Raw genomic sequence first — 115,343 nt, 5'->3', positions numbered from 1 at the left:
TCCCCCAGTGGACAGGCCAATGCTCCACTGCGGGTCTACAGGACCTCAGGCCCGGGAAGTGATCCCGTGGTGGGCTTGGCGCCCTTCAGGGAATCCTGGGTGGAAGCCCGCGGCGATACCGAAAGCTACCGGGGCCGCGAGCGGAACCTGTTCGACGACGGCAAGTCAGCGGTTCGGCGGGGCGCGGCATCCGCGGAGTGGAAGGGGGCGCAACCGGTGCCCCGGCGCGCCGTCGAAGGTAGGACCGTCACCCAGATGCACTACGCCAGGCAGGGCGTCGTGACTTCGGAAATGCGGTTTGTGGCGCTGCGCGAGAACTGCGACGTAGAGCTGGTCAGGAGCGAACTGGCAGCGGGACGGGCCATCATTCCCAATAACATCAACCATCCGGAATCCGAGCCGATGATCATCGGAAAGGCCTTCCTGGTGAAAATCAACGCGAACATCGGGAATTCGGCCGTGACGAGTTCCATCGCGGAGGAAGTCGACAAACTGCAGTGGGCAACGCAATGGGGCGCGGACACTGTCATGGACCTGTCCACCGGCGATGACATCCACACCACGCGCGAATGGCTCATCCGAAACTCCCCCGTGCCCATCGGAACCGTGCCCATCTACCAGGCCTTGGAAAAGGTCAACGGAGAGGCCAACAAACTCACGTGGGAGATCTTCCGGGACACCGTCATCGAGCAATGCGAGCAAGGTGTGGACTACATGACCATTCACGCCGGCGTGCTCCTTAGGTATGTGCCGCTGACGGCCAACCGGGTCACGGGGATCGTGTCCCGTGGTGGTTCGATCATGGCCGGCTGGTGCCTGGCGCACCACCAGGAGAACTTCCTTTACACGCATTTCGACGAGCTATGCGAAATCTTCGCCCAGTACGACGTCGCCTTTTCCTTGGGCGATGGCTTGCGTCCCGGCGCCATCGCCGACGCCAACGACGCAGCCCAGTTCGCCGAACTGGACACCCTTGCCGAGCTCACCCGGAGGGCCTGGGAATTCGATGTGCAGGTCATGGTGGAGGGACCCGGGCACATTCCGTTCCACCTGGTCCGGGAAAACGTCGAACGCCAACAGGAACTCTGCAACGGGGCCCCGTTCTACACACTGGGACCACTGGTCACCGACATCGCGCCCGGATACGACCACATCACCTCGGCCATCGGGGCAACGGAGATCGCCCGCTACGGCACAGCCATGCTCTGCTATGTGACACCGAAGGAACATCTGGGGCTCCCCAACAAGGACGACGTGAAAACGGGCGTGATCACGTATAAGATCGCCGCCCATGCAGCGGACCTCGCAAAAGGCCATCCGGGCGCACATGAACGCGATGATGCCCTCTCCAAGGCACGCTTCGAGTTCCGCTGGCGCGACCAGTTCGCCCTGTCCCTTGATCCTGTGACCGCTGAAGCCTTCCACGACGAAACGCTGCCGGCGGAACCTGCGAAGACCGCCCACTTCTGCTCCATGTGCGGCCCCAAGTTCTGCTCCATGCGCATCAGCCAGGACATCCGTGACGAGTACGGTTCGGCCGAGGCGCAGGCGGCCATTGCAGGGATGTACAGCGGGATGCGGGAGAAGAGCGAGGAGTTCCTGGCAGCCGGCGGCAAGGTCTACCTGCCGGAGCTGCAGATTCCGGCGACCAGTGCGGCACGCAGCGCAGGAGCCGACAACGACCTCTCAGGACGCCTGAACTGACATCGACCTGCCGACGTCGGCGATGAACCGCCGGATGATCCGGTCGCCGTCGGCAGAATCCTGGGGCCGGTGTCCTCCCGCAGCAACGCGGCGAAGGGCACCGGTCTCTTCGAGGTAGCCGGCGATTTCCTCATACAAAGGCTCCCAACCGCCGGTCAGGACCAAGGTGGGGACGCCCGGGACAATGTGCAGGGGCGCCTCCCAGGGCGGAGCTTGCAGGCGGAGGCGCAGGGCCGAACGCCGTGCCTCTGGAGTATCCAAACCGCCGGTCTTCACTGAATAGGCCCGGCGAAAATACTCGCGCTCATAGTCGGCATCGCTTAGTTGGTTCCGCACCTGGAACAGTGGTTCCATAAGCGCCCGATGGGACGCTGTAGCGGGAAGTTCCGCGGTCAGGGACAGACAAGCCGGCTCCACCAGCGACAGGGAATGCACCAGGTCAGGGCGTTCCAACGCTGCCAGCATCGCCGAGACGGCACCTTGCTCATGGGCCACCACGTGCCCGCCACCGCTGCTGGTCAGCGAACCGAGCAGAATACGAACGTCCGCCGCCACATCTGACTCCAACGGTTCTGCCGCGGGATCAAAACCGTGGCGCCGCAGGAACAAAGCGTCGTAGCCCAGTGCCATGCCATGCTGCTTTGGCCATGCCGCAGCGCCGAAGCTACCCACACCGTGGACGAAGACTACGCGCTGCTTGTGCATTGGTTTAGCCTATTCCACGGCTCTGACATCCCAACTGCCAGTTAGTTGGAAAGCAATATCTACTTGCCGAGGAACTTGTCGAAACCCTTGGGAAGGTTGAGCGATGACGGGTCGAAGTCCGCTGCGCCCTGGCCGAAAGCCGCCCCCGTGGGTGCTGCCGAGGCTGCGTTTGCCCGCTTGGTTTCAGCATCGCGCAGCTCCTGGGCTGCCTTGGCAGGGTTGCCCGAGCGCGCCTTCTTCTTCGGAGCGTTCTTGCCGTTCTTGCGTCCCCCGCCCGGGCCACCAAGGCCCGGCATTCCAGGCATACCCGGCATGCCGCCACCCTGGGCCAGCTTCTTCATCATCTTCTGGGCCTGCGCGAAACGCTCCAGCAGGCCGTTGACCTCAGAGACATGCACACCTGAACCCTTGGCGATACGGGCCCGGCGTGAACCGTTGATGATCTTGGGAGCAACGCGTTCGTGCGGCGTCATGGATCGGACGATTGCCTCGACGCGGTCAATCTCTTTTTCGTCGAAGTTCTCCAGCTGCTGACGGATGTTCTGCGCACCCGGCATCATCATGAGCATCTTCTTCATGGAGCCCATGTTGCGGATCTGCTGCATCTGGGCGAGGAAGTCGTCCAGGGTGAAGTCTTCCTGGTCGGCGAACTTCTTCGCCATCCTGGCGGCTTCGTCCTTGTCCCATGCCTTCTCAGCCTGTTCGATCAGGGTGAGGACGTCACCCATGTCCAGGATGCGGGAAGCCATGCGGTCAGGGTGGAAGAGCTCAAAGTCGTCCAGGCCCTCACCGGTGGAGGCAAACATGACCGGCTTACCGGTGACCGATGCCACCGACAGTGCGGCACCGCCGCGGGCGTCGCCGTCGAGCTTTGACAGCACAATGCCCGTGAAGTTGACGCCTTCGTCGAAGGCCATCGCGGTGTTGACAGCGTCCTGGCCGATCATGGAGTCGATCACGAACAGGACTTCGTTCGGGATGATCGCCTGGCGGATGCGGCGCGCCTGGTCCATCATTTCGGCATCGACGCCGAGGCGGCCGGCGGTATCGACGATCACGACGTCGTGCAGCTTCTGGCGTGCTTCCTCGACGCCGGCTTTCGCGACGGCGACCGGGTCGCCGGCAGGGTGTTCGAGCTCGGACGTGGCTCCCGGGTGCGGTGCGAAGACCGGAACTCCGGCGCGCTGGCCAACAACCTGGAGCTGCGTGACGGCGTTAGGCCGCTGAAGGTCACAGGCCACCAGCAGGGGGCTGTGCCCTTGGGCCTTGAGCCACTTGGACAACTTGCCGGCGAGGGTGGTCTTACCGGCACCCTGGAGGCCGGCGAGCATGATGACAGTAGGGCCCGTCTTGGCCAGGCGGATGCGGCGGGTTTCGCCACCGAGGATCTCAACGAGTTCCTCGTTGACGATCTTCACGATCTGCTGGCTCGGGTTCAATGCACCCGAAACCTCGGAGCCGAGGGCGCGTTCACGGATGCGCGAGGTGAACTCGCGGACCACGGACACAGCGACGTCCGCGTCCAACAGGGCACGGCGGATCTCCCGGACGGTGGCGTCGACGTCAGCCTCGGAGAGGCGGCCCTTGCCACGAAGGTTCTTGAAGGTTGCTGTCAACCGGTCAGAGAGTGAATTGAACACGCGCCGCGCACTTCTTTCGATGGTCTACGAACGGCGGCCAAAGCGGCACGCCGGAGTCTTGACGATTCTTGCCCCAACAAATGTGTCTCAACCCCAACTAACAAGCGTCGACTACGGGACTCGACTATCTAGGGTACCAAGTCGTACCTGCAAGATGGCATGCTGGCACAGTGACCAGCAAAACAACAGTGAAAACGTTGCTCATCCTCGGCGCGTCCGGGGACCTGACAGGCAGACTGCTCCTCCCCGGGCTGGCAGGTTTATTGGCCACCGGCCGGGCGCCCGGCCTGAGATTGGTCGGCGCGGGTTCCGACCCTTGGACCCCGGACCAGTGGCAGGAGCGGGTCACTCATGCTTTCGAGGCAGCTTCCAGCGGGTCCGACACTCCAGGGCGTGCTGCATTGGATGCTGTTGCCAAAACCACCGAGTACCACCAAGTGGACGTGACTGCCGATGGCCCCTTGGCAGACCTGCTGAGCCGGCTGGAAGGCCCCATCGCTGTCTACTTCGCATTGCCGCCCCACATCAGCCAGAAGGCCTGCGAGGTACTCCGCCGGGAGCAACTGCCCCAGGGGACTCGCTTGGTGATGGAGAAACCCTTTGGCTCCGGTACTGGTTCCGCCCATGAGCTGAACAAGACCTTGGCCGCCTTGGTGCCCGAGGACCACATTCACCGGGTGGACCACTTCCTGGGCAAGGCCACCGTGTTGAACATCCTTGGCCTTCGCTTCGCCAACCGGTTCCTGGAACCCGTATGGAACCGTGAGCACATCGAGAAAGTGGAGATCATTTTCGACGAGGACCTTGCCCTCGAAGGCCGGGCCCGCTACTACGACGGCGCGGGAGCGCTGCGGGACATGATCCAGAGCCATCTGCTGCACATCATGGCCTTCCTGGCCATCGACGCCCCGGCCACCATCGGCGAACGCGACCTCCGCGATGCCGTGGCCACCGTCCTGCGTGCCAGCACCATCAAGGCCCCTTATGGAGACTCCACACGTCGGGCTCGGTACACAGCAGGGACCCTGGGTGACCGGACTGTGCCGGACTACGCTGCCGAAGAAGGCGTCGATCCCGCACGCAATACCGAAACGCTCGCGGAGGTCCGGGTGGACATCGACACCTGGCGCTGGAAAGGCGTTCCGTTCATCCTTCGCTCCGGGAAGGCCATGGGCAGGCGCCGCAAGGAGGCTGTCATCACCTTCCGCCCGGTACCGCACCTGCCCGTGGGCTTCTCCGGCGTGGACTCCCCCAACCAACTGCGCATCGGATTCGGTCCCGATGTCCTCGAGCTCGACGTCGACGTCAACGGTCCCGGTGACATTTTCACGTTGGACCGCGCCAGCCTCATAGCCGAGCTCAACGCCCCCGGAATGCTGCCCTACGGTGAAGTGCTTGAGGGAATCATCGCCGGCGACCCCCTTCTGTCCGTCAGGGGCGATACCGCTGAGGACTGCTGGCGGATCATCGAACCGGTCCTCCAAGCCTGGGAGAGCGGTGCCGTCCCACTGGACGAGTACGACGCCGGCACCGCGGGGCCGGCGGGCTGGCCCGCCGACGTCGTGGACTAAGACAGCCGCGGACCCGAGGCAGAGGGGACGCAAAAGCGGGCCGGGTACCTTGACTGGTACCCGGCCCGCTTTGCTGCATCAGGAACTTAGATCGCGGCCGCGCCGCGCTCACCCGTACGGACCCGTACGGCTTCATAGACATCCACGGTCCAGACTTTGCCGTCTCCGGCACGTCCCGTGTTGGAGCTGGCGATCAGGACATCCAGGATGTCATCTGCTTGCTCGTCCGTGGCCAGGACTTCGATGCGGATCTTGGGCAGCAGGTCCACGTTGTACTCGGCACCGCGGTACACCTCGGTGTAGCCGCGCTGCCGGCCGTAGCCGCTGGCCGCGCTGACCGTCAGGCCCTGGACCCCGTATGCTTCCAGGCCTTCCCGGACTGCTTCGAGCTTTTCGGGACGGACGATCGCTGTGATGAGCTTCATGCCTGGACACTCTCCTTGCCTTCTGCGGGAGCCTTCTCTTCAGACTTGCCGGTGACAATGTCGTGGAGGGGCTGGAAGCTGCCACCGTGGCCGTTGACACCGAATTCGTAGGCAGTCTCAGCGTGGAGGCTAAGATCAACGCCAACGTTCTCCTGTTCTGTGGAGACCCTGAAGCCCATGGTCTTGTGGATGGCGAAGGCGATGATGGCCGTCATGATGGCCGAGAACGCGATGGCGATGCCGGCTGCTGCGAGCTGGGCCCAGAGCTGCGTGAATCCGCCCCCGTAGAAGAGGCCGCCGCCAACACCGTCGGCCGGAAGGGCGATGAAGCCCAGGGCCACGGTGCCGATGATGCCCGAGACGAGGTGGACGCCCACAACATCCAGGGAGTCGTCGAACCCCCAGCGGAACTTCAGGCCCACGGCCAGGGCCGAGGCGACGCCGGCGATGACGCCGAGTCCAAGGGCACCCACCGGGCTGACGTTGGCACAGGCCGGGGTGATGGCCACCAGGCCGGCAACTACACCGGACGCTGCGCCAAGCGAGGTCGGGTGACCATCGCGGATGCGCTCGGTGATGAGCCAGCCGATCATGGCCGCTGCCGGAGCTGCAAGGGTGTTGATCCAGATGAGGCCAGCCTGCTCAGCGGTTGTTGCTGCACCGCCGTTGAATCCGAACCAGCCGAACCACAGGATTGCGGCACCAAGCATGACGAACGGGATGTTGTGCGGGCGGTGGTTGGGGTCCTTGCCGAATCCGCGGCGGTTACCAATGATCAAGACCAGGACCAGAGCGGCCACACCTGCGTTGATGTGCACCACGGTGCCGCCGGCGAAGTCGATCGCAGGCCCAAGGGCCTTGCCGATGGCACCTTCCGGACCGAAGAGTCCGCCGCCCCAAACCATGTAGGCCAGCGGGCAGTAAACCAGGGTGACCCAGACGGGGACGAAGATGGTCCAAGCGCCGAACTTGGCACGGTCTGCGATGGCACCGCTGATGAGGGCTACGGTGATGATCGCGAAGGTAGCGGCGTAGCCGACCTTGATCAGGCCATCCGGGGTGTCGATGCCTTCAAGTCCGAAGGTGGCGAACGGGTTGCCCACGATTTCCAGGAAGCCTGCGCCGGAGCTCATTGAGGCGCCCCACAGGACCCAGACAACTCCGACGATGCCGATGGAGATGAAACTCATCATCATCATGTTCAGGGCTGCCTTGGCGCGTGTCATGCCGCCGTAGAAAAATGCCAGACCGGGTGTCATGAACAGCACGAGTGCCGCCGCCACCATGACCCATACGTGACCTGCGGTAAGTTCCATGGTGCACGTTCCTCTCTTGCTAGATCTGCGGTTCAACCGCTGTCCTGACGCCGTTTGCGTCCTGCTTAAGAGTTTTGTGCCGCCGTGTTTCACCTGCGCAGGTTTTACATTGCGGGCTGGTTACAACAACCTCCCCAACGTAAATGGTGCATATCCCCGGTGTTACGGATATGTTTCAGGCGGCACACTTCACCGGAATTCAACCGGTTTTGCCACTCGAACGCCGCTTTGCACCAGAAACCACATGAAGGACCAGCACCATATGACCGAATCGCCCAGATCCGTACGAGCACCAAGGATCCGGCCGGAGAAGACTCCCCTGCCGCGCGATATCAAGGTCATGTTGGCAGCTGCGTTCCTGATCGCGCTCGGCTTTGGATTGGTGGCACCGGTGCTGCCGCAATTTGCCACCACGTTCGACGTTGGCGCAACGGCTGCAGCCGTGATCGTCAGTATCTTCGCGTTCATGCGCTTGGTCTTCGCCCCGGCCGGCGGTGCACTGATTGGACGGTTCGGCGAGCGGAACGTCTATGTGTCCGGGCTCCTGATCGTGGCGGTCTCCACGGCAGCCTGCGCTTTCGCAGGGAACTATTGGCAGCTGCTGATCTTCCGCGGCCTCGGCGGAGCGGGCTCTGTAATGTTCACCGTTGCGGCCATGGGCTTGCTCATCCGGCTCGCACCACCCGAACGCCGTGGCAGGGTCTCCGGCGCCTACGCATCAGCCTTCCTGATCGGCAGCGTGCTGGGGCCGGTGGTGGGCGGTTTACTGGCAGGATTCGGCCTCCGGGTTCCGTTCCTTGCCTATGCCGGGGCGTTGCTGGTGGCAGCTTTGGTAGTCCGTACGATGCTCAGCGGTGAAGGTCATGCCTCACGGGACACCGCTCCTGCGCCGGCCATGAGCTTGAAGGAAGCCTTGGCTGACTCTGCCTACCGCGCCGCCGTTTTCTCGAGTTTCGGCAATGGTTGGGTGACATTTGGCGTCCGTATGGCCACCATCCCCCTGTTTGCCGTGGCCGCACTGCAATCCAAGCCCGAAACAGCAGCGTGGGCACTGGCCATCTTCGCAGTGGGGAACGCCATGGCACTCACGTTCTCGGGACGGCTCGCCGACGCGTGGGGACGCAAGCCCCTGCTGATCCCGGGCCTGGTCATCACCGGTGCCGCCACGGGTGTCATCGGGCTGACAACAGACCTGCCGGCCTTCCTCGCAGCGTCCGCTGTGGCGGGTTTCGGCTCGGGCTTGCTGGGCCCGGCGCAGCAGGCCGCCGTCGCCGATGTCATTGGCCGGGGACGCTCCGGAGGCAAGGTGCTCGCGGTCTTCCAGATGGCGGCGGACACGGGAGCCATTATTGGACCGATAGTGGCAGGGCTGCTGGCCGACCGCCTCGGCTACGGCTGGGCATTCGGCATCACCGGCGGCGTGCTCCTGCTCACCGCGGCAGGGTGGCTTTTCGCCCGCGAACCCCTTAAGCACAAAAACTGACTGGCAGTTGTGGTTGTTTTGAGGACTCAGAACAACCACAACTGCCAGTCAGTCGGGCGGGATGCGCTAGTTCAGGAGCGCGTCCACGAAGCCTTCCGCATCGAACGGTGCGAGATCGTCCGGGCCCTCGCCCAGACCGATGAGCTTCACGGGAACGCCCAACGACTTCTGGATGGCAACAACGATTCCGCCCTTGGCCGTTCCGTCCAGCTTGGTCAGGACGATGCCGGTGATGTTCACGACCTCGGCAAAGACGCGGGCCTGGTTCAGGCCGTTCTGTCCGGTGGTGGCATCGAGGACCAGGAGGACCTCGTCCACTTCAGCCAGCTTCTCGATCACGCGTTTGACCTTGCCGAGTTCGTCCATCAGGCCGGTCTTGTTCTGCAGGCGTCCTGCAGTGTCCACCATGACTACATCAACTTCCTGGTCGATACCGGCCTTCACGGCCTCGTACGCTACCGAGGCGGGGTCGGCGCCGTCGATGTCGGACTTCACGGTGGGTACGCCCACGCGCTGGCCCCACGTGGCCAACTGCTCCGCAGCAGCAGCGCGGAAAGTATCAGCAGCACCCAGCAAAACGTCCTTGTCTTCAGCCACCAGGACGCGGGCGAGCTTGCCCACGGTGGTGGTCTTGCCGACGCCGTTGACGCCAACAACAAGCACGACGGCGGGCCGGTCGCCCTTGCGCTCGACGTTCAGCGAACGGTCCATGCCGGGATCAACGAGCTTGATGAGCTCTTCACGCAGCATTGCCTTCACGTCCTCGGGGCTGCGGGTGCCAAGGACCTTCACGCGTTCGCGCAATGCGTCGACGAGTTCAGTGGTGGGTTCGGTCCCGAGGTCTGCCAGGAGGAGTGTCTCCTCGACCTCGTCCCAGACGTTTTCGTCGATCTTGTCACCGGACAACAAGGCAAGGAGACCTTTGCCCAGGATGTTGTTGGACTTGATCAGGCGGGCGCGGAGGCGGGTCAGCCGACCTTCCACCGGGGCAGGTGTGTCGATGGCGATGGTTTCGAGCCCGGCAGCGTCATCCGGCACATCCGCGCCTTCCACGGATCCGTCGAAGGTGGGGGCCGGTGCCTTCACCTCATCCGGACGGTCCTCCACCAGGGTCCCGCCGCCTGCAGCCGACGACTGAACGGGGTCGTTTGCGTCCCGCGTTCCGGGGTACTTGGCCCCGGACTTCCGGGCCTTCATCAGCACCGGCACGAGTCCGCCGACCACTACTAGCGCAGCGAGAATGGACAGAATAATGGGAAGGAAATCGTTCACTCCCCTACCTTCTCATAAAGCTATGCCCCGGCACCGAGCCTCTGGCTGATGACCGTGGAGACGCCATCGCCTCGCATGGTGACGCCATAGAGCGCATCAGCGACTTCCATGGTGCGTTTCTGGTGGGTGATCACGATCAACTGGCTGGACTCGCGCAGTTCTTCGAAAATGGTGATGAGCCGGCCAAGGTTGGTGTCGTCCAAGGCAGCCTCCACTTCATCCATGACATAGAACGGTGACGGCCGCGCTTTGAAGATCGCCACGAGCAGCGCCACCGCCGTCAGGGAACGCTCACCGCCGGAGAGGAGTGAAAGCCGCTTGATCTTCTTGCCGGCCGGCCGTGCTTCCACTTCGATTCCGGTAGTGAGCATGTCATCGGGATCAGTGAGGACCAGCTTGCCTTCACCGCCGGGAAAGAGCCGCGCAAAGACGTGGTCGAACTGGGCCGAGGTGTCGGCAAAGGCCTCAGTGAAAACTTCCTGGACACGTTTGTCCACCTCTTTGATGATGTCCAGCAGGTCCTTCCGGCTGGATTTGAGGTCCTCGAGCTGCGAGCTCAGAAACTGGTGCCGTTCTTCCAGGGCGGCGAACTCCTCCAGGGCCAAGGGATTGACCTTGCCCAGCGCTGCCAGTTCGCGCTCGGCCTTCTTCAGCCTCTTCTCCTGCTCGGCCCGTTGGAACGGGACACCTTCCACAACGGGGTCTCCGTTCGCGTCCACCGGTGCCCGGAGTTCCGCCCACTTGTCCGTGCTGCTTCCAGGGGGCAGCGGAACAGCCTGGTCGGGACCGTAGTCTGCCACGAGCTGCTCGGCCGAAAGCCCCAGCTCTTCGATAGACCGGGTTTCAAGGGCTTCGATGCGAAGCCGCTGCTGGGCCCGCGCCATCTCATCCTTGTGCACCGAGTCTGTGAGTTCGGCAAGCTCCCGGGCCAGGGCATCGTTTCCGGACCGGACTTCGGTGAGCTCCTTCTCGAGCTGCTCCCGAACCTGCTCCGCAAGATCGCGTTCGCGTCCGGCAAGGTCCACAGAGATGTCGAGGAAATGGAGCGTCTGCTCAACCGCCGACGCGACCGCCGCCGCACGATGGGCCTGGGCACGCCTTCGCTGCGCCCGCCGGGCCGCCTCTTCACGGGCACGCCGCTCGGTAGCGGCCGCCCGCTCAAGCGAAGCGGCGCGGTTACTGATGGCACCGAGCTGCTCCTCGGAGGTACGAAGGGCAAGCCTTGCGTCCGTTTCCACGGACCTGGCGATCCTGGCCTGGGCAGCGAGTTCGTCACGTTGATCCGTGGAAGGTTCCTCGTCAGGGGCTTCCTGGGCGGCGGCCAGACGTTCTGCGGCTACCTCAAGGTCCAATTGCGCGTCCGCGATATTCGCCTCGGCGCGCGCCATGGAGGAGGCGAGCCGCTCGCTTTCGCCTACGGCGCTCCGGAGGAGGGAATTGAGGTGGCCCAAGCGCTCCGCTACAGCGGCCAATCGGGCATCCGATTCGTGCAGCCGTTCCAGCGCCGCGTCGGCGCGGTCCTGGGCCTCGGCGCGTCGCGACTGGGCGCCGGCCAGGGCGAAGCGTCCACGTTCAAGACGAGCGGTGACCTCTTGAAGGCGGGCACCGGCGTCGTCCACTGCCGCCTGAATCTCCAGCAGCGATGGAGCCGTGGCAGAGCCGCCCATGACTGTCAGCGCCGTAAAGACATCACCCTCCAGCGTGACTGCCTTGATATGCGGCCGGTCATCGACCAGCGCTGCCGCTGCCCGGACGTCGTCGACGACGGCGGTCGCGGCCAGGAGCGCCAGGGCGCCTTGGGCCGAAGGGTCGGTGATGGAGACGACATCGGCGGCCCAGCGGCACCCGTCAGGAAGCCCAGGCTCGCCCGAGACCGCAGACGCGTCCGGAGCGGTTGTCGACGTCGGGTGGTTGGCCAAGAGGAGCGCCGCACGGCCTGCGTCGTCGTCCTTCAACAGAGCGATCGCGGCAATGGCACTACCGGAATCGGCAATGACCAACGCATCCGAGGCACTGCCCAGGGCCGCTGCAATCGCGGCCTCGTAGCCTGCTTCGATGGACACCATTGCAGCCAACGGACCGCGGATACCGTGGGCATCGGCCGAGAGGAGCCGTTCGGAGCCGTCCTTGCGGTTGAGTCCCAGTTGGAGGGCATCACGCCGCGCAGTAAGGGAATCCCTCTCGCGCACCGCTTCCCGCTCCGCTGCTTTCAATTCCTCGATTTCGGCGAGCACGGCATCCAGGACGTCATTGGCATCCTCGTACTCCGCGTCCAGGCTCTCCTCGCCGTCCTCGACGCCCGCTACCTGTGACTCGAGGGCGGTAAATTCGCTCTGTGCCTTGCGTCGGCGTTCATCGCCGGCTCCAAGGGACTCCCTGAGGCGTCCACGCTCAGCTTCCGCAGCCTCAGCGCGGGATCGGGCAGCCGCCACTTGACCTGCCAGCCGCGCAAGCCCTTCCCGGCGGTCGGCGGCCGCCCTGAGCATAGTGGTCAGTCGCTTGTCCTCCGCACCTGCGAGCGCCTCTGCGGCGTCCTTCGCAACCGTGGCTTCAAGGAGGGCTGCTTGTTTGGCAAGGATGTCGTGCTCCAGTGCCGCCTGTTCCCCGCGGACCCGCGCCGCCTGTTGCTCAAGGTGTTCGGGGTCGCGACCTGAGTCGGCGCTGGCTTCGGAGGAGCCAAGAAGCCGCCGGCGTTCGGTGGCCAGCGATCCGAGTGAACGCAGGCGCTCCCTGCCCGTGGACAGTTGGTACCAATGATCGCGAGCAGCGTTGAGGCGTGGAGTTGCTTCGGCGCCTTGTTGCTCCAGGGCTGCCTGGCGGCGCCTTCCCAAGCCCAGCCCGGCCTCAACAACCTGGCGGCGTTCCTTGAGCGCAGCTTCGTCGGCAACGTCCTGCTGGAGGGCAGTGGTCAATTGCACGAGGTCGTCGGCCAGAAGACGGGCTCGGGCATCCCGGACATCGAACTGCACGGTCTGTGCGCGGCGGGCTATTTCTGCCTGCTTGCCCAGCGGAGTGAGTTGGCGGCGTATCTCGGCGGTGAGATCCCCCAGCCGTGCAAGGTTGGCCTGCATGGCTTCCAGTTTGCGGACCGTCTTCTCTTTGCGTCGACGGTGTTTGAGGATACCCGCGGCTTCCTCAATGAAGCCCCGCCTGTCTTCGGGCGTCGCGTGCAGGACCCGGTCCAGCTGCCCTTGCCCCACGATGACGTGCATCTCGCGGCCGAGTCCGGAATCGGACAGGAGTTCCTGGATGTCCAGGAGCCTGCAGGGTGCTCCGTTGATGGCGTACTCGGATCCGCCGGTGCGGAAAAGCGTACGGGAGATGGTGACTTCGCTGTACTCGATGGGGAGCGCGTTGTCCGCATTGTCGATGGTCAGTGAAACGTGGGCACGGCCCAACGGGGGTCGTCCCGATGTGCCGGCAAAGATGACGTCTTCCATCTTGCCGCCGCGCAGGGTTTTGGCGCCTTGCTCCCCCATGACCCAGGCCAAGGCATCCACCACGTTGGATTTGCCCGAGCCGTTGGGACCGACGACTGCGGTGACGCCGGGCTCGAAGTCGAACGTCGTGGCCGACGCGAACGACTTGAATCCGCGGACAGTCAAACTTTTCAAATGCAAGGCGCTTCGGATCTCCTGGGTGGCCCGGGTGTCTATATCCCCTACAATCTACTGCGGTTTGAACGAAATCCACGGATCTGTAGCCGGAAAGCCTTGCGGCCGGCATGCCTGTTCCCTACACTCCTGCCAAGGGTTACTTGGCGCAATTCGTCCCGGTGATCCGGCTTCGACTTGGACCTCAGTCCTGTCAAGGCCGGATCCGGTCCAGATCTTCGGGACGACGGTCCAAGTGCAAAGCCCGATGTTCCATAACTGAAGATCTTGGTTTGACCCTGGCTGGGGAGCGGCAAGCAGGGAACGTGCGTGAAACCGCGGACCCGAATTCGCAATTGGCGTACCACTCCAGGAGTTACGATGCCCGGTCTTTCAGCTACCCGACCGCAGCGAGTCCTCAAGGGCTTTCTTGTGCCTTTGGTGATTGCCATGGTGGCGGCTTTGTTGCCCCTCACCGTGCCGGCGGCCGTCGCCGCCGGCCCTTGCGACCCGGTGGTGAACCTGGTGGCCTGCGAGAACTCCAAGACCGGAAGTCCGCCCTCTGAATGGGACATCAATGGTGCCGGCGACGACAGCATCCAAGGGTTCTCCACCGAGATCAGCGTCAACGCCGGCCAACCCATCCGCTTCAAAGTCGACACCAGCGCCCAGAGCTACACGATCGGGATCTACCGCACCGGCTGGTACGGCGGCAACGGAGCCCGCAAGATCGCCGATGTGACGCCGTCGGTTCTGCGTCAAAACCAGCCGGCATGCCGGAGTGACATCACCACCGAACTGTATGACTGCGGGACCTGGGCTGTTTCTGCAACCTGGCAGGTCCCGGCCACTGCGGTCTCGGGTGTCTATATCGCGTTGCTGACGCGGCCCGATACGGGTGCGAAGAGCCACATTACGTTCATCGTGCGCAACGACGGCAACCACTCGGCGGTCGTTTTCCAGACCGCTGACCAGACCTGGCAGGCCTACAACACCTATGGAGGCTCGGACTTCTACCAGGGTGCAGCGAACGGCCGGTCCTACAAAGTCAGCTACAACCGTCCCATGGCAACCAGGGACGGCCCTGGAGGCAGGGACTTCTACTTCTCCAATGAATACCCGATGGTGCGTTTCCTGGAGCAGAACGGTTACGACGTCAGCTACATCAGTGGCCTCGACGCCGATCGAAGCGGCGCGGAGCTCCTGAACCACAAAGTGTTCCTGTCCGTGGGCCACGACGAGTACTGGTCCGGACCTCAGCGGGCCAATGTCACAGCTGCCCGTGACGCGGGAGTGAATCTGCAGTTCCTTTCCGGCAATGAAATGTACTGGCATACACGGTTCGAGGCGTCCACGGTGGACGGAGCCGCCAACCGGACGCTGACCTGCTACAAGGAGACCTGGGGGAACGGCAAGATTGATCCCAGTACTGTGTGGACCGGCACGTGGCGGGACCCCCGCTTTGCGTCCCAGGCCAACGGCGCAGGCCTCCCGGAGAACGGCCTGACTGGGACCCTGTACATGTCCAACCACTCGGACCTGCCGGTGACGGTCAGCGCCGAGGAAGGGAAAACCAGGCTCTGGCGGAACACGTCGCTGGCTACGATGCCGGCCGGCTCCTCCGCGGCCCTTGCGCCCCACACAGTGGGGTACGAATCCAATGAGGACCTGGACAACGGGTTCCGGCCGGCAGGCCTGGTCCGGCTCTCAACCACCGTTGGCAGCGTCCCCGAGTACCTTCAGGACTTCGGGAACACCGTGGCTCCAGGCAGCACCACCCACAACGTCACGTTGTACCGGGCCGCCAGCGGCGCCTTGGTGTTCTCAGCGGGCAGCGTCCAATGGACATGGGGTCTGGATCAGGAGCACGACGGCGACGGCGCCGCGGCCGACGCTCGCATGCGTCAGGCGCAGGTCAATCTCCTTGCCGACATGGGCGCGCAGCCTGCCACCCGCGCAGCAGGCCTGGTTGCTGCTGTGGCCAGCACTGACACCACCAAGCCCACAACAGCCATCACCGCCCCGGCCAACGGCGCGACCGTGGCCCAAGGAAGCAGCGTCACCGTGACGGGAACAGCCGCCGACACCGGCGGCGTGGTGGCCGGCGTCGAGGTTTCAACCGACGGCGGGACCACTTGGCACCCTGCCCAGGGCAAGCAGAGCTGGAGCTACACCTATATCCAGAAGGGGCTTTCCACGGCCACCATCCAGGCCCGGGCCATCGATGACAGCGCCAACATCGGGACCGCTGCCACCAGGAACCTCACCCTCAGCGGCCCCTACAGCGTCTTCGGCCAAACTGTTCCGGTGGTCAAGGATTCCGGAGACGGCGGAGCCTACGAAATGGGTCTTCGCTTCACTCCTTCAGTAGACGGCTTCATCACCGGCGTCCGCTTCTACAAGAGCGCAGCCAACACCGGAACACACACAGGCTCTTTGTGGAGCGCCACCGGCGAGCGCCTTGCCACGGCGACGTTCACCAACGAAACGGCTTCCGGCTGGCAGTCCGTGCTCTTCGCCCAAGCTGTCCCGGTGGCAGCTGGCCAGAAGTACACGGCCTCGTTCTGGGCACCCAACGGCCATTACGCCACCAAGGACTACCAATGGGCCACCTTCGGTTCCACGGACGCGCCCTTGAAGGTGGCAGGAGGCTTCGGAGCTGAACCGGCAGGCGTGTACAGCACTTCCCCTGGCTTCCCGACGTCGAGCTTCAACGGCGGCAACTACTTCGCTGACGCATTGTTCAGCACCGTGGACTCCAGCCCCATGACGGTGTCCGGGCATTCACCGGCCCCCTCGTCGTCGAGCATTCCGGTCAATACCAAGGTGAGCGCGGTGTTCTCCAAGCCCGTGACGGCCGCCAGTGTCCAGCTGACGTTGCAGTCGCCGTCGGGTCCGGTAGCCGGAACCACCGCTTACGACGCCGCCACGCGGCGGGCGACGTTTACGCCGTCGAGTGCCCTTGCGTTCAGTACCCAATTCACCGCCACCCTCGCCGGCACTGATTCCGTCGGCGGTCCGGTGACCGCAGGCGGGACCTGGTCCTTCACGACCGCGGCAACCCTCCCCGTTCCGGGAGCCTGCCCTTGCAGTTTGTTCGACGACTCCGTCACTCCGGGCATCGCCGAGCTCCGTGAGGGTGTTCCGGTGACGCTTGGAGTGAGGTTCTCCAGTGTTTCGGCCGGGCAAGTAGTGGGCATGCGCTTCTACAAGTCGGCAGGAAACACCGGCACCCACAACGGCGCCCTGTACACAGCTGCCGGCCAGCAGTTGGCAACTGTCGCGTTCACCAATGAGAGCGCCTCCGGGTGGCAGACGGCAATGTTCAGCCAGCCCGTCCAGATGGCTGCGAACACGGACTACATCGTGTCCTACAAATCCTTGACCGGAACGTATTCGGCCACGGCCAACGGATTCGGTTCGGGCATGAGCGTCGGGCCTCTGCGGGCGGCGTCGGATGCCGGGGCGTACACCTACAGCGGTGACTTCGCTGCTTCGCGGTCCACTGCCAGCTACCTGGTGGACGTGGTGGTAACGGTACCCAACACACCGTTTACGGTGGGTTCGCAGTCGCCGCAGCCGAACGCGTCCAGTGTTCCCCTGAATACTGCCGTCAGCGGCATATTGTCTGAGGCCGCAGTGGCTTCCAGCGTTACGTTGGCTGTGAAGGTCACCAACGGTGCGGCAGTGGCGGGGTCCACCACGTACGACTCCGCGACACGCAAAGTCACGTTTACTCCGACTTCGGCGCTGGCAGCTGGAACGTCGTACACGGCTACGGTGACTGCAACCGCGGTTTCCGGACAGCCGATGTCCGCGGGCGGGACTTGGACGTTCACCACTGTTCCTGCCCCACGGACGCCGGGCGTGTGCCCCTGCACGCTCTACCAGGACACTGTCACCCCGACGACTCCAGATGCCAACGACGGCGTGTCGTTGTCACTGGGAGTGAGGTTTGCCAGTGACACGGCCGGCCAAGTCACCGGCGTGCGCTTCTACAAGGCGGCCGGCAACACGGGTACCCATACCGGTTCCCTCTTCACGTCCGCCGGACAACTGCTCGCAACGGTCACGTTCACCAATGAGTCCAGCTCGGGCTGGCAGACGGCTACTTTCAGCCAGCCGGTGAACATCGACGCCGACACTGAATATGTGGTGGCGTACAAGGCCCCCACCGGGAAGTACTCCTACACAGCCGGCGGGTTCGGCGAAGGCTTCACCAGCGGGCCGCTGCGCACAGCCGCTGACTCGGGTGCCTTCGCGTACAACAGCGACTTCCCCAACTCATCATCCACCGCCAGCTACCTGGTGGACCTGGTGTTCACGGTGGCCGCACCGCCGTTGGCTGTTGCGGAACAGGTGCCGGCACCCGGAGCCACCAATATCCCAACGGATGTGAAGCCGTCCATCACCTTCTCATCGGCAATCCAAACAGGGGCATCGTTCACGTTGACAGCGAACGGGGCATCCGTGGCAGGCACAGCGGCGCTCTCGGCTGACAACCGGACGATCACGTTCACTCCGGCGGCAGCGCTGCCTTCCAGCACTGCCATTACGGCGAGCGTGGCGAACGTCGTCTCCCAACAAGGCCAGACACTCCCCACCACCACCTGGCAATTCACCACTGCCAGCCCGGCGGTGCAGCAGTCCACCATCTTTGGATCGTTGCTCCCCCAGGTGGTCTCGGGCACTGACTTCTCGCCGGTGGAACTGGGAACTGCGTTCACAGTCTCCCAAGCGGGGAATGTCACCGGAATCCGTTTCTACAAGGGAACGGGCAACTCGGGGACCCATGTGGGCTCGTTGTGGAATTCCGCGGGTACACGCCTGGCGCAGGTAACCTTCACCAATGAAACGGCCACGGGCTGGCAAACGGCCACGCTATCAACGCCAGTGGCCCTGGTGACAGGCCAGACGTACGTCGTGTCCTACAGGGCTCCCAACGGGCGGTACTCCTACACCTCCGGCTTCTTCAACCAAGCCTGGACAAGCGGGGTGTTCACCGCTGTGGGACCGAACAACGGCCGTTACCGGTATGGTTCCGGTGGCGTCATGCCGGCCAGCTCTTGGAACGCTACGAACTACTTCGTTGACGTGGTGTACTCCTCGGCCGCTCCCGCCCAGGCTCAAACGCAAGTAGCAACTCCTTCGCCGACGCCTACTCCGACACCCACACCTACTCCGACACCGGCACCAACAACAGCGGCCCCAACAGCAACTGCGACGCCAACCGCCTCTCCGAGTCCAAGTCCGTCACCATCGCCGAGTCCCACCCAATCCGGTGGCTTGCTCTGCGGCCTGCTGCGGATCTGCTGAGGTCCTTGACAGCTGCCTGACTTCCGCTGACGTCCAGCCCCTGAACTCCGGGCCGGGCGCCAGCGGAATCATGTTTGCCACAGTGCATTCAGGGGACAGTGCACTCAGCGGATGACGCTGGGCGACCACGCGTGGGCGATGAAAAGGGCCGCCTGGGAGCTTGGATCCGTACCCAACTTCCAAATGTTGCTGTCCCCTTCGACCGTGTCATCGGCCAACCCGTACAGCAGGTTCTCGTTGTCCAACCACTCGATCTGGTCATCGACGCTGCGCTTCTCGGACAGCACCGTTTCCTGTCCGGTGGCCAGGTCAAGAAGAGCGACCTTCCAATGCGCGGCCAGCGCCCCGCCGTCGTTCTTCTTGTACGCGATCCGCGTGCCGTCAGGCGAAAGCGACGGGCATTCCACATTGTCGTGGACGGCGGTCAGGGTCTTGGCTGAAAGGCTCCCGCGAACAAGCCAGATACGCCCGGAAGACGCCGCAGTGGCGTAGAAAACGTCACTCTGGCCAGGGGCGAAGGTAACTCCCCAAATGTTCCTGTCCGAGGCCGCCAGGCGCTCCCCGTTCACCATCAGGGCAAAGTCCTCGAGGTTTCCCGAACCGCCCGAAGGAAGGCTGATTTCGGTGGCCGTGGAGAACCCCGCTGTTGCGTAGGAGTGACCCGTGACGAACACCGTGGTGGCAATCATGGACCCGTCCGGGCTGATCCTGGTCCGGCTGGGTATCCCCGGGAGGGGCCAGGCCCGCTGCTGCTGCCAGTCCCGGTTGAGGACCACGGCTTCAAATGCCGTCACCAATCCCCTGTTCGTCTTGAGGCACACCACGCTGGAGGCCGTTCCGTAGACGCGGTCGCATTCCTGCTCACTGACCGCACGGGTTCCGTCCGGAGCTGACAAAGGAACTGTTGCGGCGTTCCCGTAGCCCTGCCCCGATGCCGTGTTCCGGAACACGACGAACGGCACCGCTGGAAGCGGCTGGCCCGCCTGGACTCCCACGGAGGGCGCTGCAGTCCGGCTCTGCTCGAAACGCTGGTACGCACCAACGGCGTAAACCCCGGCAGCCCCGAGCACGAGCGCCGTGACGGCCAAGAGGACACCCCAACGTACCTTTCCTCCGGCAAGCAGCCCGCTCATGCGTTGCCCGAAACAGGCTTCACACCCGGCAGGATAAACAGAACTGCCACTACCGCGCAGGCCAACAGGATCCCGGCCACCACCATGGCCGTGGACGCGCCCACGGCAAACCACAGCACCCCGAAACCCGCCGAAGCAAGCATTCGGCTCAGGGCCACCACGGTTTGCGCGGAGGCGATACCGGTGGCAAGCTTCCCCGGTGGCGTGAGCTGGCCTGCCAAGGCTGCCAGGACGCCATCCGTCGCCGCGTAGAAGGCACCCAGGAGGACAAGGCAACCCAGAGTCACCCAGAGTCCGCCGAAGGGAGCGGCCGCCATGAGATACGTGGCAAGCAGGGCGATATGTCCACCGACGAAGACCGGCACTTTGCCCACCCTGTCGGCCAACCGTCCCAGCGGAACCGCGAAGGCCAGGAACACCACATTGGTGCCTACGAACAGCAGGGGAAACCATTGAACCGCAAAGGAATCCCTGTCCTGCAACACCAGGTAGATGAAGCCATCCCCAATGGTCACTAGGCCCAACAGACCTGCGGCGATCAGCAACTTCCCCAAGCCGGGTTCCCTCAGGTGGCTCCAGGAGAACGCAAAGAGCCGCCGTCCTGCCCCTTCCTCCACACCCTTCAGCCCGCGGGCCCTCATGTCCGGCACGACGAGGGCCAGGACGGCCACACCGATCACTGCGAACGCGAGGGACACCACAAAAACCGTGCTGAAACCGTTCGGAATCATCAGCAACACGAAGAAGGCGATCAAAGGTCCGGCCGCGGCCCCGATATTGTCAAGCATCCTGTGAACGCCAAAGGAACGGGCCAGATGCTGAGGCTGGGCGGACACCGTGATGAGGGCATCGCGCGGGGCCGTGCGGATTCCCTTTCCGATCCGGTCTGCTGTCACGATTGCCGCTACCGCCCAGAAACCCCCGGCGAACAGGAAACCGATCCTGGCCACCATGGACAATCCGTAGCCGGCCAACGCGATCCGTTTGGGGTGGCCGCTGCGATCGGCAGCCCATCCGGCGGCAATTCTGACGATCGCACTGGCGCCCTGGTTGATGCCGTCAATGAAACCGAACGCGATGGTGGACAACCCCAGAAAGCCAGTCACATACAGCGGGAGAATCGCCGTGACCGATTCGGAGGACACATCCGTCACCATGCTCACGATGCCAAGCCACAAAATTACGGGGGACAAACGAAACGGCACTTCGCTCGATAGTGCCGTTCCCCCGCCTTGCGACTTGTCCCGTTTGCCGCCACTGCGATCCGAGAGAGAAATGTACATAGCCGCCCCTAGTCCGCCGTCGTGTGCAGGCTGCCCAAAAGCTGAAAGCGTGAGCTGCCGGTTCCCGTCGTCGACACCGAAACCGTCACGGTGTCTGTCCCCCGCACGAACCGGGCCGCCACCGCTCCGTCTGCGGCCGGCGCGTCCTCGGACCAGAATCCGTGGGCAACCAATGATTCCCGGAATGATCCCAGCACCTCAGACTGCGGCTTGGCGATGATGCCGTCGGCGGTGAGTTGCAGGACATCGCCGGACGTGGAGACGGAGGTCGAGCCAATAGTGGTCCCTGAGGGCAAGGACACCACCCCGGCGGGCCAGCCATCCACCAGCTCACCGTCCGCCGTGCCCGGTTGGGGCAGGGCACCCGTGATGAGCGGAGCTGGTGCTGATGGTTCGGGCAGCCCGGTGGGACTGGCAGTTACCGGTGGAAGCACTTCAAGCGGTTTGGCAGTGGCAGCACCGCCGTTCTCGCCGGCACCGCCACCCTGGCTGCCGCTGCCGTCGGTGCTGTTCCCGTCACCGTTCGACGCCGGGCTTCCCGACGTCGGAGCGCCGGCGCCGGCGCTGCTGGAGCCGGAGCTGCCCGGAGTCGGATTCGGGCTGGCCGAGGTTGACGTACCGGCGGAAGTGGCGCCTGGCTTTCCAGCCATTTGGTCAAGCACTATGGCGACGGCGGCGATCAGCACAGCCAGGCAAACACCCGCTATGACCAGCCGCCGCGCAATCATGGCTTTCCTGGTGTCTGTGCGCCCGTGGGCGCTGCGTGCGGCGTCCTGTCAGGAATGATCGCGGGTAGAACTGACGCCACCCACATTGTGGTGGCGTTGGACCTTGCGATGGCGATTCGAAGCGCCAAGCTTTTCATGGGGACAGTCTGCCATTGCGGTCCGGATTCCGGAACAGTTTTGGCCCTACCATCGTCCGTTCCGTGGCCGCGGTTGGCACACAGGGCACGTATAAGAGGAACGGTTCATGAATTGTTCCCTTTTAATGACACTGTTCAGGCCAATTGCCTCACAGCGTCCGCACAATTCGCCGGCCCGTCCGTAGGCATTAAGCGACCGCGCGAAATACCCGGAATCGCCGTTGACGTTCACATACAGAGAATCGAAGCTGGTCCCGCCGACAGCGAGGGCAGCGTTCATGACGTCTTTCGCGGCATCCACCAGGCGCTCGGCATCCCCGCGGCGCAGCGTATCCGTAGCCCGGGCGTAATGGAGGCGGGCGCGCCACAATGCCTCGTCCGCGTAAATGTTTCCGATTCCGGAAATGACGGATTGGTCCAGCAAGGCCCTCTTCAGCCCCGTCTTCCGGCTCTTGACCTTGCGGTAGAACGCGTCAAACGAAAAGTACGGATCCAGGGGATCCCTCGCGATGTGCGCCGCTTCTTCCGCGATCTCCGGCAGGGGCGTCTCGCCCAATCCACCAGGACCGTTGTCAGCCGTGGGTACCAGGGACGTGACGAACAGGCCTCCGAAAATACGTTGGTCCACGAACCTCAGCTGCTCAGGCATGCCGTCCACCGGGCTGAGGCTGATCCTCACTTTGAGGTGCTTCTCATCCGGCACGCCAGGGTCCTGCATGAGCAATTGGCCGCTCATTCCCAGATGCGCCATCAAGGCAACCTTGGGCAAGCTTCCAGTGCTGTTTTGGCCCACAGGGTCCATGGCCAACGGCATCCAGAGAAATTTGCCACGCCGGACGACATCCAGGACGGTGGCGTGCTCAAGGTTCCCGATGAAGTCTTCCGTGCCCAGGGCGTGCCTGCGGATGGAGCGCGGGTCCAGGACATCGACCCCAGTGATGGAGCGGCCCCGGACCCAACGGGCCAGGCCGCGGCGGACCACTTCTACTTCGGGAAGTTCAGGCATGCGTCAGGCGGAAGCGGGACCGGCAGGAGCTTGGTCCAAGGCAGAGAGGGCACGCCACGCGTCAGCGGCTGCTTCCTGTTCAGCTTCCTTCTTGGAATGACCCGAGCCACGGCCGTAAGGTGTTCCGCCGATGTTGAGCACGGCCTCGAAAGTGCGGGCGTGATCCGGACCGGAGCCTTCCACGGCATAGTGGATGGCCCCAAGCTGGCGGCTGGCCGTGAGCTCCTGGATGCTGGTCTTCCAGTCAGTCCCTGCGCCCAGTGCGCCGGCGTCCTTGAGCAACGGGCCCACGAGACGCATGACCAGCTGGCGGGCGGTCTCGATGTCGTTCGAGAGGTACGTGGCCCCGATCAGGGCTTCCATGGTGTCGGCCAGAATGGAGGCTTTGTTCTTGCCATCGGTCAGCTTTTCGCCTTGACCGAGGTAAATGAACTCGCCGATGCCGATTTCCCGACCAATTCCCGCCAAAGCACGCGTACTTACGACGGCGGAGCGTCGCTTGGCGAGCTCGCCTTCAGGAAGCGAGGGGTTCTCACGGTAGAGAGAATCAGTGACGGAGAATCCCAGGATGGAGTCGCCGAGGAACTCAAGGCGCTCGTTGGTGGGGATCCCACCGTTCTCATACGCGTATGAGCGATGTGTCAGAGCAAGACGAAGCGTCTCGGTGTCAATGGAGACACCGAGACGCTTCAGAAGCTCTTCAGTTGAAGACATCCTTAGTCAGCCTGTACGGCAGATTAGGCGTCTGCGACCTTGCGGCCCTTGTATTCAAGGAACAGCGCGGTGCCGGCGGAGTCGGTAACGACCTTAGCCTGGTGCGGCAGGCTGTAAGTAACCTGTCCGTTTTCAACGGTCTTGACCAGGGTGGGGGCAGTTGCCTTCCACTGGGCACGGCGGGCGCGTGTATTTGCGCGAGACATTTTCCGCTTGGGAACAGCCACGGCTATCTCATTTCTCTCTTAGACGAACACTTACTAATCGGTTTGCCGGTCAGTCTTAGCCATTTCAGCTAGGGCAGCCCAGCGAGGGTCAATGACCTCGTGGTGGTGCCCCGGCTCGTCTTCCAGGCGTGCTCCGCATTCGGAGCAAAGGCCCTGGCAGTCTTCCCGGCACACCGGCTGGAACGGCAGCATAGTGACAACTGCGTCCCGCAACACCGGCTCAAGATCGATTAGATCGTACTCGACTCGACGTTGCTCTTCATCGTCTTCTTCACCTGAAAGCTCAAGGCCTTCGTAGAAGAAAAGTTCTTGCACATTGACCTCAAGGTCATACGCAAGGGGATCCAGGCATCGACCGCATTCGCCGGTTACTTCGACGATCGCGGATCCGGATACCAGAATTCCTTCGTGTACGGCCTCAAGACGAAGATCCAGCTCGATATCCGAGCCTTCCTTTACGCCAATGAGCGCCACACCAAGGTCACTTGGCGCAGGTACATGCTCGTTGAGTGTCCGCATGGTCCCTGGACTGCGTCCAAGGTCCTTGACTACCAACGCCAAGGGCGAACTTGCATCTCGCTTAATGAGAACTCCTGTAGAACATATGACCGACGTACCATCTTAGCCTGATCACGGTTGAGGACTCAAACCGACGCCCGGGCGCACGTAAATGCACGGCGGATTCGGTTGGGGCGCTTTCCATGAAGGCGCGAGGTACCCATAAAGACTACCCCTTGCGGGGCGGTTCCGTTGCAGACTCACCCGCGAGAAGCCGCTTCAACACGGATTTAGGAACGAAATCGGAGATATCGCCGCCCAGCACGTTGACCTCTTTGATCAGGGTGGACGAAAGATGGACGTAATGGGCTTCCGCCGGCAAGAACACAGTTTCGACGCCGGCCAGCTGGCGGTTCATGGTGGCCATGGGCAGTTCGTAGTCGAAATCGGAGGACGAGCGTAGCCCCTTGACGATCGCCGAGATGCCCCTGTGACGGCAGTACTCGGCCAGCAATCCCTCACCCATGGGTTCCACGATGATGCCCCGCAACGATGCGAGGGTTTCGCGGGCCATCTCCATGCGGTCTTCCAAGCTGAAACGGTACTTCTTGGCGTAGTTGGTGGACACAGCCACGATGACCTCGTCGAACAACCCGGCCGCCCGGGCAATGACTTCAAGGTGTCCGTTGTGGATGGGGTCAAAGGATCCAGGGCATACCGCACGTCTCATGACACGAACCTACCCCATAGCTTTGCCGGGATACCATGGCTCACATGGCATCGGCAGGCAGCAGCGCACCAGCAAGTACCAACGTCGGCGGAAGCCCGGCACCCTGGCAACGGGCCGCCACTGGAGCCAACCTCCTCTCCCCGGACGGCCGATTGGGAGTGACCATCTTCGAGGAGATGACCACGTTGGCCATCTCCACTGGAGCAATAAACCTCGGGCAAGGGTTTCCCGATGAAGACGGGCCCGCAGAAATCAAGGCAGCAGCGCAATCGGCAATCGCCGCAGGGGCAAATCAGTACGCCCCGGGCAAGGGCATCCCTGCGCTCAGGGAAGCCGTCTCGACACACCAGCAACGCTTCTACGGACTGGCCCCCGATCCCGAGACTGAAATCCTGATCACCACCGGTGCCACGGAGGCCATCGCTGCCTCACTCCTGGCTTTCGTCCAACCGGGAGACGAAGTACTGACGTTCGAGCCCTTCTACGACTCGTATGGGGCCATCATCGGGATGGCAGGAGCAAAGCACGTCACGGCCCCCCTGTTGGCCCCGGATTTCCTGCCGGACCTCAGTGCCTTGGAAGGGGCCTTCAGCAGCCGGACCAGGGTTGTCCTCCTGAACAATCCGCATAACCCCACCGGCGCCGTCTTCCCTCAAGAGACCCTGGCGAAGATCGTGGAACTGGCCGCCAAATACGACGCCTTGATTGTTTCGGATGAAGTCTATGAACACCTGACGTTCGGCGTCCCGCACATCCCCATCGCCTCATTGCCGGGAGCTGCCGAGCGAACCCTGACAATCTCCTCCGCTGGAAAGACATTCTCCTTTACTGGTTGGAAGATCGGCTGGCTCAGTGGCCCGGAGCACTTGGTAGCCGCTGTCCGCACCGTGAAACAATTCCTCACCTACAGTTCGGGCACTCCCTTCCAAAGTGCCATTGCCGTGGGGCTGGCGCTTCCCGACGACTTTTACACCGGCATCGCTGAGACTCTGCGACACAAACGCGACATTCTTGCCCGGGGCCTGAGCGCTGCGGGATTCGGTGTGTACACACCGAGCGGTACGTACTTCATTAACGTGGACACTGCGCCCCTGGGCATCAGCGACTCAGTGGACCTCGCCAGACGCCTTCCCGGACTCGTCGGAGTCGCTGCCATTCCGGTCCCTGTCTTCTGCCACCCTGAAGGTGCCGAACGGACCCGCAGCCTTCTGCGCTTCGCTTTCTGCAAGAAAACGGACGTACTGGAAGAGGCCGCGGAAAGGCTCGCAACACTTAAGGACCGGCTCTGAACCCGATCAGCTCCGGCCAGCACAAGGCCAGCCGTTTCCTCCGCACCACGGGCCAGCACGCCACAATCGACGCCGACTCCCTGATCGAGGGCAGCTTCATCCTGAGCATCGGCGGCGCTGAGCAGTCACACGTGAACCTGGCGGACCCGGCCGATATCTTCTACGAGTACCTGCGCAGAATCGGGCATATTGTGGATCTGGCCGCAGAACCGGGCGTTCCCGTCAGTGTCCTGCATCTTGGCGCCGGAGCACTCACGCTGGCGCGGTACATCCAAGCAACACGACCCGGCTCGGAACAATACGCCGTTGAACTTGAGCGTGAACTTCTGGACTTCGTCCTCCAGAACCTCCCGATGCCTGAGGGCACCAGCCTGCACGCCCACATCGGCGACGCCCGCGACGCCTTGGCGGACCTCCCCGCCCAGGTGGGATTCGACGTCGTAATTCTCGATATCTTTTCCGGTCCGGAAGCACCCGCCCATATCGCCTGCCGCGAGTTCTATGAAGAAGCCGCGGCACGGCTGAACCCGGAGGGCGTGCTGATCGTCAATGTGGGGGACGAACCTGCGCTGACGCTCGTTCGTAGCCAGGTCGCCGCCCTGCGCCAAGCAATGCCGGACGTCGCCGCGTTCGCCGAAACGGGAATGTTCGCCGGCCGCTATCCGGGCAACATCATCCTGGCAGGAACGCGAAAGCCCTGGCCCGCGGAGTGGACCACGCAACTCCTGGCCCGCGGCCCGCATCCGGCGTCGGTCCTCACCGGCGTGGACCTTGACCGGATCAGCGGCTAGCCGCAACGCGGGTCAGACAGGTTCTGCGAACCACAGCTTGGTTTCGCCGTATTTCTTGTCGGCGAAACATTCCAGGCCTTCGGGCCACCCAGGCTCGGAACTTCGCGAACTCCGCTCCACCACCACCACAGCGGCGTCGTCCAGATGCGGCGCCAACTTGGCCAGCACGGAGCTAAGCGCCTCTTCTTCCAAGGGATAAGGCGGATCAAGGAACACCAGGTCCCACACGTCCTGCTCCCCGGCCCGCTCAAGGAATGACTCCACCTTGGACCGGTGGACGGAAACCTTCCTGCTGCCCAGGATCTGGTTCACCATGGTGGCGTTGCGCTGGCAAACCTCGCTTGCCTTGGCATCGAATTCCACCAAATCCACAGTCCGGGCACCCCGGCTGGCGCTCTCAAGCCCCAAGGATCCTGACCCGGCATAGAGATCCAAAACCCGGGCATCGCCAATGACAGCGAGGGACTCCAACCGGGAAAACAATGCTTCCTTGACCCGGTCCGTGGTGGGCCGCGTGGCCGTTCCTGGAACGCTGGTCAGCGGATTGCCACCGGCCGCTCCGGAGATGATGCGGCTCAATTTTTCATTCCGTTCGATGCGCCGGGCCTGCGTGGATCACTAACCGCGTTCAAGGAACGCCTCCTTTTCGGGGTTCAAGTACTCGTCTATTGCGGCCGCCAGAACCGGCTGGCGCTGCAGCGCCGGATCCTCGGCCACCAAACTTTGCGCATCCGTGCGTGCGCGGGCAATGATGTCCTCATGTTCCAGGACACGGAGCAGCTTCAGGGTTGAGCGTCCGCCGGATTGGGAGGCCCCCAGGATGTCGCCCTCCCGGCGCAGCTTCAAATCTTCCTGGGAAAGTTCGAAGCCGTCAGTTGTGGAGGCAACGGCCTCCAAGCGCCGACGACTCGGATGTCCCGGTTCCAGCGTAGTCACCAACAGGCACGTTCCCGGCAATCCGCCGCGACCCACCCGGCCCCGCAACTGGTGGAGCTGAGAAATCCCAAAGCGGTCGGCATCCAGGATCACCATCAGGGTTGCGTTGTGGACATCCACGCCCACCTCGATGACCGTGGTGGAAACCAGGACTTTGGTGTGGTTGGCTGCGAATGACGCCATGGTCTCGGTCTTCAGTTGCGGATCCTGCCGGCCATGAAGGGGCGCCACGGGTACGCCGGCCAGGGATGGCTCCTGCGACAGGCTTTCGACGACAGCGGTCACGGACGCAAGCTCCCGCGCAGGGCCTTCGTCCGCGAGGTCCGCCTCGCTTGGCTCAACCTCCCCTGGGCTGAAATCACCGTCGTCGTCTGAGCCAATCTTGGGGCACACCACATAAACCTGGTGACCCGACTCAACTTCCTCGCGTGACCGTTTCCAGATCCTGTCCGCCCATCCGGGGTTCTCCGCGAGCCCCACCACATGTGTGGAAATGGGGGCACGGCCCGCAGGAAGCTCATCAAGGATAGAGGTCTCAAGGTCTCCGAAGACCGTCATCGCCACTGTGCGGGGAATCGGGGTAGCCGTCATCACCAGCAGGTGGGGCGGCCGCTGAGCCTTGGCCCGCAGGGCATCACGCTGCTCCACTCCGAAGCGGTGCTGCTCATCCACCACGATCAATCCGAGGTCCTGGAAGCTGGTCTTGTCGCTCAGCAGGGCGTGGGTGCCGATCACTATTCCGGCGTTTCCCGAGGCAGCATCCAACATGGCCTGTTTCCTGGCCGCAGTCGGCATGGAGCCGGTCAGCAACGTCACTTGAACGGCCTTCTGCGCGGAGTCCCCGCCCAGCATGCCTGCGCCGCCGAACATGGGCTCGCGTGCCAGTGGGCCCAGAGTCCTGCGGATGGAGTCGAAATGCTGGGCCGCCAGAACCTCTGTAGGCGCCAAAAGTGCAGCCTGTCCCCCGGCGTCCACCACCTGCAACATGGCACGAAGAGCAACTATGGTCTTGCCCGACCCCACTTCTCCTTGCAGAAGCCTGTTCATGGGGTTGTCCCGCGCAAGTTCTTCCGCGAGCGTCTTTCCGACGGCGGATTGGCCGGCGGTCAGGGTGAACGGCAGGTTTTGGTCGAAACCGGTCAGCAGGCCTCCGGCAAGCGGGCGACGTGCGGTTGCTTCTTCAGCAGCGAGCTGCGCCCTGCGCCGGGCCAAGGCCGTCTGCAGGACCAGGGCCTCCTGGTAGCGGAAGCGTGCCTGGGCCCGCTGCCAGTCCTTGTTGGTCTCCGGTGAATGGATCAGGCGGTACGCCTCTGCCACGCTGAGCAACCCGTCCCTGCGCACTATCGTGCGTGGGAGGGGATCTTCCAGGGCGTCCAAGTCCATGGTCTGCAGCAGCGCTGAGATGACCTTATGAATGGACCAACTGGTCAGCTTCGCCGTTGCCGGATACACCGGGATGGGCATGGCTGCCAGCTTCTCCGGATCCATGGAACCTTCGGCTTCCGGGTCCTCATCCAGGAGCAGGAAGTCCGGGTTCGTCAGGCCCAGCGCGCCACCGTAGCGGCTCACCTTGCCCGAGAACATGGCCCGACGTCCTGGAAGGAGCTCCGCCTTGGCCCGGAAACCATTGAAGAAGCTGACTTTCAGTGTGCCTGCGGCGCTTCCTCCGACCTCGTCAGTCACCACGACATCGGTGATTGACCCACGTCGGGCACGCATTTGGCGCGAGGTGTTGGACAAGACACGGGCAATCAGCGTGACTTCTTCGTCCAGGGGGAGGTTGCTGATGGGCGTCAGTTCACCGCGGGTCAGGTAGCGTCGCGGAAAGTAGTTCAGCAGGGAGCCGGTGGTGCTCAGGCCGAGGTGCTTTTCAATGACGGCCGCAGACCTCTTGCCGATTCTGCGCTCGAGGGGCAGTTCCAGCTCAGTATTCATGCCGTGATTGGCCCGGAACGCTGCTGGATTCCTGGTTGTAGGCCGGCTCCTGCCGGGTATCGCGTGGCACTGCCAACTGGCTGACGGCTATGTCCGTGGGATCTCCCAGCGAGCGGATCAGGGCGACTGCGGGTTCGGGATCCGGGACATGGACGTGCACGCGCCAGCGGTAACTGGCTTCGACCGTGGATTCGTCGTCATCGTCCTGGCCGGTTGTGCCGCCCACTTGGCTCATGATCACGGAATCCCCCATCTCATCAAGGCGTTGCCGGAGGATGGCAGCGTTCAGGGGCGAGAGGCTGATAGTGCACATGACTTCCACGCCATCGTCCGCCGGCATGTGCTCATGGATGTGGGGATCCTGCAGCTTGTAGCCGTGAAGTCCGTCCAAGAGTTCATCCTGGAGCTCCTCGCCGAGGACAGCTGAGCGGAGGCAGTCCAGCACCAGCAACATGCCCACGCCGCCGGCGTCCACAACGTGCGCCTCATGCAGTTGCGCGAGCTCGTCCTCGGTGCGGACCACGGCTTGGAAGGCTGCTTCCACGACGGCGTCGAGGGAAAGACCGAGTGCGTGGTTGCTGTCATCGCCGTTTTGGGAGTCGTCTACGGCCTGGGCCGCCCGGGCCGCCGCTTCAAGGACCGAAAGCATGGTGCCGGAGACGGGGTCGCTCAAGGCAGACCAGGCCCTGATTTGCGCCCGGTTGAGCGCTGTGGCGAGGAGGGGGGCGCTGAGCCGCGCCTTGCCAACAAGCGGTTCAGCTGCGGCGCACAGGAAAACGGCGAAGAGAGTGCCCGAGTTGCCCCGCGCCTGCTCCATGGCTGCCTGCCCGGCACGGGACAGAAGCGCGCCGACATCGTTGCCCGGATCAGTGGGGGCGGGCGCGGTACCTCCCAGGGACGCCACGGCAGCCCGAACGGTGAGGTAGAGGTTGGTGCCGGTATCGCCGTCAGCTACGGGGAAGATGTTGATCGCGTTCAGGCGGTCGCTGTGGTTGCCGAGGACCACCTCCGCTTTGCTGAGCCAGCGCTTCATGGCGTGCGAATTCGCGGCGATCTTAGTCTGCAAAGTGATCCCATCCAACGGTGTCAGCAGCTTGCCCGGCAATCCGGACGCCGCTGCCTGGCGGCTCGACAACGGCTTGAACTGAGCCTATCGCAGTGAAGCCCTGCGGCAGCTGAATTCCTGCTGGGAAGGTGGCCAGCAATCCGTGGTCCTCTCCCCCGCCAAGAACCCACGAGATCGCCTCTTCACCCAACAGCGCAGCAGCGGGTTCCAGCGGCAAGGAATGGATCTTCAGCGCGACCGGATCAAAATCGAGGACAACGTTGCTCGCAGCAGCCAAGCGGCCGCCGTCGCGAAGCAAGCCGTCCGAAACATCCAGCATGGAGCTGGCTCCCGCACGCGCAGCCAAGGGTCCTGCCGACAATGGCGGCACCGGCCGGCATTGGTTGTCGATCAGGCCCAGCAGTCCTGCACTGAGGGTGCCCAGCGGGACATTGCTTTCCAGCAGGGCCCAGCCGGCGGCTGCCCGGCCGAGCGTTCCGGCGACAGCCACGACGTCACCGGGCCGGGCGCCGGAGCGCAGCACCGGTGCCATGCCGGAAAGCGTGCCGACGACGGCGACAGTCACGGCGATCTCCCGGCCACTGCCCAGGTCCCCGCCAGCGACCGAACAGTCCGGGGCACCCAGTGCGCGAATGGCAGCTGTCAGGCCGTCGGCGAAGGCCTCCACCCAATCCACCGCAGTTGCCGGTGGCATCGTCAGGCTCACCACAAGGGAAGTAGCACTTCCTCCCATGGCGTTGATATCACTGAGGTTCTGGGCGGCAGCCTTCCAGCCGACGTCGTAACCACTGGTCCTGTAGCCGTTGTTCCAGACCAGCCTGAAATCCTGGTCCTGCGTCTGGGTGTCGATGGAGATGAGCGTCCGGCCATCAGGGGCCGCAACCAGGGCAGCATCGTCCCCGGGACCCAACAGAATGCTGGGGCTATGGTTCAGCCGCGGAAAGATCCGGGCAAGGAGCTCGGACTCCGAAAGGTCTTGGACGGTCAACTGTTCTTCTGGCACGGCACTACGCTATCGCGATCCACCGACAGAATAGTGTCGCCTTGCTGGCAGGGGACCAGGCAAGGAATGTGACCCGCACTACGCGAATCTGCCGGGCAGGGCAGGCGGGATAGGCTGGATGGATGCACCGAAAGACCCTCCGCCGGACAGCTTTGGCCGTCACTGTGGCCACCCTGTCCACCATCGCTTTGTCGGCGTGTTCACCAGCCGTTGATGTGACGCCCGCGGCAGACGCCGCCAATGCCGCCTGCGCTCCGATGATGGTGGCGCTTCCGGACAAGATCGGCGATGCTTCGCTGCGCAAGACCAACAGCCAGGCCACGGCGGCATGGGGAGATCCGTCCCAGGTTATTTTGCGTTGCGGCGTCAACGTCCCGGGTCCCACCACTGATCGTTGCGTGAGTGTCAACGACATCGACTGGGTCATCAAGGAAGGCGACCCCGTCTACACCCTGACCACGTTCGGCCGCGATCCCGCCACGGAGATCCTGATCGATCCGGTCAAGTTGGAATCGGCGAACATCAGCTCTGCGACGGTCCTGACGGAACTCGCGGCCGCAGTGGGCAAGATCAAGGCCACCCGTCAGTGCGTCGGCCAGGAAGACCTGCAGAACCTGCCATCCGGCAAATAGTGCTCCAGGATGAGTAGAAGCCGGGCGCGTTGTGAGGGTTCACAACGCGCCAGGCTGCTACTTGCCTGGGTCAGCGCAGGCCGGTCTTGCGGGACAGGGCAAGGTGGATCAGTTCGTCGATCAGCTCACCGTAAGCCAAGCCCGAGGCCGCCCACATCTGCGGGTACATGCTCTTGGGCGTGAAACCGGGCATGGTGTTGATTTCGTTGATGATCAGCTCGCCGGCCGGGGTGTAGAAGAAGTCGACACGGCTCAGTCCCTCGGCGCCCACGGCGTCGAAAGCAACCGCGGCCAGGTCCCGCACACGGTTGATGGCTTCGTCCGGCATGTCGGCCGGGCAGCTGAGCGCTGCCGCACCGTCGTCCACATACTTGGCGGCGAAATCGTAGAACTGGTGCTCACCGACTGCCACGGCAATTTCCCCGGGCATGGATGTGCGCGGCGCGTCCGTGCCCCGTCCTTGCAAGACCGCACACTCAATCTCGCGGCCCTCAATGCCAGCCTCAATGACCAGCTTCAGGTCATGGCCACGGGCTTCCTCGATGGCGGCGTCCAATGCCTCCAGGGAATCGACCTTGGAAATCCCCATGGACGAGCCGGCACGGGCAGGCTTGACGAACACCGGGAACCCCAGCTTGTCTACGCGCTTCCGGACCGCCTCGGCGTCTGTCAACCATTCCCGGTCAGTGACTGCAATGTACGGTCCCACGGTGAGGCCGGCAGACTCGAAGACCACCTTCATGAAGTGCTTGTCCATCCCGACGGCAGATGCCAGCACGCCGGCACCCACGTACCGGGTGTCCGACAACTCGAGGAGGCCTTGGATGGTTCCGTCTTCACCCCAGGGACCATGAAGCAACGGGAAGACAACGTCCACGGAACCGAGTTCCTGGGGAACGGCATTGGGTTCAGTCACGATGAGCTGATGCTCTCCGCCGACTTCAGCCAAGGTGACGGTCTTGCCCGACGGCGCAACCTCCGGAAGTGCCGTAGTGCTCAACGACCATTGACTGGTATCGCCCGAGGCCAGGACCCATTGTCCGGACTTGGCGATGCCGATGGGGATGACGTCGTATTTACTCTTATCGATGGCACCCATGACGCCGGCCGCCGTGACACAGCTAACGGCGTGCTCGCTGGAACGCCCGCCAAAGAGCACCGCAACACGGGGACGGCGGGGTGCAGCGGGAGTGGATTCTATAGTCACCATCAGTAGTCGCCTTCGGACTTCAGTGCCCGGGCCAGCAAACGTGGACCCAGGTCATCAACGGACATTTTGCCCTCCAATACCGCTACAACTGCTGCGGTAATGGGCATTTCAACGTTTAGCTTGCCGGCAAGCTCGTGCACCGCAGCCCCGGACTTGATGCCCTCGGCGGTCTGGGTCATTCGCGCGGCCACCTGGTCAAGGGTCAGTCCTTCGCCCAGCAGGCGTCCGGCAGTGTGATTGCGGGAGAGCGCTGACGAACACGTGGCCACCAAATCCCCCAGTCCCGCGAGGCCGGCCATGGTGTGGGCTTCTCCACCCAAGGCCAGCGCGAGCCTGGACGTCTCCGCGAGCCCGCGGGTAATCACGGAGGCTTTGGTGTTGTCACCCATTTGGCGGCCTTCGCAAATGCCCACAGCAAGCGCAATCACGTTCTTGACGATCCCGCCGATCTCTACACCCACAACATCGGTGCTGGTGTAAGGACGGAAGTACGGTGCCGTGCAGCAGAGCGCAATCGCGGCCGCCGTAGTGCCGTCGCTGCAGGCAACCACCGACGCCGTGGGTTGCTCACGGGCGATCTCCATCGCAAGGTTGGGCCCTGAGACAACAGCTACGCGCGACGCCGGGAGGCCCAGCTCCTGCGCAATGACCTCACTCATCCGGGCGTCAGTGCCCAGCTCCAGGCCCTTCATCAGGGACACAACAACGGCGTCAGGAGCCAGCATCGGCTTCCACTCACCCAATTGTGGCCTCAAGGACTGGGCGGGCACAGCAAGCACCACCAGAGTGGCACCACGAAGCACCTCCGCAACATCGGTCGATGCCGTGATGGTTGCGGGGAGTTCGATGTCTTTGAGGTACTGCTCGTTCCGGTGCTCCGCGTTGATCCGGTCAACCACCTCCGAACGGCGCCCCCAAATCCGGATCTCGCGTTCAACCCCTGCAGCCGCAGAGGCATCCGCCAGTATCTTGGCAAACGTGGTGCCCCAGGAGCCAGCCCCCAGGACAGCCACCTTTTCCGGAACGAAGACAGGACTTTCGTGCGCAGTCACTTGCCATCCTCCGGTTCCGGGGTCTCGCCGGATCCCCGCTCAACGAAACGGCCATGCTTGGACTGTTTGTGAACGGCCGGATCCCAGCGTTCCGTGGGTGCGGCTTCTCCGCGAAGGACCTCCAGAAGTTCCGTCACTGCAGCCATGATCACTTCCGTGGCCTCAGTAAGCGTGGTCCGGTCCAGCGGACGGTCAGCGAACGCGCTCAGGTCCACTGGCTCGCCCACCAGCACGCGAACAGTCTTCCGCGGGAAAACGTGGAAGCGCTTGGCATAGCGTGGAAAGACTTCGTGGGCTCCCCAATGGGCCATGGGCACCACCGGAGCTCCTGTTTGCAGGGCCAGGCGGGCGGCGCCGGTGTGCCCCTTCATCGGCCAAAGGTCCGGGTCGCGCGTCAGCGTGCCCTCGGGGTAGATGATGATGGCGCCTCCGGCGTCCACCACCTCCTTGGCGACCTGCAGTGAGCGGTTCGCCCCCGCCGTCGAGCGTTCAACAGGAATCTGTTTGGTGGCGCGCAGCAAGGCACCGAGCACCGGAACCTTGAACAGGCCCGCCTTCGCGAGGAAATGCGGTGGCCGCTTCTGGTTGTAAACCATGTGCCCGATCACGATGGGGTCGATCTCGGTGCAGTGATTGGGTACGGCAATGAATCCGCCGGCAGGAAGGTTCCCGGTACCCTCCCACTTCTTGGACATCAGGATGTTCATCAGCGGACGCGCGAGGCCAGCCAGCAGCATGAACATGGCACGGCTCTTGGCCGATTCCTTCAAAGGATCCCCCGCTACTTGGTGGTGGTGATGTCGAAATCTGCGCCCAGTCCGGCCAGCTTTTCGGTGAAGCGCTCGTAGCCGCGGTTGATGATGTCAATACCGGTGACCCTGGATGTGCCCGTAGCAGCCAAGGCCGCAATGAGGTGGCTGAAGCCGCCACGGAGGTCGGGGATGTCGATGTCGGTGCCCCGCAGCGGTGTGGAACCGGAGATGACTGCGGAGTGAAGGAAGTTCCGCTGCCCGAAACGGCATGGGACACTGCCAAGGCATTCACGGTGTACCTGGATGTTCGCACCCATCCGGGCAAGGGCTTCGGTGAACCCGAAACGGTTCTCGTACACGGTCTCGTGGACGATCGAAACGCCCTCGGCCTGCGTCAGGGCGACGACCAGTGGCTGCTGCCAATCCGTCATGAAACCAGGGTGGACATCTGTCTCCAGCACCAGCGGTGTCAGTTTGCCGCCTTGGTGGTAAAAACGGATGCCGTCGTCGCCAATGTCCATGCCGCCGCCCACTTTGCGGTACGTGTTCAAGAACGTCATCATGTCGCGCTGGGAAGCACCCTCGACATAGATATCGCCACGGGTGACCAAGGCGGCCGACGCCCACGAGGCTGTCTCGTTACGGTCCGGAAGCGCGCGGTGGTTATAGCCGCGGAGGTCCTTGACGCCCTCAATGCGGATGGTGCGGTCCGTCTGGACACTGATGATGGCGCCCATCTTCTGAAGGACGGCGATGAGATCGATGATCTCGGGTTCTGTTGCTGCACCGCTGAGTTCCGTAATGCCATCGGCGCGCGTTGCGCTGAGCAGGACCTGCTCGGTGGCTCCCACCGACGGGTAGGGCAGGGAGATCTTGGCGCCATGCAGGCCGTGCGGGGCGGAGATGTGGATGCCGCCCGGACGCTTTTCCACCACGGCGCCGAACTGGCGCAGCACATTCAAGTGGTAATCGATGGGCCGGTCGCCGATCTTGCAACCGCCAAGGTCCGGGATGAAGGCCTCGCCGATCGCATGGATCAGAGGTCCGCACAGCAGGATCGGAATCCTGGAATCTCCGGCATGCGCGTCAATTGCGGTGCTGGAAGCGGTCTTGGCATCCTTGGGATCCAAGGTGAGGTCACCTGTCACAGGATCCTTGGCTACGGTGACGCCATGGAGCTGGAGCAGGCTGGTGACAACCTCCACGTCCTTGATTTCCGGCACGTTGCGCAGCACCGATGGTTCGCTGCCCAGCAACGCCGCCACCATGGCTTTGGGCACCAGGTTCTTGGCACCGCGTACGGTCACTCGTCCGGTCAATGGGACGCCACCGCGGATTGTCAGAACACTACTCATCTATACCGGTTTCCTCACGACTACTCGCCCCCCAAACTTACAAAGGCTCCAGCTAAGCATAGAAGCTCGCGTTACCGAACCGAAATGCGGCCCGCCCCCGGCATCTGCGGGTCCCGGTGATCCGGCTCCACTGAAAGTCACACCAAAAAGGACCGGCGAGCCCTTTTGGCAGGGGCCCGCCGGTCCAGTTACCGCTCGATACGGTGAGTGGTTCTGTGGTGCCTGAGGTCAGCTCTTCGCCGGAAGCGTAGTGGGCTTGAAGGACGGCCGGGTGGCCTCGTAGGCCGTGATATCTTCCTCGTGCTGCAGGGTGAGCCCGATGTCGTCAAGGCCCTCCAGGAGGCGCCAGCGTGTGTAGTCGTCGATCTCAAAGGGAGCAACAACATTCCCGCACTCGACCGTCTTGCTGACCAGGTCAACCTTCACTTCGGTGCCCGGGTTGTTCTCCAGCACCTTCCAAATGAGCTCAATATCGTCCTGGCCCACTTCCGCGGCGAGGAGTCCCTGCTTGCCTGAGTTGCCGCGGAAAATATCGGCAAACCGAGAGGACAGGACGGCCTTGAAGCCATAGTCCTTCAGTGCCCAGACCGCATGTTCACGGGATGACCCGGTACCGAAGTCCGGCCCGGCCACCAGGACAGAGCCTGCCCTGAAGGGCGCCTGGTTCAGGATGAAGGACTCGTCCTTGCGCCAGGCGGCGAAGAGAGCGTCCTCAAAACCTGTGCGCGTGATGCGCTTGAGGTAGACAGCCGGGATGATCTGGTCCGTGTCAACGTTGCTCTGCCGCAGCGGAACGCCGATGCCGGTGTGGGTGGTGAATTTTTCCATGGGATCCTCCTAGACTGCGATTCCGGTCAACGCGGCGGCCGACGCCGGTTCCAGGTCCGACGGCGAGCTCAGCGTGCCGCGGACGGCAGTCGCCGCAGCGACCACCGGGGAGACAAGGTGCGTACGGCCACCCTTGCCTTGGCGGCCCTCGAAGTTTCGGTTGGACGTCGAGGCGCAGCGCTCCCCCGGCTCCAGCTGGTCCGGATTCATGCCCAAGCACATGGAGCAGCCGGCGAAGCGCCATTCAGCGCCGAATTCCTTGAAGACCTTGTCCAGTCCCTCAGCCTCTGCCTCAAGCCGGACCCGGGCGGAGCCGGGCACCACGAGCATGCGGATGTCGGGGTCCTTGGCCCGGCCGCGGATGATGTCCGCCGCAGCCCGCAAGTCTTCGATGCGGGAGTTGGTGCAGGAGCCCAGGAAGACCGTGTCCACACGGATCTCCTTCATGGGCGTTCCAGCTTCCAGGCCCATGTACTGCAGGGCACGTTCGGCGGCAGCCTTGGCGTTCTCGTCGCCGAAGTCCTCCGGGGAGGGCACCTTGGCGGAGAGGGAAACACCTTGGCCGGGGTTGGTGCCCCAGGTGACAAAGGGTTCCAGCGTGTTGGCGTCGAGGTCCACTTGGACATCGAACGTGGCGTCATCGTCCGTGTGGAGCGTGTTCCAATATTCGACGGCGGCATCCCAGTCAGCGCCTTCCGGCGCGTGGGCGCGGCCCTGCATGTAGTCGTAGGTGATCTGGTCAGGTGCCACCATGCCAGCGCGGGCGCCGGCCTCGATGGACATGTTGCAGATGGTCATGCGGGCGTCCATGGACAGCGCCCGGATGGCAGAGCCGCGGTACTCCAGGACGTAGCCCTGGCCCCCGCCGGTGCCGATCTTGGCAATCACAGCGAGAATGATGTCCTTGGCCGTGACGCCGGGACGCAAGGTGCCCTCCACGTTGATGGCCATGGTCTTGAACGGCTTCAGGGACAGCGTCTGGGTAGCCATGACGTGTTCTACCTCGGACGTGCCGATGCCCATCGCCAGCGCCCCGAAGGCACCATGCGTGGAGGTATGCGAATCGCCGCACACTACGGTCATTCCAGGCTGGGTCAGGCCCAGTTGCGGTCCGACGACGTGAACGATGCCCTGTTCCTTGTCCCCGAGGGAGTGCAGGCGGACGCCGAACTCCTTGCAGTTGGCGCGCAGGGTTTCAATCTGGGTGCGGCTGGTGAGGTCGGCAATGGGCTTGTCGATGTCCAGCGTAGGAGTGTTGTGGTCCTCAGTGGCAATAGTGAGGTCCACGCGGCGCAGCGGGCGGCCGGCCAGGCGTAGGCCTTCGAATGCCTGCGGTGACGTCACTTCGTGGACCAGGTGCAAGTCGATGAAAAGAAGGTCGGGCTGGGCATTGGCTCCTTCGCCTTCACCCTTGCGCACTACGTGCGCGTCCCAGACCTTCTCGGCCAGTGTCTTTCCCACGGCCTTGCTCCCTTCACAGTGTTGGCTTGGTGCGTTGTTCTTTGTCCACTGAACCAGCCCGGTCGCGAAATAGGCCAGCGAAACAACTTGCATCTCAGATATTGAGACGGCAATATCATTACATGGACAATTCTAGTGGAGTCGGTGTCATTGATAAAGCGGCCCAAGTACTTGATGCGCTTGAAGCCGGGCCAACGACACTCGCGCAACTTGTAGCGGCCACCGGCCTCGCCCGGCCAACGGTTCACCGGCTCGCGCTGGCATTGGTTCACCACCGACTGGTGAGCCGCGATATCCAAGGGCGGTTCGTCCTGGGCAGCCGCTTGGTGGAACTCGCCTCCGCCGCCGGCGAAGACCGGCTGATTGCATCCGCCGGCCCCGTTCTCATCCAGCTGCGGGACGCCACGGGCGAAAGCGCCCAGATCTTCCGCCGGCAAGGTGACTGGCGTGTGTGCGTGGCCTCGGCTGAACGCCCCATCGGCCTCCGCGACACCATACCGGTGGGCACCCAACTTTCCATGAAGGCCGGCTCCGCTGCCCAGGTATTGCTGGCCTGGGAGGACCATGACCGTCTCTTGGAGGGCTTGCAGAACGCCCGTTTCACTCCCACTGTCCTTGCGGGAGTACGACGCCGGGGCTGGGGTCAGAGCCTCGGGGAACGCGAGCCTGGGGTCGCTTCCGTCTCTGCGCCAGTGCGCGGACCGTCCGGCAGGGTCATTGCCGCGGTATCGATTTCGGGCCCGATTGAGCGGCTTACCCGGCAACCCGGGCGCCTCCACGCCGAAGTTGTCTGCAACGCGGCCCGGGTTTTGACTGAGGCCCTGCGGAAGAACAACGACTAGCCGGAGAGAGTCAGTGAACAACTACGCTGTGTTCCTTCGCGGTATCAACGTGGGCGGCATCAACATCAAGATGGCCGACCTCAAGACCGCGCTCCTGGAGTACCCGTTCTCCAACGTCAAGACCCTGCTGGCCAGCGGAAACGTCGTGTTGCAGAGTGATCTGGGCACCAAGGACGTCAAATCCCGGTTCGAGGAGTGCCTGCGGGAGACGTTCGGTTATGACGCCTGGGTGGTTGTCCTGACGGCCTCCCGGGTCGCGGAGCTCGTGGCAGCGTGCCCTTATCCATCGGATGACAAGTCCACCCACAGCTACATCACGCTGGCTTCCGATACCGCCATGCTTGATGAACTCTTTGAGGCAGGCGAGGCGCTTGGTGGAGTGGAACAGATACGGCTGGGACCTGAAGCCTCTGCGTGGCTGGCTCCTGCCGGCGGCACCTTGGACAGTCCGTTCAGCAGGCTCTCCGCGAAGACCCGGTACAAAAGCAGCACCACCACCCGGAATCTCCGCACCATGATCAAGGTCAGGGACGCAGCAGCGTCACTCTAGGCCGAGCGCGCGGCCTTCAGGGCAGCGTTGAACGCCGTCAAGCGCGTTATTTCCACGCCAACGGGCTCAACGATCCTCTGCTCAGCAACCCCTGCCACAGCCGAATTCAGGCGTTTGGCGGCCCCGGACGCACGCAGACGCGCCGCCCAGCCACCGAGGATCCGTCCGGCGATGGCAAGAACAATTCCCAGCACAACTCCGCCGGCAACCATCAGCGTGGGCCAAGGCCAGCCTTCCGTACGCGGAACTTCAGGCACCGGCATTTGGAAGTAGCCCAACGCTGCGAGCACGCCGAGCCAACCCAGGCCGCCCACGGCCAAGAGAAGTGCGAGCCATTGCAGCGAGTTGAACAGCACCCACCACAGGGGATGCTTGGTGGCTTTCAGGTCCGTTCCGGCGATGGCCTGATCCAGGGCGTCGGGCAGCAGTTCCCGGCCGTCCCGTGCCACACCACGGATTGCAGCGCGCCAAGGGCCGGGCGCGCCACTGGAAGCGTCGTCGGCAAACTCCCGGACAGCAGCATCCGTCCTTGCACGCTCGGGCGCACCTGCCGGAGGCAATGACGTCCGGCTGAGCTCAGGCCTGCTGTCATCCCTGCCCAGGTTGAGCCTCCGCAGGGGGTCCGGACGGAAGCGCAACAGCCACCTCGTCACGGGCCATCCCGTCCGCCGGGCCGACTCCCTTTTGAAGGACCGCTGGACAGCGTCCACCACCACCGGTACGTTCGCCGCCGTCGCCAGTTCGGCCGCAAGGCGGACCCTGGCGCTGCCTTTGATCCCTCGCGCTTCACCGTCCCCGGAGGCTTCGGCAAGTTCAGCAGCGGCCTTTGCAACGTCGGCCGACAATCGCTGCGTCGCGGCCTCCCTCTGCACCACCACGTTCCTGATGGCCCCGCGGACCGTTTCAACGCCGTCGCCCGTTATGGCCGAAGCGCCCAGCACGCGGACTTTGCCCAAGCCGTCACGCTCCAGGATCCCCTCCAAGGACTGAAGCACGGCAGTGGCATCTGCGGGGTTCAGCTTGTCCAGCTGGTTCAGGACAACAAGAGTGACGGCGCCGTGGGAGGCCATGGGCCGAAGAAACTCGTTGTGCACTGCAGCGTCCGCGTACTTTTGCGGGTCCAGGACCCACACCAGGACGTCCACCATGCCCACCATTCGCTGAACGATCTGCCGGTTCTCCACCCTGGTGGAATCAAAGTCGGGAAGGTCCAGCAGAATCAGCCCATCGCCGTCGTCCGCCAATCCAGGGACGGCCGGGAGGTCATGGCGCTCTTTGACTTCCAGCCAGTCCAGCAGCGGACCGCTGCCGTCATGGCCCCAGATCCCTGCCATCGGCTCGGAGGTTGTGGGACGTCGTGCAGCCGCGGTGGCCAGAACGGTGCCCGACACTGCATTGAACAGCGATGACTTGCCACTTCCCGTGGCCCCGAAAAAGCCCACCACCGTATGCCCTGCCGACAATGACCGCCGTGACGTCGCACGTTCCAGGACGTCATACGCCGCCTGCAACTCCTGGTCGGGCAGCACGCCCTCGGCAAGCTCGCGTGCTGCATTGAGTGACTCAAGCCGACGCTGCAGCCGGGATGACTCCCGGACCTGGCCGTGGCGGCTCATGCGGCCCCTGCCAGGCGTCGGAGGGCCTTGGCATGGCGTGCGAGGTCGCTTCCCGTGCCCGGATGAGCGGCCTCAAGGCGCCCCAGGAACCGTTGCTTCTCTTCATCCAGAAGCCGTTGGCACTGGGTGTGCAGGTCCTCGCGTGCCTGCAGGGCCAAGCGACGGACTGCGTCTTCGCCAAACACCGCTTCCAACAGCTTCTGCCCCACCACAGCCGTCCCTCCGGCGATGCCGATCTCCAGTCCGCTCAGGCCGGCCGTCATGGAAAACACCACCACCATCAGCGCTGCGCCGAGTCCATTAAGGCCAAAGGACAACCACCGGGCCTGGGTCCGCTTGCCCTGACCCTGCGTACGGATCATTTCCATGAGGCCCTCCTGCCAAGCACGGATCGCCGCAGCGGACCTGGCATCGAAGCCCTTGCTTGTTCCGGAAAGGTCGTCCCCGCCCAGCAGGTGCCGGCCGGCGGCATCCGATCGCCAGCGCCTGTCCACGTTCTCTGCCGCGTTGGCGGCCTCATCCAGGATCACAGCCTGCAATCCGGTCTCGATGGCGGTCTCAACCCTTACCGCCGGAGCGGGTTCGCCCCGGAAGAAGGCACCCACCCGATCCCGCATGCGTCCGATGTTCTGCTCGACGGCGCGGAAGAACTCACCTGTACCCACGAAATCCTGCCAACGGGCCAGGACTTCGCCTCGCAGCAAAGCTCCGTCCTTGGTGGCCTCAAGAATGCCCGAGAGCGCCTGCTCATACTCCTCAACACAAACGGTCCGCAGATCGTGTGCGGCGGCGTCCTGGGCGGCAGCAGCTCCGGCGATTCCCTCCAAACGGCCACTGACGGCTTTGACGGCACCATTGAGGGTCCGCCGGGCAACGTCCGCGCGTCCGGCCGCGTTGGCGGCCAAAGCCCCCAGCCATTGGCCCAACTGTGCCACCGACGCCTGCGGCAGCATTCCCAGCCCGTCCAGCGGGCTCTCAGGCACAACGAAGAGTCTCGCCTCACCCAGACCCTGACGGTCGAGCATAGCCTTCAGGTCCGTCCTGACTTCGTCTTCGGCGGCAGACGGTACGCGATCCAGAACCACGGCAACGGTGATATCCCGGGAAGCGGCATCCAGCAGGAGCCGCCAAGGAACGGCGTCGGCGTATCGGTTGGCGGTGGTGACAAAAACCCACAGGTCGGCTGCGGCCAGCAATTGACCGGCAAGCCTGCGGTTGTCGTCAGAAATCGAATCGACGTCGGGCGCGTCAAGGAGGGCTATTCCCTGCGGTACGCGATCATGCGCCACCAGCACCAAAGAGGTGATCGCCTGGGCATCGGGCGCTGCGCCCGCTTGGTTGGCCGGCAGGGGGCTTGCCGACACCGAGCCGCGGATCCGGTCAAGGCTGGGAAGTATCCGATCACCTTCGAACCATCCGGCGTCCTGTGGGTGGTGCAACAGGATGGGTTGTCGCGTTGTGGGCCTGATGGCTCCGGCACGGGTCACCGGGTACCCCACAAGTGCGTTGACCAGGGTGGACTTTCCCGCACCTGTTGAACCGCCGACGACGGCCAGCAGCGGGGCGTCGAGGCTGCGGTACCGGGGTATCACGTAATCATCCAGCTGTGACAGTGATTCCCGAATCCATTGGCGGGCTTCCTGAACATCCGGCAGGGCCAGCGGAAGGGAGGTGGCCGCGAGTGCCGCTCGCGCAGCTTCCAGGGTGTCTATGGCCATCGCAGTGCCCTTGAGGACGGCGGCCTGCCCGGTGGTTGTTGGCTCTTGGTTTGCGGTCACAGCATCATCATGCCAGCCGGTTCCCGGCTGGAAGCGTCGGGCTGGCGCTTTGGGCAAAAAGAAATCCCCCGGAACCGAAGTTCCGGGGGATTTTTTGTGACCCCAGCGGGATTCGAACCCGCGTTACCGCCGTGAGAGGGCAGCGTACTAGGCCGCTATACGATGGGGCCTTGCACTTTTGTCGCCGTTTCCGGCGATCAAGCTGAATGAGTATTACATACTTTCAGCTCCTCTCCAAATCGCCTCAGCGACTTGGAAGTTCCGAATTTCCAGCGTATTGACGCGGAATTTCAGAGCTGGGATACCAGGACTCGAACCTAGAATGACGGTACCAGAAACCGTAGTGTTGCCAATTACACCATATCCCAAAGTGACTTTCGGACCGGAGTTCCTCGTCTCGGTTTCCCTTGACTTTTCCCCCCGTGCCCCTCAGCACGAGTAATGACTCTACCCGAGTCTCGCCACCTGCACAAATCGAGAAGCCGTTACCTGCATCACATCAAGATCAGGCCCGGGCCGGGGCCTGAACCAGCAAGCGGGACAGGGAGTCCACTTGGCGGCCAGTGAACTCCTGGACCGTTTCCCCGGTCCTGTTCAGCCACACTCCAACCAGGCCCGCCGCCGTGGCACCATCGGCGTCCAGGAGGCGATTGTCCCCCACGTACAGGGTCTCCCCCGCCTCGGTGCCCAGCAGGCGCACTCCTTCGAGGTAGATCGCGGGATCCGGCTTGGCCGCGCCAACGGTGTCCGTCCCCACGAGGATCTTGATTCGGGACAGTCCCGCGCCGTCCAGCTTTGCCCGCTGATAGTCGTGCACGTTGTTGCTCACAGCCCCATAAGGGATGTCTGCAGCGTCGAGAGCGTCCAAGACGGCCCCAACATCCTCGAAGGCGCGAACGTACGCCGTCTGGCGCTGGTGATACTCAGCCACCCACGCCTGTGCATCTTCGCCGTCGTCGAGCTCCACGCCAAAGTGACCCAGGGCTGCCCTGCCGCGCAGCAGCCGTTGCTCATTGAAGGTCAGCTCACCGGCAAGGTAGCGGTCGTAATAGTGAGTGGTTTCGTGCGTGAAGATTCGGCCGAACTTCACCCACCCGGCCTGGTCAAGGCCGGGCAGGAGATGCTCGCTGACATCACGCAATGCTGTAGTCATGGCGTACTCAAGGTCCACCAGGGTGTCGTCGATGTCGAACAGGACACCGCGGATAGGGCCGAAGGAGCTTGCGATCGCCATGACTGATCCCGCTCCTAGCCGCGGAAGGCGCGAACGCGGGCCAACGACGAATCCTTGCCCAGGATCACCATCGACTCGAACAGCGGCGGGGAAATGCGACGGCCGGAGATGGCCGTACGCACTGGCCCGAAAGCAGCGCGCGGTTTGATCCCAAGGTCTTCCACCAGTGCCTGCTTGAGCGCTGCCTGGATGTTCTCGGCAGTCCACTCATCCACAGGATCCAGCGCCGCCAGGGCAGCATCGAGGACTTCCTCAAGGTTGGCCGGGAGTCCCTTGCGGGCGTCGTCGGCAACGTCGATCGCGTCATCGGCTTTGAACAAGAAGGCCAGCATCTCGGGGGCCTCGCCCAGGAGAGTGATGCGCTCCTGAACCAGCGGAGCAGCCTCTGCGAGGATCTCTTCCTGACGCGGGGTGAGGATCTCACCCACGAAGCCGGCAGCGCGGAGGTAGGGAACCAACCGTTCCTTGAAGTCCTCGGCCGCAAGCATCCGGACGTGGGTTCCGTTGATGGCTTCGGCCTTCTTGATGTCGAAGCGCGCCGGGTTGCCCAGGACATCGTGGATGTCGAAGTTCGCCACGAGCTGCTCCACAGTGAAGATGTCCTCATCGGCGCTCAGGGACCAGCCGAGCAGGGACAGGTAGTTGAGCAGGCCCTCGGGAATGAAGCCACGCTCGCGGTGCAGGAACAGGCTGGACTCGGGGTCACGCTTGGACAGCTTTTTGTTGCCCTGGCCCATGACATAGGGAAGGTGGCCGAACTCCGGCATGTACTCCGCAACACCGATAGCATAAAGCGCCCGGTACAGAGCGATCTGGCGAGGCGTGGAGCTCAGCAGGTCTTCGCCGCGGAGGACATGGGTGATCCCCATCAGGGCGTCATCCACCGGGTTCACCAAGGTGTAGAGCGGGGCGCCGTTGGCACGGACTACCGCGAAGTCAGGCACGGAGCCGGCCTTGAAGGTGATCTCGCCGCGGACGAGGTCGTTGAACGTCAGGTCCTCATCCGGCATGCGGAGGCGCAGGACTGCCTCCCGGCCTTCTGCCTTGAACTGGGCCAACTGCTCGTCCGTCAGGTGCCGGTCAAAGCCGTCGTAGCCCAGCTTCGGGTCGCGGCCTGCTGCCTTGTGGCGGGCTTCGATCTCGTCCGGGGTGGAATAGGACTCATAGACGTGTCCCCCGGCCTTGAGCTTGGCGATGACGTCCTGGTAGATGTCGCCGCGCTGCGACTGCCGGTACGGCTCATGTGGTCCGCCGACCTCTACGCCTTCATCCCAGTTGATGCCGAGCCACTTCAGGGCGTCGAGCAACTGGTGGTAGCTCTCCTCGCTGTCGCGGGCAGAGTCGGTGTCCTCGATGCGGAAGATCAGCTTGCCACCGGTGTGGCGGGCATAGGCCCAGTTGAACAGGGCGGTGCGGATCAAGCCAACGTGCGGCGTTCCCGTGGGCGACGGGCAGAAACGGACGCGGACCGGAGTCTCGGCGTTGACGGCAGGAATGGCGCTGGAGGCAGCGTTCGACGCAGAAGCAGTAGTCATAGTGGTTCCAACTTTACCGCTTGGCGCCGCCTCGGTTTCCCGACGGAAAGCGCTCGACGGCGGCACTCGGCTTTCGTGTGAAAGGCGAGTGCCGCCGTCGAGGTTCTAGCCTGTGGCTGGTTGCCTAGCGGCGAACCACCGGATTGGAGAGACGGCCGATGCCTTCGATCTCCACCTCGAAGCGGTCGCCCTCGCTGACCAGGCCCACACCGGCCGGGGTGCCGGTCATGATGACATCACCCGGCAGCAAGGTGAAGGCGTGGGAGACGATCGAGACGAGCTCGCGAACGCCGCGGATCATCTGGTTGGTGCTGCCGTCCTGGCGGAGTTCACCGTTGAGCCGCCCCTGGATGGACAGGTCTTCGTGGTCCAGTTCGGTTTCGATCCACGGGCCCAGCGGCGCGGAAGTGTCGAAGCCCTTGGCGCGAGCCCACTGGAGGTCCGTTTTCTGGACGTCGCGGGCTGTGAGGTCGTTACCGCAGGTGTAGCCGAAGATGACATCGTCCGCACGGTCCTCGGGAACGTCCTTGCAGATGCGGCCGATCACCACGCACAGCTCAGCTTCGAAGGAGACCTCCTCTGAGAACTCGGGAAGGATGATGGGATCGTTCGGGCCGATCACGGACGTGTTGGGCTTGAGGAACAGCAACGGCTGCTGGGGAACTTCGTTGCCGAGCTCAGCGGCATGCTCCGCGAAGTTCCGGCCGACGCCGATCACCTTGCTGCGGGGAATGATCGGCGCGAGCAGCCGGACATCCTCCAGCTTGTGCTTGACGTGGGTACGTTCAACGCCGTTGAAGAAGGGGTCGCCGTTGATGACAGTGATTTCCTCACTGCCAGGCTCACCTTCAACAACGCCATAAAGGGGATCAGAATCGACTACAAACCGGGCGATACGCATGGGCTCAAGCCTACCGTCCGGGTTTAGCTTCGAAGGTAATCCAACTGCGCTGCGACGGAAGTCTCGGCCGCCCACCTGACCGACGGGTCGACGTCGGGATACACGGCATCGGTGACGGCCGGGATGGAGGCATCCTGTCCCAGGTTTTCCAGCGCTGTCCTGATCTGGCCAAGCCGCTGCTCGCGGTGGTCCCGATACTCGCGGCACTTCTCGTCCAAGGCAGGGAGCACCGGACCATGGGCGGGCAGGAGAATGGCAGGTCCAAGTGCTTCCAGCCTGTCCAGGCTTGCGAGGTAGTCCCCCAAGCGGCCGTCCGGGTAGTCCAGCACAGTGGTGCCCCGGCCCAGGATGGTGTCGCCCGTAAGGACCGAGCCCGCGGGCCCGTCGCCGGGAAGATGGAAGCAGAGGGAATCGGAGGTGTGGCCAGGGGTTGCCACTACCCGGATTTCCACGCCGCCTGCGTTCAGGACTTCACCATCAGTGAGTGGCTCGCCGCCGTGGCAGTGTTCGCGGGACGAAGCCCGGACGGGGGCTCCGGTGAGTTCGTGGAACCTCTTTGATGCCTCTGTATGGTCTGCATGGCGGTGCGTGATGAGCACGACATCCACCACGCCGGTTGCTGCCAACTCCGCCAGATGCTGCTCGTCTTCCGGGCCCGGATCCACCACGGCAACGTGGCCGGAGCCCGGCGCGCTGATGACATAGGAGTTGGTGCCGTCCAGGCTCATGGGACCCGGGTTCGGCGCCAGCCTGAAGCTGGTGAGCTCGCTGCTGCGTTGCAGGGAGGGGGCGCCTTCGGTGGGTGCGTTATCAGAAGTCGACATTGATTCAGAAGTCACTGTCCCATCTTGGCACTCATCCGACGCTCTCTCACATCCCGGCCTTTTTTGCGGATCGCTCTTTCACATCCGTTGGCTTCCACAACCCGATGTGAGAGAGCGTCCGGGGAAAACTGACGGGAAGTGAGAGAGCGTCAGGAAAACCAACGGCGGCCCTTCCGCTTGATCACCAAGGGGAGGGCCGCCGTCGGGCGTTGTCGGATGGAGCCGAGGGCCTAGACCAGGCGGGTCAACCAACCATGGCGGTCTTCGATGACGCCGGTCTGGATGCCAAGCAGCTGTTCGCGGATGGCCATGGTGGTCTCCCCCGCCTTGGCGTCTGCGGAACCGATGAATTCGGTGGCGTCCTTGAGCACCCCGATCGGGGTGATCACAGCGGCGGTACCGCAGGCGAAGACCTCGGCGATCTCGCCAGAGGCCACGCCGTCGCGCCACTCGTCCAGGGTGATCTTGCGCTCGGCGACTTCACGGCCCATGTCCCTGGCCACCTGAATCACGGAAGAACGGGTGACGCCTTCCAGGATGGTACCGCTGAGTGCCGGAGTGACGAGCGAGCCGTCCTTCATGACGAAGAAGACGTTCATGCCGCCGAGTTCTTCCACGGCGTCGTCGTTGAAGTGGTCCAGGAAGAGCACCTGCTTGCAGCCGTTCGCCTCGGCTTCCTGCTGGGCGATGAGCGAGGCAGCGTAGTTTCCGCCGCACTTGGCTGCACCGGTTCCACCGCGGCCTGCACGGGCGTACTCGCGGGAGATCCAGATGGACACCGGCTTCAGCTCTCCGCCGAAGTAATTGCCGGCAGGCGAAGCGATGACGCGGAAGGAAACTTCGCGGGCAGCGCGGACGCCGAGGAACGCCTCCGTGGCGATCATGAACGGGCGCAGGTAGAGGGCTTCACCGTCTCCGGACGGAACCCATTCCTTGTCGGCCTGGACAAGTTCGCGGATGGCCCCCAGGAAGTATTCCTCAGGCAATTCCGGAAGAGCCAGACGACGTGCCGACTTGTTCAGGCGGGCCGCGTTGGCTTCGGGGCGGAACGTCCAGACAGAACCGTCTGCGTGGCGGTATGCCTTGAGGCCTTCGAAGATCTCCTGGCCATAATGCAGGACTGCTGCCGAAGGATCCAGGGAGATGGGTCCGTAGGGCTCAATACGGGCGTGCTGCCAACCGCCATTGCCGTCGACGTCAACTTTGTAGTCGACGACGGCAGTGTGGTCGGTGAAGTAGTCGCCGAAACCTGGGTTCGCCAGGATAGCAGCACGCTCCTCAGCAGTCTTCGGGGTTTCCGAAAGCTGCTGGTTGAATTCGACGCCGTGGGCAGTCTGGGTCATTGTTCCTCCACAGTCAGCTACCTGGCAGGGCGAACCGGGTCCCAAAGGGTTTGGTTCAGCGATGGACCAGGGAAGCAGGTAAATAATTCAAGACAAGCTTACGCCTGAGAATCGGGCCTAAAGTGCGGCCGCAATGGCGTCACCGATCGCAGCAGTGCTGCGCGCTTCGCCGGTGCGGCTTTCGACGTCGGCGACTACTGCCGCTTCGATCTTTCGGGCCGCCGTGGTGTAGCCAAGGTGGTCCAGGAGGAGCACTGCCGACAGGATAGCGGCGGTGGGATCGGCTTTCTGCTGTCCGGCGATGTCCGGAGCCGAGCCGTGGACGGGCTCAAACATGGACGGCGCTGTACGGTCCATGTTGATGTTGCCCGAGGCTGCCAGCCCGATGCCGCCGGTGACGGCAGCTGCGAGGTCGGTCAGGATGTCGCCGAAGAGGTTGTCGGTGACGATCACGTCGAAGCGGGAGGGGTCCGTGACCATGAAGATGGTTGCCGCGTCGATGTGCAGGTAATCGTGGGTGACCTTGGGGAATTCCAGGGCCACCGCTTCGACCGTACGCTTCCACAGGTGTCCGGCGAATACCAGGACGTTGTGCTTATGGACCAGGGTGACATGCTTGCGGGGACGCTCGCTGGCGCGGCGGAAGGCATCGCGGACAACGCGCTCCACACCGTGCGCCGTATTAAGGGAGACTTCCGTTGCAACTTCGTGTGGAGTTCCGCCGCGCAAAGTGCCGCCGTTGCCGACGTAGGGGCCTTCGGTACCTTCACGGACCACAATAAAATCGATGGTGCCGGGATTGGCCAGCGGGCTTCCAACGGTTCCATACAGCCGTGACGGACGCAGGTTCACGTAGTGGTCCAGGCTGAAGCGGAGCTTGAGCAGCATCTCGCGCTCGATGATGCCCGAAGGGATGCGAGTATCGCCGGGAGCTGCGCCCACCGCACCAAAGAGGATGGCATCCCGGGTACGAAGATCCGTCAGGACCTCGTCCGGCAGGGTCTCGCCTGTCTCAAGCCAGTGCTGGGCACCGAGCTTGTAGTGGGTCTGCTGAAGGTCCACGCCTTCAGCGGCGACAGCCTTTTCGAGGACCTTGACGGCTTCGGCGATGACCTCCGGGCCAATGCCGTCGCCGGGGATGACAGCGAGATTGATGGACGATGCACTCATACGTCTATCTAGCCAAGCAATCCACATGTTGGTCAAAATCGTCTCACTCTGCGAACACCTGCCAGTGCGACGGATCAGACCACGGCATGATGCTACGAACCACGCGAACACATAGAGTCAAGAGCGTGGATAGAAGGCACGCGATATACGAATGGTTCCGGATCAACCGCTTCAAAGTGGACATGACGGCAACCTGCCTGCTCGTCCTGTTGTTTGGTCCCGTGTATTTGATGGCAGACCGGCCCCTGCTGTTCTTCATTTCCTGCGGGCTCCTGCTCCCCCTTGCATGGCGGCGGACGCGGCCAGCCCTGGCCGCGGGGCTGGTGATCCTGGTGTGCCTCATCCAGTGGGCGCTGGCCGCCGAGCCTGTGGCCGGGCAGGTCGCCGTCCCGCTGGTCATCTATGCAACGGCGGCCTACGGTCCGTCGTGGGCCAGCCGCACTGTCCTCCTTGCCGGGTTGCTGGGTGGCATCATGCTGACCACCCGTCTCTATTCCAGCACTGCGGAGTCCGGCATCATGGGCCTGACCATTGGGGCCCTTTACACGGTCCTCATCTGGATGCTGGTGCTGGTGAGCTGGACGTTGGGCGACCTCACCCGGGTACGGCGCCTGCAACTACAGGCCCTTGAAGACCGGACTCGCCGCCTCGAAATCGAACAGCAGCAAGAGCGTCAACTGGCGGCCGCCGACGAACGATCGCACATCGCCCGGGAAATGCACGACATCGTGGCCCATTCGTTGTCCGTCATCATCACCCAGGCCGACGGCGCCAGATATGCCGCCGCAGCCAAACCCGAGTTGGCTACCGAAGCGCTGGCCACGATTGCGGCGACGGGCCGCGATTCACTCGGTGAGATGCGCAGGCTCCTGGGTGTCCTTCGCTCGGACGATGATTCCCCTACCCGTCCGCAGCCCAGGCTCTCGGATTTGGACGAACTGCTTCTCGGCTTCCGTGCCGCCACCTTGCACGTTGCCTTCGAGCAAAGCGGCGTGCCTCGCCGAAATCTTCCCGCCGGTGCCGAACTCACGGCCTATCGCATCATCCAGGAAGCACTCACCAATGTCATGAAACATGCCGGACCGAAGGCGGCAGCCAGCGTTTCCCTCGCATGGCAAGTACGTGGCCTGCAGGTGGAAATCGTCGACGACGGCCGTGGCGCCGCTGCCGATCCGCCACCCGCGGGCGGAGGGAACGGCCTCAGGGGCATGGGCGAGCGGGTCTCCCTCTACGATGGTTCCCTGACCGCTGGCCCGCAACAGGGTGGCGGTTTCCGCGTGACCGCAACCATCCCGTACACGGAGGCCTGAACCATGCCTGAACTCCCAGCACCCATCCGGGTTGCACTCGTCGACGACCAACAATTGGTCCGCTCAGGCTTCGGGATGCTCATCAATTCGCAGCCGGACCTCCACGTCGTTGCTGAGGCCGGCAACGGGATCGAGGCCGTCCAGGCTCTCAATGCCACCGCCGCGGACGTGGTGCTGATGGACGTTCGCATGCCGGGAATGGACGGGATCGAAGCCACGCGCCGCATCCTGGAGCAGGCAGCGGCACAACCCGCCGGTTCCCAGCGCGCCGAAGTGAAGATCGTTGTCCTGACTACTTTCGACCTCGACGAGTACGCGCTGGCCGCCATCCAGGCCGGGGCCAGCGGGTTCCTCCTGAAGGACGCCCCGCCCGAGGAGCTCCTCGAAGCCATTCGCACCGTGTACCGTGGCGACGCCGTCATCGCCCCGTCCACCACGCGCCGTTTGCTGGACCATGTGGCTCCGCTGCTCCGGACACACTCAACCGAGCAGAGCGAGCACGCTGCCGCCGTCCAGCGTTTGACCGCACGCGAACGGGAGGTGTTCCAGCTCATCGCGCAGGGCCAGTCCAACCCGGAGATCGCCGCCGGACTTTTCCTTTCCGAGGCCACGGTCAAGACCCATGTGGGACACATCCTGGCCAAGCTCGGGGCACGGGACCGCGTACAGATCGTGGTCATTGCCTACGAGACCGGCGTGGTGTCTCCGGGGACATAGCCGGATTCCGCGGCTTCAGTCTCAGACCACGGTATGAGCCGGCCTCCCGGACAATGGGCCCACAGCCCGATCCAGGGCGACCAGTCCAAAACATAGCGTGAAAGCATGACAACATTCACGCCCCTCCCCCACCCGTCAGGATCCGACCGCCCCGGACCATCGGACGCCGCCCGGTCACGTCCCGCCGTCGAGGCCTTCAAGCTCTCCAAGAGCTACGGCCGTGCCGATACCCGCGTGACGGCCTTGAATGAAGTGTCGGTGACTTTCGACGCCGGGAAGTTCACCGCGATCATGGGCCCCTCGGGTTCTGGCAAGTCCACGCTGATGCACTGCCTCGCGGGCCTGGATTCCGCCGATTCCGGCCGGATCGTGTTGGGCGGCACGGAATTGACCGGGCTCAACGACCGTCAACTCACGGCATTGCGCCGTGAGCGGATCGGCTTCGTGTTCCAAGCGTTCAACCTGGTGCCCACCTTGACGGCGGAGCAGAACATCACGTTACCGCTCGCCTTGGCAGGAACCACTGCCGACGCCGGATGGCTGGATACCGTCGTCAGCACCCTGGGGTTGAAGGACCGGCTGAAGCACCGCCCGCACGAGCTTTCCGGCGGTCAGCAGCAGCGCGTTGCCGTCGCCCGGGCGCTTCTGACTCGTCCCGACGTCGTGTTCGGTGACGAGCCCACCGGCAACCTGGACTCCAAAGCCGGCGGCGAAGTCCTGGCGCTTCTTCGCAGGAGCAGCCAGGAGATGGGGCAAACCATCATCATGGTCACGCATGATCCCGTCGCTGCGAGCTACGCCGATCGCGTTGTCCTCATGAGCGATGGCGGGCTGGTGGGCGAGATCCACGATCCCACTGCCGACTCCGTCCTCACCGCCCTCGGAAAACTGGGGGCATAAGGCATGCTTCGCGTTGCTTTGTCCCAACTGAAGACCCACTTCAGGCGGTTTATCGCCATCGGACTGGCGGTCATGCTGTCCGTCATGTTCCTTTCGGCAACCCTCATGGTCGGTGCCAGCACCAACGCATCCCTCGGCGCCAGCATCGGCGAGGCCTACCGCAATGCCGACCTGGTCGCCACATCAAAGAACGGCGAGCCGTTCACCCAGGCCGCGGTGGATGCTGCCGTTTCCTCCCCGGCCGTTGAAGACAGCTATGCCGAACGGTCCACCTACGTGACTTTTGAGGCCGGCGGAGGCGAACAATTCGGCCGGTTGCGCACCCTTGCGCCGGTTTCCTTGGAGGGATCCGTGCTCTCCTCCGGCTCGTTGCCCACCAAGCCATTCGAAGCAGCGATCGACGTCAAGACCGCTCAACACCTTGGACTCACGGTTGGCAGCACCGTGGAGTTGCACGGTGCTGGACCAGTCAAGACCGCCAAAGTGACGATCTCGGGCCTGACGAAGGCTACGAATGATCCCTTCTCCTCCTCTTCTGCCCAGCTGCTTGCGTCGGAGTCGGTCCTCAACGCTGTCCAGGACGCAGGCGCGGGTTACACCGGCCTGCAGTTCGCCCTCAAACCCGGCGAAGACGTGACAGCTGCGAAGGACTACATCGCCCGCAGGATGCAAGCTGCCGGCGCCGATGGTCCCGTGCTGGAAACAGCACAGGAGAAGGTCACCTCCACTGTCGCCATGCTCAGTGCAGGCCAAGACCAGCTGACCATTGTGCTGCTCGCCTTCGCGGGCGTGGCAATCCTCGTGTCCACCTTGGTGGTAGCCAACACGTTCTCAGTGCTGGTGGCACAGCGGACCCGCGAACTGGCGCTGTTGCGTTGCCTCGGTGCGGGACGCTCTCAGATCCGTGGGTCCGTGATGCTTGAAGCTCTCGTGGTTGGTTTCGTTTCCTCCATACTGGGTGTCCTGGCGGCGACCGGCCTCATGACGGGCCTGATCGCCTGGGCCAGGACCCAGCCTGAGCAGGCCTTCGCAACCTTGGCGGTACCGCCGTCGGCTATCATCGCCGGGCTGGTCGCCGGAACGTTGTTGACCGTCATCGCGGCCCTCGTCCCCGCCAAGGCGGCTACCGCCGTCGCGCCCTTGGCCGCGCTTCGGCCCGCCGACGACGCTACGGTCGGCAACCGTCGAGGCAAGGTGCGGTTGGTCCTTGGTCTGGTGGCCTTGATCGCCGGGACGTCACTGCTGATTTTCGGTAGCACCAGCGTTTCGCTGCTGGTGGCGTTGCTCGGCGGCGCCGTTTCCTTCATTGGTATCCTGCTCTGTTCAACGTTGTTCATTCCCACGGTGGTGGCCCTCGCCGGCCGTTTGGCCGCCCCTGCCGGTGTTCCCGGCAAGCTCGCCTCGGTCAACGCGACACGCAACCCCGCACGGACGTCCGCTACCGCCGCGGCCCTGCTCATCGGTGTAACGCTGGTCTCGCTGATGATGACGGGTGCGGCTACCTCGCGGCAGGCATTCAATGCCACGCTGGCCGAAAACTACCCCGTGGACCTGTCAGCCATGACCGCTGTAGGCGGCAGCGCGGACCCGGCCGAGGCCCTCTCCCGCATCAAGGCGCTCGACGACGTCAGCGATGCTGTTCTGCTGCCTGCGGTTGGGACCCTGGCCGAGGCCACGCCAGGTGGCGGCGACACCATCTATTCGCTCTCATCCGCCGATGCCGCCTCGATTCTGCGCGATAACAACCTGAAGCCAAGCCCCGGCACCGTCTACCTGCCCGAGGACTCATCCAAGGGCCCGGCAAGCATTTCGACGGCGGACGGTACTGTTTCGCTCGACGCGACGGTACTGCGCACCCGTAACGTCCCCGCGTTCGTGGAAAGTTCAAGCATCACCTCCGGGACCCTCCCTGGTACCCCTGGCATGGTCTGGGTGAAGCTGGACGATTCGGTGTCCGGAGAACGGGTTCAAGCCATCCAAAAGGAGATTGCCTCAGCCTTGGGCGTGCATGAGCGAACCGTCAGTGGTGCCGCGATTGAGCGTGTCACCTTCAACAGCATCATCGACGTCCTCCTCCTGGTGGTCACAGGGCTTCTGGGCGTTGCAGTGGTGATCGCATTGATCGGCGTGGCCAACACGTTGTCGCTCTCCGTCATGGAACGGACACGGGAGAACTCGCTGCTGCGGGCGTTGGGCCTGACCAAGGGCCAACTGCGCGGAATGCTGGCCATCGAAGCGGTCCTCGTTGCCGGTGTGGCAGCTATCCTCGGCGCCGGCATGGGCATCGTCTACGGCTGGCTGGGTGCCCAAGCCACCCTGGGCGGCGTGGCTGAGGTTGTCCCTGCCGTGCCTTGGCTGCAATTGCTGGCCGTGTTCGGTGTGGCTGTGGTGGCCGGGCTGCTGGCTTCCGTTATCCCTGCACGGCGCGCTGCACGGCTGTCGCCGGTAGAGGGGCTGGCGACCGCCTAGAGCGCGGACGCTCCCTCAGATAGCCACCCTTAAAGAGAAACGCTCTCTCACTTCCGGCCGGCGGACCGGTTGGAAGTGAGAGAGCGTTTCGCGTTTGACGGCAGTATGTGAAAGAGCGTCCTATGCCTCGGCGGGCTCTTCGTACCGGGGGAACACGGGAGCAGGAGCCGGCAGCTCCGTGCCGGCGACGATCGGCGTGCCGATCGCAGCGAATTGACGGGACTCGCCTTCGGGCTGGCCCAGCACCTCGAGCAACTTGGCGGACGACGTCGGCATGACCGGCTGGGCGAGGATCGCCACGATGCGTACAACTTCCAAGGTGACGTACAGGACCGTGTTCATACGCTCGACGTCGGTCTTCCGCAGCACCCACGGAGCCTGCTCGGCGAAGTAGGCGTTGGTGTCGCCGAGGACGGACCAAATAGCTTCCAGGGCGCGGTTGAATTCCTGCTTGTCGAAGGCGCTGCGGGCAGTGGCCAGCAATTCACCGGCTTGGGACAGCAAGGCCGTGTCCTCAGCGGTGAACTCGCCCGGAACGGGAACCTTGCCTTCGCAGTTCTTCGCGACCATGGACAACGAGCGCTGGGCCAGGTTGCCGAAGTTGTTGGCCAGGTCCGAGTTCATGCGGCCAACGATCGCTTCGTGGTTGTAGTTTCCATCGGCGCCAAAGGGAACTTCGCGGAGGAAGAAGTAGCGGCACTGGTCCAGGCCGTACTGGGCTACGAAATCCTGGGGAGCCACGACGTTGCCCAGAGACTTGGACATCTTTACGCCGTTGTTGGTAAGGAAGCCGTGGATCATGACACGCTTTGGCAGTTCCAGTCCGGCACTCATGAGGAACGCCGGCCAGTAGATGGCGTGGAACCGCGAGATGTCCTTGCCGATGACGTGGACGTCAGCCGGCCAGAACTTCTTGAAGGACTCCGATTCGAGGTCCGGGTAGCCAACGCCCGTCAGGTAGTTGGTGAGTGCGTCCACCCAGACGTACATCACGTGCTTTTCGTCACCCGGAACCGGGACACCCCAGTCGAAGGTCGTCCGGCTGATGGACAGATCCTCCAAGCCGCGGGTCACGAAGCTGATGACCTCATTGAACCGCGACTGCGGCGCGCCGAATTCGGGCTGGGCCTCGTAGAGTGCCAGGAGCTTGTCCTGGTAGTCGGACAGCCGGAAGAAGTAGCTTTCCTCGGCAGTCCAAGTGACCAAGGTGTCGGTCTCCTTGGAGTAGCGGAGCCCGTCTTCCTTGACTACGGTGTCGTCCTCGACGTAGTACGCCTCGTCACGGACGGAGTACCAACCCTCGTACTTGGAAAGGTAGATGTCGCCGTTGGCTTCCATCTTCTTCCAAATGTCCTGCGACGCGGCGTAGTGGTCTTTGTCCGTGGTGCGGATGAACCGGTCATAGGAAATGCCCAGGTCCTGGCTCATCTGCTTGAACGCTGCCGAGTTGCGGTCGGCCAGTTGCTTGGCAGTGATGCCCTCCTTCTCGGCGGACTGCTGCATCTTGAGACCGTGCTCGTCCGTGCCGGTCATGAAGAACACCTCATGACCGTCAAGGCGCTTGAAGCGCGCCATGGCATCAGTTGCGATGACCTCATAGGCGTGGCCGATATGCGGCACACCGTTGGGGTAGCTGATGGCAGTGGTGATGTAGAACGGGGATTTCTCTGCAGACGTCACTCTAAGAAGTTACCTTTTTTTGGGATGGAATAGCTTAGTTAAGTTCGGTCAGCGTATCGCTGAGCCGGACCAGCTCGTGGTCGTGGGAAGCTACGAGCACAGCGATGCCGTCGCTGGTGGTGTCTTTCAGAATCCCGATAATACGATTCGCGGCCGCACGGTCCAGGCTTGCCGTGGGCTCGTCGACCACCAACACGCGGGTACCCAGGATCAGCGCGCGGGCGATCGCAACACGCTGGCGCTCACCACCGGAGAGCTGAGCCGGGCGGTGGCGCATGCGCCGGCCAAGACCCACCAGGTCCAGAAGGTCCTTTGCCATCTCGGTGCGCTGTTCCACCTCGCCATCCGGGACGGCGGGGAGCAGGACGTTCTCCAAGGCACTCATGCCATCGATCAGCGCGCCGCCCTGATCGACGTATCCGATCAGCGCCCGACGACGGTCAGCGATCTCGTCGTCGCCCATGGACTCCAGTGAGTGGCCTTCCCAGAAGACCTTGCCCGACGTCGGGAGGGTCAGTCCGGCGCTCACGGTCAGGATACTGGTCTTTCCGGACCCGCTTCGACCGGCGATGCAGTGCATCTCGCCCGCGTGCAGCGTGAGGTTGAAGTCATCGACGACGTCGACTTCCTCGGCTCCGCCTTTGTCGCCTCCGTAGTGGATGGTGACGCGGCTGAGTTCCAACGGAGTGGCGTGGTCCGAGGCCTTCACGATGGTGTTGGCGCGGGTTTGCAGCGACTCGTCCGTGGATTCCGGGGTGGCCGCCAGCTCGGGGTTGAGGTTGTCAGTCATTTGACTACTTTCGTTGCAATCGGAATCCAGCAAATTACGGCCAGCAAACCGGCCAGTCCGGCCCAAAGAGCCGCGTAGGGAGCCAGGAGCAGCCCCAGTCCCAGGGCGCCAAGGACACCCAAGGGAAGTGCCACTGTGCCCACAAGTGCATTTTCAAAGAATCGGACCTGGCCCAGCATGTCCGGGTTCCAGCCCATGGCCCGGAGCGTGCCCAGGTACTCTCGCTTGGCGTGGAGCTCGAAACGTCCTGTGACAAGAGTCAGGAGCAAGCCAACCACCACGCCGAAGATGGCGAGGACCACGCTCGGCAAGGCGATGCTCGCCGCGGCCAGGCCACTCAGGGCACTGGCACCGGCCGCACGCGGGATGTCGATCAAGAGCGCGATCAATGCGCCCACCGCGGCACCAAACACACCGACTGCCACAGCCAGGGAGATCGAGTTGAAACGGTTGGTGGTCAGTTGCCTGTTGGCAAAGGTCAGCGGCGAATCCACGGTCACGAGGCGGTCATCGTGCTGCGGCTCCTGGTCCACCACCACGCGGTGGCGAAGCTGCTGGGCTGCCAACCAGGCGGCGCCAATATAGATGGCGAGCATGGTTACGGAGACGATGACCGTGGCGAGGTTCCAACTCAGCAGGCTGAGGACGATCCCTGCTGCCGCCAGTGCGGCAGCCCCCACGGCAAATTCTTCCAGGACCCAGGACCTGATGCGTTTTTGGGTCCAACCCATCGCCCGGAGGATGCCTGCCTCGCTCCGGCGCTGCCGGATGTAGCTCACTGTGGATGCACCCGTGAGGAGCGTGGCGCCCAGGAGCGTCAGGAAGAGCAGGGTGATATTGGTGCCGGTGAGCGAGCCGGAGACGGCGTCTGCCGCATTCTGGCGCACCCAGGACTGCTGCACGGTGCCCAGCGGAGACTCCTTGCCGGCGTCGTCCTTGCTGTAGCCGGGGACGAAGATATTGGCATCCTCGCGTGCGGAACCGGCCACAACCGTGGCTTCGAGTCCGAGCTCGCGGATTTGGGCCGCCAATTTCTCGACGTCCGGCTGTGCGGTCTTCCAGTTGCCGGTGGCAGTGGCACGAACACGGATGGCGTCAATGACGTTGGCGTTCGTGTCGTAGCCGCGGGCTGCTGCCAGGCCGTAATAGTCAGTGATGGCACCGGCGGACTGGCTGACCAGGCCTGTGGCACTCAAGGAGGGCTTCAGTTCGGTTCCATCGACGTCTTTGCCTTCGGCGTCCTTGCTCAGCGTCATCGGGGCGGGGTCGTAGCCGCCCAGGGGCAGCTTGTTGACGTCGCCGGCCGCTGACTGGACAGCGGCGGGGTCGAAGGTGCCATAGACCATGGGCATGGGAGCGGCCGGCTTTTTGCCGGTTTCCAGGTCTTCCCGGTAGGAGCGCTCGTCCACAGGCTTGCGCTGCGTCTGGTCTACGGCTGCACCGAACGATGACTTCTCCGGCAAGCGGTTGACCGTAACCCAGTCCCCCGGCGTCGCGCTCTTGTCGGACGCGCCGTTGGCGGCTTCGTCGCCGTCCTTGTACTGCGGAGCGGCCGCGAAAGCCGTGCTCCATGTAGCCGGGTTGTAGAGGCCCTGGCTGAAGGAGGCGGTGCTGCCAAGCAAGGTGCTGTGGTCCGTGGACCCCGGCCATTCAAGGGCAAAAGGAGCCTTGGACACGAACGGCAGGTAGTCCTTGTCCAAGGAGCGCGTCACCGTGCCGACCTCGTTGACAACCTTGCCGCTTGCATCAAGTTCCTCGATCTTCACCGAGTACTGAAGGTTCAGGGAGGTGCCTGTGCGGACAATCAGCGGGATCGCCTGCGAGTCGTCCGTCAACAATCCGTCACGCTTGGCCTGCTGGTACTGCGTCATCAGCGGAGCCCAGTACTTGAGCTTGACGCCCAGGAAATCGGGGCCTTCCTCCAACTGGTCCATGCTCAGTCCCGTGGTGAAGAGGCTTTCGAAATGCCGTCCAATGGCCCCCGCGTTACGGGCATCGGCCGGCGGAGCCTTCTCCAGCGGAGCGAGGAAGTCGCCTGCGGAACCCAGCAGCGCCCTTTCGGCGGCAGGGTCGACGGCGACGACGGACTCGGTCACCTCGGGCGCCAACGGCAGGGCCACGGAAAGGTTGAAAAGGTTGTGCTCCGAGCCGAGGGCAGGAGCCGGGAACTTGATACCGGTCTCGCCGTCGGCTCCGGCGATGCGCACGTTCGTGCCGCCGGCAGTCTGTTCCTGCACAAGGCGGCCCTTGCCCAAAGTGCCTTCGGCGCTGGTCTTGAAGAGCGTCTGTTCGTTGACTCCGTCGGAGCTCGTGGCGGAAGCTGTCAGCCGGTACTTCTTGGGGGTATCGGACAGCACCGATTCAGCGGCAGGCCATTTGCTCGCGTCCATGGCCGAAGGATCCCCTGCAGTCACTGCGCCGGCCAGGCCCGCGTTGTAACCGAGGTAGTCCATGGCGTTCAGGCGGGGAGCCTCAAGGTTCTGGGATACCCGCGAGACCAGGCTGATGGGCGCGGCTACCGCCGTCTGGCCCATGGTCCTGATCTTCTCCAGCTGTTCAAAGCTGATGCCGCCTTGGCCGTTGGCGATTTCCGGCTGGACCAAAGCACCGCCGTCGCCGTCCTGTGACTGGTCCGGCTTCGCCTGGACCAGGATGTCGTAGAGTCCCCGCGAGTTCTCGTCCACTGTCCGGTTCAGGGCTGCCTGCGACTGGCTCTGAACTAGGACGGACAAGCACATCGCGACGATCAAAATGGCCGCGGTCAGCAGCAGCACTCGGCTTCTGATGAACCTTTGGACGGCGTTCATTGGGCTCCCTGAGACCTTGATTGCGGGCGCGCACACATGGTCCGGAATTCCTCGAACAACACAAAGGAATCCCGGGCTGTATGTGCAAAAAGTAGTGGCCGGCCTGCTGCCGGGTCCGAATTACGGACCCAGCCATTGTAAGCAGACCGGCCACTCCTGCGTGCCAGTGGTGTGTCGCCGGCACGCGAACTTAGCTGCTGAGGATCAGTCCTAGTCCTCCAGGTCCACTTCGCGGACCATGTCTGCACCGATGCCGGCCTTGATGGCTTCAAGGACCTGCTGCGGGACTGAGCTGTCGATGGTCAGGAGCGCGAGGACCTGGCCGCCTTCAGTCTGGCGTGCCACCTGCATTCCGCCGATGTTGATGTTGTTCATGCCCAGGATGTGGCCGATGGTACCGATAACGCCCGGACGGTCGGAGTAAGCCACAACCACCAGGTGCTCGCTGATGGGGATTTCAACGTCGTAGCCGTTGACGCCAACGAGCTTCTCCACCTGCTTGGGACCCGTCAGGGTACCCGCAACTGAGATCTGGGAACCATCACTGAGCGCACCACGGATCGTCAGGACGTTGCGGTAGTCCTCTGCGTCCGGCGTAGTGATCAGGCGGGTGTTGATGCCGCGCTGTTCAGCGATCACCGGAGCGTTCACGTAGGAGACCTGCTCCGTGACCACATCGGCGAAGACACCCTTGAGGGCTGCCAGCTCCAGGACCTTGACGTCCAGGGCAGCGATTTCGCCGGCGACCTCGACGTCGATCTGGGTGAGGGACGCATGCGTCAGCGCGGTGAAGATGCGGCCGAGCTTTTCAATCAGCGGGATGCCCGGACGGACGTCGGGGGCGATGACGCCACCGGCAACGTTGACGGCATCCGGAACGAGCTCGCCTGCCAGTGCCAGGCGCACCGACTTGGCAACAGAGACGCCGGCCTTCTCCTGGGCTTCATCTGTTGAAGCGCCAAGGTGCGGGGTGACCACTACGTTGTCCAGTTCAAAGAACGGGAGGTCCGTGCTGGGCTCCTTGACGAAAACGTCGACGCCGGCCCCCGCGATCTGGCCTTCCTTCAACGCAATGTAAAGGGCTTCTTCGTCCACCAGGCCACCGCGGGCGACGTTGATGACGTATGCGGTTTCCTTCATCTTGCGGAAGGCGTCAGCGCCCAGCATGCCCACAGTCTCCGGAGTCTTGGGCATGTGGATAGTGATGAAGTCGGAGTTTTCCAGAAGTTCATCCAGCGTGACGAGCTTGACGCCCAGCTGCGCAGCACGTGCTGCCGTGATGTAGGGGTCGTAGGCGAGGATTTCGGTCTCGAAACCCTGGAGCCGCGCGGCCACCAACGCACCGATACGGCCCAGGCCGATGATGCCGATCTTCTTTTCGAAGAGTTCGATGCCGGTGTACTTGGAACGCTTCCACTCGCCGTTCTTCAGGGCGGAGCTGGCCTGCGGGATGTGGCGTGCGAGGCTCAGGATGTGGCCCACCGTGAGCTCAGCGGCAGAGACGATATTGGACGTCGGGGCGTTGACCACCATGACGCCTGCCTGCGTCGCGGACTTGATGTCCACGTTGTCCAGCCCCACACCGGCGCGGGCGATGACCTTGAGGTTCTTGGCCGCAGCGATGGCTTCGGCATCCACCTGCGTGGCTGAACGCACCAGGATGGCATCGACGTCGGCAATGGCGGACAGCAGCTGGGAACGGTCGGCGCCGTCGGTCTGGCGGATTTCAAAGTCCGGGCCCAATGCCTCGACTGTGGCGGGCGAAAGTTCCTCAGCGAGGAGGACGACGGGTTTGCTGGCTGACACGGGGTGGCACCTTACTTTGGACAGAACTGGGGACAAGGAGCGGATGCGTGGCCCGGGCACGGCGCCGGGACCAGCCCAGAATATCGAACCCGGGCAGGGTTTCCGGTGCCGACGGAGGATGTTACGGCCGGACCGGAGCCGTTGTGAAGAAATTCACAGCGCATCTTCCTGGCGAACTGAGTGGATTGACAGCAGCATGCTGCCGCCAAACGCCGACGCCCGCCCGGCGGTAATCGCCGGACGGGCGTCGGTTTCAGGCATCCAGGCCGCTATTGGCCCACACGCCTGGAAGCGGATCAGCGGGCTGCCGAACCTTCTACGTAGTCCTGGTCCTGCTGCTGCCAGGAGAAGAGGGAGCGCAGTTCGCGGCCAACCCCCTCGATGGGGTGCTGCTCTGCCTTGGCGCGCAGTTCCTTGAACTCGGTGCCGCCGTTGTCCTGGTCGTCGATGAAGCGCTTTGCGAAAGCACCGCTCTGGATGTCGGCGAGGACAGCCTTCATGTTTTCCTTCACCTCGGGGGTGATGACGCGCGGGCCGGAGACGTAGTCGCCGTACTCTGCGGTGTCGGAAACGCTCCAGCGCTGCTTGGCGATGCCGCCTTCCCACATGAGGTCAACAATGAGCTTGAGCTCGTGGAGGACCTCGAAGTAGGCGATCTGCGGCTGGTAGCCGGCTTCAGTCAGGGTTTCGAAGCCGTACTGGACGAGCTGGGAAACGCCGCCGCAGAGGACGGACTGCTCGCCGAAGAGGTCGGTTTCGGTCTCTTCGGTGAAGGTGGTCTTGATGACGCCGGCGCGGGTTCCACCGATGGCCTTGGCGTACGACTTGGCCAGGTCCCAAGCGGAACCGGAAGCGTCCTGCTCAACAGCGATGATGTCCGGGATACCACGGCCGGCTTCGAATTCGCGGCGCACGGTGTGGCCGGGAGCCTTCGGAGCGATCAGGATGACGTCGACGCCTGCAGGAGCTTCGATGTAGCCAAAGCGGATGTTGAAGCCGTGGGCGAAGGCGAGAGCCTTGCCTTCGGTCAGCTTGTCCTTGATGGAGTCGTTGTAGATCGCGCGCTGGTGCTGGTCCGGCGCCAGGATCATGATGACGTCGGCCCATTCGGCGGCGTCTGCAACGTTCTTGACCGTGAAGCCGGCGTCCTCGGCCTTGGCGGTCGACTTGGAGCCTTCCTTGAGCGCAATAACAACCTCGACGCCGGAATCGCGCAGGTTAAGCGCGTGGGCGTGGCCCTGGGAACCGTAGCCAACGATGGCTACCTTGCGGCCCTGGATGATCGACAGGTCTGCGTCGTCGTCGTAGAACATTTCAGTCACTTGCGTAACTCCTCTTGAGTGGTTTTTCGTAGATATTGATGTGGTGCTGCGGTACTGGACGCATCGCCCTGCAAGCTGGGCCAACGAAACCGTTGGCTGCGCTTGCTTGCTTTCACGCGGAGCGAAGCGCCCTGTCACTCATGGAGCGGGATCCCCGTCCAACGGCCAAAGTGCCGGACTGCACGATTTCACGGATGCCGAACGGCTCGAGCACTGAGAGCAGTGCAGCGAGCTTCTCGGGGGTACCGGTTGCCTCAAGCACCAACGAGTCTGTAGACACGTCGACCACTGCGGCACGGAACAGGTCTGCAGCCTGGGTAACCTGCAGACGTGTCGCGGCATCCGCACGTACCTTGACCAGGATGTGGTCTCGCTGTACGGAAAATTCGGAAGTCAGCTCCACAATCTTGATCACGTTGACCAATTTGTTGAGCTGCTTGGTGACCTGCTCGATGAGGTCGCCGTCGGCATCGACGACGACCGTCATGCGGGACATGCCGGGAACCTCGGTGGGGCCCACAGCAAGTGAATTGATGTTGAACGCGCGCCGGGCGAAGAGACTGGCCACGCGGGTCAGCACGCCGGGCTTGTCTTCTACCAGAACGGACAGTGTGTGGCGGCTCATGATTAGTCCTCCTCTTCCCATTCCGGGGTCATGTTGCGGGCAACCTGGATCTGGTCATTGCTGACGCCTGAGGGCACCATTGGCCACACCATGGAGTTGGGGCTGACGACGAAGTCGATGACCACCGGGCGGTCATTGATCTCGAGCGCCTTCTGGATGGTGGCGTCGATGTCCTCGTCGCGCTCACAACGCAGTGCTGCACAGCCATAGGCGTCGGCCAGCTTGACGAAGTCCGGAATCCGGACGGTGTCGTGGCCTGTGTTCAGATCCGTGTTCGAGTAGCGGCCCTCGTAGAACAGGGTTTGCCATTGGCGCACCATGCCCAGCGAGGAGTTGTTGATGATGGCGACCTTGATCGGGATGTTGTTGATGGCGCAGGTGGCCAATTCCTGATTGGTCATCTGGAAGCAGCCGTCACCGTCAATGGCCCACACCACGCGGTCCGGTTCTCCGACCTTGGCACCCATGGCCGCCGGAACCGAGTATCCCATGGTTCCTGCACCGCCTGAGTTCAGCCAAGCGTGGGGGCGCTCATACTTGATGAACTGGGCGGCCCACATCTGGTGCTGGCCCACCCCTGCAACGTAGATACCTTCCGGACCGGTGAGTTCCCCGATGCGCTTGATGACGCGCTGCGGGGCCGTCAGGCCGTCTTCGGGTTCGGTCCATCCCAAGGGGTAGGTGTCGCGCAGGTTACCCAGGAAGGCCCACCAGGAATCCAGATCCGGTGTTCCGCTCAGTTCGAACTGCGTCTTCACCGCTTCCGTGAGTTCCGGGATGATTTCCTTGACCGAGCCAACGATCGGAACATCGGCAGTACGGTTCTTGGAAATTTCCGCGGGATCGATATCCGCGTGGATGACCTTGGCAAAAGGCGCAAAGGTCTTCAGCACACCCGTAACGCGGTCATCGAACCGGGCACCGAGCGTAATGAGCAGATCTGCCTGCTGGAGCGCGGTGACGGCGGATACGGCACCGTGCATGCCCGGCATGCCCACGTGCTGGGGGTGTGAGTCCGGGAAGGAGCCACGTGCCATCAGCGTGGTAACCACCGGAGCGCCGGTGGCCAATGCCAGTTCCATCAGTTCAGCGGAGGCGTGTGCCTTGACGACGCCGCCACCGACGTAGAGGACCGGCTTGCTGGAGGCAGCGATCAGCTTGGCCGCTTCACGGACCTGCTTGTTGTGGCCGCGGACCACCGGACGGTAGCCCGGCAGGTCAACCTTCGGAGGCCATGAGAAAGTCATCTGGCCCACTTGCGCGTCCTTGGCGATGTCCACCAGGACGGGACCCGGACGGCCTGTGGAAGCCAGGTGGAATGCTTCAGCCATGACGTGCGGAATGTCGTTGGGGTCGGTCACCAGGAACGAGTGCTTCGTGATGGGCATCGTGATTCCCACGATGTCCGCTTCCTGGAAGGCGTCGGTCCCGATGACTCCACTGGAGACCTGGCCGGTGATGGCCACCATCGGCACGGAGTCCATGTGGGCGTCCATGATGGCGGTAACGAGGTTGGTGGCACCGGGGCCCGAGGTGGCGATGCAAACGCCGACCCGACCGGTGACCATGGCGTAGCCTTGCGCGGCGTGGCCGGCTCCCTGTTCGTGACGGACCAGGATGTGATTCATCGAGGAGGCCATCAAGGGGTCGTAGGTGGGCAGGATCGCGCCACCGGGCAAACCAAAAATATCGTCGACGCCGAGTTCTTCGAGCGAACGGACAATTGCTTGCGAGCCGGACATCAACGTCGGGGGTACAACGTTGTTCGGCCCAAGTACAGGAGAGAGAGGTGCAGCAGCGTCGACGACGACTTCAGCCGTTCGGTCGACCTTTTCCGGAGCTTTGGGGGCTCCAGCGGACTTTGCAGCCATCAGCGAGGGGCTGATCGGCGATCCTTTGCTCATCGGACTCTTCCTTAGTGGATCTTCAGTTGATGGGTACTGCTTCTTGGTACTGCTTCCCTGCTTCACTGCGCCGTGGCCGCTGCGCCGTCTTTGTGGACGGAATCAACTGCGGGGAATAAAAAAACCCCTCAGCCTTCCGGCTCTTCGAGGGGTTTGCGCGTGACAGTTCGTTACCAGTCGGGCTAAGCCACGCGCTTGGTAAGGACGACGACGCCGACGGTAACGAATGTAATCATGCGTTCAGTGTTCCCTCTAAGTGAGATACGTGTCAATTGAGCCTTAGCGTATCTCACTATTTGGACAGTGATGTCCGCCTGCCGGACTCCGGCCGTCTCGCGAAAGCCGGAGTCCAGGCAGGAATCAGCCGCAATAAGCGCCGGTGGAGGCGCTGTGCACCAGCTTGGCGTACTTCGCGAGGACGCCCTTGGTGAACTTGGCGGGCAGCGGCTCCCAGCCCGCCTTGCGGGCTTCGAGCTCTGCCTCGTCAACCAGGAGGTCGAACGAACGGGCCGCGATGTCGACACGGATGCGGTCACCGTCCTGGACGAAGGCGATGGGGCCGCCGTCGACCGCTTCCGGCGCAACGTGACCGATGCACAGGCCCGTGGTGCCGCCCGAGAAGCGTCCGTCCGTCAGGAGCAGGACATCCTTGCCGAGGCCGGCACCCTTGATAGCTCCCGTGATGGCCAGCATTTCGCGCATGCCGGGTCCGCCCTTGGGGCCTTCGTAGCGGATGACCACCACATCGCCCTTGTGGATCTCGCCGTTATCCAGGGCGGTCAGGGCGCCCTGCTCGCGTTCAAAGACACGGGCGGTGCCCTCGAAGACGTCGGCATCGAAGCCGGCGCTCTTCACGACGGCGCCTTCCGGAGCCATGGAGCCGTGGAGGATGGTGATGCCACCGGTCTTGTGGATGGGGTTGTCCAAGGCGCGGAGGATCTTGCCGTCGAGGTCCGGCGGGTTGATCGCGGCAAGGTTTTCAGCGAGCGTCTTGCCAGTGACGGTGAGGCAATCACCGTGCAGCAGTCCGGCGTCGAGCAGTGCCTTCATGATGACTGGCACGCCGCCGATCTTGTCGACGTCCGTCATGACGTAGCGGCCGAACGGCTTGAGGTCACCGAGGTGCGGAATTTTATCGCCGATGCGGTTGAAGTCGTCCAGCGTCAGTTCCACCTCGGCTTCGCGGGCAATCGCCAGGAGGTGAAGCACCGCGTTGGTGGAGCCGCCAAAGGCCATAGTGACGGCGATGGCATTCTCGAACGCCTTCTTGGTCATGATGTCGCGGGCGGTAATGCCCAGGCGCAGCAGGTTGACCACTGCTTCGCCGGACTTCCGGGCAAAGTCATCACGACGGCGGTCTGCCGAAGGCGGCGCGGCCGAGCCCGGGAGGGACATGCCGAGGGCCTCGCCGATGCAGGCCATGGTGTTGGCCGTGTACATGCCACCACAGGCACCCTCACCGGGACAGATTGCCTTTTCAATGCGGGTGAGGTCTTCCATGCTCATCTTGCCGGCGGCGCAGGCGCCCACCGCCTCGAAGGCATCAATGAGGGTGACTTCCTTCTCCGAGCCGTCCTCCAGCTTCACCCAGCCCGGCATGATGGAACCCGCATAAAGGAACACGCTTGCGAGGTCCAGGCGCGCAGCGGCCATGAGCATGCCCGGAAGGGACTTGTCACAGCCGGCCAACAGCACCGAACCATCGATGCGCTCGGCCTGCATGACTGTTTCTACGGAGTCGGCGATGACTTCGCGGGAAACCAGTGAGAAGTGCATGCCTTCGTGGCCCATGGAGATTCCGTCGGAAACGGAAATGGTCCCGAACTGCATCGGGAACCCGCCACCGGCGTGAACACCTTCCTTGGCGCCCTGGGCCAGGCGGTTGAGGGAAAGGTTGCAGGGCGTAATTTCGTTCCAGGAGCTCGCAACACCGATTTGGGGTTTGGCGAAGTCGTCATCCCCCATCCCGACCGCACGGAACATGCCACGCGCGGGCGCCGCGTGAATGCCGTCCGTAACTACCCGGCTGCGGGGTTTGATGTCCGGCTTGTTGTCTGTTGCACTGCGGGTGGTGTCACTCATGACCCAAAGTCTATGTCTACGCGGAACCGGGCGTGGCCGATCATTGACGGGTTAAGCACCGAAGGCCGAATATTTCTCCGGAGCAATTCCATCCTCACGCATTCAGGCGCGACTCGTGCAGTTCCTTGGCAATGGCCTCGGCCTCGCTCTTGAGCATTTCCAGGACATTGGCAATGGTGGCCCGAGCAGCAACCTCCTGCCGGCACAACGCAACGATGCTCCTGCTCGCTTTCACCTCAGTCAGGGGCCGAAGAACCAACCCGCGGCGGGCGGTGGCCAGGGCTGTATAACGAGGCAGGAGACAGATTCCATGGCCCGCAGCCACCAGCGCCTCCAGGACCCTTAGATCCGGATACCGCTGGCCCCTTAATGCCTGCTTTCCGGCGCGCAGCTCGATCTGGCGGAGGACGGTGTCGAAGGGGAAACCCTCAGGGACCCCGATCCACGGATAACCTACGACGTCCTCGGGGCTCAGCCGCGACTTGGCTGCCAACGGATGCCCCGCCGGCATGGCAACGTCAAGTGCTTCCTCGAGCAACGGGACCACGGTGAGTCCCTGCCGAGCAAATACTTCCGGCCCATCCACGCTGTGTGCGAGCACTATGTCATAGTCGGCCGCCAACGGAGCAAAGAATGCCGTTCCCGGGTCCTCGAAGTGGGCATCGAAGCTCAGCCCGTCCACTGACGCGACCCGATGCAGCAGCCCCGGCAGCAACATTTCTGCCGCGCTGGGAAAGAAGGCGGCAGAAACCTGCGTCTGCCAGCCCCTCCTGTAGGTGTCAATGGTGGACTCCGCCCTGGCCATCGCGGTGGCAATATCAGCCGCAGCGGCAGCCAAAGCCTGTCCTGCTTCCGTTAACTGGACGCCCCTGCCGACCTTTTCCACAAGGACAACACCAATTTCCTCCTGCAGCGTCTTCAGCTGTTGGGAGACTGCCGATGCTGTGACATTCATGGCATCAGCAGTGGCGCCCACAGATTGCCGGTCGGCCAATTCGCGCAGAATCCGCAGCCTTTTGAAGTCCATGAAGCCAGACTAGGGGACGTGGTGGAATTCCTTTCCGTCAGGCAATATGAGCGCCGGGCTTTTACTAAGCACACTGAATAAATCGGCGTGCGGCCGGTCAAACGCTGGACAGCCCAATAGCAGGCACGTAACGTCGGGAACACCACGAGCTGCACCCCTGTGAGCGAAAGGGCATCCACTATGGACTGGTTGATTTGGGTCATTGTCATTGTGTTGGTCGTTGCGATTGTTTGGTGGCTTATGACACGCAACAAGGCACAAAACGCCACCCCGACTCCAGCAGGGGATGCCCGCGCGGCCATGTCCCCCGGGCAGCCAGGCACTGCTCCGCCGGCAGGCATGCAACCGGGCACCACGCCATCCATTCCGGACACCGCCACGGCCGCAGCGGGCGTCGCCGGACTGGCCGGCGTAGCAAACATGGGTGGGCCGGCCACCGAAGAGAGCCAGCCAACCGCTGAAGAACCGGCCGTGGAGGAGGAGCCTCCCACCGCCGTCGACGACTCATCGCCTGGCGAATCGCCTGAACTCGCTTTCGTCTCGACAGCAGGCCTGACTGTCGAAGAACCGGTCATCGCCACCCCGGTGGTGGATGAGCCAGTGGTGGACGAACCCATCGTGGACACCGATGCGGAACTGCACCCGGCCGCCGCGGGCGACGTTGACGATTGGGATACGGCGTCTTCATCCGATGGTGCGGATGCCTTCGCGGAACCAGCCGCCGCTGAGGCAGAGCCTGAACCGGTCTCCGGAGTGACAGCCGACGACGTCACGCGAGCTGACGACGCGGCGGTCAGCGACGCGGCCGACAAGGCCGAATGGGAGTCCTCCTGGACAGACGCCGGCGGCGCCCCGATCCACCACCATGAATACACCGATGCCCACTCCCCCACACTCCCCGGCGCCGAGACCGGCGCTGCTGAGGATTCGGGCGGCTCGGGACATCTCGCAGCGGAGCATCCCTACGGTGCCGGCTCCACCAGCACCGCCGCGGAAGGCTATCCCGTCAAGGCCAGCGCCACGGAGATGACCTATCACGACGAAGACACCCCCGGCTACGGCGAGGCGGTAGCCGATGTGTGGTTCGAGTCGGCCGCCCACGCCGAAGCCGCGGGCTTCCGCGCACCCCGGCGCAGCAGGCATTGAACTAAACGGCGGCAGGCACGGACGTGGGCAAGCATTCAGGACCACGACGACGAATCGTCGCACCAGCGATGCCTGCCGCGGCCTGTGCACTGTTCCTGGCCCTGACCGGGTGTACCGGCAGCCCATCCTCTCCGGGGACCGCTGCCACGCCGGGCGGCCCGAACACTTCCGGCCAGTCGCAGGCGCCGGCCCCGGGCGGCCAGGGGACTCCGCGGAGCCCGGAGGTCCTGCAGAAGCTCGACGTCGGATTGCAGCTTCCGTGGTCCATCGTCTTCCTGCCTAACGGCACAGCGGTGGTTTCCGAGCGTGACTCCGCAACAATCAAGAGCATCCGTGACGGCCAGGCAACCACGATCGGCGAGGTTTCCGGCGTCGTCCCTGGCGGCGAAGGCGGGCTGCTGGGACTTGCTCTGTCTCCCGCATTCGAAACCGACCATTGGCTGTATGCCTACTTCACCTCGGCGGCAGACAACCGGATAGCGCGGATGCGCCTGGACGAGCTCGCCGGAGGAGGGCTTGCCCTTGGCGACCCGGAGGTCATCTTCTCGGGAATCTCAAAGGCTTCAACCCACAACGGGGGCCGGATCCGCTTCGGCCCCGACGGCTTCCTTTACGTGGGCACCGGCGATTCGCAGCGCCGGGAGCAGCCGCAGGATACAAACGCACTCGGCGGCAAGATCCTTCGTTTGACTCCGGAAGGCCGTCCCGCACCCGGGAATCCGTTTGGAGACAATCCCGTGTACAGCTATGGGCACCGAAACGTTCAAGGGCTGGCGTGGGACGGCGAAGGCCGGCTCTGGGCCAGCGAGTTCGGTCCGGACGTGGACGACGAACTGAATCTGATCACGCCAGGCGGCAACTACGGGTGGCCCACCGTGACCGGGGCGCCCGGAAGGAGCGGCCTCATTGATGCCAAGGTCGTTTGGCCCTCCACTGCCGATGCATCACCGAGCGGGCTGGAAATTGCCGGCGGGGTGGCCTATACAGGCGCCCTTCGCGGCCAGCGGCTCTGGACGGTTCCGCTCAATGGCGACTCGGCAGGCACACCAGTGGCCTACTTCACAGGGCAATATGGGCGGCTGAGGGACGTGGCACGCGCTCCGGACGGCACTCTTTGGGTTGTCAGCAACAACAAAAACCCTGATTTCGCGCTGATTTTGCGCCCTGGATCCTGAACCTGCCACCCGCGAGCAGCCCGATTTCACAGTTCGCGGGAAGTCGTGTAGAGTTACATGTCGTTGCGGAGATCGCCGGGGAAAGAAAAGCCTCCGGGTTGATCGAAATCAACAGCTGCACCTCTAGCTCAATTGGCAGAGCAATTGACTCTTAATCAATGGGTTCCGGGTTCAAGTCCCGGGGGGTGCACCAGGGAAAAAGGCCTTGGAGTGAATTTCACTCCAAGGCCTTTTGCGTTCCCCTTTTCTTTTACCGTTTTCATGGGATGCGTCACTTAGCGCCATCGATGGTCGAAAACGGGCCGAAAGTGGTGTAGAGTTATTTGTCGTTGCGGAGGTCAACGAGGAATGCGAATTCTTTGAACCGGCCATTGCAATAGTTGCACCTCTAGCTCAATTGGCAGAGCAATTGACTCTTAATCAATGGGTTCCGGGTTCAAGTCCCGGGGGGTGCACCAAAAAGAAAGACCCCGGATCGTCTCAACGATCCGGGGTCTTTCTGCATAACCGGCCGAGGCTTCCGAAGAACCCCCGGCCATGGGCTTGTTGTCAGATTTGCGGGTCCTCCGTGATGGGTTCCCCGGAGTCCTGCTCCGTCGCGGGGATCCCGGCCAACCCGCGCACAACGATCCTGAGCTCTTCACGCAGGCGGGCGGTGTCAACGGCGACGGGCGACAAGACGTCCTGCTCCAGCTTCACGGCTTCGGCCAAGGCAGCGATACCGGCCTCCGTGAGGGTCACTACATGGCTCCGGCGGTCCGAGTCGCTGCGGTGGCGGCTGACGTGGCCATGCAGCTCAAGCCTGGCCAAGGTGGTCCCCATCGTTTGGGCCTTGACCCGCGCAACTTCAGCCAGTGCCGCCTGGGTTATTGCGCCCTTGGCAGCAAGCACCTGCATGGCAATGACGCCGGCGTGGGTAAGTCCGATGGACTTCAATTTTTCGTTCCACGAGATTTCCACGAGACGCGCAGCTGTCGAAAGCAAACGGGTAGTGGGCCACCTCTCCATATCTGGCATGCCGACAGTATATGCGCGCAAGAGGTAGAGGCGTTGCTTCTCGCCACTAAACTGGAAAACCGCGACCGCTAGCAAGGAGCATATTTTGACTGAACGACTTATTCCCGGCGATGTTGCGCCGGACTTCACCCTTACGGACCAAGCAGGCAATACCGTGAGCCTCAAGGACCTGTCGGGCCGCAAATCGATCATCTATTTCTACCCGGCGGCTTCCACGCCCGGGTGCACCAAGGAAGCCTGCGATTTCCGAGACTCGTTGGCTTCGCTGCAGGCCGAGGGCTACGAGGTAGTTGGCATTTCCCCTGACCCGGTCAAGGCATTGGCCACGTTTGCGGAGGACGAACACCTGACCTTCCCGCTGCTCTCCGACGAAGACCACGCCGTTGCCGACTCCTACGCTGCCTGGGGCGAGAAAAAGAACTACGGCCGCACCTACATGGGGCTGATCCGCTCCACTGTGGTGGTGGATCCGGAAGGAAAGGTGGCCCTGGCGCAGTACAACGTCCGGGCGACGGGCCATGTGGCCAAGCTCCGGCGGGACCTCAAGCTCGACAAGTAGCGGGTACACTGGAGGCCGGTATATGGCTGGGCCAGTTCGTCAGGACGGTCCACCTGCCGGCCCGCGCGAGTGGTGAAATTGGCAGACACGCAGGATTTAGGTTCCTGTGCCTTCGGGCGTGGGGGTTCAAGTCCCCCCTTGCGCACAGCAGTGAAGAACACAGTGGTCAAGAACCACCTGAAACACCCCCGGTTGGGAAACCGGGGGTGTTTTTTCTCAAGAAGCTCTGGATGGTTTCCTGAAAATGCGCTGGGAAGGGCACTCAGGAGGTTCAACTAGACTGGAATGCGGTCTGGCCGTAGCCGGCCACAGCACTTCCGACCGGCTTGAGGGGACAAGAGTGGCAAGCAGCAAAATGCGGCGGCTGACCGTACAGCTTGGAGCTGTCGTTGTAGCAATAGGGCTGGCAGCCTGCACAGGTACGCCGGGCCCCGCTCCGTCGTCGTCCAGCAGCAGCACCGCACCGCCCGAGCCTGCAGCCACCTTCAACTTCGGCACGGCCTCGATGCCTTTGGGGCTGGATCCCGCCCTGACTGCCGATTCGGAGTCCTACCGCGTCACCCGCCAGGTCCTCGAAGGACTCGTCGGCGTCGACGGCACAACGGGCCAGACAACGCCCCTCCTCGCCACTGAGTGGAAAGACAGCAACAACGGCCTGAGCTTCGATTTCACGCTCCGTTCCAACGTGACGTTCCACGACGGAACTGCCTTTGATGCGGCGTCCGTGTGTGCCAACTTCAACCGCTGGTTCACGTTCCCGGCAGACCTTCGAAAGCAGGCACCCGGAATTTCCTTCCAAGGTGTTTTCAAGGCGTACTCGGACGAGCCCGTGTTCTCCATCTTCAAAGACTGCAAGGTGGTCTCGGCCGACCATGTCCAGCTCAACCTGACGCGACCCTTCACCGGTTTCCTGAAGGCGCTGACACTGCCCGCGTTCGCCATGTCATCCCCGGCAGCCTTGGAAGCGCAAAAAGCCAACGTACTGGACAAGGTCCAGAACGGCCAGGCGGTTTCCGCCTACGCCGGCCATCCCGTGGGAACGGGCCCCTATCAGTTCAGCGCGTGGGATGAAAGCAAAGTCACGCTGAGCAGCTACAAGGGCTACTGGGGCAACAGGGGCCAGATAGCAACCATCAACTTCATTCCCTACGACCGTGCAGAGACACGTCAGCAGGCCCTCCTTGACGGGAAGATCGACGCCTATGACCTCGTGACCTCCGGAACTTTTGACCAGTTGGTCAAGAAGGGTGTCCAGATCATCCAACGCGATCCCTTCTCCGTGATGTACCTCGGCATGAACCAAGCCGTAGCTCCGCTGGATAAGCCGGAGATCCGCCAGGCAATCGAAATGGCGGTGGACAAGGAATCCCTGATCCGCAGGTTCTTCATCGACAACACTGCGCAGGCATCCCAGTTCGTCCCGCCAAAGCTCAGCGGCTTCAACAACAACGCCCCTTCCCTGGGCTACAACCCGGAGAAAGCCAAAGAGCTCCTGCAGAGGGCCGGCTACAAGGGCGAGGAGCTGAAGTTCTACTATCCGCTCAATGCCACGCGGGCCTACATGCCGACGCCGGAGAAGATCTATGCGGAGATCAGCCGCCAGCTCGTGGCAGTGGGCCTTAACATCAAGCCGGTGCCGGTGGACTGGGAGGACGGCTACCTACAGAAGGTCCAGTCACCGGGAGACCACGCACTGCACCTTCTCGGCTGGAACGGCTCCTACGCCGATGCCGACAACTTCCTGGGTCCCCTGTTCGGCGAGGCCCGCGGGGAGTTCGGCTACTCGGACTCCGAGGTCTTCCACAAGATCGAACGGGCCCGCGCAATGCCTGATGGCGACGACCGCAACGCCCAGTACCAAGCAATCAACGCGGAGATCGCGGCCTCCGTGCCGGCGGTCCCGATCGCCTTCCCCATCTCGGCGCTGGCCTTGTCCAACAAGGTCGAAAGCTACCCGGCTTCACCGGTCCTGAACGAAGTTTTCACGAACGTCCGCTTAAAGCCTTGACGATTCCCCGCAATTTCAGTATTGAGTCTGACCGGGGATATTCTGTGACAGCCAGTGCCGCCGCTAACGGAGATTGATTGTGACCTTCATTTCCAAGACTCAACATGCCGACGTCGTCCTTATTGGCGGCGGAATCATGAGTGCCACCCTGGGTGCGTTCATCAAGCAGCTTGAACCCACCTGGACCATCTCCCTGTTCGAACGACTCGACGAGGCCGGGCTTGAGAGCTCCGGCCCCTGGAACAACGCCGGTACAGGACATGCTGCGTTGTGTGAGCTTAACTACTCCCCCGCAGCAAAAGACGGATCCGTGGACCCGGCCAAAGCCCTCCACATCAACGAGCAATTCCAGCTTTCCCGTCAGTTCTGGTCCCACTTGGTGGACAGCAACGTGATCGGATCGCCGAAGGGCTTCATCAACACTGTTCCGCACATGAGCTTCGTCATTGGCGATGACCACGCGAACTTCCTCAAGACCCGGTACGAGGCCCTCAAGCCCAACACGCTCTTCCGCAGCATGGAGTACTCCGAGGACCAGTCCCAGATTGCCAAGTGGGCTCCCCTGATCGTCAAGGGCCGCGACCGCAAGCAGCGCGTCGCCGCTACCCGCGCGGCGGAAGGTACCGACGTCGACTTCGGTGCACTCACACGCGAACTGACGGGCTACCTGCAGGACAGCGGCGCCGAGGTCAACTACGGCCATGACGTCACCAACATCAGCCGCGCGGCCGGTGGCGGCTGGGACCTGTCCCTGAAGCACCCGGCATCGGGCGAGCATGGCCGCATCCACGCAAAGTTCGTTTTCGTAGGTGCAGGCGGCGGTGCACTCCATTTGCTTCAGGCCTCCGGCATTCCGGAAAGCAAAGGCTACGGCGGGTTCCCTGTGTCCGGCCAGTTCTTCCGTTGCACGGACGACTCGATCACCTCGCAGCACAGCGCCAAGGTCTACGGCCAGGCGTCAGTCGGTGCCCCGCCCATGTCCGTCCCCCACTTGGACACCCGGTTCGTGGATGGCAAGCGCTCTCTGCTCTTTGGCCCCTACGCCGGCTTCTCCACGAACTTCCTGAAGACCTCAAGCTACCTGGATCTTCCTTTGTCCATCCGCCCGGGAAACATCATTCCCATGCTGGCCGTGGCCAAGGACAACATGGACCTCACGGCCTACCTCATCAAGGAAGTGGCCAAGCGTCACGAGGCCAAGGTGGAGTCCCTGCGGGAGTACTACCCCGAGGCCGCCGGCGGCAACTGGGAACTGATCACTGCGGGCCAACGCGTGCAGATCATCAAGAAGCACCCCCAGAAGGGTGGCGTCCTGCAGTTCGGCACCGAGGTCATTGCTTCCCGCGATGGTTCCATCGGCGCCCTGCTGGGTGCTTCCCCGGGCGCTTCCACGGCCGTGCCGATCATGATCGAACTGCTGCAGAAGTCCTTTCCCAAGAACTTCAAGGGCTGGCAGTCCAAGCTCAAGGACATGATGCCGGGCTACGGGGTCAAGCTCAACGAGAACCCTGACCTTGCCGCTGAACTCGAAGCAAGCACCGCGCGCTCCCTGCAGCTGGAAGTGGCCAACGCCGTCCAAAGCTAGGCGACACCCGGGGCTGCGGCCGGTTCCCGTCAGACGAATCGTTTCGTAGACCTCAGGAGTCAATGCAATGTTCCGCCTGGCCAAGCTGTCCCTGGGTAACCGGGCCCTGATCGCGCTGATCACCGTCTTTGCGGCGGTGTTCGGCGTGATCACCATGGGGTCCCTGAAGCAGGAACTCATTCCGTCCATCGAGTTCCCGCAGATCACGGTTGTGACCTCCATGCCGGGCGCCTCTCCGGAGGTGGTGGACAAGCAACTAAGCCAGCCGCTCGAAACTGCCCTGAACAGCGTTGAGGGCCTTGAGTCCACTACGTCAACGTCCCGCAACGGCGTTTCCCAGATCACCATGGTGTTCACGTACGGCTCCAACCTGGACCGCGCCCGCAACCAAATCGATCGTGCGATCTCCAACGCCAAGCGGGTCTTGCCGGCGGACGTGGAGCCGCAGTCCATCGCCGGCAACATCAGCGACTTCCCTATCGTTTTCCTTGCCGTGTCCTCGGACAAACCGCTCAGCGAACTCAACGCCGATCTCCAGAGGCTGAGCGTTCCCCGATTGCAGAAGATCGACGGCGTCCGGGGTGCCGATGTGACAGGCGGCGCCAGCCAACACATCCTCATCCAGCCACGGCCCGCAGACCTCGCGGCCACGGGGGCTTCGGTCCAGTCCATCAGCAACGCACTGAGGAACAACGGCACCCTGGTCCCCGTCGGCACCATCGAGGACCAAGGCAAGACCCTGTCGCTCCAGCTAGGCAGCCCGGTCGATTCCTTGGAGATCATCAAGGGACTGCCACTGGCCGGTGCCAAGAACGCGGCAACCATCGGGGCCGTAGCCGACGTCAGCATCGAGGACGACACCGCCACCTCCATCACGAGGACCAATGGCAAGCCCACGCTGGCGCTGTCCGTCACCAAGAAGCCCGAAGGTGACACTGTGGCGATCTCCCACGCCGTACGGGATGCAATCGCACCGATGGAAGCCGAGCTCGGAAACAATGCTTCCTTCACGCCGGTCTTCGACCAGGCCCCCTTCATTGAAAAGTCCATCAAGGACCTCACCACAGAAGGGCTTCTTGGCCTGGGATTCGCCGTCGCCGTGATTCTGGTGTTCCTGATGTCCGTGCGCTCGACGCTGGTGACCGCCGTTTCCATACCCCTCTCCCTGCTGATCACGTTCATCGGCATCTCGGCCACGGGTTACTCACTGAATATCCTCACCTTGGGCGCACTCACCATCGCCATCGGGCGTGTTGTTGACGATTCCATCGTGGTGATCGAGAACATCAAGCGGCACCTGAGCTACGGCGAACCCAAGCTCACGGCCATCCTGACTTCCATCCGTGAAGTAGCCGGCGCCATCACAGCATCCACCCTCACCACTGTCGCCGTCTTCCTGCCCATTGCCTTCGTCGGCGACCTTGCTGGTGAACTGTTCCGGCCGTTCGCGCTGACAGTGACCATTGCGCTGCTCTCGTCGCTGCTGGTTTCGCTGACGATTGTGCCCGTCCTCGCTTACTGGTTCCTGGCCTCACCCAAGCCCGGCACTGAAGTGAACGGTTCAGGGGACACCGCAGCAGCGAAGGAAACGGCAGAAAAGGCCCGCGAGTCCGAACAGCGGAGCCGGCTGCAACGCGGCTACCTTCCGATCCTCCGGAAGACCCAGAAACATCCGGTCATCACTTTGTCAGCGGCGGCGGTGGTGCTCGTTGCCACCATCGCGGTCGCACCGCTTTTGGCGACAGACCTCCTGGGCAGCTCCGGGCAGAACAGCATGACCGTCCGCCAGGTCCTGCCGGCAGGTACCAGTTTGCAGGCCACCAGTGACGAGGCAGCAAAGATCGAGGACGCCCTGCGCGGCGTTGAGGGCATCAAGGATGTCCAGGTCACATCCGGTAACGCTCAAACCGGCTTTGCCGCACTGACATCCACCGGCTCATCCAATTCGACCTTCACCATAGTCACCGACGAGAAAGCCGACCAGGAAAAGCTCCAGGACGAGGTCCGCGCCAAACTCGAAGGAGCGGCAGGGAAAGTGACTGTCGGATCGCAACAGGGCGGTTTCGGCACTTCCTCCACCGTGGACATCACCATCAAGGCCGGGAACTCTCCCGATCTGCAGGCCGCGAGCGACGCCATGGTCAAAGCCATGGAAGGCGTTCCGGGCAGCACCGAAGTAGCCACCAACCTCGCCTCCAAGCAGTCCGTGGTCCAGGTTCGCGTTGACCGGGCCAAAACGGTGGCGGCCGGATTGACGGAAGATCAGGTGGGCGCGTTCCTGGCGTCGACTGTAAGCCCCATTCCTGCGGGCACGGTGCGGATCGAGACCAACGACTACCCTGTGCAGATCGGCCAAGGAACCCGCTTCACCAGCATTGACGCGGTGCGCGCGCTCCAGCTCCCCACAGCGCGCGGAAGCGTCGCGCTGGAGTCAATTGCCGCCGTCGAACAGGTGGACACACCGGTGTCCATCACCAGCAGCAACGGGCAGCGTACAGCGAAGGTGACAGTGACGCCGTCGGGCTCAAACCTCGGCAGCGTGAGCACGGCGGTCCAGGAGCGGCTGGCATCAGTCGAACTGCCGGCAGGGGTCACAGCCACGATCGGCGGCGCCACGACGCAGCAGGCCGAGTCTTTCCGCCAGTTGGGCTTGGCGCTTCTGGCGGCCATCGCAATCGTGTATGTCATCATGGTGGCCACGTTCAAGTCCCTGGTGCAGCCCCTGATCCTGTTGGTTTCGGTGCCCTTTGCGGCCACAGGCGCCGTGGGACTGCTGCTGCTGACCGGCGTTCCGCTGGGCCTGCCATCGCTGATCGGAATGCTGATGTTGGTGGGGATCGTGGTCACCAACGCGATCGTCCTGATCGACCTCATCAACCAGTACCGCAAACCGCATGGCGGCAACCCCGGCATGAACGTCTCCGAGGCCATCACCCACGGTGCCCGCCAGCGCCTCCGCCCCATCCTGATGACGGCATTGGCAACTGTGTTCGCCCTGACGCCCATGGCCTTGGGCCTCACTGGAGGCGGCGGATTCATTTCACAGCCTCTCGCCATTGTGGTGATCGGCGGCCTGGTGTCTTCCACGGCGCTGACATTGGTCCTGGTCCCCGTGCTCTACAAGCTCGTGGAGGGGCGCCGCGAAAAGCGCCAATTGCTGAAGTCGCTCCAGGAGAAGCCCACGCCGAACCATGGCAACGACGCTGCCGCGGAAGGTCCTGCCGGTCACGGCGGGGACGAATACCAGGATTGGACCACGGGCATGATTCCCCGGGTCAAGGGTCGTCGTGCGGCCAACGGCCCCTCGGAGTAGCAGCCGACTCCGCATCACCAATACAGGACAGGGCCGGGAACATTTCCCGGCCCTGTCCTGTTACAGACTGCGATACATGCAAATGCATCTAGTTTGAGGTACACTGTTCACAGAGCCCGGAACCACGGGCAGGGAGAAAGGCACATCATGCAGATCGGCGTATTCAGCGTCAGTGACATCACCACTGACCCCACCACGGGCCGCACCCCCACGGAAAATGAACGCATCAAGGCGTCCGTTGCCATCGCCAAGAAGGTCGAAGAAATCGGCATGGATGTCTACGCCTTGGGCGAGCACCACAACAGGCCCTTCTTCTCTTCCTCCCCCACCACCACTTTGGCCTACATCGCTGCGCAAACCGAGCGGATTACCCTCTCCACCACCACCACGCTGATCACCACCAATGATCCCGTGAAGGTGGCAGAAGACTTCGCCATGCTGCAGCACCTGTCCGATGGCAGGGTTGACCTGGTTCTCGGCCGCGGCAACACAGCACCGGTCTACCCCTGGTTCGGCAAGAACATCCAGGACGGCGTGGAACTGGCCATCGAGAACTACAGCCTGCTCCGCAAGCTGTGGGACGAGGACACGGTCAATTGGTCGGGCAAGTTCCGCACTCCGTTGCAGAACTTCACGTCCACACCGCGCCCGCTCGACGACGTCGCCCCCTTCGTGTGGCACGGATCCATCCGCACGCCGCAGATCGCCGAGGTGGCCGCATACTACGGCGACGGATTCTTCGCCAACAACATCTTCTGGCCGAAGGAGCACTACCAGCAGCTGATCGGCCTGTACCGTGAGCGCTACGAACACTACGGACACGGCAAGGCAGACCAAGCAATCGTCGGCCTGGGCGGCCAGTTCTTCATGAGGAAAAACTCGCAGGACGCCGTGAAGGAATTCCGTCCGTACTTCGACAATGCGCCGGTGTACGGCCATGGACCCTCCTTGGAGGACTTCACGTCGCAAACGCCCCTGACGGTGGGCAGCCCGCAGGAGGTCATCGAAAAGACGCTGACGTTCCGCGAGGCCTTCGGTGACTACCAGCGCCAGTTGTTCCTGATCGATCACGCAGGACTTCCCCTGAAGACCGTGCTGGAGCAACTGGACCTCTTCGGAGAGGAAGTCCTTCCGGTACTGCGGAAGGAATACGCTGCACTCAAGCCAGCCCACGTTCCGGACGCTCCGACGCACGCTTCACGCGTCGCCGCCGCGCTGGAGGCAAAGGTCAACGAGTCCGCAACGGCCGGAGCTTCGGGGCAGGAAGCCTGATGTCCAGCACCTCGGCGTCCTCCGCCGTTCGCCTCGCCGCCGAAACCTGGGAGTCGTTGTTCCGCTCCCAGGTGGCGGTGATGCGCAAGCTCCAGTCCGGGCCGGCGTTCAAGACACTCCCCGTCAAGGAATACGATGTCCTGTTCACGCTGTCCCGCTGCCCTTCGGGCCAACTTCGTTTGAACGAAATCAACGACAAAGTGCTGCTGAGCCAGTCCAGCCTGAGCCGGTTGGTGGAACGCCTGGAAAAGCGGGGCTTGGTGAAGCGCACAACAGCGCCCGACGACGGTCGTGGAGTCCTGCTGTCGCTCACCGAAGCCGGAAGCGAGCTTCAGAAAACGATCGGGCGCGAACACGTGCGCGACATCGCAGAGTTGGTGGCGCCGGCGCTTACCTCCGAGGAGCAGCGCGAACTCTTGCGCCTCACGGAAAAGCTCCGCGCTTCAGTGGCCCGCCACTAAGTCCGTTGCCTTGCTTCGGTCCTCGGCAGGCCTCAGCGCAGGCTCATGAGCTCCCGGGGGTCCTCCACCGGGAGCTCGCCGTTGACCGAGGCGCTCACCTTCAGCGTCCTCAGCGACAAGCTGCCACCCACTGTGGACAGGAACGCCGTGTCCGAGGAATCGCGACCGGTGGTGATACGGACCATGGACTCGCGCGGAGCCAATCCGGTGGGATCGATGACACGCCAGGCACCGTCCAGGTAGGCCTCGGCCACTGCATGGAAATCCATGGGGCTCAGGCCGGGTGCGTAGACCGCAGCAAGACGGGCAGGCACGTCCTTGGACCTCAACAGCGCAATGGCGAGGTGGGCGAAGTCACGGCACACTCCCTTGCGGTGAAGCAGCGTTTCCACGGCGCCGTCCGTTCCACGCGAGGAACCGCTGACGTATCGGAGCTCCCCGTTGACCCAATTGCGAACGGCGTGGAGCAGCTCGGCTCCCCGCAGGGTGCCGAACTCGGCATAAGACGTGGGCAGGAGCCTGTCCGACTCCGCATACCTGCTGGGCCTGACGTACCGGATCAATTCCATTTGAGAAGACGCATCAGCTTCGCCGAAGCCGTGGACGGTGGCCCTGTAGTCAACTGTCACTTCGCTCGGCTCAGCGAACTCCATGTATTGGAAGCGTCCCCCGTGGTGGTCGACGAGTTCGGAGTAGGGAACATCATCCCCGTTGACGGTGATGGAGAGGGTTTCGATGACTGAGTGGTACCCAGGATTGTTGGCCACGGCAATGGCCATGGCCACTTTCGTGTCGGCTGCGGTCTTGAAAACGAGCGTGGCAGCAACGTTGCGTTCCATTGGTCTCCGGGTGTGTTGCGGCGGGCAGTCCCCCGATGCCGCCGTTGCGTGGATCAGCCAACCGCAGGACTACAGATTGACCTTCAGAGACAGTAGCATCCGTTGGACGTTGGCGAATTCAGAACCATGGGCTGCATACTTGGCTGCCAGGTCCAGGGTTTCAAAGGCCTTCGCGGGAGCCACTTTCTCATCTGTGGCGAAGGCGTGGATGGCTCCTACGTCACTGAAGGAAAAGTCGCCCTTGCCTGCCGGCCCCTGGACACGGTTCCTGAGTTCGCAGGACTGGCCGTCCGCACCGGCCACCACATTGGTGACGCCGTAGGAGCCAAAGAACCTGTACCCCTGAATCACGCGGAACACTACCCGGGGATCAATCGTGTCCGGACCGTCTGAGTGCGGTACGTCCAGTGGAACACTGCTGATCACCACGTACGGGCGGCTTTGTCCGGCCGGGCAGGCAGCTGGTGGTGATGCGGGCAGTCCCGTGTGCAGCGTGGCAATGTATCGGCCCCCGCTGTCTTTGACTTCCACTTTCAGGGCTCCCGGCAAGGATCCGGCCTCCGGCTCCACGGACTGAGCGATCCAGTCCTCAGGCAGGTCAAAACTGACGGTCTTCGCGGAGTCGGTGTAGGTCTTCCAGGACAGGGCCGTCGCTGCCGGACCCGGTCCGGCACCAGCGGTCCCGCTCGAAGCCGCTGAGGCAGAAGGCGAGATGGACGCCGTGCCCGTTGCCGCCGTCGTGCTGTCCGGTGTGCCTGTGCCGGATTCGGAACTGTTGGGCTGGGAGCTGGCCGTCGACGACACTTGCGGGCCCTTGTTTTCCGCCGAACAAGCCGATGTCCCCGCGAGCAGGACGGCGCCCAGTACCAACGCAGGGAGCCCAAGGTGGGTGGTAGTGCCGTGCCGGTTTACGATGCCCTTCATGCGGACAGCCTAAGCTGCATTTTCGCCGTGAGACTAGGCTGAGGGTATGGCTCACCGTCAGCACGATGAATTTGAGGACAATATCCCTGCCATGTCCGCCGTAGACATCGCAGATTGGCGCCTGCGCACGTTCGCCCTCTATGACAAAGTGCGCCAACTCGCTGCCACCAACCCCTTCGACGCCCATGTTTTTTGGCGCCAGGAGCGGGACCTCATGTTCGCCACCCACCCCGCATCTGCGTTGACCCCGGACATGAAGGCCGCGTTTTCCGGATTGCGGACGGCCGACTACGATCCCGCCTTCCGATTCCAAGCGGCTTTGTCTCCGGAAGGCACGGGGCAGGAGATGAAGGTGGAGACAGGCACCGACGGTGTGGTTCCGTTCGTAAGGATCGGAACGTTTGAACTGGCCGGCCTTGGTTCGTTGGCGGCATGGCGGCTCCAAAGCTACGGGGGCGGCATTTTTGTGCCGTTCCGGGACGCCACGGCCGGCAAGGCCGGGGGAAGCTACGGAGCCGGCAGGTATCTGCTGGACACCGTGAAGGGATCCTTCCACGGGACGCGGGGAACGGGCGACGAGCAAGAGTTCATCCTCGACTTCAATTTCGCCTACAACCCTTCGTGCGCCTACAACGAGGCCTGGGCTTGCCCCTTGGCCGGCCCCGCTAACCGGCTCGCCGCCGATGTGCCGGTGGGCGAGCTCTACCTGCAGGGCTAAGTCTGGCCCGGGCCGTGGAGGCCCGGAGGCCGGTGATGCGGACCCTGATGGGTATGCGGCGGTCCCGGGAGGTGCGGGCCGTCCCCGTAATCCGGCAAAGGTGGCCGTGGCGGGACGTGCCTGTGCAGGTGGGGCGGCGGAGGTGGTGGGAGTGGCTCTGCCCTCCCGGCACTCGCTTGGGCAGGAACCGCCGGCTCCGTGGTCGCCTCGTTGCCGGCGTCGGTTTGCAGGCCGAAGTACTCGAAGAGTTCCTGCTCCTGGGACTCCGTGATCACGCCACGGTCGCTCTCGATCCTGGGACCGTTCTTCACCCTGTCCTTGGCGACTGCAAGGGTGATCACGGTTTCTTCGAGGCTCGCCCCGGATAGCGGAGCGAACGATTCGGACATCCCGAACAAGCCCGTCCGGACGGTGACGAACACGGGATCCCCGGAGTCGCCGCTGACGAATACTTGCTCCACGGAACCGATCTTTTCCCCGGCGGAATCCACCACTATCCCTCCGTTGAGGACAATTGTGTCGATCTCCTGCAGGCTAAGCATTCAGTGCGTCCTTTCGCGGTGGGAGGAAGCCTCCCTGAATGTCACTTATTCTGTCCTGTCTCCGGAAACGGCGGAAGTCCGCCGATGTCACGGTCCGGCCCCCACCGTCATTCCGGTGACTGCGAGCGCCCCGACGGCCGCTGCCACGGTCAGCGGGACCACCATCAGACCGAAGAGGGCGTATCCCTTCCAGGTGATCAGGACGTTCATCTTCACCAGCCGGTCGTGCCATAGGAGCGTGGCCAAGGATGCCCATGGAGTGATGAGTGGACCGGCGTTGACGCCAATGAGCAACGCAGCTGTCCTCAGGGGTGTCCCGGCCAGTGGTTCAAGGAGGAGATAGGCCGGCAGGTTGTTGAGCGCGTTCGAGCCGACGACTCCCGTAGCGGCCAGCCGGAGCAATTCGAAGAAACCCTCCCCCTGCCCGGCCAATTGACCCAGCAATGCCGGGGCTCCCAGGTAGCGCGTTGCCTCCACCACCAGGAAGAGCCCTGAGGTGAACAGGAGCAAGGACCACGGCACCAGCCAAACACTGAGCGCACTGCGTCTCCGGACCGCGAACACCGCCAGCAGCGCAAGGGCGGCGCCCAGAGCGGAGATCCAGATCGGTATTCCGGAAACCAAGGCTGGCAGGAGCAGGGCAAGCGTCACTGCGGTAGAGGCGAGCAGCACCCGGTCCGTTACGGGCGAGGTGTCGCGCTGTTCGGATACCGTGGCATCCGGCCTGATGCGGCCGACGGGAATCCGGGCATACTTTTTCCGCAGCTCCCGCCTGAACACAACGCCGATGAAGGCCAGCGGCACCAGGATCGCGGCGAGCGCCGGCGCCCACATCAGGGCTGCGAATCCGGCTGGACTCATTCCGCCGAGATGATGTTGGGCCAGGAGATTGGTCAGGTTGGAAATGGGCAGCAACAAACTGGCAGTGTTGGCCAGCCACACCGTAGTCAAGGCGAAGGGAAGGACAGGGAGGCCTGCGCGGCGGGTCACCGTCACCACCACCGGGGTCAAGAGCACGGCCGTGGTGTCCAACGACAGGAAGATGGTGCTCAGCGTCGCGAATAGCGCCAGCAACAACCACAGGAGGAGGCTGCTGCCTCTCCCCCAACGCCGGAGCCGGCGCGCGATCCATTGGAAAAGCCCGGCTTCGCTGGCCAACTCTGTCACTACGGTCATGGCCACGACGAACAGCATGATGGGCGCTACCCGGTCAACGAGCGCACCCACTTCTGCCCACGGCAGTAGCCCGGCAGCCACAGCTGCCGCACCGGCCACCAAAAGGACGGCCCCTATGATCGCCAGACGCATGAACGGATTCTAAGCCCACCACCCCCGGGAGGACGTAGGATGTCTTCATGACTTCACGACTGCCACGCCGCATCGCCCGCGTCCGACCCCTCACTCCGGCAGCTCCCGACGAACAGTTCTTCGTAGCCAACGATGCTCCGGACTTCGAATCCGGGGCCGGCAAGGAGTGGACTGTCATCGATTCGCCGTTCCCGGGGTCGAGGGCCAATGCGGCCAGTCCGGCCAGGGAGGGTTGGGAACCAGGCACTGTGGTGGACGAAGGCGGGTTCACGTTCCTGGCTCCTTCCGTACCGGTCAACGTTTTTGGCATGGCCCATAACACCGGGCAGCCCGGGCGCGACCTGCCGCCCCAGGCTTTCCACAAAGCGGCCTCAAGCGTGATCGGGCCCGGCGAGGCCATCCAACTGAGTTCGACGGTCGGGTACGTAGACCCGGAAGCTGAACTGACCGTCGTCGTGGGCCGTCCTGCGCGGGGCCTCACCCTCGAAACGGCGCGATCGGCCATCCTCGGGTACACCATCGGCAACGATGTTTCGGCCCGCGACCTCCAGAAGACCGACGAACTCTGGATCAGTGCCAAGAGCCAGGACACGTTTACGCCTGCCGGGCCGTGGATGGTCACCGAGCTGGATGATTCCGACCTCTCTATCGGAATCGTCCACAACGGCAAAGAGCTGACCACTGCCAGTTCGGCGGACCTTGGCTGGAAGGTGGACGAAATCATGGTCTACCTGACTTCCTTCATGACCCTTCAGCCAGGCGATTTGGTGCTCACCGGCTTCCCGGCGGAGTGTGCGCGGATCCAGCCCGGAGACACTGTGGCGTGTCGCGTGGAGGGTATCGGTGAGCTTCGGAATCCCGTCACCGGCGCTTCCTGGGAGGACCTGTCCGCATAGTGTGTCAGGCTTAATGGCATGGAGACAGCCGCGGACGCCACAGAGCTGCGCCCGTCTCCCTCCGCCAAACCGTCCCGCAGGCGCCATAGGGGCCTCTTCAAGTACCCGGTGGTGCGGCAGTTGATTCGCTTCACCGGCGTGGGGATAGTGTGCACGGCGAGTTCGCTGGCCATCTATGCCCTGCTGCGCCCTTGGATCGACCCCCAACTGGCGAATGCGGTGGCACTGATCGTTACGTCGCTGATGAACACGGCGTTGAACAGGCGGCTGACCTTCAAGATCACCGGCCACAAGAGGCGCGCGCAGGACCACCTTAGCGGGCTGATCGTGATTGCCATTGCCCTTGTGATGACGGGCGGCAGCCTCGGTGTGTTGCACCTTTTCCGGCCGGAGGCGACGGTTACCGAGGAACTCTGGACCACCACGCTCGCCGGCTTCGTTGCCACTGCGGTACGGTTCACGTTGTTGAGGCATTGGATCTTCCGGCGCGCCCGCCACGTCTAGCGGCCCCGCTTGTTATCTGCCGGGGTTCGGCGGGGCCAGGTTCCGGACACGCACGACGGCGGTTTCCACGGCTGCGGCGGCTTGCTCCAGTTCATCGCCGGTAACGGCCGAGGTGAAGCTGAAGCGCACTGCAGTCTGCGCGGTTTCGGGTGCGATGCCAAGGGCCACGAGAACCGCTGACGGGGCATCGGATCCGGCTGCACAAGCCGAGCCGCTTGAACACACCACACCATGCCGCTCAAGCTCGAGCAGCACCGACTCCCCGCTGGTGCCGGGGAAGCAGAAGGACGCAACGGACGGCAGCCGTTGGCTCCGGTGGCCAGTGAGCATGGCGTCAGGCACGTTTGCGAGAATCCGGGCAATGAAGGTTTCCCTCAGTTCCGAGACCCGGGCCGCTTGCTGCGGCTGCTCGGTGGAGGACAGCCTCAGTGCCGTGGACAATGCCACGGCCCCCGCAACGTTCTCGGTCCCTGAACGCCTGCCCCGCTCCTGACCCCCGCCATGAACAAGCGGTTCCAGGGGCAAGCGCCCCTTCGTGAAGAGGACGCCGGACCCCTTGGGCGCTCCCAGCTTGTGCCCGGAAATGCTCAGCGCGTCCGCGCCCAGCGCCTTGACGTCCAAGGGAAGCCAGCCGGCAGCCTGGACGGCGTCCGTGTGGAAGGGAACACCGTACTCGCGGGCAACGGCGGCAAGCGCGGCAACGGGCTGGACCGTGCCAACCTCGTTGTTCGCGTACATGATGCTGACCAGGGCCGTCTCCGGCCTGAGCAGGGACCGCAGCCCTTCGACCGATACCAGGCCTTCGGAGTCCACAGGCAGCACATCCACAGTGAATCCATGGACCCGCTCGAGGTACCGGGCCGATTCCTCCACGGCAGGGTGTTCGATGGCGCTGATCACCACCCGGTTCAGCGATGAGTCGGCTGCCTGCCGGGCCAGGGCGATGCCTTTGACGGCCAGGTTATCCGCCTCGGTGCCGCCCGAGGTGAACGTCACCTCTCCCGCACGGCAGTTGAGGACCTTGGCGACGGCGGACCGGGACTCTGCGAGCGCCGTGGCCGCGGTTTCACCCAGGCTGTGATGGCTGGACGGGTTGCCGAAGTCACCGCTGAGGTAAGGCCACATGGCCTCGAGTACTTCGCGGCGGACGGGTGTGGTGGCGGCGGCGTCGAGGAAGATCATGGAAAAGTCAGACGGCCGTCAGCTCGACGTCAAGGCCGAGATCCAAGGCTGCGACGCTGTGCGTGAGGCCACCAATGGAAATGACGTCCACTCCGGCCGCCGCGATTTCCGTGACCGTGCGGAGGGTGACGTTGCCGCTGGCTTCCACGATGGCCCGCCCGTCAACCTGCTTCACGCCGGCACGGAGATCCTCCAGGGAGAAGTTGTCCAGCATGATGGTGTCCACTCCCGCGGCCAGGACGGGTTCGATCTGCGCTGCACTGTCCACTTCCACCTCGAAGTGCGTGGTGTGGCCAAGCTGGGCCTTGGCCGCAGCCAACAGCCCAGTCAGTTTGGCAGGATCTCCACCGGTCATGACGGCCAGGTGGTTGTCCTTGGCCAGTACGGCGTCGGACAGGCTGTACCGGTGGTTCGCTCCGCCGCCGCAGCGCACGGCGTAGCGTTCCAGGACGCGCAGTCCGGGCGTGGTTTTCCGCGTGTCCGTGATCCTGGCGCGCGTTCCTTCCACGAGCCTGACGAACTCCGCCGTTTTGGTGGCGATGGCACTCATGCGTTGCACCAGGTTCAATCCCACCCGTTCTGCGAGCAGTACGGAACGGGCGCTGCCCGAAACGCGCGCGAGGTGCGTGCCGGCGTCGAACATTTCACCATCGGCGAGCAGCAGTTCAACCTCCGTAGCCGGGTCGATGAAGAGCATGGCGTCGCGGAACACGGTCCCGCCGCTGAAGACACCGGGTACGCGGGCGTTCAGAACTGCGGTGGCGCTCGCCTCGGCGGGGATGAGCAACTGCGAGGTGATGTCGCCGCTAGGGGCGTCCTCCGCGAAGGCCCGTTCCAGGATGTCCCGGACAGGTGCTGTGGGGAGGGTCAGGTTAGTCATTGACGAGGCTCGCTTTCCGGCTCATGGTGTAACGCTTGTCAAAATCGTCGACGGCGGCGGCGTCCAGCCAGCTGTCGCTGCGGTAGTGCGCGCCGAGGGATTCGCGCCGCTCCCGCGCCGCGTGAACGAGCAGCTGGGCTGCCAGGAGCAGATTGGCATCCTCATGCTCCCGAAGGTCCAAAGAGGCCGGAACCTCCAAGGGCATAACGCCGCTCTCCCAAGTCCCAAGAACTTCCGCGGCTCCAGCCAACAGGTCGCCGTCCCGGAGCACACCGGCATTTGCGGTCATCAGGCGGCGAAGTGCCGGGCGGGAAAACCCGTCATGACCGGCCAGGTGAGCGGGCACGTAGCCTGCCACCCCACCCAGCGGCACCGGAGGCCCCGACAGCGCCGTTGTCGCGTGGGCTGTGGGGACTCTCCGCCCGCCTGGCGGGGCTTCGGACATCCCCAGGAACCCTTCAACAGCCCGTCGCCCAAACACGAGACCCTCAAGCAACGAGTTACTGGCCAGCCGATTAGCCCCCTGCACACCGGTACAAGCGACTTCACCGGCAGCGAGCAACCCAGGAACGGATGTCCGGCCGTAGAGGTCCGTCACCACACCGCCCATCCAGTAGTGCGCGGCCGGGGCTACAGGAACGAGTTCGGTTGTCCAGTCCACTCCGGCGTGCCTGGTGCGCTCGCTGAGGGTAGGGAAGCGCTTCTCCAGGAAGCCCTTGCCGCGCTGCTCTTCGATGTTTCTGGCGTCGAGGTAGACGTGGCCGTTGGGATCACCCAGTGCGGCCAGGTGCAGGGCGATGCTGCGGGAGACGACGTCCCGCGGCGCGAGCTCTGCGTCGGGGTGGTAGGCGGGCATGAAGCGAAGCCCGTTGGCATCGACCAGGATTGCGCCTTCCCCGCGGACTGCCTCGGAAATCAGCAAGGGGTCGGTGGTTTGGATGGCTGCGGACCCGCGGGCAGGGGCCGGACGCACCATGCACGTGGGGTGGAACTGGAAGAACTCCAGGTCTGCCACTGCGGCGCCGGCGCGCCAAGCCAGGGCCAGTCCGTCCGCCGTGGCGACGGACGGGTTGGTGGTCTGCGCGAACAATTGTCCCGCTCCCCCGGTGGCGAGCAGCACGGCGTCGGCTTGGACGTGGAAGTCACGTCCTTCGTGGAGGTAGTTGACACCGGCTACCCGGTCACCGCTCCGCGCCAGGGATGTGACCTGCGCGTGTCCGATAACCTTGATCTTCCCGGCGGCCTCGGCGTCCAGGACGGTCCTGATCAGCGCAGCGGCAACTCCTGCGCCCGTGGCGTCGCCTCCGGCGTGCAGGATGCGCGGCGCGGAGTGGGCGGCCTCCAAACCCAACGAGGGATCTCCGTCGTCGTCCAGGTCGAAGCGCACACCGAAGCGCCCCAGCCCCGCGATGTCCAGCCGCGCTTCGGTGCACAGCACCCGAACCGCTTCTTCATCGCAGTGCCCTGCGCCGGCTCTGAGCGTGTCAGCGATGTGGGCGGACACGGTGTCACCGGGGGCGGGCTCGTCCAGGACAGCTGAAATGCCGCCCTGGGCGTAGAACGTGTTGCTGTCAGCGAGCGCGCCCTTGGTCAGCAGGAGGACGTCCGCACCGGCTTCGGCCGCGAGCAGGGCGGAATAGAGTCCCGCGATGCCGCTTCCGACGACGACCAGCCGCTGATGCTGCGACGCGGCGGCAAGGTTCCCTGTAGTCATGTGACGCTCTCTTCGGCTAGTCCGGTCAGGGGTGCCTGATGATCAGGCGGGCTTGGCGGCCAGCATGCGCTCCAGCGCAATCTTGGCGTTGTCCTGTACGGCGTCGTCCACGGTGATGCGGTTGACGATGCGTCCTTCCACAAGTTCCTCAAGCACCCAGGCGAGATACCCGGGGTGGATGCGGTACATGGTGGAGCACGGGCAGATGACGGGATCGAGGCAGAAGATGGTGTGTTGCGGGTTTTCCGCGGCGAGGCGGTTCACCATGTTGATCTCGGTGCCGATGGCGAACGTGGTGGGTTCGGTGGCGGCGGCGATGGCCTTCTTGATGAAGTCGGTGGAACCGGCAGAGTCGGCCGCGTCCACAACTTCCATGGGGCACTCGGGGTGCACGATCACGTTGACGCCGGGGAAGTCCTGGCGCGCCTTTTCGATCTGCCCGACGTTGAACCGCTTGTGCACCGAGCAGAAGCCGTGCCACAGAATGACCCGGGAGTCGAGCAGTGTTTGCTCGTCGTTGCCGCCCAGCTCCTTGCGCGGGTTCCACATGGGCATCTGCTCCAAGGGGACACCCAATGCCTTGGCCGTGTTGCGGCCCAAATGCTGGTCCGGGAAGAACAGCACCCGCTGGCCGCGCTCGAAGGCCCACTCCAGGACCACCTTGGCGTTGGAGGAGGTGCACACGATGCCGCCGTTGCGGCCGCAGAACGCTTTGAGCGCGGCGGAGGAGTTCATGTACGTGACGGGGATGACAGGAACGCGGCCTTGGGCGTCCGTTTCCGTGCCGAAGATTTCCTCGAGCTGCTCCCAGCATTCCTCCACGGAGTCCTCGTCAGCCATGTCGGCCATGGAGCAGCCGGCAGCGAGGTTGGGCAGGATGACAGCTTGCTCGGGGGTGGAGAGGATGTCCGCGGTTTCGGCCATGAAGTGCACCCCGCAGAAGATGATCGCTTCGGCGTCGGGCTTGGTGAGGGCCGCGTTGGCCAACTGGAAGGAGTCGCCCACAAAGTCCGCGTACTGGATGACTTCGTCGCGCTGGTAGAAGTGCCCCAGAATGACGGCGCGGTCTCCGAGGATCGCCTTGGCTGCGCGGATGCGTGTATCCAGTTCGGCGTCGCTGGCTTTTTTGTATTCTTCCGGCAGCTGGCCTTGGCGCGGCGTGGCGACAGGCGCGACATCGCTGCTGGAGGCCCCCGGGCCGTAGGCAGGTGCCCCGGCAGCGGCCTCGGCCAAGTCATATTCCCAGGGGCCTTTGGCCAGTGCCGGGCTGCAGGTGGCGCCTGCTCGTGAGAGGCCCTGCTCGGCTTCCTCGCGCGTGATCAACTGGACGGCAGTGTTGACGCTGCTCATGGTGTACTCCTGATGTCTGGCCCGAGGCCGGGCGTGCCGGTGAAGCGGTAGAGGCGTGGGGGGCGGTGTTTTCCGCCTTGGAGGTATTCACCGGTTTCTTCAATTTCCGGTGTGGCCTTGACGTGTCTGCGGAAGTTGGCGGGATCGAGCTGGCGATCCAGCACGGCTTCATAGACTTCACGGACCTGTGCGAGCGTAAAGAACTCCCCCAGCAGGTGGTAGGCGATGGAACCGTAGGCCATCTTGTTGCGCAGCCGCCACAGCGCATAGTCCACGATCGCGTTGTGGTCGAAGGCGAGCTCGCCGAGCCGGTCGGCCCGGAACCACCGCACATTCTCGGACTCGTCCGCCAAGGCAGCCTCGGTGGGTTGGACCAGTGCCCAGTAGACGATGGACACAACACGCTGGGTGGGTGACCTGTGGAGTCCCCCGAAGGCGTAGAGCTGTTCGAGGTAGTGCGGCGTGAGCCCGGTGGTCTCGCGGAGGTTCCGGGAGGCGGCGTCCTGCAATGACTCGTCATGGGCCAGCGGGCCGCCTGGCAAGGCCCACATGTCACGGTAGGGCTCGCGGATCCTGCGCACCAAGGGCAACCACAGCGTGGGACGGCCGGATTTCTCGCTGGGCCGCAGGGCGAATATCACCGTGGAAATAGCCAACGACGGCGGTGCGAGCCGCCGCTCGGCGACGTTTGCTGAGTTGGTGTTCACGGCGTTCACCTCGCTTCTTCGCCGCACGGACCACTGCTTTGGGGATCCTGATCCTTAGTTAAAGTCACATTGACTAGAACTAATGGTACGACTCATGCGGCACTTGGCAAAATGTCTTACGTCACACTGTCTTGGCGGCGGCTTCCATGAGGGGAAGCGTGCGGCCTTGAATGTGGCTGTTCAGGACGATCACCGAGGAACAGCGGACCACCGACTTGGTGGCGATCATCGCGTCCAGGACCCGCTGCATGTCCGGATTGGAGCGCGCAGCAATCCGGACCATCAGGTCAGAGTTTCCCGTCACCGTATGCACCTCGATGATCTCCGGTATGGCACCGAGGCTTTCGATGATGGCATCGTGGCCGATCTCCTGGGTGATAGTGACCGAACAGAAGGCCACCACGGGGAAACCGAAGTTCGCGGGGTCCGGCTGCGGGACCCACGACCCTATGACCCCGTTTTCAATCATCCGGTCAATCCGGGACTGCACGGTGGCCCGCGCAACCCTCAGCACACGGGAAGCCTCAAGCACTGAGGATCGCGGCGAATCCGTGAAGAAACGTACAATTTTTGCATCAAGCGCATCGACCAGCATCAAAGTTCCTGTCCCCGGGGATCCATACCCATCACATCGCCACAGCAAAAAGTGATGTATCTTACAAACTGCGAGAATTATTCCACGGCTCCTGCTGAGTCGTCGACGCCCGCTTGCCCAGCCCACGAGGCCGGCACGCCAAACCCGCATGTAATCCATAGAAGGTAGACACGCATGACAACGAAGTCCGTCGCGGCTCCTGCGCCAACATCCGGCCTCGGCCATTCACTCAAACCGCGCCAATTGACCATGATGGGGCTCGGCAGCGCTATCGGCGCCGGGCTCTTCCTGGGCTCGGGCGCAGGCGTGCAAGCCGCTGGTCCGGCCGTCCTGATTTCCTACCTCGTGGCCGGAACGCTGATCATCGTGGTCATGTGGGCCCTGGGAGAAATGGCCGCCGCCAACCCCAACAGCGGAGCGTTCTCCGTCTACGCCGAGAAGGCCATGGGCAAGACCGCCGGCGGAACCATCGGCTGGCTCTGGTGGCTCCAACTGGTTGTAGTCATCGCCGCCGAGGCACTAGGGGCCGCGGGGCTGCTGTTCTCCATCTGGCCGGTCATCCCGGTCTGGGTGCTTGCCCTGGTCTTCATGGTGGTCTTCACCGGCATCAACCTCGTAGGGGTGCGCAACTTCGGCGAGTTCGAGTTCTGGTTCGCCATCTTGAAAGTGGCGGCAATTGTCATCTTCCTGCTTATTGGCGCAGCCCTGCTGTTTGGCTGGCTTCCGAACGTCCAATCACCCGGATTGTCGGCGTTTGCAGACTTCGCACCGAACGGCATCGCCGGCATCGCCTCCGCGCTCTTCGTAGTGATCTTCGCGTTCGGCGGAACAGAAATCGTCAGTGTTGCCGCGGCCGAGACGGAAAACCCGGCCCGCAGCGTGGGCAAGGCCGTACGCACCGTGGTGTGGCGGATCCTGGTTTTCTACATCGGCTCCGTCTTCGTCATCGCCGCAGTCCTTCCCGTCGGCTCGGAGGGCCTGAAGTCGCCGTTCGCCGGCGTACTGGACGTTGCGGGCATTCCCGGCGCCGGAACCGCAATCACCCTGGTAGCAGTTGTCGCCCTGCTCTCTGCACTGAACGCCAACTTGTACGGCGCGTCGCGGATGATCTTCTCCCTGTCCGAGCGCGGGGAAGCTCCCCGCATCCTCTCCAGGCTGAACAGCGCCAAGGTTCCGGTGGCCGCCGTCGTCATATCCGTCGCGTTTGGCTTCATCGCCACTGTCCTCGAACTGCTGTTCCCCGAACACGTACTGCCCGCCCTGCTGAACCTTGTGGGGTCAACCTGCCTGGTGGTCTGGGGAACCGCCTTGGTGTCGCAGCTGATCCTGCGCCGCAGGGCCGACCGCGAAGGCACTGAGCTGCCATTGCGCATGAAGGGATTCCCGGTCCTGACCATCTTCGGCCTGGTCCTGCTGGGCATCATCCTCGCGGTGGGCTTCGCCAATCCGGAGAGCGCAGGCCAGCTGATCGGCACGTTCGCCCTGATCCTCGCTATCGCAGTGGGTTGCTTCATCAATGCCAGGGCCAAGGCCCAGCAGGTCAAATAGCCACTTGCCGGCAACACCGGAAAGGCCCTGCACGGTTCTTGCCGTGCAGGGCTTTCTCCGAAGAAACAATGCTGGAATTGCGTAGCCCACTGGCGGGTAAAGTGGTGCGTATTCACGGGGCGCCGGGCAACACCAGCACGGTCGGCGAACCGCTGATGGTGTTCGAGGTACCGGATGACACCTCCGGCATCGTGGGCACTGTTCCAAGGACGAAGCACCCAAGCGCCGGGTCCGCCCGAGCGCCTACCCGATGAGGACTGACACCATGACCGGCAGGCACACCGTGGAACAGCACAGGCACACAGTTGAGGGCACGGACCCGGGGCTGTTCGTGGAAGTGCATGAGCCCGCAACCGACTCCGGACTGCGCCCCGTTCTCCTCATCCACGGATTTTCCTCCTCCAGCAAGTTGAACTGGGCAGACAGCGGCTGGATCACCACCTTGCAGGAAGCCGGCCGGAGGGTCATCACGGTGGACCTGCCAGGCCACGGGCGGAGCCACTCCCCCGAAGACCTGGATTCCTACACGCCAAGCCGTATCCGCGCGGACCTCCTGCAAATTGTCACCGACGCCGGGGCCCGGCCCCTGCGGAACGGTGACTCATCCACGGGACTGGACGTGGTCGGTTACTCCCTGGGTTCACGGCTGGCGTGGGAATTCGGCGCTACCCAGCCGGATCTGGTCCATCGCGTAGTCCTGGGCGGACCGAGTTCAGCAGATCCGCTGGCCGCCTTCGACCTGACGGCAGCCCAGCGGCACCTGGCAGACGGCACGCCCATTGAGGACCCGTCCACTGCCGGACTGCTGAAGATGGCGCAACTGCTGCCGAGCAACAATTTGTTCGCCATGTTGTCGTTGATCGAGGCCATCAAGGGGGAACCATTCGACCCCGCCGAGGCAGCACCCCACATGCCGCTGCTGCTGGTTGCCGGTGAGAAGGACGAACGGGCAGCCACCATGCCGGAGTTGGCGTCCATCGCCGCCCGGCGAGGAGGCCTGGTGGAAACCCTGATCATCCCGGGGCGCACGCACACCAATGTCATCACCAGCCGGGCCTTCAAGGAAGCCGCGATCGAGTTCTTCGGGGTCTAAGGCCAGGCGACGTCTGCCGGTTCCAGGAATATCACCGGGTCCGGCCGAAGGCAGCTAGCGGGCCAGCCGCTCCGCATTAAGGCTCATGCGCTCCAGGACGCTCAGTGCCATGGCGTACTCGTCGATGCCGATGCCGATGGACAGATCCTGGCGGGCAGCTTCCACCAGCCGTTGGGCCTCGTGGTGCTTCTCACGGCCGCGTTCGCTCAAGGTCAGCCGGTCATCGACCATGGTGATCATGCCCCGCCCAACCAATGCTGCGAGCTCCCGCTCGCGCAACCGGACGTCGCCGCCCCAGAAGGGCTGGAGGATCTCTTCGAGTTGGTCGGGATGCAAGGCGCCTTCAGCGAGGGTGTTGAGGGTCTGCCACTGACGCCGGCTGAGTTTGATCCGGGCCAAGGTGCTGTCCAGCTGGACTTCCAGCGCGGCGTCGAGCCTCTTGATCCAATATCCGATGGGCTTGTTCACAAGGCCATGCTTCCAGTGGGCACCTCACCGGGCAAGGAGCGGACGGTAGGCTTGGAACGGTAACTGTTGACGTGGAAGTGGAGCAGATGGGCATGCGTTTCAGCGACCGGTCGGAGGCCGGCAAACGCCTGGCTGAAGGACTCCCCCAGCTCAGGGAACGGCCGGACACCATCATCTTGGGCCTGGCCCGCGGCGGGGTTCCGGTAGCAGCCGCGGCAGCGGCAGAGCTGTACCTGCCGTTCGGCGCTGTCCTGGTCCGCAAACTGGGCATTCCCGGCCGGGACGAGACCGCCTTCGGCGCGCTGGCGTGGGCGCAGGGCGACATCCTCCGGATCGTCAATAAACCGTTGAAGGCGCTCATCCTCGCCCACGGCATCTCACAATCCGCCCTGGACACCGTGGAAGCCCACGAACGCTCTGAGCTCCTGCGCCGGGCCCGGCAGTACCCTGGCATCGACCATGACCTGCGTGGCAAGACGGTAGTGCTGGCCGATGACGGACTGGCCACTGGAGCCACCATGCGCGCCGCAGTGGAGGCCGTCCGGGCTTCCGGCGCTCGGACCGTGGTGGCCGCTGTTCCTGTGGCGTCCCTGGAGGCATCGACGTCGCTGGCACGGGTGTGCGACCACGTGTTCGCCCTCCATACGCCCGGAAAGTTCCATGCCGTGGGGGCTTTCTATGAGCGGTTCGAGCAGTTGTCCGACGACGACGTCGTGAATCAGCTCGAAGGAACCGGCGCCCGCGGCAGGTGACCAGGGCGTTGTTTGGACGCAGGAAAGACGGGCGCGGCCCCTGGGGACCGCACCCGTCTTTCGTGTTCTACTCCCCGTGGAGCACTAGTGGTGAGCGCTGAAACCCAGCGGCCGCCCCTTGGTTTCCTTTGCAAGGATCACGCCTACTGCGGAGATGATGCAGAGGCCCATGATGTAGAGGCCCACCGAGCCGGACCACTTGGTGGAATCCAGGAGCGCCTGCGCGATCAACGGAGCAAAGGCGCCGCCCAGGATCGCACCCAAGGCGTAGCCGATGGAAATTCCGGAGTAGCGAACCTGAGCCGGGAACATCTCGGCATACATGGCGGACATCGGGCCATAGGACAGACCCAGGCCGATGGTCAGGACGAACAATGCAGTTCCGTAAAGCACTATGTCCTTGGAATCGATCAGCACGAACATGGGAATCATCCAGGCAAAAACCAGCCCATAGCCGATCAGGAACGTCTTCACGCGGCCGATCTTGTCCGACAACCAACCGCCGACCATGGTGAAGATGAGCCAGCCGAACGACGCGACGGTGGTGGCCAGCAACACCTGCGGCAGCGGCATCTTCAGCGCCTTGGTGGCGTAGGAGATGAAGAAGGCGATCAGGAGGTACCCGGCGGCATTATTGGCGATGAAGATCATGGCCGCAAGGATGACTTCCTTCTTGTTCTTGCGGAAGAGCTCGCCCAGCGGCGCCTTGCTTTCCGCCTTGCGCTGCGCGATCTCCTTGAACACAGGGCTTTCGCCAACAGCACGCCGGATCAGGTAGCCCACCACAATCAGGACCACCGAGAGCAGGAACGGGACGCGCCAACCCCAGGCCGCGAAGTCTTCCTTCGACATGCCGGACTGCAGGAAGAACAGGAGGCCGGTTGCAAGGATCATGCCGATCGGAACACCGATCTGCGGGTAGGCGCCGAAGAGCCCACGCTTCTGGATGGGGGCGTGTTCTACCGCCATCAGTGCGGCACCGCCCCATTCGCCGCCAGCGGAGAAGCCTTGGACAACCCGAAGGGTAATCAGCAGTACGGGGGCCCAGACGCCAATGGTGTCGTAGGTCGGGAGGACGCCGATCAGTGCCGTGGCCGCACCCATCATGACCAGGGTCATGACCAGGACCGCCTTACGGCCCAGGCGGTCGCCGAGGTGACCGGCGATGGTTGCCCCGAGTGGTCGGAACAGGAAGCTGATGCCGATCGTGGCGAACGACAGGAGCTGCGCAACCCCCGGGTTGGACTTCTCCAGCGGAGAGAGGAACAGTGGCGCCAGCAGCGTTGCGGTGAGCTGGGCGAAGATGAAGAAGTCGTACCACTCGATGGTGGTGCCCACCAGTGTCCCGGCAAGGACCCGGCGCTCCTCGCGCTTACTGCTGGGTCCTGACGGAGAATCGACAGTGGAAGTTGCGGTCATTGGAACTCCATGGGGTGAGAGTGACTGGTCGGCGCGTGACGTGCATTAACCGACAGAACGGTCAGTTAGGAAAGAATACTACAGTCTGTGACCCAACGCACAGGCCTCTGGGGGCGAGTTCTATAATCGAATAGGTGATTCCACTATGGAACCGCCTCACGTCGCCTCGCAGCACCTCAGCGCCGTGGAAACCTCACCGCACCATAGGATGGTTCGCATGAATCCCCGCACCGACGTCACGGGCCACCAGGAAGCAGCGACGCAAGCACCGCCGTCGCAAACCCTCTCGCGGGGAATCCGTGCCTTGGAGATCCTCGCTGCGGCCGAACGCCCCCTCAGCATCGCCGAACTCACCGAGGCCCTGGGCGTGCACCGCTCGGTTGCATATCGGATCCTCCGGACGTTGGAAGACCACTCGCTCCTCCTCCGGGACGACTCCGGGCGCGTACAACCAGGCCCTGGACTGGCAGTCCTGGCCAGGGGCGTTTCACGAAACCTCCAGACCGCCGCCTTGCCCGAAATCACGCAACTGGCGAACACCCTGCACATGACTGCCTTCGTTGTGGTCTGGGACCATCAGGAGTGCGTCAACCTGGTCACCGTCGAGCCGCGGCACTCCGGCGCCGCCTTGGCACAGCATCCGGGAAACCGCCACCCGGTTGGCACGGGCGCGCCCGGTATCGCCATCCAATCCACCATGACCGAGGAGCGCTGGCACCAGGTCGGCGCCGGGATTCCCTACCGCCCCGAAGCACACGAGGCACGACGCGTCGGCTACGCCACCAGCCACGACGAAGTCATCGCAGGACTGTCCTCCATCGCCGCCCCCATCCGGGTACCTGGCGGACGGCCGGCCGCGATCGCCGTCGTCTATATCCGCCTCGACCAAGATGCTGACGCCGTAGGCAAGGCACTGGCCGCCAGCGCCGCGCGGATCGAAAGCCAGATGGCCTGAACCTTTCCTTCCAGGTCAAGCGATGTGCCCCACGGCACAAGACCGTCAGCCGCGATGCACCGAATACTCGAAGAAGGACCGGACACACCGTCCGGTCCTTCTTTCGAGCACGAGAAGGAATCCATGAGCCTGAATCTTCTTGACACTTCCAACTGGCTGCCGCTGGACGGCTTGGCCCCCGGCTTCGACGCCAACAAGGCCGCCACCGTCCATGACCTGGCTGGACACCAGTTTTCCGTACGCAGTGATGGCGGACCCATGACGTTCAACTTCGACGACGAAGAAGTCCACTGGGCCGCGGCCGGGCACGCCGGGACGTCCGCTTACGAAGCCTTTGCCGTAGCCGACGAACTGTACTACGCCCAATGGCAGTGTCCGCTGGAGCCGGACCTCGCCATTTCATTGGTGGTGGACCTCAGCAACGGACGAGCGCTGTACATTGGCGCCTCCCTCGGCGCAGCAAGCCGCTCCAGCCTGGCCGTCCGGCACGAATTCCGCCCCGGGACGCTGGAGGGTTTCACCGTCCGGGGCCAAGCCATCACCGAGAGCACCGCCCTCATCGGGCGCCGGGTTGAATGGGTGTACAGCGACTCCCACGCCTACGAGCACATCTACCTCAGCCCCACTTGGTACACCTGGCAATGCCTGGCGGGCCCGGAGCGGGGGCTGGCAGACACCGATTCCAACACCGTGTACCAAGTCCGCCCCGGAATCTTCGTCTTCACCTGGCGGGAGAAGGTCATCCCCTGCGGCTCCGTCACTGTTGCCGACCACCGCGATGTCCGCGCCATCCGGTCCCACGGCAGCCTCTTCGGCTGGAACGAGGCAGGCACAGAGCCCGTGCACTTCACTTTCGGTGCTCATGGCCGCCTGATCAGCGTCACCCGGCACAGCCCGGATCTGGACCCTTCAAAGTAGCAGTGCCAAAGGCCAACCAGCAGTGCAAACAAGGAGGCCCCGGCATGCCGGGGCCTCCTCTTTGGTCTGGTGCGTTAGTCCTCGGAACCGTGGCCGATCCGCGCATACACGGCTGGATGCGAACGGCGAAGGCGCAAGCCCCACACAATTCCCACCACGCCGGGAAGCAGCACCAGCGCAGGCAGGACGAACGATGCCGCCGTTGACTCGGTTTGCCCCAGAAGAACGTTGAAGTTGGCGATGATGAGTACAAAGACAACTGCGAGCAGCACAAAACCCAGGGCGGGGGCGATCACGCGGACCCACAGGCTTGCTCCGTGCTGCTGCCTGCGGAAGAAGCCGATGACCGCCACAGACACCACAGTCATCAACAGCACCAGGCCCATGGCACCGCTGTTGGTCAGCCACGTGAACATGGTCAGCACCGGGTAAAGGTCGCCAAGCTCGGAACCGGATCCAGCGATGGCAAAAGCGACAGTTACGACGACGGCGATCACCGTCTGGGCCAACGAACCCGCGAAGGGCGCCCCGCTGTTAGTGCGGACCTTGGCGAGGGAAGACGGCAGGACGCGCTCACGGCCGAGTGAGAAGAAGTACCGCGCCACGGCGTTGTGGAAGCTGACCAAGGCGGCAAAGAGGCTGGTGACGAACAGAAGTTGAGCAATGTCGCTGAGCAGCACTCCCCCGTTGGCCCCGAGGAAGGCGAAAATCATGTCCGGACCGTTGTTGGTGGCCGTTTCGATGACAGCGGAGGGGCCGGCACCCACGGTCATGGCCCAGGCTGAGATGGCGTAGAACACTGCGATGATTCCCACGGCCGCGAACGTGGCTCGTGCCACCGTGCGCTGGGGGTCCTTGGATTCCTCGCCGTAGATAGCGGCAGACTCGAAACCCATGAAGGCGGCGATACCGAAGGACAGGACCGCCCCGATGCCGGGAACGAACAAGCTGGCGGGACTGAAAGCCACCGCACTGACTCCTTCCGGAGCCACGGCCAGGCTGATGACGTCGTAGACGATGACCACCAGGAACTCGAGGGCAACCAGGACGCCCAACACTTTGGCGGATAGGTCAACCCTGTTGACTCCCAGCCAGCCCACAATGGCGATGCACACCAGAACCGGAATCCACCAGGGAACACTGATTCCCAGCCGTGCTGAGAGCAGCGATGAAACAGTGAAGCCGAACAGGCCGTAAATGCCAACCTGCATCAGGTTGTACGCCATCAAAGCCACCAGCGATGCGCCGACGCCGGCCGGCCTGGAAATGCCTTGGGCGATGTAGGCGTAGAACGCCCCGGCATTGGTGACGTAGCGGCTCATGGCGGCATAGCCCACTGCGAACAGGGCAAGGATGCCGCCGAGGACCAGGAAGGACAGGGGCACGCCCAACACTCCGGTGACCGCGAACGTGGTGGTCACGCCGCCGGCCAGTACGGTGAGCGGCGCCGAGGCCGCGATGATCATGAAAGTCACAGCTGGCACGCCAAGGCGTCTCTTGGATATTGCGGGTCCGGCGGTCCTGCCCTTGACTGGGTTGTCCACGCTCATAGTCTGCTCCTGCCTCGGTGCCACGGGAGATGTGCGCGGCACGGTGTCGGTCATTCCGCAATCTTCCACCGCGCGAGGGCCTAGTGACTTGTCTCACAAAGCAGGGTGTTTGTCGGTGCACGCACGCACCTTCGGCACAACAGCCGCAGTGTAGAATCGTGGGCAAGCTCACGTCCGCTCCAACTGCCCTCCGGTGGCAGTGGCATGCGGGAGCACGGGCTGTGAAAGGGAGTTGGATGACCGTCGCGGCTGATACGGGCCCCGCAACCGTGGAAACCATCGTGGCGGAGTCGTTCCAGGAGTGGAGCAGGGCAATCTCTGCCTCCTTCGTACCGTTGCTGGCCAAAGGCCCAGGCCAAGCGGCATTTCACGGAACCATGCGGGCCAGGGTCCTGGGCCAGATCTCCGTCGTGGAAATCACCGCCGGACCCCACACCGTCCTGCGCACCCCGGAGCTGATCGCCAAATCCACGGGTCGCTTCTTCAAACTCAGCATCCAATTGGCGGGCTCCGGGCGCTTGGTTCAGGACGAGCGGGAAGCTGTGCTGCGCCCCGGCGACCTCTCCATCTACGACACCTCCCGCCCGTACCAGCTAACGTTCGACGACGACTTCCGCACTTTGGTGCTCATGTTCCCGCACGTTTTGCTCGACTTGCCCGCCGAGGCCATGGGGCATGTGACTGCCCTGCGCATCCCGGGAGACGAAGGCCTGGGCGAACTCATCAGCCCGTTCCTGGTGAAACTGGCCGACAACCTTGAGGCCCTGTCGGGGACCAACGGCCTGCGTTTGGTCCACAATGCCCTGGACCTGGTGACTACGCTGTTCAATGGTGAACTCGACCAACTGATCGAGACCGGCCGGGACCCGCACCTCCTGCTTCTGGGCCGGATCCACGACTACATCGAAGCCAACCTCGGCGATCCCGAGCTCTCCCCCGGAACCATAGCCGCTGCGCACTACATCTCCACCCGGCACCTGCACGATCTCTTCCAGGAAATTGGCACCACGGTGGCCTCCTCCATCCGGCAGCGCCGGCTTGAACGGTGCCGGCGGGACCTCAGGGATCCCGTGCTGGCCGATCGCCCCGTCACCGCCATCGCCGCGCGCTGGGGATTCACCGACGCCGCCCACTTCAGCCGGATCTTCAGGGCCGCCTTCGGGAACTCCCCCACCGGCTACCGCAACGGCGATTGACGGCTCCTGAACCGAAAGCCCGGCAGCCGCAGTCGGGTAGTCGATATGCGGCAGTTGCTACGCGGCCGCCGTCGGAGCCGTCCCTTGGTCCGTCAGGGCGGCCATCTCCTCCAGCACCCGCTTGTTCAGCTCCGGGATCGACGGCATCAGCATGCAGCACTTGACCGACCCCGGCGAAGAACGGTCCATGCGATTGGTGGAACTTATGGCGCTGTCCCTCGCCGGAGCGCTCGACTACGCCTGAGACCTGCGCCTCATCACCAGGGACGTGAGAACTCCCAGGAGCAACAGACCGGCCGCGGCCGCCATGGAAACCACGAACGCCGCACCGGGACCCTGCGTTTCGGCCAACTGTCCGGCCAGGTAGGAGCCCAGCGCCGTTCCGGCCACGATCCCGCTCGCGAGGGCCGTCATGACCGTCGCCATTCGACCCGCCGGCGCAACTACGCCGCCGATGCTGAACACAGTTACCATCACTGGTCCCACCGGGATGCCGAGAATGAGCAGCACGAAGACCATGGGCCAGATTCCGGTGGGCAACAGCAACAGCAAAGACAACACAGCCATGGCGAAGGCCGCCACCACCCAGCGTGAAGCCAGGCTGAAGCGTTGGGGCCAGAACGCCACGGACAGCGCCGCAACGGCTGAGCTCAAGCCCATCACCGCGTACATGAGTCCGGCGATCTCGGCCGTGGCAAACTGCGCCGAGAAAGCACTGAGCGCGTTCTGCGTTGCACCAAAGAAAGTACCCATGCACACCATCGCGACAACCGGTACTGCCACCACTGCACCGGCCCACCGGCTGCGGCGCGACGGAGCTGCCTGCGTGGCTTGCTCCCCCGAAACCACGACGCCGGCGGCTGGCTTCCGCGGCGCGGGCACCACGGCATCCTGGCTGGGGTGCACGGCGAAGGCCGGAACGAGGGTGATGGTCATGGCAGCGGCCAGAGCGAGCGGCAACCATGGCGCAACGAGGCTTGCCAGAACCCCGACCAGGGCCGGCCCCAGGACAAATGTCACCTCATCCGCTGTGCCTTCGTAGGACAACGCGGTGTCCAAATCGGCGCGGTTGGAAGCGACACTCCTGCTGCCGCTGGCAGCTGTGGGCGAAAGATTGCGCGTTGTCAGCGCCATCCAGCGCACCCGGGCCATCGGCCCTACCTGCGGGCAGCTTGCACCAGCAAGGAAGGCTGCGATAAGGACGCCCACGGCGTCGCCCACCGAGCCATATCCGGGCGTCATGTAGGCCGCTGCCAGGAGTCCCAGTACGGCCAGGGTGTTGACGACGGCCGCCACGAGCAGCACTCTGCGTTGGCCCGCACGGTCAGCCAAGGAGCCCAGGATCGGCGCGCCCAAGGCCGAACCGATACCTACGGCGCCGGCAGCCATACCGCCGATTGCATAGGAATGGCTGACTGCGGTCACCAGCGTCAGCGTGCCAACTGTCAGCATGGCGAGGGGAAGCCGGGCGAAGAGGCCCAAGGGCAGGAAACCTGGGCCGGCAAGTTCAGGAAGACGCCCAAAGCGGCCTGGCAGGCGCGACTTGCGGGCAGGTGCCGACGACAAGGGTTGGGAGGCCAAAATAGATTTTTCCATTAATCCGGGTTCGCTAAAGTTTGCGCATCGTCCCTCCTCCCGATGCGCGCGACCCGGTGTAACGGATTAAGTCTATCGGATCCTGCTCAGGGGGAAACCGTTTCTGCAATCCGGATACTCGAACCGTTCCGACCCTTGACCACTTGAAGCTGATTGCTGATCCGTTGCTTCATTTCGGCAACGTGGCTCACCAGCCCCACCACCCTGCCGCCGTCGCGCAGTCCCTCCAAGGCGTCCATCACTTGCTCAAGTGCTTGCTCGTCCAAGCTGCCGAAGCCTTCGTCCACGAACAATGTTTCAATGTCCACCCCGCCGGCTTCCTGCTGCACGACGTCCGCCAGGCCCAAGGCCAGGGCCAGGGACGCCATGAAGGACTCGCCGCCGGAGAGGGTGGAGGTATCGCGCCGCTGTCCCGTCCACTCGTCCACGACCTCCAGCCCGAGGCCGGATTTCTGGTTGCGGGCAGCCCTGGCATCGGTGTGCTGCAGCGTGTAGCGGCCATCGCTCATGGCTACAAGCCTTTCGGAGGCCGCGATGGCAACCTGTTCCAGCCGCGCCGCAAGGACATAGCTGTTCAGGCTCATTCGGTAGTTGTTGTCTCCAGCACCCCGGACAGTGTCAGCCAATTCGGCCAGCAGGCGGGCCCGCTCACGAGGTTCGCGTCCGGCCTGGGCCAGTTTCCCGTAGGCAACACGGATGCGGAGCACCGCCTCGGCGGACTTTCCCGCAAGCCCGGCCTCAAGGGCCGCAGCCTTGGCCTGGTCCGCAGCAGTGAACGCCCGTTGCTTCGCGCCCGCCAAATCGGCTTCGTCCAAGGGAAGCTCACCAATGCTGGCTTCCTTGGCGGCCAGGACGAGGTCCTCGCCGGCGAACAGCTCATCCAGACGGGCAGTTTCGGCGTCAAAGTCGGCCAGATCCTGCTCCAGTCCCACCACATCGGCTGGTGACAGAAGCTCTCGGCGGGCTTCATCCGCGGCGCCGAACCCGGCGGCCGGCAATGCCTTTTCGAGGGAGCTCATGGCGCCTTCCTTGGCCTGCCGTGCACGTCCGACTTCACGATCCGCAGCTGCCGCCGCCTCAAAGAGTGCACGCTCGGTGTCCAGGGCTTCCAAGCGTTGACGCAGGCTGGGGAAGTCGCCCCTAAGGCCAGTGAGATCGGTTTCCAAGGCAACGCGCTGCTCCTGAAGCAGCACCGCAGCTGAGGCCGCCTGAACTGATGCCGCCGCATAGTCTGCGTTTTCGGCCTGCAGGTGGTCGATGCGCTTGGTCAGGGCCTCGTGTGTATTGCGGAGCTGGTCCAGGGCCGCTGCTGCCTTTCGAGCCTCCGAGACCGCCTCCTGGGCAGACACCAGGCGGGAGGCAGCCTCAACCGCATCAGCGGAACCGCCCCGCGCCTCCAGCCCTGCAACGACTTGGGCTGCCTGGGAAAGTTTGCCGGCGAGGAGCCCGAGTGCTTTTTCGCTGCCTTCGAAGAGTTGCCTGGCTTCTTCTTCCTCGTGGGCAATGGATAGTGCCGACCGCGCAGCCGCTGCCGGGTTCGGGTGTTCTTCGCTGCCGCACACGGCGCACGGCTTGCCGGTTTCCAGTGCCGCGGCCAGTTCTCCTGCTGCATTGGCCAGCCGTAGTTCGCGCACATCCAACCATCTCTGCCGGAGGTCCTGGGTTGCGGTGCGGGCGGCTCGGTGGTCCTCGGTGATGGTTTCCAGCTCGGCGGAAGCAGTGGTGTGTCGTGACACGATATCCACGAGCTCCGCCGCATCGGCTGCTTCCCGCCCGAGGGCCGCCACGTTGTCGGCAATCAGCTTCAACGCATCGAATCCGGATTCCGTGGCTGAGGCTTCTTCGCGCAGCTTCTTCAAGCTGGCCGAGGCAGCGTCCGCGGACGCCTGGTGTTCACTGTGTTCACGGTTCTTGGCTGACACTCGGGCAGCGATTTGTTCCATGCGCTGCTCGTCAGGAAGCCGTGCCTCCAGGACTGCACGTGTTGCGTTCACAACCTCTAGGGCTTCGGCGGGGTTCGCGGTGTCCAATCCGGCCGCTTCCAGCTGCGCCAGGATGCCCGCCACATGAGCCACCGCTGCCTGGTACTTCCCGGCCGTCGAGTCGGCCGCCTCCAGATGACCGCTCAGGACGGCAGCACGGCGGTGCCTGCCGAGCATTTCCTTGTTTTCAAGTGCCCGAGGCGCGGCCAGTTCAAGGAGGACGCGCCGCTGCATTGCCGCACCCAGCCGGCTGTGGCGCAGCGATTTGTCCTGGGCATCCTGGAATTCCTCAGCGAGGCGGCCGGCCAGGGATTCTGCTGCCGTAGCGTGCTCTTGCCGGCGATGCCATTCGTGGTGCACGTCCACCTCGGCCTCTTCAAGCCACGCCTCGGGATCCTGGCCAGCGGAAGGACCGGCGGCAGCAACTGCCTGCCCTTCGGCGGGCAGGGAAAGTCCCAGCTGATCGCACTCGGCCGCAACCCTGTCCAGCAACGCCTTGAGTTCACCGGCGTTGTCCTGCACGGCTCGTACAGCTTCGGCAGCCTGGCGGGCCAGCTGACGCTCAACAGCTTCAAAGCGCTGGGTACCGAAAAGCTTCTGAAGGAGTTCCAGGCGGTCGCTGGCCTTGGACCGTAGGAAGGCCGCAAAGTCGCCTTGGGGCAGCATGACTACCCGCGTGAACTGTTCCCGGTCCATTCCGAGGACGTCGGAGAGCTCAGCCCCGACTTCGTCATTTCTGGACGACTTTTCTTCCCAGTTTCCAGCCACCAGTTCCCGCAGGAGAGTCTTGGCCTGCTGCGTGGTGAAGCCGTTGCGGCCCCGCGCGCTCGGGCGGTCCCAGGCGGGCGACCGTGACACTTGGAAACGCCGGCCGCGGGCTGAGAACTCGCAGACCACGCGCGGCTCGGCGCCAGGGGCAGCGTGATCGCTGCGCAGGCGCTTGCCTTCTTGGCGCACCCCGGGGACGGAGCCGTACAGGGCAAAGCAGATGGCATCCAGAATGCTGGTCTTCCCGGCTCCTGTGGCTCCGTTGAGCAGGAAGATGCCCTGTGCACTCAAGGCGTCAAAATCTATGTGCTGGGCGGTGGCAAACGGGCCGAATGCTTCAATGTCCAGGCGATGGATCCTCACAGTTCCGCCTCCTCCAAACGAACAGCTTCGAGCGCTTCCCGCAAAGCGGTTTCTTCCGCGGTTCCGGCTCCGCGGTCCCGGACATGTTGAAGGAAGCCGCAGCAAACGTCGAGGTCGTCCACAGCTCCGGCAAGGCGGCTGCTGTAGCTGGACTTGGTCTTGGCCTCAGCTCCTTCGGGGTCGAACGCCAGGACCAAGGTGTCCGGGAACCGTGCCCGGAGCTGTTCCATGGCCTGAGCCGGGCGTTGGGCGTCCGTCAAGGTGATCTGACAGTACGCGGATTCGGCCCAGGCATGGGTCTCAGCCGCCAGAAGGTCCGACAGAGTGCCACGAAGCACTGCGAGGACATGAGGAGCCTCCCAGGTGATTTCCCGGACGTCGATCCCGCCGTCAGCGTCAAGGTCCACCAACCACGCGCCCTTGTGGTGCTTCGCTTCCGAAAACGAATAGGCCAGCGGGGACCCCGAGTAGCGGACGTTGGGGGCCAACTCCTGCCGGCCGTGGAGATGCCCCAAAGCCGTGTAGGCGAAACCGTCAAAAAGATCCAACGGTACGGCACCGAGCCCTCCGATGCTGAGGTCCCGCTCGCTCTCCGAGGTGATGCCTCCGCTGGCGAAGGTATGCGCCAGGACTACCGGATACACCAAGCCGGACTCACGACGCCGTTCAACATCGCGGCGGATCCGCTCCACCGCTTTCTGGGTAACGTCGAAGTGGCTGGCGTTGTCCACACCGAGGCGGTCCGCGACGAGCCTTGGTTCAAGATAGGGAATGCCGTACACCGCGACCTCGCCGCCTGCCTCGGTGTCGATTGGCAAGACCACCGGAACGTCCAGTTCTTCGATGCGCGTCCGAAGGTGGACTCCCCCGCGTTCCAACAGACGGGAAGCAAATCCCAGCCTGATGGCGGAGTCGTGGTTTCCACTGGTGAGGACAACAGCGGCACCTGCCTGCGTGATGCGTACCAAGGCGTCGTCCAGCAGCTTGACGACGTCCAATCCCGGCAACGCACGATCATAGACATCCCCGGCAATCAGGACCACGTCAACGGATTCGGCCTCCACAAGGGACACCAACTGGTCCACAAAGCTGCGCTGCGCTTGGAGCATGCCAACGCCGTGGAATGACCGGCCAAGATGCCAATCGGAAGTATGGAGTAACCGCATATTCTCAAGCTAACCGTGGGCACCGACAAAAAAGCGCAGACAAGCCGTCCGTCGCATACCCAGACGGGTTTCTAGCCCTTCTTTCCGTCGAAGAAGTCCCGTGCGTCATCCTTGGCGGGAGCAGACGCAACCGGATGCGAGGGTGCGTCGTCAGCTTTCTCCGCAATTTCCTTGCCCTTGATGTCCTCGGATCCTCGGACGTCAGCCGTGAGGTCCTCGTCCGCGTCGAAAGCATCGTTGACGCCGTCATCGGTGCTGCCTGCAAGGGTGCCGGCCCCCGCGTCATGGCCAAGGGAGAAGCCACGGAAGCCCCTGAAGGCAAGTCCGGCGAGCGCGGCACCCATCAAGGGGGCCACCCAGAAGAGCCACAGTCCGTCCAAGGCCCACGATGGGCTGAAGAAAGCCAGGGCAGTGGCGCGGGCCGGATTGAAGGGGGTGTTGCCAAGGACCTGACCGAACTGGAGCAACACAGCCACTGCAAGGCCCACTGCGAAGGGGGCCGCGGCCGGAAGGGCACGGCGACCGGCCGTGACTCCAAGGAACACGGCAACCAGGAGGGCTGAGCCCACAACTTCAACCAGCAGGACCCCTGCCATCTGGGTTTGTGCCGCAGCATGCTCGCCGAACCCCGGCGCCACAGACCCGAAGGCTGCCCGGGCATCCGTCAGCACCGGAACAGTGAGCGTCACCAAGTAGACCAGTGCCGCGCCCACAACACTGCCAACGATTTGGGCGGCAATATAGGCCACTGCTGCCACCGCACGAATACGTCCGGCAATGAAGTTTCCCAACGTGAGTACTGGGTTGAAATGGCCGCCCGAGACGTAACCGAAGGCCAGCATGGCCACAGTCACGGTCAGGCCGGTTGCCAGGGCCGCAGGCAGCGGCGCCGACGACGGATTCGAGAAAATCGATACACCCACTGCTACGAGCACAACGAACATCGAACCGAGGGCCTCAGCCGATAGCCGGGCAAGGAGCCCCGGTTCGTGGTCGGAAGTAGCCTGTACAGGAGGGGTCATGTCGAATGATCCTTACGATTGGTTTGAAGTCCGGCGGCCGGCTCCGTTGCGCTGCGCAGCTGTTGAGCTGCGCAGCAATTGCACGGCGCAGCTCATGCACGGCACGGTGAGGTTTGCCTGGGATAGCCGGCTCAAGGGGCCGGGTTGCCCTCAAGCATCTTGCCAGCCGAATCTGGGCGGTTGCTGGGTTCCTGATTCGAGCTTAGCCGCCCAGGCTGATGGCCGCGATTGCCGTGGCGCCGAGGCCCACCACGGCCAGGGTGCTGACCAGGACCAAACGCGCGGAAGCTGCCTTGCTGCCAGCCTGGAGCTGCCGTGAGCGAACCCAGACCACGGACGCCAGGACCACGGTGGCCGCGGCTGCCATGAGCGCACAGATTCCTTGGTAATCGAGTCCAGGCAGTCCGGGCACAATGTGCCCGGTGGAGGGCTCGGATGTCAGCCAGCTCCGCCAGATAAACAGATCCACCACTACAAGCGAAATCAGTGTCCGTCGCCAGGCCAAGGTGGTTCGCTCGGGCTGCAGGCCGGGGTCACGGACGTCCATGCTCACAAGGCTTCCCTGCTCAAGAGGTCACCGTGCCACCAGGATCAGCACCGCGAAAGCGAACGCCGCAACCGCCACCACGATCGTCATGAACAGCATGACGCGGGAGAACGGCAGGGCTTGGTCGTTCCGCATGGCGGCTTCCATCTGCCCCCACCGGCGGTAGGACAGGGCGGCAAGGCCCGCTCCCACCAAGGCCAACAGCACGCACAGGATCAACCGGACGGGTTGGGGTGCGATGTTGGGAGCCAACTGGTCCACCGCTACGGCTCCGGCGAGCAATGCCAGGGAGGTGCGGATCCAGGCCAGGAAAGTTCGTTCGTTGGCCAGTGAAAACCTGTAGTCAGGTGTTTTGCCTGTTCGTCGCCAAGCAGGTTCACGCACGTTGTTCTCTCCAAGTTTCTCAATGCCGGACAGCTTCCCCACCATACCAGCGGGTAAGCGGAGGCACGGTAAGTTACTGGCATGAGTGTTGAAGCCACGGGCCCCGCTGCGCCGTCATTTGAATCCCGCGTCCATGGATCCCTTTTGGGCGGAGCTTTGGGCGATTCCCTTGGTTATGCCGTGGAATTCGACTCCGTGGCCGCGATCCGCGCGCGCTTCGGTGCCGACGGCCTTACCTCGTTCGGACAGCTCGACGACGGCCCCCACTTTTCGGACGACACGCAAATGACGTTGTACACAGTTGATGGCCTGGTGGAAGCCCTCGAATGGGCGAATGACGGTGTAGCGGCGGACGAGATCGCGTGCCTTTGGCTGGCGTACCTGCGCTGGCTAGCCACGCAGGACGTTGCCGTTTCCTCCGCAGCTCCTACCCCGCAGCCGCGGTGGATCGATGCCCAGGACGTTCTACGCCACCGTCGCGCACCCGGAAATGCCTGCCTCAGCGGCCTGGCGAGCGGGGCGATGGGCACCGTGGCACGCCCCGTAAACCCGGACTCCAAGGGTTGCGGCACCGTGATGCGTTCTGCGCCGTTCGGGCTTGTGCCCCATATCCCCCGCGAGGCGGTCTACAAGCTCAGCTCCGATGCTGCGTCGTTGACGCACGGGCACCCCTCGGCCCGGCTCAGCGCCGCGGCTTTCGGACTTCTGATCCACAACATCGTGGGTGGCAGTGACGTCCGCAGCGCCGCAATCGAGGCCCTCGGCTACGTCAACGCTGTCCCCACGAAAGCCCCTGAATTGCCGGAACGCCTTGAGGCGGCACTGCGTCTTTCGGAGGCGTCCAACCCTCTGGGCCCTGAGGAACTCACCACAGCCCTCGGTGAAGGCTGGATCGCGGAGGAAGCACTCGCCGTCGGGCTTTACGCAGTCCTGGCCACCAGCGGCAGCGAACCGGCCGATCATTTCCGCAACGCCATTGCGGTCGCCATCAACCACAGCGGCGACAGTGACTCAACGGGCTCCATCGCAGGAAACATCCTGGGAGCGTACTACGGCGATGCGTGTCTTCCGGTGGAGTGGCTGGAAGCCCTGGATGCCCCTGAGGCTGCAGTGGTGCGCGGGATGGCGGACAGGCTGCTCGCCGTGACCACCGGCTGACCAGCGTAGCTGCCTGTCCTATGCCCGGCGAAGCGTGATGTTGTTGCAGGCCTCGCAGATCTCGGCGGGGATCAGTCCGCGGCGTTGCAAGACGCCGAAGATCACGCAGCCGAGGCAGAATCCAACAAAAGACTCCAGCGCGGCGGCGACGATGAGAAGTCCCAGCAAGGCCCATGCAGCGGGCTGAAGGCCGGTGAAGAACAGAACGACGGCGGCGGTGGTCAAGGCGGCTCCGATGCCTTGGGCGAAACGCTTGGGAGGCCCTGCAACGAGCTTGGCATGCCCGATCATGGGCGCCAGGACCTTGACTGAAAGCAGGGCGAGTGGCGAGATCCGGGGGCCGAACAGCACACGGAGCCAGAAGCCAATCGCCAGGACGACCAACCCCCAACCGATCCCGCTGACCAGCGTCGCCACAGCGACCACCACAACGAGGCCTGCCGTGATCCGGGCCGCATATTCGTTGACCGGATTAGGGAAAGCGAAGACTGCCCGCCAATCAACCCCGTGCTCCAAGGAAGCCCCGGCAGGCTGGCGCACTGGCGCTTGGGGAAGGGTCGGCTTGGTCATGCACCAAGGCTAGGAGCACGGCTCATCCGGGAGGAAGCATTGTTGCGCAGTATGACCGGAACCCGTTCGGCCAGGGGCTAGACGATATGAAGTGAGGGCGTTAGGTCCCTGCCCGTCCGGTGCGGCCCATTGTCGCCGGGCGGCCGCGCAGCGCCGGCCTGGCATGGGGC

92 protein-coding genes, 5 tRNA genes and 1 pseudogene (1 of these 98 running past the window's edge) are annotated in these 115,343 nt (G+C 63.6%); 34 read left to right on the top strand and 64 right to left on the bottom strand.

The window, feature by feature from the left end:
- Positions 1-1,704, top strand: the 3' portion of a protein-coding gene (gene thiC, locus ACFRJ9_RS17975; RefSeq protein ID WP_377670679.1) for a phosphomethylpyrimidine synthase ThiC. The gene continues 159 nt to the left of window position 1, outside the view; the window shows 1,704 of its 1,863 coding nt (coding positions 160-1,863); the start codon falls outside the window, past its left edge; it ends in the stop codon at positions 1,702-1,704.
- Here thiC and ACFRJ9_RS17970 read toward each other — a convergent pair.
- Together ACFRJ9_RS17970 and ffh are read right to left on the bottom strand one after the other, a co-directional pair.
- Entirely contained in the window at positions 1,687-2,409 is a 723-nt protein-coding gene (locus ACFRJ9_RS17970) for an alpha/beta fold hydrolase (protein ID WP_377670677.1), read from the bottom strand. The two genes, thiC and ACFRJ9_RS17970, sit on opposite strands and share 18 nt — an antisense overlap.
- Before the next feature lie 59 nt (positions 2,410-2,468).
- A complete protein-coding gene (gene ffh, locus ACFRJ9_RS17965; RefSeq protein ID WP_377670675.1) occupies positions 2,469-4,049 on the bottom strand; it encodes a signal recognition particle protein in 1,581 nt (526 codons plus the stop codon).
- Between the two features lie 170 nt (positions 4,050-4,219).
- Between ffh and ACFRJ9_RS17960 the strand changes: the two genes are divergently transcribed.
- The gene (locus tag ACFRJ9_RS17960; protein ID WP_377670673.1) at positions 4,220-5,620 is read left to right on the top strand and encodes a glucose-6-phosphate dehydrogenase; all 1,401 of its coding nucleotides are present in this window, start codon (positions 4,220-4,222) and stop codon (positions 5,618-5,620) included.
- An 86-nt stretch (positions 5,621-5,706) separates the two neighbouring features.
- Here the strand turns inward: ACFRJ9_RS17960 and ACFRJ9_RS17955 are convergent, their stop codons facing one another.
- Together ACFRJ9_RS17955 and ACFRJ9_RS17950 are read right to left on the bottom strand one after the other, a co-directional pair.
- Positions 5,707-6,045, bottom strand: a complete 339-nt coding sequence (locus ACFRJ9_RS17955; protein ID WP_017199639.1) for a P-II family nitrogen regulator — start codon at positions 6,043-6,045, stop codon at positions 5,707-5,709.
- On the bottom strand, positions 6,042-7,361 hold the full coding sequence (locus ACFRJ9_RS17950) for an ammonium transporter (RefSeq protein ID WP_377670671.1): 1,320 nt from the start codon (positions 7,359-7,361) through the stop codon (positions 6,042-6,044). The genes ACFRJ9_RS17955 and ACFRJ9_RS17950 overlap by 4 nt, the downstream gene beginning before the upstream one ends.
- Positions 7,362-7,623: 262 nt before the next feature.
- Here ACFRJ9_RS17950 and ACFRJ9_RS17945 point away from each other — a divergent pair, with 262 nt between their 5' ends.
- The gene (locus ACFRJ9_RS17945) at positions 7,624-8,844 is read left to right on the top strand and encodes an MFS transporter (RefSeq protein WP_377670669.1); all 1,221 of its coding nucleotides are present in this window, start codon (positions 7,624-7,626) and stop codon (positions 8,842-8,844) included.
- A gap of 66 nt (positions 8,845-8,910) precedes the next feature.
- Here the strand turns inward: ACFRJ9_RS17945 and ftsY are convergent, their stop codons facing one another.
- A complete protein-coding gene (gene ftsY, locus ACFRJ9_RS17940; protein WP_377670668.1) occupies positions 8,911-10,116 on the bottom strand; it encodes a signal recognition particle-docking protein FtsY in 1,206 nt (401 codons plus the stop codon).
- A gap of 20 nt (positions 10,117-10,136) precedes the next feature.
- A complete protein-coding gene (gene smc / locus ACFRJ9_RS17935) occupies positions 10,137-13,736 on the bottom strand; it encodes a chromosome segregation protein SMC (RefSeq protein ID WP_377670665.1) in 3,600 nt (1,199 codons plus the stop codon).
- Positions 13,737-14,090: 354 nt separating this feature from the next.
- Between smc and ACFRJ9_RS17930 the strand changes: the two genes are divergently transcribed.
- Positions 14,091-19,025 carry a DUF4082 domain-containing protein gene (locus ACFRJ9_RS17930; RefSeq protein WP_377670662.1) on the top strand — a complete coding sequence of 1,645 codons (4,935 nt, stop codon included), beginning with the start codon at positions 14,091-14,093 and terminating at the stop codon, positions 19,023-19,025.
- Positions 19,026-19,129: 104 nt separating this feature from the next.
- On the opposite strand, the gene ACFRJ9_RS17925 is transcribed toward ACFRJ9_RS17930, so the two are convergent.
- From ACFRJ9_RS17925 to coaD, 8 genes are all read right to left on the bottom strand, one after another.
- Positions 19,130-20,158 carry a TolB family protein gene (locus ACFRJ9_RS17925; protein ID WP_377670660.1) on the bottom strand — a complete coding sequence of 343 codons (1,029 nt, stop codon included), beginning with the start codon at positions 20,156-20,158 and terminating at the stop codon, positions 19,130-19,132.
- A complete protein-coding gene (locus tag ACFRJ9_RS17920; RefSeq protein WP_377670714.1) occupies positions 20,155-21,363 on the bottom strand; it encodes an MFS transporter in 1,209 nt (402 codons plus the stop codon). Before ACFRJ9_RS17920 ends, ACFRJ9_RS17925 begins: the two co-directional genes overlap by 4 nt.
- 86 nt (positions 21,364-21,449) lie before the next feature.
- Positions 21,450-22,169 (bottom strand): hypothetical protein, encoded by a 720-nt coding sequence (locus tag ACFRJ9_RS17915; RefSeq protein ID WP_377670658.1) that lies wholly within the window; start codon positions 22,167-22,169, stop codon positions 21,450-21,452.
- Between the two features lie 183 nt (positions 22,170-22,352).
- Entirely contained in the window at positions 22,353-23,312 is a 960-nt protein-coding gene (gene mutM / locus ACFRJ9_RS17910) for a bifunctional DNA-formamidopyrimidine glycosylase/DNA-(apurinic or apyrimidinic site) lyase (RefSeq protein ID WP_377670656.1), read from the bottom strand.
- 3 nt (positions 23,313-23,315) lie between these two features.
- Positions 23,316-24,026, bottom strand: coding sequence for a ribonuclease III (gene rnc / locus ACFRJ9_RS17905; RefSeq protein WP_377670654.1), 711 nt, complete (start codon positions 24,024-24,026; stop codon positions 23,316-23,318).
- Positions 24,027-24,049: 23 nt separating this feature from the next.
- Positions 24,050-24,253, bottom strand: a complete 204-nt coding sequence (gene rpmF / locus ACFRJ9_RS17900) for a 50S ribosomal protein L32 (protein WP_377670652.1) — start codon at positions 24,251-24,253, stop codon at positions 24,050-24,052.
- 33 nt (positions 24,254-24,286) lie between these two features.
- Entirely contained in the window at positions 24,287-24,814 is a 528-nt protein-coding gene (locus tag ACFRJ9_RS17895; protein ID WP_377670649.1) for a YceD family protein, read from the bottom strand.
- Between the two features lie 166 nt (positions 24,815-24,980).
- On the bottom strand, positions 24,981-25,481 hold the full coding sequence (gene coaD / locus ACFRJ9_RS17890) for a pantetheine-phosphate adenylyltransferase (RefSeq protein ID WP_377670646.1): 501 nt from the start codon (positions 25,479-25,481) through the stop codon (positions 24,981-24,983).
- 35 nt (positions 25,482-25,516) lie between these two features.
- Between coaD and ACFRJ9_RS17885 the strand changes: the two genes are divergently transcribed.
- Positions 25,517-26,770 (top strand): aminotransferase class I/II-fold pyridoxal phosphate-dependent enzyme, encoded by a 1,254-nt coding sequence (locus tag ACFRJ9_RS17885; protein WP_377670643.1) that lies wholly within the window; start codon positions 25,517-25,519, stop codon positions 26,768-26,770.
- Between the two features lie 131 nt (positions 26,771-26,901).
- Positions 26,902-27,561, top strand: a complete 660-nt coding sequence (locus tag ACFRJ9_RS17880; protein WP_377670641.1) for a spermidine synthase — start codon at positions 26,902-26,904, stop codon at positions 27,559-27,561.
- A 12-nt stretch (positions 27,562-27,573) separates the two neighbouring features.
- Here ACFRJ9_RS17880 and rsmD read toward each other — a convergent pair whose 3' ends face one another.
- From rsmD to thiL, 4 genes are read right to left on the bottom strand one after another with little or no spacing between them, the layout of a single operon-like run.
- Positions 27,574-28,158, bottom strand: coding sequence for a 16S rRNA (guanine(966)-N(2))-methyltransferase RsmD (gene rsmD / locus ACFRJ9_RS17875; RefSeq protein ID WP_377670712.1), 585 nt, complete (start codon positions 28,156-28,158; stop codon positions 27,574-27,576).
- A 21-nt stretch (positions 28,159-28,179) separates the two neighbouring features.
- Complete coding sequence (locus ACFRJ9_RS17870; protein ID WP_377670639.1) at positions 28,180-30,432, bottom strand: ATP-dependent DNA helicase RecG; 2,253 nt, start codon at positions 30,430-30,432, stop codon at positions 28,180-28,182.
- Entirely contained in the window at positions 30,422-31,465 is a 1,044-nt protein-coding gene (locus ACFRJ9_RS17865; protein ID WP_377670710.1) for a DAK2 domain-containing protein, read from the bottom strand. Before ACFRJ9_RS17865 ends, ACFRJ9_RS17870 begins: the two co-directional genes overlap by 11 nt.
- 22 nt (positions 31,466-31,487) lie before the next feature.
- Positions 31,488-32,501, bottom strand: a complete 1,014-nt coding sequence (thiL, locus tag ACFRJ9_RS17860; RefSeq protein WP_377670637.1) for a thiamine-phosphate kinase — start codon at positions 32,499-32,501, stop codon at positions 31,488-31,490.
- A gap of 122 nt (positions 32,502-32,623) precedes the next feature.
- Between thiL and ACFRJ9_RS17855 the strand changes: the two genes are divergently transcribed.
- On the top strand, positions 32,624-33,133 hold the full coding sequence (locus ACFRJ9_RS17855; protein WP_377670634.1) for a DUF3515 family protein: 510 nt from the start codon (positions 32,624-32,626) through the stop codon (positions 33,131-33,133).
- Positions 33,134-33,203: 70 nt separating this feature from the next.
- Here ACFRJ9_RS17855 and ACFRJ9_RS17850 read toward each other — a convergent pair whose 3' ends face one another.
- The 6 genes from ACFRJ9_RS17850 to leuC all read right to left on the bottom strand — a co-directional run bounded on the left by ACFRJ9_RS17850 (position 33,204) and on the right by leuC (position 39,791).
- On the bottom strand, positions 33,204-34,343 hold the full coding sequence (locus tag ACFRJ9_RS17850) for a D-alanine--D-alanine ligase family protein (RefSeq protein ID WP_377670632.1): 1,140 nt from the start codon (positions 34,341-34,343) through the stop codon (positions 33,204-33,206).
- Complete coding sequence (locus ACFRJ9_RS17845; RefSeq protein ID WP_377670630.1) at positions 34,343-35,395, bottom strand: NAD(P)H-dependent glycerol-3-phosphate dehydrogenase; 1,053 nt, start codon at positions 35,393-35,395, stop codon at positions 34,343-34,345. The genes ACFRJ9_RS17850 and ACFRJ9_RS17845 overlap by 1 nt, the downstream gene beginning before the upstream one ends.
- A complete protein-coding gene (locus tag ACFRJ9_RS17840; protein ID WP_377670627.1) occupies positions 35,392-36,165 on the bottom strand; it encodes a lysophospholipid acyltransferase family protein in 774 nt (257 codons plus the stop codon). The genes ACFRJ9_RS17845 and ACFRJ9_RS17840 overlap by 4 nt, the downstream gene beginning before the upstream one ends.
- Positions 36,166-36,176: 11 nt before the next feature.
- A complete protein-coding gene (gene murA / locus ACFRJ9_RS17835) occupies positions 36,177-37,502 on the bottom strand; it encodes a UDP-N-acetylglucosamine 1-carboxyvinyltransferase (RefSeq protein ID WP_377670625.1) in 1,326 nt (441 codons plus the stop codon).
- A gap of 228 nt (positions 37,503-37,730) precedes the next feature.
- A complete protein-coding gene (leuD, locus tag ACFRJ9_RS17830; RefSeq protein ID WP_377670623.1) occupies positions 37,731-38,330 on the bottom strand; it encodes a 3-isopropylmalate dehydratase small subunit in 600 nt (199 codons plus the stop codon).
- 9 nt (positions 38,331-38,339) lie between these two features.
- Positions 38,340-39,791 (bottom strand): 3-isopropylmalate dehydratase large subunit, encoded by a 1,452-nt coding sequence (gene leuC, locus ACFRJ9_RS17825; protein WP_377670620.1) that lies wholly within the window; start codon positions 39,789-39,791, stop codon positions 38,340-38,342.
- A gap of 122 nt (positions 39,792-39,913) precedes the next feature.
- Here leuC and ACFRJ9_RS17820 point away from each other — a divergent pair, with 122 nt between their 5' ends.
- Positions 39,914-40,633, top strand: coding sequence for an IclR family transcriptional regulator (locus ACFRJ9_RS17820; RefSeq protein ID WP_014922101.1), 720 nt, complete (start codon positions 39,914-39,916; stop codon positions 40,631-40,633).
- Between the two features lie 13 nt (positions 40,634-40,646).
- Positions 40,647-41,183 (top strand): DUF1697 domain-containing protein, encoded by a 537-nt coding sequence (locus tag ACFRJ9_RS17815; RefSeq protein WP_377670618.1) that lies wholly within the window; start codon positions 40,647-40,649, stop codon positions 41,181-41,183.
- On the opposite strand, the gene ACFRJ9_RS17810 is transcribed toward ACFRJ9_RS17815, so the two are convergent.
- From ACFRJ9_RS17810 to ACFRJ9_RS17765, 10 genes and pseudogenes are all read right to left on the bottom strand, one after another.
- Positions 41,180-42,799 (bottom strand): GTPase, encoded by a 1,620-nt coding sequence (locus tag ACFRJ9_RS17810; protein WP_377670615.1) that lies wholly within the window; start codon positions 42,797-42,799, stop codon positions 41,180-41,182. The genes ACFRJ9_RS17815 and ACFRJ9_RS17810 overlap by 4 nt on opposite strands.
- A complete protein-coding gene (locus tag ACFRJ9_RS17805) occupies positions 42,796-44,517 on the bottom strand; it encodes a dynamin family protein (RefSeq protein WP_377670708.1) in 1,722 nt (573 codons plus the stop codon). Before ACFRJ9_RS17805 ends, ACFRJ9_RS17810 begins: the two co-directional genes overlap by 4 nt.
- A 157-nt stretch (positions 44,518-44,674) precedes the next feature.
- A tRNA-Glu gene (locus ACFRJ9_RS17800) sits at positions 44,675-44,747 on the bottom strand.
- A gap of 126 nt (positions 44,748-44,873) precedes the next feature.
- Positions 44,874-44,945 (bottom strand) — tRNA-Gln (locus ACFRJ9_RS17795).
- 137 nt (positions 44,946-45,082) lie between these two features.
- Positions 45,083-45,818 (bottom strand): annotated as a pseudogene (locus ACFRJ9_RS17790) (HAD family hydrolase).
- A gap of 7 nt (positions 45,819-45,825) precedes the next feature.
- Complete coding sequence (gene gltX, locus ACFRJ9_RS17785) at positions 45,826-47,346, bottom strand: glutamate--tRNA ligase (RefSeq protein WP_377670612.1); 1,521 nt, start codon at positions 47,344-47,346, stop codon at positions 45,826-45,828.
- Between the two features lie 124 nt (positions 47,347-47,470).
- Positions 47,471-48,247, bottom strand: a complete 777-nt coding sequence (locus ACFRJ9_RS17780) for a fumarylacetoacetate hydrolase family protein (RefSeq protein ID WP_011775161.1) — start codon at positions 48,245-48,247, stop codon at positions 47,471-47,473.
- 23 nt (positions 48,248-48,270) lie between these two features.
- Positions 48,271-49,071, bottom strand: a complete 801-nt coding sequence (locus ACFRJ9_RS17775; protein WP_377670609.1) for an MBL fold metallo-hydrolase — start codon at positions 49,069-49,071, stop codon at positions 48,271-48,273.
- Between the two features lie 230 nt (positions 49,072-49,301).
- Positions 49,302-50,414 carry a branched-chain amino acid aminotransferase gene (locus tag ACFRJ9_RS17770; protein ID WP_377670607.1) on the bottom strand — a complete coding sequence of 371 codons (1,113 nt, stop codon included), beginning with the start codon at positions 50,412-50,414 and terminating at the stop codon, positions 49,302-49,304.
- Between the two features lie 117 nt (positions 50,415-50,531).
- Positions 50,532-51,584 carry a 3-isopropylmalate dehydrogenase gene (locus ACFRJ9_RS17765; RefSeq protein ID WP_377670605.1) on the bottom strand — a complete coding sequence of 351 codons (1,053 nt, stop codon included), beginning with the start codon at positions 51,582-51,584 and terminating at the stop codon, positions 50,532-50,534.
- Between the two features lie 182 nt (positions 51,585-51,766).
- Here ACFRJ9_RS17765 and ACFRJ9_RS17760 point away from each other — a divergent pair, with 182 nt between their 5' ends.
- The 4 genes from ACFRJ9_RS17760 to ACFRJ9_RS17745 all read left to right on the top strand — a co-directional run bounded on the left by ACFRJ9_RS17760 (position 51,767) and on the right by ACFRJ9_RS17745 (position 56,980).
- The gene (locus ACFRJ9_RS17760) at positions 51,767-52,894 is read left to right on the top strand and encodes a sensor histidine kinase (RefSeq protein WP_377670706.1); all 1,128 of its coding nucleotides are present in this window, start codon (positions 51,767-51,769) and stop codon (positions 52,892-52,894) included.
- A gap of 3 nt (positions 52,895-52,897) precedes the next feature.
- Entirely contained in the window at positions 52,898-53,611 is a 714-nt protein-coding gene (locus ACFRJ9_RS17755) for a response regulator (RefSeq protein WP_377670602.1), read from the top strand.
- 105 nt (positions 53,612-53,716) lie between these two features.
- On the top strand, positions 53,717-54,511 hold the full coding sequence (locus ACFRJ9_RS17750; protein WP_377670600.1) for an ABC transporter ATP-binding protein: 795 nt from the start codon (positions 53,717-53,719) through the stop codon (positions 54,509-54,511).
- Positions 54,512-54,514: 3 nt separating this feature from the next.
- Positions 54,515-56,980 carry an ABC transporter permease gene (locus tag ACFRJ9_RS17745; RefSeq protein WP_377670598.1) on the top strand — a complete coding sequence of 822 codons (2,466 nt, stop codon included), beginning with the start codon at positions 54,515-54,517 and terminating at the stop codon, positions 56,978-56,980.
- A gap of 120 nt (positions 56,981-57,100) precedes the next feature.
- On the opposite strand, the gene metG is transcribed toward ACFRJ9_RS17745, so the two are convergent.
- The 9 genes from metG to ACFRJ9_RS17700 all read right to left on the bottom strand — a co-directional run bounded on the left by metG (position 57,101) and on the right by ACFRJ9_RS17700 (position 71,023).
- Positions 57,101-58,660: a methionine--tRNA ligase gene (gene metG, locus ACFRJ9_RS17740; protein ID WP_377670596.1), complete on the bottom strand. Its 1,560-nt coding sequence runs from the start codon at positions 58,658-58,660 to the stop codon at positions 57,101-57,103.
- A gap of 34 nt (positions 58,661-58,694) precedes the next feature.
- Positions 58,695-59,450 carry an ABC transporter ATP-binding protein gene (locus ACFRJ9_RS17735; protein ID WP_377670594.1) on the bottom strand — a complete coding sequence of 252 codons (756 nt, stop codon included), beginning with the start codon at positions 59,448-59,450 and terminating at the stop codon, positions 58,695-58,697.
- Positions 59,447-62,257 carry an FtsX-like permease family protein gene (locus ACFRJ9_RS17730; protein ID WP_377670591.1) on the bottom strand — a complete coding sequence of 937 codons (2,811 nt, stop codon included), beginning with the start codon at positions 62,255-62,257 and terminating at the stop codon, positions 59,447-59,449. The genes ACFRJ9_RS17735 and ACFRJ9_RS17730 overlap by 4 nt, the downstream gene beginning before the upstream one ends.
- A gap of 210 nt (positions 62,258-62,467) precedes the next feature.
- The gene (gene serA, locus ACFRJ9_RS17725; protein WP_377670588.1) at positions 62,468-64,063 is read right to left on the bottom strand and encodes a phosphoglycerate dehydrogenase; all 1,596 of its coding nucleotides are present in this window, start codon (positions 64,061-64,063) and stop codon (positions 62,468-62,470) included.
- Between the two features lie 296 nt (positions 64,064-64,359).
- Entirely contained in the window at positions 64,360-65,385 is a 1,026-nt protein-coding gene (gene ilvC / locus ACFRJ9_RS17720; RefSeq protein WP_377670585.1) for a ketol-acid reductoisomerase, read from the bottom strand.
- A 112-nt stretch (positions 65,386-65,497) separates the two neighbouring features.
- Positions 65,498-66,010 carry an acetolactate synthase small subunit gene (gene ilvN, locus ACFRJ9_RS17715; protein ID WP_377670582.1) on the bottom strand — a complete coding sequence of 171 codons (513 nt, stop codon included), beginning with the start codon at positions 66,008-66,010 and terminating at the stop codon, positions 65,498-65,500.
- Between the two features lie 2 nt (positions 66,011-66,012).
- The gene (locus tag ACFRJ9_RS17710; protein ID WP_377670579.1) at positions 66,013-67,914 is read right to left on the bottom strand and encodes an acetolactate synthase large subunit; all 1,902 of its coding nucleotides are present in this window, start codon (positions 67,912-67,914) and stop codon (positions 66,013-66,015) included.
- Positions 67,915-68,274: 360 nt separating this feature from the next.
- On the bottom strand, positions 68,275-69,996 hold the full coding sequence (gene ilvD, locus ACFRJ9_RS17705; RefSeq protein WP_377670577.1) for a dihydroxy-acid dehydratase: 1,722 nt from the start codon (positions 69,994-69,996) through the stop codon (positions 68,275-68,277).
- Between the two features lie 94 nt (positions 69,997-70,090).
- Positions 70,091-71,023: a LysR family transcriptional regulator gene (locus tag ACFRJ9_RS17700; protein WP_377670575.1), complete on the bottom strand. Its 933-nt coding sequence runs from the start codon at positions 71,021-71,023 to the stop codon at positions 70,091-70,093.
- A gap of 180 nt (positions 71,024-71,203) precedes the next feature.
- On the opposite strand from ACFRJ9_RS17700, the gene ACFRJ9_RS17695 reads away from it, so the two are divergent.
- The 4 genes from ACFRJ9_RS17695 (at position 71,204) to ACFRJ9_RS17680 (ending at position 73,802) form a co-directional block, all read left to right on the top strand.
- Positions 71,204-72,169, top strand: coding sequence for a hypothetical protein (locus ACFRJ9_RS17695; protein WP_377670573.1), 966 nt, complete (start codon positions 71,204-71,206; stop codon positions 72,167-72,169).
- Between the two features lie 23 nt (positions 72,170-72,192).
- Positions 72,193-73,344 carry a PQQ-dependent sugar dehydrogenase gene (locus ACFRJ9_RS17690; protein WP_377670571.1) on the top strand — a complete coding sequence of 384 codons (1,152 nt, stop codon included), beginning with the start codon at positions 72,193-72,195 and terminating at the stop codon, positions 73,342-73,344.
- 117 nt (positions 73,345-73,461) lie between these two features.
- Positions 73,462-73,537: transfer RNA gene (locus ACFRJ9_RS17685), tRNA-Lys, on the top strand.
- Between the two features lie 189 nt (positions 73,538-73,726).
- Positions 73,727-73,802: transfer RNA gene (locus ACFRJ9_RS17680), tRNA-Lys, on the top strand.
- Between the two features lie 91 nt (positions 73,803-73,893).
- On the opposite strand, the gene ACFRJ9_RS17675 is transcribed toward ACFRJ9_RS17680, so the two are convergent.
- Positions 73,894-74,361, bottom strand: coding sequence for a MarR family winged helix-turn-helix transcriptional regulator (locus tag ACFRJ9_RS17675; RefSeq protein WP_377670569.1), 468 nt, complete (start codon positions 74,359-74,361; stop codon positions 73,894-73,896).
- Between the two features lie 85 nt (positions 74,362-74,446).
- On the opposite strand from ACFRJ9_RS17675, the gene bcp reads away from it, so the two are divergent.
- The 7 genes from bcp to ACFRJ9_RS17640 all read left to right on the top strand — a co-directional run bounded on the left by bcp (position 74,447) and on the right by ACFRJ9_RS17640 (position 83,559).
- Complete coding sequence (bcp, locus tag ACFRJ9_RS17670; protein WP_377670566.1) at positions 74,447-74,920, top strand: thioredoxin-dependent thiol peroxidase; 474 nt, start codon at positions 74,447-74,449, stop codon at positions 74,918-74,920.
- A gap of 63 nt (positions 74,921-74,983) precedes the next feature.
- A tRNA-Leu gene (locus tag ACFRJ9_RS17665) sits at positions 74,984-75,065 on the top strand.
- A gap of 195 nt (positions 75,066-75,260) precedes the next feature.
- Positions 75,261-76,928, top strand: a complete 1,668-nt coding sequence (locus ACFRJ9_RS17660; protein WP_377670564.1) for an ABC transporter substrate-binding protein — start codon at positions 75,261-75,263, stop codon at positions 76,926-76,928.
- Positions 76,929-77,007: 79 nt separating this feature from the next.
- Positions 77,008-78,513 carry a malate:quinone oxidoreductase gene (locus ACFRJ9_RS17655; protein WP_377670561.1) on the top strand — a complete coding sequence of 502 codons (1,506 nt, stop codon included), beginning with the start codon at positions 77,008-77,010 and terminating at the stop codon, positions 78,511-78,513.
- Between the two features lie 67 nt (positions 78,514-78,580).
- Complete coding sequence (locus ACFRJ9_RS17650; RefSeq protein ID WP_377670558.1) at positions 78,581-81,826, top strand: efflux RND transporter permease subunit; 3,246 nt, start codon at positions 78,581-78,583, stop codon at positions 81,824-81,826.
- 147 nt (positions 81,827-81,973) lie between these two features.
- Complete coding sequence (locus ACFRJ9_RS17645) at positions 81,974-83,098, top strand: LLM class flavin-dependent oxidoreductase (protein WP_377670556.1); 1,125 nt, start codon at positions 81,974-81,976, stop codon at positions 83,096-83,098.
- Positions 83,098-83,559 (top strand): MarR family winged helix-turn-helix transcriptional regulator, encoded by a 462-nt coding sequence (locus ACFRJ9_RS17640; RefSeq protein ID WP_377670553.1) that lies wholly within the window; start codon positions 83,098-83,100, stop codon positions 83,557-83,559. The genes ACFRJ9_RS17645 and ACFRJ9_RS17640 overlap by 1 nt, the downstream gene beginning before the upstream one ends.
- A 32-nt stretch (positions 83,560-83,591) precedes the next feature.
- Here the strand turns inward: ACFRJ9_RS17640 and ACFRJ9_RS17635 are convergent, their stop codons facing one another.
- Together ACFRJ9_RS17635 and ACFRJ9_RS17630 are read right to left on the bottom strand one after the other, a co-directional pair.
- The gene (locus ACFRJ9_RS17635; RefSeq protein WP_377670550.1) at positions 83,592-84,398 is read right to left on the bottom strand and encodes a transglutaminase family protein; all 807 of its coding nucleotides are present in this window, start codon (positions 84,396-84,398) and stop codon (positions 83,592-83,594) included.
- 69 nt (positions 84,399-84,467) lie between these two features.
- Positions 84,468-85,322, bottom strand: a complete 855-nt coding sequence (locus ACFRJ9_RS17630; protein WP_377670548.1) for a hypothetical protein — start codon at positions 85,320-85,322, stop codon at positions 84,468-84,470.
- 46 nt (positions 85,323-85,368) lie between these two features.
- On the opposite strand from ACFRJ9_RS17630, the gene ACFRJ9_RS17625 reads away from it, so the two are divergent.
- Complete coding sequence (locus ACFRJ9_RS17625; RefSeq protein ID WP_377670545.1) at positions 85,369-86,040, top strand: DUF1684 domain-containing protein; 672 nt, start codon at positions 85,369-85,371, stop codon at positions 86,038-86,040.
- Here ACFRJ9_RS17625 and ACFRJ9_RS17620 read toward each other — a convergent pair.
- Positions 86,037-86,582 (bottom strand): PRC-barrel domain-containing protein, encoded by a 546-nt coding sequence (locus ACFRJ9_RS17620; protein ID WP_377670542.1) that lies wholly within the window; start codon positions 86,580-86,582, stop codon positions 86,037-86,039. The genes ACFRJ9_RS17625 and ACFRJ9_RS17620 overlap by 4 nt on opposite strands.
- An 87-nt stretch (positions 86,583-86,669) precedes the next feature.
- Positions 86,670-87,890, bottom strand: a complete 1,221-nt coding sequence (locus ACFRJ9_RS17615) for an SLC13 family permease (RefSeq protein ID WP_377670539.1) — start codon at positions 87,888-87,890, stop codon at positions 86,670-86,672.
- Positions 87,891-87,937: 47 nt separating this feature from the next.
- Here ACFRJ9_RS17615 and ACFRJ9_RS17610 point away from each other — a divergent pair, with 47 nt between their 5' ends.
- Positions 87,938-88,786 (top strand): fumarylacetoacetate hydrolase family protein, encoded by an 849-nt coding sequence (locus ACFRJ9_RS17610; protein ID WP_377670537.1) that lies wholly within the window; start codon positions 87,938-87,940, stop codon positions 88,784-88,786.
- Between the two features lie 18 nt (positions 88,787-88,804).
- A complete protein-coding gene (locus tag ACFRJ9_RS17605; RefSeq protein ID WP_377670534.1) occupies positions 88,805-89,290 on the top strand; it encodes a GtrA family protein in 486 nt (161 codons plus the stop codon).
- 12 nt (positions 89,291-89,302) lie between these two features.
- Here the strand turns inward: ACFRJ9_RS17605 and ACFRJ9_RS17600 are convergent, their stop codons facing one another.
- The 6 genes from ACFRJ9_RS17600 to ACFRJ9_RS17575 form a co-directional block, all read right to left on the bottom strand.
- A complete protein-coding gene (locus tag ACFRJ9_RS17600; RefSeq protein WP_377670532.1) occupies positions 89,303-90,472 on the bottom strand; it encodes a cysteine desulfurase family protein in 1,170 nt (389 codons plus the stop codon).
- Positions 90,473-90,479: 7 nt separating this feature from the next.
- Positions 90,480-91,352, bottom strand: coding sequence for a carboxylating nicotinate-nucleotide diphosphorylase (nadC, locus tag ACFRJ9_RS17595; RefSeq protein ID WP_377670530.1), 873 nt, complete (start codon positions 91,350-91,352; stop codon positions 90,480-90,482).
- Entirely contained in the window at positions 91,345-93,066 is a 1,722-nt protein-coding gene (gene nadB, locus ACFRJ9_RS17590; protein WP_377670528.1) for an L-aspartate oxidase, read from the bottom strand. The genes nadC and nadB overlap by 8 nt, the downstream gene beginning before the upstream one ends.
- Before the next feature lie 42 nt (positions 93,067-93,108).
- On the bottom strand, positions 93,109-94,416 hold the full coding sequence (nadA, locus tag ACFRJ9_RS17585) for a quinolinate synthase NadA (protein WP_377670525.1): 1,308 nt from the start codon (positions 94,414-94,416) through the stop codon (positions 93,109-93,111).
- Positions 94,413-95,132, bottom strand: coding sequence for an NUDIX domain-containing protein (locus tag ACFRJ9_RS17580; protein WP_377670523.1), 720 nt, complete (start codon positions 95,130-95,132; stop codon positions 94,413-94,415). The genes nadA and ACFRJ9_RS17580 overlap by 4 nt, the downstream gene beginning before the upstream one ends.
- A 112-nt stretch (positions 95,133-95,244) precedes the next feature.
- Positions 95,245-95,718 (bottom strand): Lrp/AsnC family transcriptional regulator, encoded by a 474-nt coding sequence (locus ACFRJ9_RS17575; protein WP_377670520.1) that lies wholly within the window; start codon positions 95,716-95,718, stop codon positions 95,245-95,247.
- Between the two features lie 174 nt (positions 95,719-95,892).
- Here ACFRJ9_RS17575 and ACFRJ9_RS17570 point away from each other — a divergent pair, with 174 nt between their 5' ends.
- Both ACFRJ9_RS17570 and ACFRJ9_RS17565 read left to right on the top strand, forming a co-directional pair.
- A complete protein-coding gene (locus tag ACFRJ9_RS17570) occupies positions 95,893-97,266 on the top strand; it encodes an amino acid permease (protein ID WP_377670518.1) in 1,374 nt (457 codons plus the stop codon).
- 265 nt (positions 97,267-97,531) lie between these two features.
- Positions 97,532-98,359: an alpha/beta fold hydrolase gene (locus tag ACFRJ9_RS17565; protein WP_377670516.1), complete on the top strand. Its 828-nt coding sequence runs from the start codon at positions 97,532-97,534 to the stop codon at positions 98,357-98,359.
- A 54-nt stretch (positions 98,360-98,413) separates the two neighbouring features.
- Here ACFRJ9_RS17565 and ACFRJ9_RS17560 read toward each other — a convergent pair whose 3' ends face one another.
- Positions 98,414-98,827, bottom strand: coding sequence for a MarR family transcriptional regulator (locus ACFRJ9_RS17560; protein ID WP_377670513.1), 414 nt, complete (start codon positions 98,825-98,827; stop codon positions 98,414-98,416).
- Positions 98,828-98,898: 71 nt separating this feature from the next.
- Here ACFRJ9_RS17560 and ACFRJ9_RS17555 point away from each other — a divergent pair, with 71 nt between their 5' ends.
- A complete protein-coding gene (locus ACFRJ9_RS17555; protein ID WP_377670510.1) occupies positions 98,899-99,579 on the top strand; it encodes a phosphoribosyltransferase in 681 nt (226 codons plus the stop codon).
- A gap of 84 nt (positions 99,580-99,663) precedes the next feature.
- Here ACFRJ9_RS17555 and ACFRJ9_RS17550 read toward each other — a convergent pair whose 3' ends face one another.
- Positions 99,664-100,998, bottom strand: coding sequence for an MFS transporter (locus ACFRJ9_RS17550; RefSeq protein WP_377670507.1), 1,335 nt, complete (start codon positions 100,996-100,998; stop codon positions 99,664-99,666).
- 208 nt (positions 100,999-101,206) lie between these two features.
- Between ACFRJ9_RS17550 and ACFRJ9_RS17545 the strand changes: the two genes are divergently transcribed.
- Together ACFRJ9_RS17545 and ACFRJ9_RS17540 are read left to right on the top strand one after the other, a co-directional pair.
- The gene (locus tag ACFRJ9_RS17545) at positions 101,207-101,953 is read left to right on the top strand and encodes an IclR family transcriptional regulator (RefSeq protein ID WP_377670704.1); all 747 of its coding nucleotides are present in this window, start codon (positions 101,207-101,209) and stop codon (positions 101,951-101,953) included.
- 123 nt (positions 101,954-102,076) lie between these two features.
- On the top strand, positions 102,077-102,871 hold the full coding sequence (locus ACFRJ9_RS17540) for a MoaF C-terminal domain-containing protein (RefSeq protein ID WP_377670504.1): 795 nt from the start codon (positions 102,077-102,079) through the stop codon (positions 102,869-102,871).
- 74 nt (positions 102,872-102,945) lie between these two features.
- On the opposite strand, the gene ACFRJ9_RS17535 is transcribed toward ACFRJ9_RS17540, so the two are convergent.
- Positions 102,946-104,421: an APC family permease gene (locus tag ACFRJ9_RS17535; RefSeq protein WP_377670502.1), complete on the bottom strand. Its 1,476-nt coding sequence runs from the start codon at positions 104,419-104,421 to the stop codon at positions 102,946-102,948.
- A 236-nt stretch (positions 104,422-104,657) separates the two neighbouring features.
- Here ACFRJ9_RS17535 and ACFRJ9_RS17530 point away from each other — a divergent pair, with 236 nt between their 5' ends.
- Positions 104,658-105,617: a helix-turn-helix domain-containing protein gene (locus ACFRJ9_RS17530; protein WP_377670500.1), complete on the top strand. Its 960-nt coding sequence runs from the start codon at positions 104,658-104,660 to the stop codon at positions 105,615-105,617.
- 234 nt (positions 105,618-105,851) lie between these two features.
- On the opposite strand, the gene ACFRJ9_RS17525 is transcribed toward ACFRJ9_RS17530, so the two are convergent.
- From ACFRJ9_RS17525 to ACFRJ9_RS17500, 6 genes are all read right to left on the bottom strand, one after another.
- Positions 105,852-107,213: an MFS transporter gene (locus ACFRJ9_RS17525; protein WP_377670497.1), complete on the bottom strand. Its 1,362-nt coding sequence runs from the start codon at positions 107,211-107,213 to the stop codon at positions 105,852-105,854.
- Between the two features lie 86 nt (positions 107,214-107,299).
- Complete coding sequence (locus ACFRJ9_RS17520; protein ID WP_377670494.1) at positions 107,300-110,326, bottom strand: AAA family ATPase; 3,027 nt, start codon at positions 110,324-110,326, stop codon at positions 107,300-107,302.
- Positions 110,323-111,492, bottom strand: coding sequence for an exonuclease SbcCD subunit D (locus ACFRJ9_RS17515; RefSeq protein WP_377670492.1), 1,170 nt, complete (start codon positions 111,490-111,492; stop codon positions 110,323-110,325). Before ACFRJ9_RS17515 ends, ACFRJ9_RS17520 begins: the two co-directional genes overlap by 4 nt.
- 71 nt (positions 111,493-111,563) lie before the next feature.
- The gene (locus tag ACFRJ9_RS17510) at positions 111,564-112,514 is read right to left on the bottom strand and encodes an MIP/aquaporin family protein (RefSeq protein WP_377670489.1); all 951 of its coding nucleotides are present in this window, start codon (positions 112,512-112,514) and stop codon (positions 111,564-111,566) included.
- A 202-nt stretch (positions 112,515-112,716) separates the two neighbouring features.
- Positions 112,717-113,061, bottom strand: coding sequence for a DUF202 domain-containing protein (locus ACFRJ9_RS17505; protein ID WP_377670701.1), 345 nt, complete (start codon positions 113,059-113,061; stop codon positions 112,717-112,719).
- Positions 113,062-113,088: 27 nt separating this feature from the next.
- On the bottom strand, positions 113,089-113,445 hold the full coding sequence (locus ACFRJ9_RS17500; RefSeq protein WP_377670487.1) for a YidH family protein: 357 nt from the start codon (positions 113,443-113,445) through the stop codon (positions 113,089-113,091).
- 81 nt (positions 113,446-113,526) lie between these two features.
- Between ACFRJ9_RS17500 and ACFRJ9_RS17495 the strand changes: the two genes are divergently transcribed.
- Positions 113,527-114,603 (top strand): ADP-ribosylglycohydrolase family protein, encoded by a 1,077-nt coding sequence (locus ACFRJ9_RS17495; protein WP_377670484.1) that lies wholly within the window; start codon positions 113,527-113,529, stop codon positions 114,601-114,603.
- Between the two features lie 18 nt (positions 114,604-114,621).
- On the opposite strand, the gene ACFRJ9_RS17490 is transcribed toward ACFRJ9_RS17495, so the two are convergent.
- Positions 114,622-115,173, bottom strand: coding sequence for a DUF4395 domain-containing protein (locus tag ACFRJ9_RS17490; RefSeq protein WP_377670481.1), 552 nt, complete (start codon positions 115,171-115,173; stop codon positions 114,622-114,624).
- Between the last annotated feature and the right edge of the window lie 170 nt (positions 115,174-115,343).

Origin of the sequence: Paenarthrobacter sp. NPDC056912 (assembly GCF_042786555.1) — a bacterium.
Lineage (GTDB): Bacteria > Actinomycetota > Actinomycetes > Actinomycetales > Micrococcaceae > Arthrobacter.
The sequence above is the reverse complement of the archived record's forward strand: the minus strand, read 5'-3'. Positions and strand labels throughout refer to the sequence as shown.

What these genes read in the sequence shown, in the direction of transcription:
- ACFRJ9_RS17915 (WP_377670658.1), bottom strand. Translation starts at nt 22,169, where the DNA reads ATGATTGCGCGGCGGCTGGTCATAGCGGGTGTTTGCCTGGCTGTGCTG.
- ACFRJ9_RS17775 (WP_377670609.1), bottom strand. Translation starts at nt 49,071, where the DNA reads ATGTCGACTTCTGATAACGCACCCACCGAAGGCGCCCCCTCCCTGCAA.
- ACFRJ9_RS17955 (WP_017199639.1), bottom strand. Translation starts at nt 6,045, where the DNA reads ATGAAGCTCATCACAGCGATCGTCCGTCCCGAAAAGCTCGAAGCAGTC.
- nadC (WP_377670530.1), bottom strand. Translation starts at nt 91,352, where the DNA reads ATGACTAACCTGACCCTCCCCACAGCACCTGTCCGGGACATCCTGGAA.
- ACFRJ9_RS17600 (WP_377670532.1), bottom strand. Translation starts at nt 90,472, where the DNA reads ATGATCTTCCTCGACGCCGCCGCCACCACACCCGTCCGCCGCGAAGTA.
- ACFRJ9_RS17605 (WP_377670534.1), top strand. Translation starts at nt 88,805, where the DNA reads ATGGAGACAGCCGCGGACGCCACAGAGCTGCGCCCGTCTCCCTCCGCC.
- ACFRJ9_RS17780 (WP_011775161.1), bottom strand. Translation starts at nt 48,247, where the DNA reads ATGCGTATCGCCCGGTTTGTAGTCGATTCTGATCCCCTTTATGGCGTT.
- ACFRJ9_RS17565 (WP_377670516.1), top strand. Translation starts at nt 97,532, where the DNA reads ATGACCGGCAGGCACACCGTGGAACAGCACAGGCACACAGTTGAGGGC.
- ACFRJ9_RS17945 (WP_377670669.1), top strand. Translation starts at nt 7,624, where the DNA reads ATGACCGAATCGCCCAGATCCGTACGAGCACCAAGGATCCGGCCGGAG.
- ACFRJ9_RS17925 (WP_377670660.1), bottom strand. Translation starts at nt 20,158, where the DNA reads ATGAGCGGGCTGCTTGCCGGAGGAAAGGTACGTTGGGGTGTCCTCTTG.
- ACFRJ9_RS17730 (WP_377670591.1), bottom strand. Translation starts at nt 62,257, where the DNA reads ATGAACGCCGTCCAAAGGTTCATCAGAAGCCGAGTGCTGCTGCTGACC.
- ACFRJ9_RS17570 (WP_377670518.1), top strand. Translation starts at nt 95,893, where the DNA reads ATGACAACGAAGTCCGTCGCGGCTCCTGCGCCAACATCCGGCCTCGGC.
- ACFRJ9_RS17530 (WP_377670500.1), top strand. Translation starts at nt 104,658, where the DNA reads ATGACCGTCGCGGCTGATACGGGCCCCGCAACCGTGGAAACCATCGTG.
- ACFRJ9_RS17750 (WP_377670600.1), top strand. Translation starts at nt 53,717, where the DNA reads ATGACAACATTCACGCCCCTCCCCCACCCGTCAGGATCCGACCGCCCC.
- ACFRJ9_RS17950 (WP_377670671.1), bottom strand. Translation starts at nt 7,361, where the DNA reads ATGGAACTTACCGCAGGTCACGTATGGGTCATGGTGGCGGCGGCACTC.
- ACFRJ9_RS17805 (WP_377670708.1), bottom strand. Translation starts at nt 44,517, where the DNA reads ATGGCCATAGACACCCTGGAAGCTGCGCGAGCGGCACTCGCGGCCACC.
- murA (WP_377670625.1), bottom strand. Translation starts at nt 37,502, where the DNA reads ATGAGTAGTGTTCTGACAATCCGCGGTGGCGTCCCATTGACCGGACGA.
- ACFRJ9_RS17675 (WP_377670569.1), bottom strand. Translation starts at nt 74,361, where the DNA reads ATGCCAGATATGGAGAGGTGGCCCACTACCCGTTTGCTTTCGACAGCT.
- ACFRJ9_RS17885 (WP_377670643.1), top strand. Translation starts at nt 25,517, where the DNA reads ATGGCTCACATGGCATCGGCAGGCAGCAGCGCACCAGCAAGTACCAAC.
- ACFRJ9_RS17645 (WP_377670556.1), top strand. Translation starts at nt 81,974, where the DNA reads ATGCAGATCGGCGTATTCAGCGTCAGTGACATCACCACTGACCCCACC.
- ACFRJ9_RS17930 (WP_377670662.1), top strand. Translation starts at nt 14,091, where the DNA reads ATGCCCGGTCTTTCAGCTACCCGACCGCAGCGAGTCCTCAAGGGCTTT.
- ACFRJ9_RS17810 (WP_377670615.1), bottom strand. Translation starts at nt 42,799, where the DNA reads ATGAGCCGCCACGGCCAGGTCCGGGAGTCATCCCGGCTGCAGCGTCGG.
- ACFRJ9_RS17745 (WP_377670598.1), top strand. Translation starts at nt 54,515, where the DNA reads ATGCTTCGCGTTGCTTTGTCCCAACTGAAGACCCACTTCAGGCGGTTT.
- ACFRJ9_RS17850 (WP_377670632.1), bottom strand. Translation starts at nt 34,343, where the DNA reads ATGGTGACTATAGAATCCACTCCCGCTGCACCCCGCCGTCCCCGTGTT.
- ACFRJ9_RS17615 (WP_377670539.1), bottom strand. Translation starts at nt 87,890, where the DNA reads ATGCGTCTGGCGATCATAGGGGCCGTCCTTTTGGTGGCCGGTGCGGCA.
- coaD (WP_377670646.1), bottom strand. Translation starts at nt 25,481, where the DNA reads ATGAGACGTGCGGTATGCCCTGGATCCTTTGACCCCATCCACAACGGA.
- ACFRJ9_RS17700 (WP_377670575.1), bottom strand. Translation starts at nt 71,023, where the DNA reads ATGGACTTCAAAAGGCTGCGGATTCTGCGCGAATTGGCCGACCGGCAA.
- ACFRJ9_RS17630 (WP_377670548.1), bottom strand. Translation starts at nt 85,322, where the DNA reads ATGAAGGGCATCGTAAACCGGCACGGCACTACCACCCACCTTGGGCTC.
- ACFRJ9_RS17650 (WP_377670558.1), top strand. Translation starts at nt 78,581, where the DNA reads ATGTTCCGCCTGGCCAAGCTGTCCCTGGGTAACCGGGCCCTGATCGCG.
- nadB (WP_377670528.1), bottom strand. Translation starts at nt 93,066, where the DNA reads ATGACTACAGGGAACCTTGCCGCCGCGTCGCAGCATCAGCGGCTGGTC.
- ACFRJ9_RS17770 (WP_377670607.1), bottom strand. Translation starts at nt 50,414, where the DNA reads ATGACCCAGACTGCCCACGGCGTCGAATTCAACCAGCAGCTTTCGGAA.
- ACFRJ9_RS17765 (WP_377670605.1), bottom strand. Translation starts at nt 51,584, where the DNA reads ATGAGTGCATCGTCCATCAATCTCGCTGTCATCCCCGGCGACGGCATT.
- ACFRJ9_RS17545 (WP_377670704.1), top strand. Translation starts at nt 101,207, where the DNA reads ATGGTTCGCATGAATCCCCGCACCGACGTCACGGGCCACCAGGAAGCA.
- ACFRJ9_RS17820 (WP_014922101.1), top strand. Translation starts at nt 39,914, where the DNA reads ATGGACAATTCTAGTGGAGTCGGTGTCATTGATAAAGCGGCCCAAGTA.
- ACFRJ9_RS17855 (WP_377670634.1), top strand. Translation starts at nt 32,624, where the DNA reads ATGCACCGAAAGACCCTCCGCCGGACAGCTTTGGCCGTCACTGTGGCC.
- rnc (WP_377670654.1), bottom strand. Translation starts at nt 24,026, where the DNA reads ATGTCTTCAACTGAAGAGCTTCTGAAGCGTCTCGGTGTCTCCATTGAC.
- ACFRJ9_RS17625 (WP_377670545.1), top strand. Translation starts at nt 85,369, where the DNA reads ATGGCTCACCGTCAGCACGATGAATTTGAGGACAATATCCCTGCCATG.
- ACFRJ9_RS17550 (WP_377670507.1), bottom strand. Translation starts at nt 100,998, where the DNA reads ATGACCGCAACTTCCACTGTCGATTCTCCGTCAGGACCCAGCAGTAAG.
- ACFRJ9_RS17970 (WP_377670677.1), bottom strand. Translation starts at nt 2,409, where the DNA reads ATGCACAAGCAGCGCGTAGTCTTCGTCCACGGTGTGGGTAGCTTCGGC.
- ACFRJ9_RS17870 (WP_377670639.1), bottom strand. Translation starts at nt 30,432, where the DNA reads ATGAATACTGAGCTGGAACTGCCCCTCGAGCGCAGAATCGGCAAGAGG.
- ACFRJ9_RS17540 (WP_377670504.1), top strand. Translation starts at nt 102,077, where the DNA reads ATGAGCCTGAATCTTCTTGACACTTCCAACTGGCTGCCGCTGGACGGC.
- ACFRJ9_RS17610 (WP_377670537.1), top strand. Translation starts at nt 87,938, where the DNA reads ATGACTTCACGACTGCCACGCCGCATCGCCCGCGTCCGACCCCTCACT.
- ACFRJ9_RS17620 (WP_377670542.1), bottom strand. Translation starts at nt 86,582, where the DNA reads ATGCTTAGCCTGCAGGAGATCGACACAATTGTCCTCAACGGAGGGATA.
- ACFRJ9_RS17695 (WP_377670573.1), top strand. Translation starts at nt 71,204, where the DNA reads ATGGACTGGTTGATTTGGGTCATTGTCATTGTGTTGGTCGTTGCGATT.
- ACFRJ9_RS17525 (WP_377670497.1), bottom strand. Translation starts at nt 107,213, where the DNA reads ATGGAAAAATCTATTTTGGCCTCCCAACCCTTGTCGTCGGCACCTGCC.
- ACFRJ9_RS17575 (WP_377670520.1), bottom strand. Translation starts at nt 95,718, where the DNA reads ATGCTGGTCGATGCGCTTGATGCAAAAATTGTACGTTTCTTCACGGAT.
- nadA (WP_377670525.1), bottom strand. Translation starts at nt 94,416, where the DNA reads ATGAGCAGCGTCAACACTGCCGTCCAGTTGATCACGCGCGAGGAAGCC.
- ACFRJ9_RS17510 (WP_377670489.1), bottom strand. Translation starts at nt 112,514, where the DNA reads ATGACCCCTCCTGTACAGGCTACTTCCGACCACGAACCGGGGCTCCTT.
- ACFRJ9_RS17635 (WP_377670550.1), bottom strand. Translation starts at nt 84,398, where the DNA reads ATGGAACGCAACGTTGCTGCCACGCTCGTTTTCAAGACCGCAGCCGAC.
- ilvD (WP_377670577.1), bottom strand. Translation starts at nt 69,996, where the DNA reads ATGAGTGACACCACCCGCAGTGCAACAGACAACAAGCCGGACATCAAA.
- ACFRJ9_RS17735 (WP_377670594.1), bottom strand. Translation starts at nt 59,450, where the DNA reads ATGACTGACAACCTCAACCCCGAGCTGGCGGCCACCCCGGAATCCACG.
- mutM (WP_377670656.1), bottom strand. Translation starts at nt 23,312, where the DNA reads ATGCCTGAACTTCCCGAAGTAGAAGTGGTCCGCCGCGGCCTGGCCCGT.
- ilvN (WP_377670582.1), bottom strand. Translation starts at nt 66,010, where the DNA reads ATGAGCCGCCACACACTGTCCGTTCTGGTAGAAGACAAGCCCGGCGTG.
- ACFRJ9_RS17495 (WP_377670484.1), top strand. Translation starts at nt 113,527, where the DNA reads ATGAGTGTTGAAGCCACGGGCCCCGCTGCGCCGTCATTTGAATCCCGC.
- gltX (WP_377670612.1), bottom strand. Translation starts at nt 47,346, where the DNA reads ATGACTACTGCTTCTGCGTCGAACGCTGCCTCCAGCGCCATTCCTGCC.
- ACFRJ9_RS17490 (WP_377670481.1), bottom strand. Translation starts at nt 115,173, where the DNA reads ATGACCAAGCCGACCCTTCCCCAAGCGCCAGTGCGCCAGCCTGCCGGG.
- ACFRJ9_RS17535 (WP_377670502.1), bottom strand. Translation starts at nt 104,421, where the DNA reads ATGAGCGTGGACAACCCAGTCAAGGGCAGGACCGCCGGACCCGCAATA.
- ACFRJ9_RS17710 (WP_377670579.1), bottom strand. Translation starts at nt 67,914, where the DNA reads ATGAGCAAAGGATCGCCGATCAGCCCCTCGCTGATGGCTGCAAAGTCC.
- ACFRJ9_RS17865 (WP_377670710.1), bottom strand. Translation starts at nt 31,465, where the DNA reads ATGAAGCGCTGGCTCAGCAAAGCGGAGGTGGTCCTCGGCAACCACAGC.
- ACFRJ9_RS17640 (WP_377670553.1), top strand. Translation starts at nt 83,098, where the DNA reads ATGTCCAGCACCTCGGCGTCCTCCGCCGTTCGCCTCGCCGCCGAAACC.
- ACFRJ9_RS17760 (WP_377670706.1), top strand. Translation starts at nt 51,767, where the DNA reads ATGACGGCAACCTGCCTGCTCGTCCTGTTGTTTGGTCCCGTGTATTTG.
- ACFRJ9_RS17505 (WP_377670701.1), bottom strand. Translation starts at nt 113,061, where the DNA reads ATGGACGTCCGTGACCCCGGCCTGCAGCCCGAGCGAACCACCTTGGCC.
- ACFRJ9_RS17755 (WP_377670602.1), top strand. Translation starts at nt 52,898, where the DNA reads ATGCCTGAACTCCCAGCACCCATCCGGGTTGCACTCGTCGACGACCAA.
- ACFRJ9_RS17515 (WP_377670492.1), bottom strand. Translation starts at nt 111,492, where the DNA reads ATGCGGTTACTCCATACTTCCGATTGGCATCTTGGCCGGTCATTCCAC.
- leuD (WP_377670623.1), bottom strand. Translation starts at nt 38,330, where the DNA reads ATGGAAAAATTCACCACCCACACCGGCATCGGCGTTCCGCTGCGGCAG.